General features: G+C 41.2%; 107 protein-coding genes and 1 pseudogene (2 of these 108 running past the window's edge). 60 read left to right on the top strand and 48 right to left on the bottom strand.

Going from position 1 to position 115343, the window contains the following annotated elements:
• Positions 1 to 107, bottom strand: partial view of a MerR family transcriptional regulator gene (locus RH061_RS12420; protein WP_311070557.1) — the beginning only. The gene continues 1198 nt to the left of window position 1, outside the view; only the first 107 of its 1305 coding nucleotides appear in the window; it begins with the start codon at positions 105 to 107; its stop codon lies off the left edge, out of view.
• A 333-nt stretch (positions 108 to 440) separates the two neighbouring features.
• On the opposite strand from RH061_RS12420, the gene aspA reads away from it, so the two are divergent.
• The gene (aspA, locus tag RH061_RS12415) at positions 441 to 1865 is read left to right on the top strand and encodes an aspartate ammonia-lyase (protein ID WP_311070555.1); all 1425 of its coding nucleotides are present in this window, start codon (positions 441 to 443) and stop codon (positions 1863 to 1865) included.
• 109 nt (positions 1866 to 1974) lie between these two features.
• Here aspA and RH061_RS12410 read toward each other — a convergent pair whose 3' ends face one another.
• Together RH061_RS12410 and RH061_RS12405 are read right to left on the bottom strand one after the other, a co-directional pair.
• On the bottom strand, positions 1975 to 3216 hold the full coding sequence (locus RH061_RS12410) for an MFS transporter (RefSeq protein WP_311070554.1): 1242 nt from the start codon (positions 3214 to 3216) through the stop codon (positions 1975 to 1977).
• Between the two features lie 12 nt (positions 3217 to 3228).
• Positions 3229 to 3831, bottom strand: a complete 603-nt coding sequence (locus RH061_RS12405; RefSeq protein WP_311070553.1) for a PadR family transcriptional regulator — start codon at positions 3829 to 3831, stop codon at positions 3229 to 3231.
• 179 nt (positions 3832 to 4010) lie between these two features.
• On the opposite strand from RH061_RS12405, the gene RH061_RS12400 reads away from it, so the two are divergent.
• Positions 4011 to 4850, top strand: coding sequence for a formate/nitrite transporter family protein (locus RH061_RS12400; protein ID WP_311070551.1), 840 nt, complete (start codon positions 4011 to 4013; stop codon positions 4848 to 4850).
• A gap of 50 nt (positions 4851 to 4900) precedes the next feature.
• Here the strand turns inward: RH061_RS12400 and RH061_RS12395 are convergent, their stop codons facing one another.
• Complete coding sequence (locus RH061_RS12395) at positions 4901 to 5686, bottom strand: HAD family hydrolase (RefSeq protein WP_311070549.1); 786 nt, start codon at positions 5684 to 5686, stop codon at positions 4901 to 4903.
• A gap of 151 nt (positions 5687 to 5837) precedes the next feature.
• Here RH061_RS12395 and RH061_RS12390 point away from each other — a divergent pair, with 151 nt between their 5' ends.
• From RH061_RS12390 to RH061_RS12320, 15 genes are all read left to right on the top strand, one after another.
• Complete coding sequence (locus tag RH061_RS12390) at positions 5838 to 5984, top strand: lmo0937 family membrane protein (protein WP_311070548.1); 147 nt, start codon at positions 5838 to 5840, stop codon at positions 5982 to 5984.
• Between the two features lie 437 nt (positions 5985 to 6421).
• Positions 6422 to 7051 carry an NUDIX hydrolase gene (locus tag RH061_RS12385; protein WP_311070545.1) on the top strand — a complete coding sequence of 210 codons (630 nt, stop codon included), beginning with the start codon at positions 6422 to 6424 and terminating at the stop codon, positions 7049 to 7051.
• 287 nt (positions 7052 to 7338) lie between these two features.
• The gene (locus tag RH061_RS12380; RefSeq protein WP_311070544.1) at positions 7339 to 8163 is read left to right on the top strand and encodes a M55 family metallopeptidase; all 825 of its coding nucleotides are present in this window, start codon (positions 7339 to 7341) and stop codon (positions 8161 to 8163) included.
• A gap of 54 nt (positions 8164 to 8217) precedes the next feature.
• A complete protein-coding gene (locus RH061_RS12375; protein WP_311070541.1) occupies positions 8218 to 9150 on the top strand; it encodes an ABC transporter permease in 933 nt (310 codons plus the stop codon).
• Complete coding sequence (locus RH061_RS12370; RefSeq protein ID WP_311076389.1) at positions 9150 to 10103, top strand: ABC transporter permease; 954 nt, start codon at positions 9150 to 9152, stop codon at positions 10101 to 10103. Before RH061_RS12375 ends, RH061_RS12370 begins: the two co-directional genes overlap by 1 nt.
• A 5-nt stretch (positions 10104 to 10108) precedes the next feature.
• On the top strand, positions 10109 to 11104 hold the full coding sequence (locus RH061_RS12365; RefSeq protein WP_311070539.1) for an ABC transporter ATP-binding protein: 996 nt from the start codon (positions 10109 to 10111) through the stop codon (positions 11102 to 11104).
• Between the two features lie 61 nt (positions 11105 to 11165).
• A complete protein-coding gene (locus RH061_RS12360; protein WP_311070538.1) occupies positions 11166 to 12791 on the top strand; it encodes a peptide ABC transporter substrate-binding protein in 1626 nt (541 codons plus the stop codon).
• 236 nt (positions 12792 to 13027) lie between these two features.
• Positions 13028 to 13948 carry a S66 peptidase family protein gene (locus tag RH061_RS12355; protein WP_311070537.1) on the top strand — a complete coding sequence of 307 codons (921 nt, stop codon included), beginning with the start codon at positions 13028 to 13030 and terminating at the stop codon, positions 13946 to 13948.
• Between the two features lie 19 nt (positions 13949 to 13967).
• Positions 13968 to 15074: a dipeptide epimerase gene (locus RH061_RS12350; RefSeq protein WP_311070535.1), complete on the top strand. Its 1107-nt coding sequence runs from the start codon at positions 13968 to 13970 to the stop codon at positions 15072 to 15074.
• Positions 15061 to 15990, top strand: a complete 930-nt coding sequence (locus RH061_RS12345) for a C40 family peptidase (RefSeq protein WP_311070533.1) — start codon at positions 15061 to 15063, stop codon at positions 15988 to 15990. The genes RH061_RS12350 and RH061_RS12345 overlap by 14 nt, the downstream gene beginning before the upstream one ends.
• A gap of 2 nt (positions 15991 to 15992) precedes the next feature.
• A complete protein-coding gene (locus RH061_RS12340; protein WP_311070531.1) occupies positions 15993 to 17003 on the top strand; it encodes an ABC transporter ATP-binding protein in 1011 nt (336 codons plus the stop codon).
• Between the two features lie 12 nt (positions 17004 to 17015).
• Positions 17016 to 17816 (top strand): serine hydrolase, encoded by an 801-nt coding sequence (locus tag RH061_RS12335; protein ID WP_311070529.1) that lies wholly within the window; start codon positions 17016 to 17018, stop codon positions 17814 to 17816.
• Positions 17817 to 18229: 413 nt separating this feature from the next.
• On the top strand, positions 18230 to 19102 hold the full coding sequence (locus tag RH061_RS12330; RefSeq protein ID WP_311070527.1) for a carbon-nitrogen hydrolase family protein: 873 nt from the start codon (positions 18230 to 18232) through the stop codon (positions 19100 to 19102).
• Between the two features lie 20 nt (positions 19103 to 19122).
• On the top strand, positions 19123 to 19794 hold the full coding sequence (locus tag RH061_RS12325; protein ID WP_311070525.1) for a GNAT family N-acetyltransferase: 672 nt from the start codon (positions 19123 to 19125) through the stop codon (positions 19792 to 19794).
• A 151-nt stretch (positions 19795 to 19945) separates the two neighbouring features.
• Entirely contained in the window at positions 19946 to 20662 is a 717-nt protein-coding gene (locus RH061_RS12320; protein ID WP_311070523.1) for a 3-ketoacyl-ACP reductase, read from the top strand.
• Between the two features lie 230 nt (positions 20663 to 20892).
• Here the strand turns inward: RH061_RS12320 and RH061_RS12315 are convergent, their stop codons facing one another.
• Complete coding sequence (locus RH061_RS12315) at positions 20893 to 21252, bottom strand: hypothetical protein (protein ID WP_311070522.1); 360 nt, start codon at positions 21250 to 21252, stop codon at positions 20893 to 20895.
• A gap of 289 nt (positions 21253 to 21541) precedes the next feature.
• On the opposite strand from RH061_RS12315, the gene RH061_RS12310 reads away from it, so the two are divergent.
• Together RH061_RS12310 and RH061_RS12305 are read left to right on the top strand one after the other, a co-directional pair.
• Positions 21542 to 24997: an SCO7613 C-terminal domain-containing membrane protein gene (locus RH061_RS12310; RefSeq protein WP_311070521.1), complete on the top strand. Its 3456-nt coding sequence runs from the start codon at positions 21542 to 21544 to the stop codon at positions 24995 to 24997.
• A 134-nt stretch (positions 24998 to 25131) separates the two neighbouring features.
• Complete coding sequence (locus tag RH061_RS12305; protein ID WP_311070519.1) at positions 25132 to 25680, top strand: HD domain-containing protein; 549 nt, start codon at positions 25132 to 25134, stop codon at positions 25678 to 25680.
• Positions 25681 to 25727: 47 nt separating this feature from the next.
• Here RH061_RS12305 and RH061_RS12300 read toward each other — a convergent pair whose 3' ends face one another.
• Both RH061_RS12300 and RH061_RS12295 read right to left on the bottom strand, forming a co-directional pair.
• Positions 25728 to 26231, bottom strand: a complete 504-nt coding sequence (locus RH061_RS12300; protein ID WP_311070518.1) for a YhcN/YlaJ family sporulation lipoprotein — start codon at positions 26229 to 26231, stop codon at positions 25728 to 25730.
• A gap of 160 nt (positions 26232 to 26391) precedes the next feature.
• Positions 26392 to 27477 carry an AI-2E family transporter gene (locus RH061_RS12295; RefSeq protein ID WP_311070516.1) on the bottom strand — a complete coding sequence of 362 codons (1086 nt, stop codon included), beginning with the start codon at positions 27475 to 27477 and terminating at the stop codon, positions 26392 to 26394.
• 212 nt (positions 27478 to 27689) lie between these two features.
• On the opposite strand from RH061_RS12295, the gene RH061_RS12290 reads away from it, so the two are divergent.
• Positions 27690 to 27836: a hypothetical protein gene (locus RH061_RS12290; RefSeq protein ID WP_311070515.1), complete on the top strand. Its 147-nt coding sequence runs from the start codon at positions 27690 to 27692 to the stop codon at positions 27834 to 27836.
• 181 nt (positions 27837 to 28017) lie between these two features.
• On the top strand, positions 28018 to 28440 hold the full coding sequence (locus tag RH061_RS12285) for a hypothetical protein (protein WP_311070513.1): 423 nt from the start codon (positions 28018 to 28020) through the stop codon (positions 28438 to 28440).
• A gap of 34 nt (positions 28441 to 28474) precedes the next feature.
• Here RH061_RS12285 and RH061_RS12280 read toward each other — a convergent pair whose 3' ends face one another.
• The 5 genes from RH061_RS12280 to RH061_RS12260 form a co-directional block, all read right to left on the bottom strand.
• A complete protein-coding gene (locus RH061_RS12280; RefSeq protein WP_311070511.1) occupies positions 28475 to 29311 on the bottom strand; it encodes a PhnE/PtxC family ABC transporter permease in 837 nt (278 codons plus the stop codon).
• A complete protein-coding gene (locus RH061_RS12275) occupies positions 29308 to 30108 on the bottom strand; it encodes a PhnE/PtxC family ABC transporter permease (protein ID WP_311070509.1) in 801 nt (266 codons plus the stop codon). Before RH061_RS12275 ends, RH061_RS12280 begins: the two co-directional genes overlap by 4 nt.
• A gap of 1 nt (position 30109) precedes the next feature.
• Positions 30110 to 30856: a phosphonate ABC transporter ATP-binding protein gene (locus tag RH061_RS12270; RefSeq protein WP_311070508.1), complete on the bottom strand. Its 747-nt coding sequence runs from the start codon at positions 30854 to 30856 to the stop codon at positions 30110 to 30112.
• Between the two features lie 9 nt (positions 30857 to 30865).
• The gene (locus RH061_RS12265) at positions 30866 to 31738 is read right to left on the bottom strand and encodes a putative selenate ABC transporter substrate-binding protein (protein ID WP_311070507.1); all 873 of its coding nucleotides are present in this window, start codon (positions 31736 to 31738) and stop codon (positions 30866 to 30868) included.
• A gap of 201 nt (positions 31739 to 31939) precedes the next feature.
• Positions 31940 to 33493, bottom strand: coding sequence for an ABC-F family ATP-binding cassette domain-containing protein (locus tag RH061_RS12260; protein ID WP_311070505.1), 1554 nt, complete (start codon positions 33491 to 33493; stop codon positions 31940 to 31942).
• Between the two features lie 301 nt (positions 33494 to 33794).
• Between RH061_RS12260 and RH061_RS12255 the strand changes: the two genes are divergently transcribed.
• From RH061_RS12255 to RH061_RS12245, 3 genes are all read left to right on the top strand, one after another.
• Positions 33795 to 35198: an LVIVD repeat-containing protein gene (locus tag RH061_RS12255; RefSeq protein WP_311070503.1), complete on the top strand. Its 1404-nt coding sequence runs from the start codon at positions 33795 to 33797 to the stop codon at positions 35196 to 35198.
• A 158-nt stretch (positions 35199 to 35356) separates the two neighbouring features.
• Positions 35357 to 36085: a YqcI/YcgG family protein gene (locus RH061_RS12250; RefSeq protein ID WP_311070501.1), complete on the top strand. Its 729-nt coding sequence runs from the start codon at positions 35357 to 35359 to the stop codon at positions 36083 to 36085.
• Positions 36086 to 36264: 179 nt separating this feature from the next.
• Entirely contained in the window at positions 36265 to 36546 is a 282-nt protein-coding gene (locus RH061_RS12245; protein ID WP_311070500.1) for an AbrB/MazE/SpoVT family DNA-binding domain-containing protein, read from the top strand.
• A 156-nt stretch (positions 36547 to 36702) separates the two neighbouring features.
• Here the strand turns inward: RH061_RS12245 and arcA are convergent, their stop codons facing one another.
• Complete coding sequence (arcA, locus tag RH061_RS12240) at positions 36703 to 37935, bottom strand: arginine deiminase (protein WP_311070499.1); 1233 nt, start codon at positions 37933 to 37935, stop codon at positions 36703 to 36705.
• 441 nt (positions 37936 to 38376) lie between these two features.
• Between arcA and RH061_RS12235 the strand changes: the two genes are divergently transcribed.
• Both RH061_RS12235 and RH061_RS12230 read left to right on the top strand, forming a co-directional pair.
• Entirely contained in the window at positions 38377 to 39567 is a 1191-nt protein-coding gene (locus RH061_RS12235) for a glycine C-acetyltransferase (RefSeq protein ID WP_311070497.1), read from the top strand.
• A 67-nt stretch (positions 39568 to 39634) separates the two neighbouring features.
• On the top strand, positions 39635 to 40579 hold the full coding sequence (locus tag RH061_RS12230; RefSeq protein ID WP_311070496.1) for an L-threonine 3-dehydrogenase: 945 nt from the start codon (positions 39635 to 39637) through the stop codon (positions 40577 to 40579).
• Positions 40580 to 40610: 31 nt separating this feature from the next.
• Here RH061_RS12230 and selD read toward each other — a convergent pair whose 3' ends face one another.
• Positions 40611 to 41711, bottom strand: a complete 1101-nt coding sequence (gene selD, locus RH061_RS12225) for a selenide, water dikinase SelD (protein WP_396654808.1) — start codon at positions 41709 to 41711, stop codon at positions 40611 to 40613.
• Positions 41712 to 41852: 141 nt separating this feature from the next.
• On the opposite strand from selD, the pseudogene RH061_RS23095 reads away from it, so the two are divergent.
• Both RH061_RS23095 and selA read left to right on the top strand, forming a co-directional pair.
• Positions 41853 to 42041 (top strand): annotated as a pseudogene (locus tag RH061_RS23095) (Rdx family protein); the annotation flags it as partial.
• 112 nt (positions 42042 to 42153) lie between these two features.
• Positions 42154 to 43560 (top strand): L-seryl-tRNA(Sec) selenium transferase, encoded by a 1407-nt coding sequence (selA, locus tag RH061_RS12220; protein WP_311070495.1) that lies wholly within the window; start codon positions 42154 to 42156, stop codon positions 43558 to 43560.
• Positions 43561 to 43650: 90 nt separating this feature from the next.
• Here the strand turns inward: selA and RH061_RS12215 are convergent, their stop codons facing one another.
• Positions 43651 to 43794 carry a small acid-soluble spore protein P gene (locus RH061_RS12215; RefSeq protein WP_023614207.1) on the bottom strand — a complete coding sequence of 48 codons (144 nt, stop codon included), beginning with the start codon at positions 43792 to 43794 and terminating at the stop codon, positions 43651 to 43653.
• Positions 43795 to 43907: 113 nt separating this feature from the next.
• Here RH061_RS12215 and RH061_RS12210 point away from each other — a divergent pair, with 113 nt between their 5' ends.
• Positions 43908 to 44165 carry a DUF2524 family protein gene (locus tag RH061_RS12210; RefSeq protein ID WP_311070493.1) on the top strand — a complete coding sequence of 86 codons (258 nt, stop codon included), beginning with the start codon at positions 43908 to 43910 and terminating at the stop codon, positions 44163 to 44165.
• A gap of 340 nt (positions 44166 to 44505) precedes the next feature.
• Here RH061_RS12210 and sspO read toward each other — a convergent pair whose 3' ends face one another.
• Complete coding sequence (sspO, locus tag RH061_RS12205) at positions 44506 to 44655, bottom strand: small acid-soluble spore protein SspO (RefSeq protein WP_311070492.1); 150 nt, start codon at positions 44653 to 44655, stop codon at positions 44506 to 44508.
• A gap of 332 nt (positions 44656 to 44987) precedes the next feature.
• Here sspO and acnA point away from each other — a divergent pair, with 332 nt between their 5' ends.
• Together acnA and RH061_RS12195 are read left to right on the top strand one after the other, a co-directional pair.
• On the top strand, positions 44988 to 47696 hold the full coding sequence (gene acnA, locus RH061_RS12200; RefSeq protein ID WP_311070490.1) for an aconitate hydratase AcnA: 2709 nt from the start codon (positions 44988 to 44990) through the stop codon (positions 47694 to 47696).
• A 552-nt stretch (positions 47697 to 48248) separates the two neighbouring features.
• Positions 48249 to 48797 (top strand): hypothetical protein, encoded by a 549-nt coding sequence (locus RH061_RS12195; protein ID WP_311070488.1) that lies wholly within the window; start codon positions 48249 to 48251, stop codon positions 48795 to 48797.
• Positions 48798 to 49104: 307 nt separating this feature from the next.
• On the opposite strand, the gene RH061_RS12190 is transcribed toward RH061_RS12195, so the two are convergent.
• Positions 49105 to 50391: an NCS2 family permease gene (locus tag RH061_RS12190; protein WP_311070486.1), complete on the bottom strand. Its 1287-nt coding sequence runs from the start codon at positions 50389 to 50391 to the stop codon at positions 49105 to 49107.
• 136 nt (positions 50392 to 50527) lie between these two features.
• Here RH061_RS12190 and RH061_RS12185 point away from each other — a divergent pair, with 136 nt between their 5' ends.
• The 11 genes from RH061_RS12185 to ltrA (RH061_RS12135) all read left to right on the top strand — a co-directional run bounded on the left by RH061_RS12185 (position 50528) and on the right by ltrA (RH061_RS12135) (position 60280).
• Entirely contained in the window at positions 50528 to 51418 is an 891-nt protein-coding gene (locus RH061_RS12185) for a LysR family transcriptional regulator (protein ID WP_311070485.1), read from the top strand.
• Between the two features lie 60 nt (positions 51419 to 51478).
• Positions 51479 to 52015, top strand: coding sequence for a DUF3231 family protein (locus RH061_RS12180; protein WP_311070484.1), 537 nt, complete (start codon positions 51479 to 51481; stop codon positions 52013 to 52015).
• Between the two features lie 151 nt (positions 52016 to 52166).
• A complete protein-coding gene (gene mtnA, locus RH061_RS12175; RefSeq protein WP_311070482.1) occupies positions 52167 to 53216 on the top strand; it encodes an S-methyl-5-thioribose-1-phosphate isomerase in 1050 nt (349 codons plus the stop codon).
• A gap of 247 nt (positions 53217 to 53463) precedes the next feature.
• The gene (locus RH061_RS12170) at positions 53464 to 53985 is read left to right on the top strand and encodes a redoxin domain-containing protein (protein ID WP_311070481.1); all 522 of its coding nucleotides are present in this window, start codon (positions 53464 to 53466) and stop codon (positions 53983 to 53985) included.
• A 173-nt stretch (positions 53986 to 54158) separates the two neighbouring features.
• Complete coding sequence (locus RH061_RS12165; RefSeq protein WP_144480839.1) at positions 54159 to 54290, top strand: FbpB family small basic protein; 132 nt, start codon at positions 54159 to 54161, stop codon at positions 54288 to 54290.
• 67 nt (positions 54291 to 54357) lie between these two features.
• Positions 54358 to 54501, top strand: coding sequence for an acid-soluble spore protein N (locus RH061_RS12160; RefSeq protein ID WP_102262870.1), 144 nt, complete (start codon positions 54358 to 54360; stop codon positions 54499 to 54501).
• 132 nt (positions 54502 to 54633) lie between these two features.
• Positions 54634 to 54855, top strand: coding sequence for a small acid-soluble spore protein Tlp (tlp, locus tag RH061_RS12155; protein ID WP_311070477.1), 222 nt, complete (start codon positions 54634 to 54636; stop codon positions 54853 to 54855).
• Positions 54856 to 54983: 128 nt separating this feature from the next.
• A complete protein-coding gene (locus RH061_RS12150) occupies positions 54984 to 57305 on the top strand; it encodes an AAA family ATPase (protein ID WP_311070474.1) in 2322 nt (773 codons plus the stop codon).
• 386 nt (positions 57306 to 57691) lie between these two features.
• The gene (locus RH061_RS12145; RefSeq protein ID WP_311070472.1) at positions 57692 to 58135 is read left to right on the top strand and encodes an acyl-CoA thioesterase; all 444 of its coding nucleotides are present in this window, start codon (positions 57692 to 57694) and stop codon (positions 58133 to 58135) included.
• Complete coding sequence (locus RH061_RS12140; RefSeq protein WP_311070470.1) at positions 58136 to 58438, top strand: hypothetical protein; 303 nt, start codon at positions 58136 to 58138, stop codon at positions 58436 to 58438.
• A gap of 582 nt (positions 58439 to 59020) precedes the next feature.
• On the top strand, positions 59021 to 60280 hold the full coding sequence (gene ltrA, locus RH061_RS12135) for a group II intron reverse transcriptase/maturase (RefSeq protein WP_311070432.1): 1260 nt from the start codon (positions 59021 to 59023) through the stop codon (positions 60278 to 60280).
• Positions 60281 to 60331: 51 nt separating this feature from the next.
• Here ltrA (RH061_RS12135) and RH061_RS12130 read toward each other — a convergent pair whose 3' ends face one another.
• From RH061_RS12130 to RH061_RS12115, 4 genes are all read right to left on the bottom strand, one after another.
• Positions 60332 to 60640: a HesB/YadR/YfhF family protein gene (locus RH061_RS12130; RefSeq protein WP_311070469.1), complete on the bottom strand. Its 309-nt coding sequence runs from the start codon at positions 60638 to 60640 to the stop codon at positions 60332 to 60334.
• Positions 60641 to 60839: 199 nt separating this feature from the next.
• Positions 60840 to 62003, bottom strand: a complete 1164-nt coding sequence (locus RH061_RS12125; RefSeq protein WP_311070468.1) for a CapA family protein — start codon at positions 62001 to 62003, stop codon at positions 60840 to 60842.
• Between the two features lie 528 nt (positions 62004 to 62531).
• Positions 62532 to 62720, bottom strand: a complete 189-nt coding sequence (locus RH061_RS12120; protein WP_311070466.1) for a hypothetical protein — start codon at positions 62718 to 62720, stop codon at positions 62532 to 62534.
• Positions 62721 to 62768: 48 nt separating this feature from the next.
• Positions 62769 to 63629, bottom strand: a complete 861-nt coding sequence (locus RH061_RS12115; protein ID WP_311070465.1) for a two-component system sensor histidine kinase NtrB — start codon at positions 63627 to 63629, stop codon at positions 62769 to 62771.
• 281 nt (positions 63630 to 63910) lie between these two features.
• Between RH061_RS12115 and RH061_RS12110 the strand changes: the two genes are divergently transcribed.
• The gene (locus RH061_RS12110) at positions 63911 to 64693 is read left to right on the top strand and encodes an STAS domain-containing protein (protein ID WP_311070464.1); all 783 of its coding nucleotides are present in this window, start codon (positions 63911 to 63913) and stop codon (positions 64691 to 64693) included.
• A 45-nt stretch (positions 64694 to 64738) separates the two neighbouring features.
• Here the strand turns inward: RH061_RS12110 and plsY are convergent, their stop codons facing one another.
• Positions 64739 to 65326, bottom strand: coding sequence for a glycerol-3-phosphate 1-O-acyltransferase PlsY (plsY, locus tag RH061_RS12105; RefSeq protein ID WP_311070463.1), 588 nt, complete (start codon positions 65324 to 65326; stop codon positions 64739 to 64741).
• A 172-nt stretch (positions 65327 to 65498) separates the two neighbouring features.
• On the opposite strand from plsY, the gene RH061_RS12100 reads away from it, so the two are divergent.
• The 7 genes from RH061_RS12100 to helD all read left to right on the top strand — a co-directional run bounded on the left by RH061_RS12100 (position 65499) and on the right by helD (position 75471).
• Positions 65499 to 66935, top strand: a complete 1437-nt coding sequence (locus RH061_RS12100; protein ID WP_311070461.1) for a phospholipase D family protein — start codon at positions 65499 to 65501, stop codon at positions 66933 to 66935.
• A 166-nt stretch (positions 66936 to 67101) separates the two neighbouring features.
• On the top strand, positions 67102 to 68406 hold the full coding sequence (locus RH061_RS12095; RefSeq protein WP_311070459.1) for a purine/pyrimidine permease: 1305 nt from the start codon (positions 67102 to 67104) through the stop codon (positions 68404 to 68406).
• A gap of 103 nt (positions 68407 to 68509) precedes the next feature.
• Positions 68510 to 68923, top strand: a complete 414-nt coding sequence (locus RH061_RS12090; protein WP_311070458.1) for a CoA-binding protein — start codon at positions 68510 to 68512, stop codon at positions 68921 to 68923.
• A 98-nt stretch (positions 68924 to 69021) separates the two neighbouring features.
• The gene (locus RH061_RS12085; RefSeq protein WP_311070456.1) at positions 69022 to 70134 is read left to right on the top strand and encodes a sugar diacid recognition domain-containing protein; all 1113 of its coding nucleotides are present in this window, start codon (positions 69022 to 69024) and stop codon (positions 70132 to 70134) included.
• A gap of 122 nt (positions 70135 to 70256) precedes the next feature.
• Positions 70257 to 71525, top strand: a complete 1269-nt coding sequence (locus tag RH061_RS12080; protein WP_311070455.1) for a GntP family permease — start codon at positions 70257 to 70259, stop codon at positions 71523 to 71525.
• 132 nt (positions 71526 to 71657) lie between these two features.
• On the top strand, positions 71658 to 72791 hold the full coding sequence (locus RH061_RS12075) for a glycerate kinase (RefSeq protein WP_311070454.1): 1134 nt from the start codon (positions 71658 to 71660) through the stop codon (positions 72789 to 72791).
• 352 nt (positions 72792 to 73143) lie between these two features.
• Positions 73144 to 75471, top strand: a complete 2328-nt coding sequence (gene helD / locus RH061_RS12070) for an RNA polymerase recycling motor HelD (protein ID WP_311070452.1) — start codon at positions 73144 to 73146, stop codon at positions 75469 to 75471.
• 48 nt (positions 75472 to 75519) lie between these two features.
• On the opposite strand, the gene RH061_RS12065 is transcribed toward helD, so the two are convergent.
• Positions 75520 to 76914, bottom strand: a complete 1395-nt coding sequence (locus RH061_RS12065; RefSeq protein ID WP_311070450.1) for a S8 family peptidase — start codon at positions 76912 to 76914, stop codon at positions 75520 to 75522.
• Positions 76915 to 77375: 461 nt separating this feature from the next.
• Here RH061_RS12065 and parE point away from each other — a divergent pair, with 461 nt between their 5' ends.
• The 5 genes from parE (at position 77376) to RH061_RS12040 (ending at position 84837) form a co-directional block, all read left to right on the top strand.
• Positions 77376 to 79355: a DNA topoisomerase IV subunit B gene (gene parE / locus RH061_RS12060; RefSeq protein ID WP_311070448.1), complete on the top strand. Its 1980-nt coding sequence runs from the start codon at positions 77376 to 77378 to the stop codon at positions 79353 to 79355.
• Entirely contained in the window at positions 79352 to 81793 is a 2442-nt protein-coding gene (gene parC / locus RH061_RS12055) for a DNA topoisomerase IV subunit A (protein ID WP_311070446.1), read from the top strand. The genes parE and parC overlap by 4 nt, the downstream gene beginning before the upstream one ends.
• Positions 81794 to 81981: 188 nt before the next feature.
• A complete protein-coding gene (locus RH061_RS12050) occupies positions 81982 to 83415 on the top strand; it encodes an alanine/glycine:cation symporter family protein (protein ID WP_311070445.1) in 1434 nt (477 codons plus the stop codon).
• A gap of 91 nt (positions 83416 to 83506) precedes the next feature.
• The gene (locus RH061_RS12045) at positions 83507 to 84265 is read left to right on the top strand and encodes a hypothetical protein (RefSeq protein ID WP_311070443.1); all 759 of its coding nucleotides are present in this window, start codon (positions 83507 to 83509) and stop codon (positions 84263 to 84265) included.
• Between the two features lie 80 nt (positions 84266 to 84345).
• Positions 84346 to 84837, top strand: coding sequence for a staygreen family protein (locus tag RH061_RS12040; protein WP_311070442.1), 492 nt, complete (start codon positions 84346 to 84348; stop codon positions 84835 to 84837).
• A gap of 668 nt (positions 84838 to 85505) precedes the next feature.
• On the opposite strand, the gene xerS is transcribed toward RH061_RS12040, so the two are convergent.
• The 7 genes from xerS to RH061_RS12005 form a co-directional block, all read right to left on the bottom strand.
• On the bottom strand, positions 85506 to 86588 hold the full coding sequence (gene xerS / locus RH061_RS12035; RefSeq protein WP_192472328.1) for a tyrosine recombinase XerS: 1083 nt from the start codon (positions 86586 to 86588) through the stop codon (positions 85506 to 85508).
• A 510-nt stretch (positions 86589 to 87098) separates the two neighbouring features.
• The gene (locus RH061_RS12030) at positions 87099 to 88127 is read right to left on the bottom strand and encodes a hypothetical protein (protein ID WP_311070441.1); all 1029 of its coding nucleotides are present in this window, start codon (positions 88125 to 88127) and stop codon (positions 87099 to 87101) included.
• Positions 88114 to 88374, bottom strand: a complete 261-nt coding sequence (locus tag RH061_RS12025; protein WP_311070440.1) for an AlbA family DNA-binding domain-containing protein — start codon at positions 88372 to 88374, stop codon at positions 88114 to 88116. The genes RH061_RS12030 and RH061_RS12025 overlap by 14 nt, the downstream gene beginning before the upstream one ends.
• A gap of 205 nt (positions 88375 to 88579) precedes the next feature.
• Positions 88580 to 89203 carry a YdhK family protein gene (locus RH061_RS12020; protein ID WP_396654894.1) on the bottom strand — a complete coding sequence of 208 codons (624 nt, stop codon included), beginning with the start codon at positions 89201 to 89203 and terminating at the stop codon, positions 88580 to 88582.
• Positions 89204 to 89793: 590 nt separating this feature from the next.
• Positions 89794 to 91200 (bottom strand): MATE family efflux transporter, encoded by a 1407-nt coding sequence (locus RH061_RS12015; protein ID WP_396654893.1) that lies wholly within the window; start codon positions 91198 to 91200, stop codon positions 89794 to 89796.
• Between the two features lie 100 nt (positions 91201 to 91300).
• Positions 91301 to 92158 (bottom strand): DUF8832 domain-containing protein, encoded by an 858-nt coding sequence (locus RH061_RS12010; protein WP_311070438.1) that lies wholly within the window; start codon positions 92156 to 92158, stop codon positions 91301 to 91303.
• Between the two features lie 21 nt (positions 92159 to 92179).
• A complete protein-coding gene (locus tag RH061_RS12005) occupies positions 92180 to 92698 on the bottom strand; it encodes a hypothetical protein (RefSeq protein ID WP_214708366.1) in 519 nt (172 codons plus the stop codon).
• 203 nt (positions 92699 to 92901) lie between these two features.
• Between RH061_RS12005 and RH061_RS12000 the strand changes: the two genes are divergently transcribed.
• Complete coding sequence (locus RH061_RS12000; RefSeq protein ID WP_214708363.1) at positions 92902 to 94413, top strand: multicopper oxidase family protein; 1512 nt, start codon at positions 92902 to 92904, stop codon at positions 94411 to 94413.
• A 393-nt stretch (positions 94414 to 94806) separates the two neighbouring features.
• Here RH061_RS12000 and RH061_RS11995 read toward each other — a convergent pair whose 3' ends face one another.
• Both RH061_RS11995 and lgt read right to left on the bottom strand, forming a co-directional pair.
• Positions 94807 to 95712, bottom strand: a complete 906-nt coding sequence (locus RH061_RS11995) for a C39 family peptidase (protein WP_311070437.1) — start codon at positions 95710 to 95712, stop codon at positions 94807 to 94809.
• Between the two features lie 75 nt (positions 95713 to 95787).
• Entirely contained in the window at positions 95788 to 96609 is an 822-nt protein-coding gene (gene lgt, locus RH061_RS11990; RefSeq protein WP_311070436.1) for a prolipoprotein diacylglyceryl transferase, read from the bottom strand.
• A gap of 396 nt (positions 96610 to 97005) precedes the next feature.
• On the opposite strand from lgt, the gene RH061_RS11985 reads away from it, so the two are divergent.
• A complete protein-coding gene (locus RH061_RS11985; protein WP_214904612.1) occupies positions 97006 to 97287 on the top strand; it encodes an AbrB/MazE/SpoVT family DNA-binding domain-containing protein in 282 nt (93 codons plus the stop codon).
• Positions 97288 to 97526: 239 nt separating this feature from the next.
• Here the strand turns inward: RH061_RS11985 and RH061_RS11980 are convergent, their stop codons facing one another.
• Positions 97527 to 98147: a class I SAM-dependent methyltransferase gene (locus RH061_RS11980; protein WP_286182737.1), complete on the bottom strand. Its 621-nt coding sequence runs from the start codon at positions 98145 to 98147 to the stop codon at positions 97527 to 97529.
• A gap of 126 nt (positions 98148 to 98273) precedes the next feature.
• On the opposite strand from RH061_RS11980, the gene RH061_RS11975 reads away from it, so the two are divergent.
• Positions 98274 to 98639 (top strand): hypothetical protein, encoded by a 366-nt coding sequence (locus RH061_RS11975; RefSeq protein WP_311070435.1) that lies wholly within the window; start codon positions 98274 to 98276, stop codon positions 98637 to 98639.
• 301 nt (positions 98640 to 98940) lie between these two features.
• Here RH061_RS11975 and RH061_RS11970 read toward each other — a convergent pair whose 3' ends face one another.
• The 5 genes from RH061_RS11970 to RH061_RS11950 form a co-directional block, all read right to left on the bottom strand.
• Positions 98941 to 99225, bottom strand: a complete 285-nt coding sequence (locus tag RH061_RS11970) for an SHOCT domain-containing protein (RefSeq protein ID WP_214904604.1) — start codon at positions 99223 to 99225, stop codon at positions 98941 to 98943.
• Positions 99226 to 99244: 19 nt separating this feature from the next.
• On the bottom strand, positions 99245 to 99430 hold the full coding sequence (locus RH061_RS11965; protein ID WP_214904601.1) for an SHOCT domain-containing protein: 186 nt from the start codon (positions 99428 to 99430) through the stop codon (positions 99245 to 99247).
• A 59-nt stretch (positions 99431 to 99489) separates the two neighbouring features.
• Positions 99490 to 99924, bottom strand: a complete 435-nt coding sequence (locus tag RH061_RS11960; RefSeq protein ID WP_286182736.1) for a hypothetical protein — start codon at positions 99922 to 99924, stop codon at positions 99490 to 99492.
• A 47-nt stretch (positions 99925 to 99971) separates the two neighbouring features.
• On the bottom strand, positions 99972 to 100220 hold the full coding sequence (locus tag RH061_RS11955; RefSeq protein ID WP_286182735.1) for an SHOCT domain-containing protein: 249 nt from the start codon (positions 100218 to 100220) through the stop codon (positions 99972 to 99974).
• A 75-nt stretch (positions 100221 to 100295) separates the two neighbouring features.
• Positions 100296 to 100520 (bottom strand): SHOCT domain-containing protein, encoded by a 225-nt coding sequence (locus RH061_RS11950; RefSeq protein WP_311070434.1) that lies wholly within the window; start codon positions 100518 to 100520, stop codon positions 100296 to 100298.
• A gap of 1307 nt (positions 100521 to 101827) precedes the next feature.
• Between RH061_RS11950 and RH061_RS11945 the strand changes: the two genes are divergently transcribed.
• Together RH061_RS11945 and ltrA (RH061_RS11940) are read left to right on the top strand one after the other, a co-directional pair.
• Positions 101828 to 102307 (top strand): toll/interleukin-1 receptor domain-containing protein, encoded by a 480-nt coding sequence (locus RH061_RS11945; RefSeq protein WP_286182734.1) that lies wholly within the window; start codon positions 101828 to 101830, stop codon positions 102305 to 102307.
• A 664-nt stretch (positions 102308 to 102971) separates the two neighbouring features.
• Positions 102972 to 104231, top strand: a complete 1260-nt coding sequence (gene ltrA, locus RH061_RS11940) for a group II intron reverse transcriptase/maturase (protein ID WP_311070432.1) — start codon at positions 102972 to 102974, stop codon at positions 104229 to 104231.
• A gap of 272 nt (positions 104232 to 104503) precedes the next feature.
• Here ltrA (RH061_RS11940) and RH061_RS11935 read toward each other — a convergent pair whose 3' ends face one another.
• From RH061_RS11935 to RH061_RS11890, 10 genes are all read right to left on the bottom strand, one after another.
• Complete coding sequence (locus RH061_RS11935) at positions 104504 to 106450, bottom strand: ATP-dependent nuclease (RefSeq protein WP_311070431.1); 1947 nt, start codon at positions 106448 to 106450, stop codon at positions 104504 to 104506.
• Positions 106451 to 106849: 399 nt separating this feature from the next.
• On the bottom strand, positions 106850 to 107068 hold the full coding sequence (locus tag RH061_RS11930; RefSeq protein WP_311070430.1) for a hypothetical protein: 219 nt from the start codon (positions 107066 to 107068) through the stop codon (positions 106850 to 106852).
• A gap of 466 nt (positions 107069 to 107534) precedes the next feature.
• A complete protein-coding gene (locus tag RH061_RS11925) occupies positions 107535 to 108551 on the bottom strand; it encodes an ABC transporter ATP-binding protein (protein WP_311070429.1) in 1017 nt (338 codons plus the stop codon).
• A gap of 29 nt (positions 108552 to 108580) precedes the next feature.
• Positions 108581 to 109498, bottom strand: a complete 918-nt coding sequence (locus tag RH061_RS11920) for an ABC transporter permease (RefSeq protein ID WP_311076385.1) — start codon at positions 109496 to 109498, stop codon at positions 108581 to 108583.
• 3 nt (positions 109499 to 109501) lie between these two features.
• Entirely contained in the window at positions 109502 to 110431 is a 930-nt protein-coding gene (locus RH061_RS11915) for an ABC transporter permease (RefSeq protein ID WP_214705850.1), read from the bottom strand.
• 99 nt (positions 110432 to 110530) lie between these two features.
• The gene (locus RH061_RS11910; protein WP_311070428.1) at positions 110531 to 112186 is read right to left on the bottom strand and encodes a peptide ABC transporter substrate-binding protein; all 1656 of its coding nucleotides are present in this window, start codon (positions 112184 to 112186) and stop codon (positions 110531 to 110533) included.
• A gap of 243 nt (positions 112187 to 112429) precedes the next feature.
• Positions 112430 to 113794 (bottom strand): MATE family efflux transporter, encoded by a 1365-nt coding sequence (locus tag RH061_RS11905; RefSeq protein WP_396654807.1) that lies wholly within the window; start codon positions 113792 to 113794, stop codon positions 112430 to 112432.
• Between the two features lie 29 nt (positions 113795 to 113823).
• Positions 113824 to 114162: a metal-sensitive transcriptional regulator gene (locus tag RH061_RS11900; RefSeq protein WP_192472109.1), complete on the bottom strand. Its 339-nt coding sequence runs from the start codon at positions 114160 to 114162 to the stop codon at positions 113824 to 113826.
• Between the two features lie 12 nt (positions 114163 to 114174).
• Entirely contained in the window at positions 114175 to 114807 is a 633-nt protein-coding gene (locus RH061_RS11895; protein ID WP_225650193.1) for an NAD(P)/FAD-dependent oxidoreductase, read from the bottom strand.
• A gap of 16 nt (positions 114808 to 114823) precedes the next feature.
• A protein-coding gene (locus RH061_RS11890; RefSeq protein ID WP_311070427.1) for an ABC transporter ATP-binding protein crosses the window boundary here: on the bottom strand, positions 114824 to 115343 show its 3' portion. It continues 485 nt past the right edge of the window; the window shows 520 of its 1005 coding nt (coding positions 486-1005); its start codon lies beyond the right edge, outside the window; it ends in the stop codon at positions 114824 to 114826.

The following is a 115343-nucleotide window of genomic DNA, read 5'->3' as shown; positions in this document are numbered from 1 at the left end:
CCGGCAAGATCCTTTTCCCATTGTCTAATGGTGCCAGATGGAACATTTATTTTTTTGGACACCTCTTTGATGGTGTATGCCTTCATGAATTGAGTGTCAGTCATCATGCACATTCCTTTCTGTTTTGGTTTATGAAATTTCGATGTCCTATTACAATTCAGCAAGAACATTCCTGTTTTCCTGCATGGTGACAAAACCTCTTAAAAGTAGTGTTGTTTCATCATAACAACCTGAAATCATACAGTGTTCGCAAACATTCGTGCCGAAAATTATCATTTGTCGTGATGATTTTTCCATTTTGATTTACAATAGTCATGTAGGCCGATGTCACGGCCAAGGGGGATTTTAAGAGTCACAAAAAGTTTGTCGGAAAATGAATGCCCTTAATACATAATCTAAAATAACAGCGAATATTTTATGCTTTCTGGAGGGGTAGAGAAATGTCAGAGGTAAAAGTCCGGATTGAAAAGGATTTTCTGGGAACGAAAGAAGTATTAGCAGATGCTTATTATGGAATTCAAACCTTAAGGGCGGTTGAAAACTTCCCAATTACTGGATATAGAATCCATAGCGAGCTTATCAAGGCAATGGCCATGGTAAAAAAAGCGGCAGCACTTGCCAATATGGAAACAGGGAGGCTATTCGGAGGCCTGGGGGAGGTAATCGTAAAAGCAGCAGATGAGATTATCCAGGGACAATGGCATGATCAATTCATCGTGGATCCTATCCAGGGTGGAGCAGGGACATCCATCAATATGAATACAAATGAAGTTATTGCTAACCGTGCGCTCGAATTGCTAGGTGAGAAAAAAGGGGATTATTTCACATTAAGCCCGAATTCCCATGTGAACATGGCGCAATCTACAAATGATGCATTTCCAACAGCGATGCATCTATCCGTTCTAGCGCTTCTAGACAAGCTCCTGGATACCATGGAAATCATGCGCGATGTCTTTTCCCAGAAGGCAAGGGAATTCGATGCTGTCATCAAAATGGGCAGGACCCACTTGCAGGACGCTGTTCCAATCCGTCTTGGCCAGGAATTCGAAGCATATACTCGGGTGATCGAAAGGGATATTGAAAGGATCAAGCATACTCGCGGCCACCTATTTGAAGTGAATATGGGGGCCACTGCCGTTGGGACCGGGCTAAATGCCAATCCAAAATACATCAAAAATGTAGTCCGGCACCTTTCTGAAATCAGTGGTTATCCATTAAAGAATGCCGAACATTTAGTTGATGCAACTCAAAATACAGATGCATATACGACAGTTTCAGCTGCTTTGAAGGTTTGTATGATGAATATGTCAAAAATAGCTAATGATTTACGCTTGATGGCTTCCGGGCCTCGGGTAGGCTTTAACGAGATTTTTCTGCCATCAAGACAACCGGGTTCTTCCATAATGCCGGGCAAGGTGAATCCGGTCATGCCTGAAGTCATTAACCAGGTCGCTTTCCAAGTAATTGGAAACGATCATACGATTTGCCTTGCTTCCGAAGCAGGTCAGCTGGAGCTGAATGTTATGGAACCAGTGCTTATTTTCAACCTAATCCAATCGATCAGCATCATGAACAATGGTTTTAAGGTCTTCACAGATCATTGTCTAGTCGGAATTGAAGCAAATAAAGAAAAGACCGAAAAGGATGTCGAGCGGAGCGTAGGCATCATTACGGCTGTCAATCCGCACTTAGGGTATGAAGCAGTGTCAAGAATTGCGAGAGAAGCGATTCTGACAGGAAAGTCAGTAAGGGAATTATGTCTCGCGTATGATGTCCTGACAGAAGAAGAGCTCGACTTGATCCTGAATCCATACGAAATGACAAACCCAGGAATAGCTGGGGAAGAATTGCTGAATAAAGACTGATTGTGAGAAGGGCAGCCCAAATGATAAAAGTTTGGGCACCCTTTTTTGATTTTTAGAACTGCCGTTAGAATTTGCCGTAGATCTCTCTAATGAGTAATAAACTGTCCTTCTATGCTTCAAGGCTCTTTACTTTTTCTCTTTTTCTTGAATGGAAGGCTAAAGCAATTGTCCCGAGAAAAAAGGTGGCAATGCCTGCACCTATCAGCACGCCTGAAACACCGATTGATTTTGCCAGGAGTGCACCCGCTGCGGGGGCGACCAGCATGGACAATGTCTGCAAGGAGGCAGCTGCTGACGATACTCTGCCCATTATGTTCTTGGGAGTTTCGGATTGCAGGACATAACCGTATGGAACACCTTCTGCAGAAGCTAGTAGTCCAAGAAGGAAAGCGCCAGCCATCCACAATATCTTCGGGAGTTCGAATATCCCCAGCACGCCGATTCCAATAATAAGAATCATGGTACCACTCATTACAGAAGCTGAAGCCATCAGCTGGATCGGCTTATCCTTCCAGGCAGTAAATCGGCCGAGAAAAAGCGCGCCAATGACGCTGCCAAATCCAACAGAACTGACAAGCAAGCCGAATTCTTCGCCGCTAAATCCCAGATTCTGCGCAACAAAGATAAATAAACCGTCATATAAAAAGATGATGAAAAAGGCAATGGAGGAGAGGATGATTGCAGCTTTAAGAATCCTGGCAGAGAAAATATGCCGGATTCCTTCTTTAAGATCCTCAATATAAGAGTTTTTATTGTCCATCTGCATAGGTGCTTCTGTTTCTATTTTTGGCAGCGTGAACAATATCGCAATCGCGATCAAAAAACCTGCTGCCTCAAAAATAAATGGGCTCTTTACACCGTAAAGGGCGATGATGCCTCCACCTAAGGCGGGACCTATGATTTTCATCGTATTGACTGATAATTGACTCAAAGTTACAGCCTCAGGAAGTTCTTCATCGGCAACTGTATGCCTGATCGCGCTCTGTCTTGCGGGGTCATACAATGCGGCTACTGTCGCCTTAAGGAAAACAAAAAGCAGCATAACATAAAGGTTTGGCGCGAAAAACAAACCAGCAACAAACAGGATTCTTAACCAAAGGCATGATATCATCAACATCTTTTGCGGAAGTCTGTCAACATACACACTGGCAAGCGGACCTATGATCACCCAGGGTATTCCCATGACGATTATGACAGAAGCAATCGCCCCTTCGCCAAGGCCCCAATGATAGGCAACTATGACCTGTATGGCAATAAAGTCAAGCCAGTTTCCCAGATCGGAAAATACCTGTGCGCCAAAAAGAGAACGATAAGCTTTGTTTTTCAAAGGTTTAAAGATTCCATTATTCATACAGTGCCCCTCCTATTGGTCTGCTTTAAGTGCTGCCTTTCTTCGTTCCATTTGTTTCTCTCCAAGTTTCTTCGGATCCTGACCCTCAGGAAGTCCATCATTCTCCAGGGAGTCAAGCGATTCTTTTATCCATTGAAGCTCAGCTTCGAGTTTTAATTCCGCATATCTCATTGCCAGCATTCCTACACCGTTAATATAAGATGTATTATTCTGCTTCCATTCCTTGATGAAGCTTAATATTTCCTCTGACTCCAGAGCTCTAGTCTTTAAATGGCCCGCAAGAAGCCTTAAATCCATCTCATTATGCCAGGCAGCCATTTTGATGAATAACTCATCCTTAATGTTAGGAGATTCAGGTTTTCTGGCAAGCCAGCTTTCCAATTCTGTCCAGCCTTTGCCGGTCAGCTCATAAAGTTTTTTCTTTCGGCCTTCTGCTTCTGATTCAATGGTGATGATATATCCTTGTTCTTCAAGCTTCTTAAGTTTTGGATAGAGACTGCCGTAACTCATACCCCAAAATAGGCCTGCTGCTTTATGCTCGAATTCAGCTTTAATGTCATAGCCAGTGCTTGGGCGGAAACTAATAACTGCTAGGATTGAATGTTCAATTGACATGTTCATTTCTCCTTTTGGTATATATATCGGTTTGATATATCAATATGATATGTTATTAATAAAAAAATGTCAAAAAAATTAAAACACTGTTTTTTTGTTGGACAAAGGGGAATTAAGCATTTAAAGAATGTTCAACAAGCAAATGAAATAATGCATCTAAAGAACGGGAGGAATTTGAATTGGCATTTCGTAAACCCCAGGAAATTGCTCAAGTGACAATTGATTCTGGCACATACAAGGCTGCTATGCCCGTAAAGAACATGCTGGCACTGGGTTTCCTGGGCGGAGCATTTATTGCTATAGGGTATCTTTTGGACATCAGGGTAATCGCGAACCTGCCACACGAGTGGGGAACTTTTGGAACATTCCTTGGTGCATCGGTATTTCCGCTTGGCTTAATTTTGATCCTTCTTGCCGGAGGAGAACTGTTGACAGGGAATATGACTGCCATTTCGATGGCCAGCCTTGCTAAAAAAGTGACAGTAAAGATGCTGTTGAAAAACTGGTTCTGGATCACGATAAGCAATTTTATAGGAGCTCTTTTTGTAGCCTATTTTTTTGGCCATATTGTCGGCTTGACTGAAACGGGTCCTTATCTCGAAAAAACAGTTGCAGTTGCAGGCGCAAAGCTGGATGCTGGTTTCTGGGCTGCTTTTTTCTCAGGGATAGGTTGTAACTGGCTTGTTGGTTTAGCGGTGTGGCTCTCATATGGGGCATCCGACATGACGGGGAAGGTTTTGGCTATCTGGTTCCCGATCATGGGTTTTGTGGCAATTGGATTCCAGCACGTGGTCGCAAACATGTTCGTCATCCCCGCAGCAATTTTTGCTGGCCATTATAGCTGGGGGGAGTACTTCACTAATTTTGTCCCCGTTTACTTAGGCAATGCAGTTGGCGGTGGAGTCTTCGTAGCTTTGATATATTGGATGAGCTATAAAGACAGCATTAAAAAGTCTGTTGCACAGCCTGAGGATCAATTTTCAAAGGCAAGTGCAAAAAAACGGGCAGCAAGCAAATGAAAAATGGAACCTCTCGGGCAGAGGTTCCATTTTAATGTCACAGTTTTATTTCATAATAATCCAAGAGATTTTAAACCATTGTAAATCCCCGAATCTGTAACAGCAGTTGTCTTATGTTTTGCATATTGGAACAGGTCAGGATGCGCATTGCCCATCGCGAATCCTTCACCTGCACTTACAAGCATTTCCCGGTCATTCATTCCGTCACCAAAGGCAATCGACTCTTCGCGTCTAATCCCCAGCTTCTTTAGAAGAAATTCTACGCCAATCCCTTTATTTACTTGGTCACGAATAACATCGAAGCAATGCTGCATACCCCCGACGTTCACCTGAGACAAATGGATACCATTCTTGAATCTGTATAGCGACTCACCATTTTTTCCAGTAGTGATGATTGTCATGCCAAGAATTTTTCCGATCACATTCTCAGTAAAAACTGCGTTCTGGCGTAAATGAAATTGTTTGAGAAAGGCCAGTACCGATTCGGATTCCAGATTGGTCAAGTAATTTTTTTCATGTGTATAACAAACAACTTCATGGTCATTTGCGGCTGCAATATCCAAAATGTATTTTACATCATCAGGGTGCATTGGTTGTGCAAAAATCGTTTCGCCTTCATAAATCCCCAGTGCGCCGTTATATCCGATAAATGAAGTGATTTGAAGTTCCTCTGCAAGCTCCGATATCTCATGGAGCGGACGTCCTGTAGCCAAAACGACCTCAATATTTTGCCTCTTTATTTTATTGATAGCTGTCTTCGTAGAGTCTTCAATCGTATCATCAGGCTTTAAAATCGTTCCGTCTATATCCAAAAATAATATCTTATAGTGTCCCATGGCAATTACTCCTGACTTAAAAGGATAGTTTAAGTGTTACACAATGGCCCTGAAGTTATCAAATATTTGAGGTATGGCGCATCTTGTTTAATAGAATTTACAAAAGGGTAAACTTTAACCAAGACAACAATAAGGAAAGGAGATGAGGCTAATGTTATGGACTATAGCAGGAATATTGCTGGTACTCTGGCTTCTAGGGATGATTTTCGAAATCGCCGGCGGAATCATTCATATCCTCCTGGTCATCGGAATTATTTTGATTGCATATAAGGCGATCAAAGGACGCGCTTCTGGTTGATCCGAGATTTAAGGACAGCGACATTTCGTCGCTGTCCTTTTACTTTTGGAGGCATAAGGCCAAGCGGTCTATTTTATTTGCATCGGCTTAGTTAATGCCCTGTTTAGCTAAGGCTACTAATGCCAGAAGAACAACAGCGAGGTCTTTGGTTCCCTGTTTTAGAGAAATGTGGGATATTAGGTCACCAATGTGGCGTATTTGTATCCTGTCTTAGAAAACTTAGGGACTTTAGGTAACCAACCGGTTGTATTGACGCCCTGTCATTTAAATTTACACAAATTAAAACTTTGATGAGTGCCAATTCAAGGCTTTGTGAAACTCCGGCATCCAGTTTTTTATCACGATTAATTATGAAAAAGCCATTTTCTTTATTTTCTGGTGATCTTCATAATAGAATATAATACATAAACTAGAACAGGGAGAGTGGATGTCCAATAATGAATATAAATCAGATCACAAGAACTTTATTGGGGCGTACACCTTCAATTATGGGCCATGAACAATTCATCAAGTTCGCAGTATTGCTCCCATTAGTGGAAGTCAATAACGAAGTCCATATTTTATTTGAGGTGCGATCTCTAACAATGAGAAGGCAGCCTGGAGAGGTATGCTTTCCAGGCGGCAGGATAGAAAAGGGAGAAGATCCTCAAAAAGCAGCAGTCAGGGAAACCTCTGAGGAGCTTGGGATCCAGGAAAGTGAAATTATCGATGTGTTTCCTCTTGATTACATGGTATCGGCATTTGGTACGATCATTTATCCTTTTGCCGGGAGAATCAGTGATCGAAGTAAAATCATTCCGAATGAAGCAGAAGTGGGTGAGGTATTCACAGTACCTTTGTCATTTTTTAAAAAGAACCAGCCTGACAGTTATAAAATCAATTTCCAGGTAGAGCCAGAAGATGGCTTTCCTTTTGATTTGATCATCGGCGGCGAGAATTACAATTGGCAAACAAGGAAAATGGATGAATATTTCTATCGGGCTAATGGCAAGGTGATATGGGGTCTTACAGCCAAAGTGTTGACCCATTTTATTGAACTGATGGAGAACCAGAGTTCTAAAGAGTAGGAGCGTGTGCTGCGCTCTTTTTTTGTGTGAAAACCATTATCTTGATAAAACTGTTTCGAACACTCCAGGAGGTATTTAAAGAGGGATTTGGAAATTCATTTCCTTCACCCTGTTCCAATCGATAGATTAAAAATATTATTCAAGTAATAACTTTTTTGACGCATTCAAAAAAGTGACAAATCTCCTATTTCCTTGTAATAACAGAATTTTATAGGAAAAAAGGTTGCGATTGGTAGATTTATTATTTATAATTTTAAGATAATTATTCATAGAAAGTTGGGCAAACAATGAAACTATACATATCTGTGGACATGGAAGGAATCACTGGTCTGGTCGACCATACCCATGTTGATTCTTCAAAGCACAATTACGAACGTGGAAGAAAAATCATGACACAGGAAGCAAACCATGTAATTGCAAAAGCATTTGAAACTGGCTGCCGGGAAGTCATCGTCAATGACAGCCACTCCAAGATGAATAATCTTTTAATAGAAGATCTTCATCCAGAAACACAATTGATAACTGGGGATGTTAAGCCATATTCAATGGTCCAGGGATTGGATGATAGCTTTAGCGGAGCGGTTTTTGTCGGCTATCATGCAAGAGCATCGATGAAGGGCGTAATGTCGCATTCGATGATCTTCGGTGTCCGCCATATGTGGATCAATGATGTTCAAATAGGAGAGCTTGGATTCAACGCTTATGTAGCGGGTCATTATGGTGTACCTGTCATCATGGTTGCAGGGGATGATGGTGCTGCCCGTGAAGCTGAGGAATTGATCCCTAACATCACAACAGCCGTAGTCAAACAGTCCATTTCGAGATCTGCCGCAAAATCTATGACTCCTGTGAAAGCTGGTGAACTTCTGGCTGAAAAGACAGAGGAGGCTATCAAAAGTCTCGAAAAAGTGAAACCGCTTACTCCTCCCGAGAACCCTGTGTTAAGAATCGAATTTGCGAACTATGGGCAAGCAGAGTGGGCGAACTTGATGCCGGGCACGGAAATAGAAGAAGGAACCACAATCGTACGGTACCAGGCTAAGGACATTCTTGAAGCCTATCAAGCTATGCTTGTAATGACAGAACTCGCAATGAGGACGACATTTTCATAGAAGGCACTACACACCTCAAGAACTGACATAAAGACATGATAAGGATGTGAGTCAATGCTCCAATATTTACTCAAACGACTCGGTTCGATGGCGATCACGCTGCTGGTCATCATCACCCTGACCTTCTTCTTGATGCATTCCATACCTGGTTCTCCTTTTAATGAGGAGCGGGCAACAAGCGAAGCGGTCCAAAAGAACCTTGAAAGTTTCTATCATTTGGATGAGCCTTTATTCGTCCAATATTTTATATACTTAAAGTCGGTCGCGACATTCGATTTCGGACCTTCTATCAAAAAGTCCTCACAGACAGTAAATGAAATGCTTGGAAGAGGGTTCCCTGTCTCATTCGAACTGGGGATGATCACTCTGATTGTGGCTATATTTTCAGGCATTCTCCTGGGAATCATTGCGGCACTCCGCCATAATGGTTTGATCGACTATCTTGCGATGACGTTAGCGGTAGTCGGCATTTCGGTGCCAAACTTTGTAATGGCGACATTATTGATCCAGCAGCTGGCTGTAACATGGGAGATCCTTCCGGTTGCCACGTGGACAAGTCCGAAACATATGATCCTGCCGACCCTGGCACTCGCTACGGGACCTATGGCCATCATCGCCCGCTTGACGAGATCAAGCATGCTTGAGGTCTTGACGCAAGACTACATACGGACAGCAAAAGCAAAAGGGCTGTCACCAGTTAAAATTGTCTTCAAACATGCATTGAAGAATGCATTACTGCCGGTTGTCACTATTCTTGGCTCATTGGCAGCCAGTATACTTACAGGGACTTTTGTCATCGAAAAGATTTTTGCGATTCCGGGCATGGGCAAGTACTTTGTCGAGAGCATTAACCAACGTGATTATCCAGTCATAATGGGAACAACGATTTTTTACAGTACAGTATTGATCGTCATGCTCTTCCTTGTAGACCTCGCCTACGGAATACTCGACCCTAGGATCAAACTTCATAAAAAGGAGGGGAAATGATGGCTCTGCGCAAACATCAGGAACCACCAGCAGCCTCGTCCGTTCCAGACGACTGGTTTGTTCCAATCGAAAAAAATGACTCAGAAGCAGAAGCTGTTGTCAGGCCAAGTCTATCGTACTGGCAGGATGCCTGGAGACGCCTCCTTAAGAATAAGCTGGCAATGCTCGGATTGTTTTTCTTATCTGTTTTGACCTTCATGGCGATTTTCGGGCCGATCATCTCGCCTCACACAGTGGACCATCAGGATTTGGTCAACCAGAATCTGCCGCCATCCAGTGAACATTGGTTTGGTACGGATGAACTCGGTCGCGATGTATTCACCCGTACATGGTATGGTGCACGTATCTCATTATTCGTCGGTATTGCGGCAGCATTGATCGACTTTCTTATCGGGGTCATCTATGGCGGGATAGCCGGCTATAAAGGCGGAAGAACAGATCATTTCATGATGAGAATCATCGAAGTTCTTTACGGACTTCCTTACTTGCTTGTTGTAATTTTAATCAGTGTAGTGATGGGGCCTAGCCTTGCAACGATCATATTCGCATTGACCATTACTGGATGGATTGGGATGGCGCGGATTGTGCGCGGCCAGGTCCTCCAGATCAAAAACTACGAATACGTTTTAGCATCGAAGACTTTTGGAACGAAAACGGCACGGATTATCCGTAAAAATCTGCTTCCAAATACGATGGGACCAATCATTGTCCAGATCACCCTATCCGTTCCGTCGGCCATTTTTGCAGAAGCATTCCTTAGCTTCCTGGGTTTGGGCATCCAGGCACCGCTTGCGAGCTGGGGATCGATGGCTAGTGATGCTTTGCCGGTTATCCTTTCCGGTGACTGGTGGAGGCTGTTTTTTCCGGCATTCTTCATTTCATTGACGATGTTCTCGTTTAACGTTTTAGGTGATGGGCTTCAGGACGCACTTGACCCGAAGCTAAGGAGGTAAGCAACATGGAAAAAGTACTGGAAGTAAAAGACCTTCATGTTTCATTCAAGACATACGGAGGAGAGGTAAAAGCTGTCCGCGGAGTCACTTTTGATCTACATAAAGGAGAAACTTTAGCGATAGTCGGTGAGTCTGGGTGCGGGAAAAGCGTAACTTCCCAAAGTATCATGAGATTGATTCCGGAACCGCCCGGCAAGTTTGACGGCGGATCCATCCTTTTCAAAGGAAAGGATTTGACGAAACTAAAAGATCCAGAAATGCGTAAAATTCGCGGATCAGATATTTCAATGATCTTTCAGGATCCAATGACTGCATTGAATCCTACTTTGACAATCGGTGATCAGCTGACAGAAGGAATCCTTCAGCACATGAAGCTATCTAAGGAACAGGCAAAGAAGGTAGCGGTACAGATGCTCGATTTGGTTGGGATTCCTAGCCCCCAGGCTCGACTGAAACAATACCCTCATCAATTCAGCGGCGGGATGAGACAAAGAATCGTCATCGCCATGGCGCTTGTCTGCCAGCCGGAGGTGCTGATTGCAGATGAGCCAACAACAGCACTGGATGTGACAATTCAGGCTCAGATTTTAGAGTTGTTCCGTGATATTCAGAAAAAAACAGGTGTCTCAATAATCCTGATCACCCATGACTTAGGTGTTGTGGCACAAGTCGCAGATCGAATTGCGGTCATGTATGCTGGAAAAATTGTTGAAACAGGAACAAGGAGAGAGATTTTTTATAATCCTCAGCATCCATATACGAAGGGGTTATTGAACTCTGTACCGCGTCTTGATGTAGACGGGGCGGAGTTGATCCCGATTGGTGGTACACCGCCTGATTTATTCTCCCCGCCAGTCGGCTGTCCGTTCACTGCCCGCTGTCCATTTGCAATGCAGGTATGTGACAAAGTCTATCCTGCAGAAACCAAGCTATCCACCAGCCACGGGGTAGACTGCTGGCTTCAGGATGAACGGGCGAAGAAATTAGTCGCAAACAGATAGGGTTCAATCAGGCTTTTGCCTTTTTGATATAAATTTTAGACCAACATAAGGGGGAAACAGAGTGAAGAAGTTTTTAACCATGCTTATGGCAGCACTGCTTGTGTTCACGATGGCTGCATGTACCGCGAACGATAATGCAGGTAAAGAAACAGAAGGTAAAGGCAATGGGGAAGCAGGAGAGGAAAAAGTCCTTTACTTGAACAACGGACAGGAACCAACATCCTTTGACCCGCCAATCGGCTTTGACTCTGCATCCTGGAACGCTTTGAACAATCTGATGGAAGGTCTTACACGACTAGGTAAAGACCATCAGCCAGAAGCGGCTACTGCAGAAAAATGGGATGTATCAGAAGATGGAAAGACATACACATTCCACATTCGTGAAGATGCAAAATGGTCCAATGGTGACGCTGTAACAGCTAATGATTTTGAATTCGCCTGGAAACGTCTATTGGATCCAGCAACAGGTTCTGCTGCGGCATTCCTTGGCTATTTCATTGAAGGCGGAGAGGAATTCAACAGCGGAAAAGGATCTGCTGACAATGTAAAAGTAAAAGCAGTTGACGACAAGACGTTTGAAGTTACTTTAACTAGCCCACAGGCATATTTCTTAAGTGTCATTGCCAATCCGGCATTCTTCCCAATCAATGAAAAGGTTGCGAAGGAAAACCCAGAATGGTTTTCTGAAGCTGACTCATTCGTAGGCAATGGACCATTTAACCTTGCCAGCTGGGAGCATGACACGAAATTCGTCATGAAAAAGAATGACCAGTACTGGGATGCTAAAAATGTAAAACTTGATCGCGTTGAATGGGCGATCGTAGATGACACAAATACTGAATACCAAATGTATCAGGCTGGGGATCTGGATGTTTCCGATGTACCTGCTGAATTAAGTGATAAGCTGTTCAAAGAAGGCAAGGTAAAGGTTGATGACCAGGCAGGAGATTACTTCTACCGCTTCAACGTAACGAAAGAACCATTCCAGAACGTTAATATCCGAAAAGCCTTCGCTCTAGCTGTTGACCAGCAGAAGATCGTTGACTTTGTCACGAAGAACAAAGAAGAAGCTGCTTACGGCTTTGTTTCTCCTGGATTCCAGGATCCATCAGGCAAGGATTTCCGTGAAGTGAATGGAGATTTCAATAAAACTGATGTAGAAGAAGCAAAAGCATTGTTAGAAAAGGGAATGGAAGAAGAAGGGTATACTGAACTTCCTGAAGTGACTCTGACATACAGCACAAGCGATGTACACAAAAAGATCGCAGAAGCTTTACAGCAAATGTTCAAAGAAAACTTAGGTGTTGAAGTCAAGCTTGCGAACATGGAATGGAACGTATTCGCGGAAGAACAGAAAGCACTCAAGCACCAGCTTTCCCGCAGCTCATTCCTTGCAGACTATGCTGATCCAATCAACTTCCTGGAAAACTTCCAGACTGGGCACTCCATGAACCGTACTGGCTGGGGCAATCCGAAGTATGATGAACTGATTCAACAAGCAAAAAGTGAATCTGACGAAGCAAAACGCTTTGACTTGATGTATGAAGCTGAGAAGATTTTGTTTGAAGAAGCACCATTCTTCACTGTTCACTTCTACAACCAAGTTTATCTTCAAAATGAAGCTGTAACTGATGTTGTCCGCCATCCAGTAGGATACCTTGAATTAAAGTGGGCAGATAAGAAGTAATTTTTCTAAGAAAGAGGTGTTCATCTTGGAACACCTCTTTTTTACTAGTACATACTCTTCAATAATATCTTATAACATATGAAATTTTACTTTGCCCCTAAGCAGATTTAGTGCATTTACCGAAAAGGACCAGAGAACAGAATTTGGGTAAAAGCAGGGTAATTTTCATCCTGATAATCAAAGTTTATAATTCGATTTTATGAAAAAATTAAAATTTACTAAGGGAGTTGATTGACATGTCAATTAAGCCCACACGCTTGAATAAAGGTGATACGGTGGCTGTCATAGCGCCAGCGAGTCCGCCTAATAAAGAAAACCTGAAGCGCGGCTTAAAATTCGTCGAGGATTTAGGGCTCAATTATAAATTAGGGAAATCTTTGTATTCAGAATATGGCTATCTTGCCGGGGATGATGAAGCAAGATTGTCCGACTTAAATGAAATGTTCCTTGATGATGAAATCAAGGCGATCATCTGTGCTGGGGGAGGATATGGTACAGCTCGTATTGCTTCAGCATTAGACTATAATGCTATTAAAAATAACCCGAAAATTTTCTGGGGATACAGCGATATTACATTCTTGCATACTGCGATAAGGCAGCAGACAGGGCTGATCACTTTCCACGGTCCAATGCTTGCTTCAGATATCGGAAAAGAAGGGGCAAATCAAGTTTCAAAGGATACATTCCAGCAATTGTTTGTACCAGTTGAGCTGAATTATGATTCTTCTATTTCGCAAATTGAAGAACTGGTTCCCGGTTCAGCCGAGGGTCCATTGGTTGGAGGAAATCTCTCGCTTCTTTCAAGCTCGATGGGCACTCCTTTTGAAATTGATACAAAAGGAAAGATCCTGCTTATTGAAGACATAAATGAAGAACCAAGGGCAGTTGACCGTATGTTGAACCAGCTTTATATGGCTGGTAAACTGCAGCAATCAGCCGGGATCATTATCGGTGACTTTAATAACTGTGTACCAGAAAGAGAGCTTTCTTTATCTCTTGAAGAAGTTATTGATCATTACATTCAACTTGCGGGCAGGCCGGCATTAAAAGGCTTCAACATGGGGCATTGTTCACCGCATATTGGTGTGCCGCTCGGCGCGACTGCCTCTATGGATACGAAAGAAAAAACGCTTTATGTAGAGAGCGGGATCAACTAGAACCAAAGGAGATAATGTTATGATTATTGAAAAAGTCGAGACATTCCGCATTGCTGTTCCTTTGAAAAAGCCATTTAAAACTGCACTCCGCACTGTGACTGTAGCTGAAGCAATTTTTGTGAAAATCTCCTGTGATAACGGGGTGACAGGCTGGGGAGAAGCACCACCTACACTGGTCATTACTGGTGACAGTCTCGCAAGTATCGAGGCTTCAATCAATGAAGTGATTAAGCCATCTTTATTAAATAAGAATCTTGTAAACTACGAAGCTATTTTCCAGGCATTGAAAACAATCCTTGTTAACAATTCAAGTGCAAAAGCTGCTGTTGATATGGCTCTTTACGATTGTATCTCACAAAACTGCAGGCTTCCGCTCTATCAATTCCTTGGCGGATACAGAAACGAGATAGAAACTGATTTTACCGTCAGCGTCAACAGCCCTGATGAAATGGGTGAAGACGCCGTTCAGTATGTTAATAATGGATTCAATGTTTTAAAGGTTAAGGTAGGAATTGGTGAAATCGCGACAGACATTGCCAGGATCCAGGAAATCCGAAAAAGGATAGGCAATGACATCAAGATTCGGCTTGATGCGAACCAGGGATGGAAACCGAAGGATGCAGTAAGGGCGATTCGAAAAATGGAGGATCTTGGCCTCGATATCGAGCTTGTTGAACAGCCAGTTAAAGCAGATGACCTGGATGGTTTAAAGCAGGTTACTGATTCTGTTGAAACTTTAATAATGGCGGACGAAAGCGTTTTTTCACCTAAACAGGCTTTTGAAGTGATCAAGCGAAGAAGCGCAGACTTAATTAACATCAAATTAATGAAGTCAGGCGGAATTTATCAGGCTCAAATGATTAACCAAATGGCTGAAACAGCTGGGATAGAATGCATGGTTGGCAGTATGATCGAAACCAGGCTGGGAATTACTGCAGCTGCCCACTTCGCGGCAAGCAAGAAAAACATTACCCGTTTTGATTTTGATGCACCATTAATGCTGGCAAATGACGTAATATCAGGCGGAATAATGTATAATGGCAGAAATATCACCCTTCCGGATCAACCAGGTCTCGGTATAGAAGAAATCCTTTCAGAAGGAGGAATTTCAAATGGAAAGCAATAATATTTGGCTCGTCAATGTCCCTGTTGCTACTTTGTGGACTTCCCATGATTCAGCTAGAGAGATCGACATGGATGTAGTTTCCGGTCCCTTAAATATAGAAAAATGGCTTGAAAAGCTTACTTACGAGCCACGATTGCAATTATGCGATGATAATCTGGTTCAATCACAGGTTTTATTTGGCCAGGAAGTCTTGATCATCGGTGAAATGGATGAGTGGGCAAATGTTGTTGTCCCAGACCAGCCGTCAGGAAAAGACGGTCGCGGTTATCCGGGGTGGATAGCGAAAAATCAGCTCATCCAGCAATCAGACTGGTATATCAAGAAAGGTTCAGTAGCTGTCATTACCGCTAAGAAAACCTTGCTATATTCCGAAAAGAACGAAAAGTTGATGGAATTGAGCTATCAGACCAGATTACCTGTAGTGGAGGATATTGTTGATCGAATTCGCGTTAAGACTCCAACTGGTATCGGCGTTTTGAGAGCTGAGGATGTTGCTGTTTTCCCATCAGAGGAGAAAATTCCTAAGGGGAATGGCGCTGCAATCGTAGGTGCCGGCGAGCAGTTCCTCGGCCTGCCATATCTTTGGGGAGGAATGAGCTGCTATGGCTATGACTGCTCTGGATTCAGTTACAATATGTGCCTGGCGAACGGTTATACCATTCCGAGGGATGCCCATGAACAGGCGGCTGCGGGTGTACAAGTTCCGCTGTCAGACATCATGCCAGGCGACTTACTTTTCTTTGCCTATGAAGAAGGGAAAGGAAGCATCCATCATGTCGGGATCTATTATGGAGATGGCAAGCTTCTTCATTCACCGAATACAGGTAAAAATATTGAAATCATTTCTTTAGAAGGAACGATTTACGAAAAAGAACTCTGTGCAGCAAGACGCTACTGGATTGATACGGAGGAATAATCATGGAAAATGAAGTTTTATTAAGTGTAAGAGATTTAAAGAAGCATTTCACTATGGGTAAAAATGAAATCCTCAAAGCAGTGGATGGCATTTCGTTTGATATATATAAAGGAGAGACTTTTGGCCTTGTTGGTGAATCTGGCTGCGGCAAGTCCACTGCCGGAAGAACAATGATCGGACTTTATGACCGTACAGATGGAGAAGTTGTTTTCAACGGCAAAGACGTGCATTCACTTACAGAGAAAGAGAGATTTCACTTCCATAAGCAGATGCAGATGATCTTCCAGGATCCGTATGCATCGTTAAACCCGCGTTCTACTGTAAAAGAGATTATATCAGAACCGATGGAAGTCCATGGGTTGTTCCCTAACAAAAAAGAACGTCTGGAACGTATTTATCAGCTCCTTGAAGATGTTGGATTGAATCGTGACCATGCAAACCGTTTCCCCCATGAATTCAGCGGCGGGCAGCGGCAAAGGATTGGAATTGCCAGGGCACTTGCACTGGATCCTGATTTTATCATAGCGGATGAACCAATCTCAGCCCTTGATGTATCCGTTCAGGCCCAGGTGGTAAACCTGCTGAAGCGTCTTCAAAAAGAGAAGGGATTGACGTATCTATTCATTGCTCACGACCTTTCTATGGTAAAGCAAATCAGCAACCGGATTGGAGTTATGTACCTCGGACATATCGTCGAGCTTACAGCTAGTAACCAGTTATACAATAAACCGCTTCATCCGTACACTCAAGCATTACTGTCAGCCATACCGATACCAGATCCTGATGTGGAGGATCAGAGGGAAAGGATCATCTTGCAAGGAGAACTCCCAAGCCCGATGGATCCGCCTAGCGGCTGCGTTTTCAGGACGAGATGCCAGCATGCAATGGATATCTGTGCCCAAAAGAAACCTGTGTGGCAGGAAATTGACAAAGATCATTATGTGGCCTGCCATCTGTATGATGAACATTCAGAGGGAAAAGATAAAAATGAGATGCTTGTTAATATTAGATAAGGAATAAAATCTATGACATTAGAAGAATTAAGAATAATACTGTTGGAAGAACTCGCTGGGTGCAAAGGCCGGGCGAGTTTGTTTTTGGAGATTGAAGGAGAAATTATCGAATTTAACAGTAATGAAGTTTACCAGTCTGCAAGTCTGATTAAACTGCCGATCCTCTTCGAAGCTTTGAGGCAAATGGAGGCAGGCCAGCTGCAAAAAGAAAGTCAATTGGCAATTGAAGAAGGTGACAAAGTTGGTGACACCGGTGTTCTTCAGGCCATGAGGATCAAGCAACTGCCTGTCATGGATTTATTGGCCCTTATGATCATCGTGTCAGATAACTCGGCTACTAACCTATTGATAGATTTGCTTGGCAAAGAGTCCATTAACGCGACTATATCCAGGATAGGAATGAGCAATTCTATATTGCAGCGCAAAATGCTGGATTTCTCAGCCATTCAATCCGGTTTCGATAATTATACATCTGCTGCCGATATCGGACTATGCCTGAAAGAGGCAGTTAATGGGGATCACCTAAATCAAGTGTCAAGGTCCATCTTCCATTCTTTTTTGCTGCAACAGCAATTCAAGGAAAAGCTGCCATATTACATGGAAGATAATTTTCTGAAAATCGGAAATAAGACCGGAGAACTTCCCGGAGTCGAACATGATTGCGGCATCATTACCTATGGCAAGAAGGAAGCAATCATTGTTGTTCTGATTGATGAACTTTCAGACCAGCAATCTGGAAAATCGACAATCCAAAAGATCGGGAAGCATATAAACAGCTTTATAACTGGTTTTTCGACTCCACTCGACCTATAGTGCTAGTTATCGATAACGTTTTGATATCATCTGCTAGCAATTTAATATCTATGATTTTATTGGTTTTCACCCGCATTGGCGGACCGTGCGCTATACAAAGCCAAGCAACACGGTCGTAATCGCATAGAGGTATATGAAAGTAAAGAGGATGAAAAGTAAAAGTTAATCAACTGGCTCCATCGTCATGTAAACGATGGAGCTTTGTTTTTTTTAAAAAGTCCATTATCTGCAAATCAAGCTTTTTCCAGCTATTTCGAATTGGATTAATCTGCTTCCAATTCACCTTAAGAAATTTCATGCCTAATTTAAATAAAAAGTGTATTCATAAAAAGTAAAATGCTTTATAATGATTTTCGTATTTCTGATAATTTGAATTCAAAATGTAATTTTTATAGATACAGGGGGAATGATGGATGAAAATGAGAGTTTCGGCAGTCCAGTACCATCTTCACACGATCAGGTCGTTCGAAGAGTTTGCTCTGCAATGTGAGCATTATGTTAAAACAGCACAGGAGTATGGTTCAGAATTTGTTTTGTTTCCTGAGTTCTTTACTACTCAATTGTTATCAATCGGCAGTGAACAGGGTACGAGGCTGACCATCAATGAACTCCCTGGTTTTACTGAACAATATTTAAACCTTTTCCAGAATTTCGCACTGGAAACAGGCATGCATATCATTGGGGGAACTCATGTCATCGCTCGTGAAGGAAAGCTCTATAATGTGGCGCATATGTTTTACCCGGATGGCAGAATCGTTGAGCAGGCGAAGCTTCATATCACACCAACCGAGGTGAATGAATGGAATATGAGTGCGGGTGAGGATTTCAGGGTATTTGATACAGACAAGGGTCGCATTGCGCTGCTAACTTGCTATGATATTGAGTTTCCTGAAATCGTAAGAATGGCAAAAGCTAAAGGTGCAGATGTCATTTTTGTTCCATCTTGTACAGATGATCGCCATGGTTTCCACCGTGTCCGCTATACCAGCCATGCACGAGCAATCGAAAACCAAGTCTATGTCGTTTTGACTGGAACAGTAGGCTCATTGCCAACAGTAGACTTTATGCGTGCCAACTTTGGCCAGGCGGCAGTGATCACGCCTAATGATATTCCGTTCCCTCCTCGAGGCCTCCAGGTCGAAGGAGAACTAAATGATGACATGATTGTTACTGCTGACCTCGATTTGGAGCTATTATACGAAGTGCGTGAGCGAGGTTCGGTCACTACATGGCGTGACCGCCGCACTGACCTTTATCCGGACTGGGAGCAGACAGAAAAAATCTAAAACGATAAGGAGCATGGTTCATGGAATATATTCGCGTTAATAGTATTGAAGATCCGCTTTTTACAAAGCTCCATAATTTAATGAAAGAAGTCTTTCCACCTGAAGAGGTACTTGAGTTCGATTTATGGAAAGAACCTCTTGAGGATCCGGGCATAAGAGTCTTTGTTGCAGTCCATGAAGATGAAGTCGTTGGTGTAACAGAATATCGATACTATCCAGACTGGAATATTGCAATGACGGATTTCACTATTGTTGGGAAACCAGGACTCAGTCTAGGGAGATTCCTGGCAAATAAAAGGATGGAAGACCTGCAAAACCTCGCTGGTGAAAAAGGCGTAGAGTTGTTTGGAATGTTTGCGGAGATCTATGATCCATACAGAAAGACTGACCATGATTTTGGCGGCGTAAAAACGATGGATCCTTTTGTGAGACGCGAAGTCTTATCTCATCTAGGGTATAAGCGACTTGATTTAGAATACGTCCACCCATCCTGGGAGAATGACGGAGAAGCTGTAGAAGGACTGGATTTATGCTTCATGCCAACAGATGAAAATACTCTTGAACTGCCTGCAGCGTTAATCTCAGATTTTCTCACCACTTATTATTCCGTTCTCGCTAAGAAACCGGAGAAGTGGAACAAAATGATCGAACAGCTAAAAAATAGAGAAACCGTGGCATTGTTGCCTTTATAATCAGGGAAGCAGCAGTAAACTCACTGCTGCTTTTTTGTTTAAGTCTTCATACTCCAGCTGAAATAGGGGTTAAAAGAGTCACATAATTTGTTTTCGGTCTTAAGATTTTCTATAATTAACCCTTGACTACATAATTGAAAGGGGTCATCAAATGGAATCTTTAAAAGGGAAAACAGCATTAATCACGGGTGCAGGACGAGGAATTGGCCGTGCTGCTGCTATTGCACTTGCAAAAGAAGGCGTTAATATTGGCATGATCGGGCTTACGCTTTCTAATCTGGAGAAGGTTACAGCTGAAATAGAGGAATATGGGGTGAATGTGTCAGGAGCTGTGGCAAATGTAGCTGATATGGAATCTGTTCAGCATGCTGTACAGCATGTTACAGAGGAGTTAGGCCCTATAGACATTCTGATTAACAATGCTGGAATCGCAAAATTCGGCGGTTTTCTTGATCTTGAGCCACAGGAATGGGAGAAAATCATCCAAGTCAACTTGATGGGAACCTATTATGTGACCCGGGCTGTATTGCCAGGGATGATGGAACGGAAAACAGGTGACATAATAAATGTTGCGTCAACTGCAGGACAAAAAGGAGCGCCAGTAACAAGTGCGTACAGCGCTTCGAAGTTTGGAGTCCTTGGATTGACTGAATCACTAATGCTTGAAGTACGAAAGCATAATATCCGTGTCAGCGCCCTGACTCCAAGCACTGTAGCTACTGACCTGGCTATTGAGACCAACTTAACAGACGGCAATCCTGAAAAAGTCATGCAGCCGGAAGATTTGGCCGAATTAATGGTAGCGCAGTTAAAATTGAACCGCCGCGTTTTTGTAAAAACAGCTGGAATGTGGTCGACAAATCCATAAACGTTATGAGGATAGAACCAATAAAGGTTTTATCCTTTTTTTGTACAGAAAATAGGAGGGATATGACTGTCTTTCTGGTGAAGACAGTCCTGTTTGGTAATAGCACCAGGTACTAATTTTACCGAAAGATAACAGGAAATACCCATTTTCAGCTCGATATTATATTGAAAACCAGCTTTGTTATTTCGGTATAATTAATTATTGTTAACAAAAAAACGGCTTAAAGCCGTTTAAAATGCATACTGAAATATTCCATAATAAAGGGGCATCACAAAGATCAAACCACTTAGTCTAGCAGCAAGGGGCATCGGTTCTTCGTCTTCTTCAAGTCCAAAATCTCCTGCAAACCGCTCCGCAAAGAATATAGTGAAAATGACATCCCATAGAAGACCAAATACAAAAACGATTTTCCATACCAGCGGGACCAGGATTGGTGTTTCCGTTACATAACCAAATAATCCAAACCAGGTAATGATTGAAATGATGAAATCCGTCCTGGTGATATTGTTTTTATATTTTCCTTTCAATAAAAACCAAATTGCCGTCGTGCCCAAAAACCCCAAATATATGATCCATAAAAAATCAGTCATCTTATTTACCTCTTAATCTTTTAAATAGTTGTTTACTTCAAAGTTAAACTTGCTCATTTCTGAAACTGAAAAGGTGATACGGAGATTGGATAGTTTTTGCATAGTAGTCCGTGAAAGACAGTTTATGAGCGCACTTATCCATTATAAAGGTGTATAGGCAATGTTGGTATAGAATATTGTCGAAAAATCACTTTTGTTTTTTTACTAATATTTGTTGAATTTTTCAATAAAAGGTGTAAAATTACACTAAATGATTCAATTTGGATTAAAGAGGAATTGGGGGATTAAAATGGAACATACTCCTAAAGAAGAAAGACGCCGGATTTTTAGAAATGAGCTCTATAATTTAAAAGAATTAGGTTATGTTTCAGCAGAGGAATATAAAAATGTTGCGGAAGCACATAATGAATACTTCCTGGATTTGCTTGCAGAGGAACGACAGGAGAAAGAGTTGGCAGCCAGAAATAAGAAGAATGACTCTGTTGACTTTGAAGTCCAGCCTGCAGGAAATATTCCAATGAAGGAGAAGCGGAAACCGCAGCCTATAGTCAGGTCAAAGAAATCAGCAGAAGAGATCCGAGAACGAAACATATCCTGGTCGTTGAACCTTGGTGTCATCATGCTTTTGATTGGTGGTTTGTTTGTTGCGACTAGCAACTGGGAAACGATGACTCCTTTTATGAAAGCAGGGTCCATCGCGCTTGTTTCGGGTTTATTTTACGGGATTGCCTATATAAGCTACAAGGTGCTAAAAATTGATAAAACAGCCTTTGCGTTTGTGATCCTTGGCAGCCTATTCTTGCCGATTTTCACCTTATCACTAGGCTGGTTTGAATTGCTAGGGTCTTACTTATCGTTTTATGGCGAAGGCCGCTTCATCTTAGGGGCAATAAGCAGTTCAGTTTTGATCCCTATATATGGCTATCTCGCCAATAGGTTGTCTTCAAGGTTGTTTGTGTGGTTTACGTTCATTACTGTATCGATAACAGCAGCCTATCTGTTGAAAGCGATTGGCTTGCAAACAGATGGTTTCTACCTTGGTTTGGTTGTATTTAATACTCTTCTGCTTGCAGCGTACCATCAGCTGAAAAAGAAGGATGTTTTGTCGCTCTTCACGAAAGAACTGGCTCTTTACTGTCAGGCTAATCTGGTCTTGTCTACCTTATTGATGCTTTTCTTTTATGAGAGTAATGTATTCAACGGTTTCAACTTGATTTTGACTGCAATTCTCTATCTATCGATGATCTTCGTTAATGGCCATAAAGAGTATCATTTTGTTTTCAGTGCGATGTTTGTCTATGGTGCATTTCAGATTCTTGAAAATTGGCAATTTGCAGAGGGAAGCATAATCGGTTACGCACTTCTTGGAGTTGTTTTCCTTTACGTTCCCAGGCTCATAGATGATAAATATGCTTTAAAGAAAGCGTTCCAGATCACTAGTGCAGTCGTATCGGGTCTTTCGTTTCTATTCATCACAGCGGAAGCAATGATGATTCATACAGAAAACACATCCTATATTCTGGTGGCTGCTTACCTGATTATTTCGGCTAATTTCATTTATCTTGCCAATAACAATGGAAATATGATCTTCAAATATTTAAGTCCTATATTTCTTGCAGCAGCCATGTTTGAAGCGGTTTTGCAGACGGGAAAATGGATTAGCATCGAAAATCTTTCCTTGCCAATTTATTTGATTGGTTTTGTCTTATTCATGCTTTTAGGCTGGCTGCTTAATCTGAGATATCTTAAGACTATTAAAACTAGCTCGCGTGATGTCGGGATCGTGATCATGCTTTCAATGATTCTTATTACGTTTTTCCAGTCGCTTTGGTGGGAACTGGGGCTGATGTATTTCCTGATCAGCTATGCTTTTTATGTAATGTTGAACATTGAAACCCGGACGATTTTGCCACTGTTGTCTCAATGGGCAGCGCCAATCTCACTCGGCTTATCTATAGCTGCATTCGGTGAAGAAATTAGGTTGAATTCCAGCTTTTATCATGATGCCATAGGAATGCCGGGGAATTTTGCAATCGCGGGTGCCCTTTTATTAACGATCAGTTTCGGCCTTGGCAAAATCAAGGAAAACAAGTTGTCGAAAAACGCTTTTTTCTGTGCAAATGGATTTTATGCAGCAAGCTTGTTTTACACATTCCCGTTTCCAATTTCGAATATATACGGGGAATCCGCTATTTGGTTTGGCGGAATCATGATGTCCCTTTTGCTTTATAAAGTAACTAACGAACGAATCGCTGCATTTATTTCAGCTATAATCAGCCTTGTCTGGTACTTGATCACTTTAAATTCAATAGATGATAAGTTGTATGATTTCAACACATTGTCGGAGGTGCTGATTATCCCAGGAGGCGGATGGTTATTGTTAGGGATTGCCGCTTTGATTTTTCAAAGGCGAAAAGAGCTTGCGGTTGCGTATTCATGGATTGCGCATGTCTATCTCGCTCCTATATTGGCAATTGCATTCATCATCTATGGGGAAGAAGCAATCATGAGTTATCTGATTGCAGCAGGAGTTTACGCAAGTAGTATTCCTTTTGTAAAAAAGGAATGGAAAGTGAAATCCTTCTTGTACGCAGCGTTCACTTCATTATTTTTAGCAATTCACAAAGCTGTCGATTATTTTACAGAAACTGATTCAGGACACTATGGATTCTTGCTTACAAGCATTTTGCTGGCTGCATTTTGGAAACTGTCATCTCCTGAATACAAACACAGAACATTGTATTATCTTTTGCCGATTTCGCTGTTAGGTGCAGCAAGCTTCCTGGCGGCCTATCCATACAGTTGGCTGCTGTTTGGAATAACGATTGGCTACGCATCGGCAATATTGGTACTGCTTCATAAAGTGAATTGGGAATTAGCTGCGATCGCCCCTTTGATGTTGATTTTTTACGGTACAATCCAAATCATCTTTCAGGCCCGTCTTGAGGTAAATTGGGATATAGCGATACTTGCAGGATTCGGTATTTTGCTTATTTTTTCCGGATCAAGAATCTTTCAAAACCTTTGGGAAAAAGGCGGCGCAATTGGACTGAAAAGCCTGGATGCTTATTCATTAGTGGGTTTCCTGTTTGTTGTTTCTGTCGCTTTTTTGTATGGCGAAACCTTCTGGGCTCTCATTATCCATGGCGTCCTTTTATCTGCAGGGTTATGGCTGCAGAGGAACAGGATCCATGGAAAAGGAGTCAATGCAATTAAACTTATCGCGGGGGCATATCTATTGGTTCCGTATTACACAGCCATAGATCAGCTGGAATTGCCAGCCTTGCTGGAACGGGAAATCTATGTCCTTCCGTTTGTTGCTTTAAGCATCTTTGCACGCTTTATTCTTAAAGGAAAGAATAAACAGATCACTAGCTATATCCAGTGGGCAGTTCTGATTATCGTCTCTCTTTTGCTGATTCAGGATGGCCTTGATAGCAATACAGTTTATGATGCCTTGATTCTTGGGACGCTGTCGCTTATTTCAATGCTGGCCGGGATGTGGCTAAGGGTAAAAGCGTATTTCTTTGTAGGAGCGGGAGTTTTGCTTCTGAATGTTATCCTGCAAACGAGACCGTTCTGGGGGAATTTACCTTGGTGGGGCTACCTGTTGATTGCTGGTTCAATATTGATCACTGTTGCCAGCTTCAACGAATGGAATAAACAAAAAGCAGCCAAGGGAGAGAAAACCATTCTAGTAAGATTAAAAGAACGTCTGCTCATGAAATTAAAAAATTGGAACTAATAGATGCTGGCAAAGGGATAGTTAAGGTTCCTTTGCCAGCTTTATGTTTATTGATATAAAAATGTGCAATTTTTAATTATTTCTGTTAACATTCTTAAAAATAAGGGTATCTCAACAGCTAAGGAGGTTGTGAAATGAGGGATGTAACTCTATTGGACATTTTCGAACACCATATTGCCCAGAAATATTTGAAGCGATCCGGTATGGCGCATGCTATTGCTGTCGCTTATCACGCCTTCCACCTTGCCAGAGAGCATAATGTAGACGTTGATATTGCAGCGAAAGCCGGTTTCCTGCATGATATCGGCCATTTTACATGGTACAGGAATGGAAAATGGGACTACGAGCTATATCGAAAAAATGATATCCACCCAATCAAGGGAGCAGAAAGGGCGCATAAACTCCTGATCCGCTTGGGTGAAAACCCCGTACAGGCGAAAGCCACTTCACTTGCTATCCTTTTCCATACAGATTCCTTTTTGCCTACTAATGACATTGTCCGTACCCCCCTTCAGCAGGTAGTGAAATGGGCAGATGAAAAAGATGAAGAAGAGGGCGGTAACCATCATTACAGGAAAATAGAGCATGAGCGGGCAAAGCAAAGCCTAATCAGGCTCGACCAAATGATTGATGAAGTCCTAATGAACGGTGAGGGCGGGGGAGATACGCAATTACCCTCGTAAATAAGCAATAAAGGGCATCGTTTTTTCGATGCCCTTTGCTGGTTATTTTAGCGTTCTTTCGGGAAGACCCTTTTGATCGTAGTATTAAATTCTTCAGTAAGCCCCATGATTGGTCTTCTGGTCAGAAGCTGTTCTCTATAATCAGTCATGCTGACAACAAAGTCGGCATTTGCGGAGACATACACATCTGCAATTGCCTCATCGTTCATTTTGATCTGTCGGGTAATTTTGTTCCGCAATTCACCTGGAACTCCTTCTGTGTTGCCATTTTCAAGAACTACAGCGACATACGCTTTTCGCTGGACCGTAATGATCGTCGCGCTTTGTACTTCATTCAGCATTTCCACTTGTTCCTCTGCATTTTCATCTACACGCATCCTGTATGTTTGGTTATATGAAGTGGAGTTGTACTCCTGATTGATATTCTGGATTTGTGCCCCATCATTGTTTATCTGGTAAGTTTCTGCTCCTTCATCCGTATAAGTGTTACACCCAGCTAATAATAGGATAGTCATAATAGGAATAAGCAGTTGTACGCTAATTCGTTTCATTGGCAGTTCCTCCTATTTCTTAATCTGGAATATAATGTCCAATTTAACGAACTTCTATTCAATATTTTCCAGTAACAACAAAGACCAGCTGTGAAAGCTGGTCTTTGTTAACGCCTTTTTCGTAAACTTGGTTCCTATCTGTACAGTCTTGGTTGTAGACTTATGATTCCTGACTGATCGGGTTTCTTTTTTCTCTAAGTTTATAGAATTTCCATACATCCTTGATGATTATTTTTACGACAGAGTAAAGCGGGATGGCAATCAGTATACCTATAAATCCATATAAAGAGCCTGCCGCGATTAACAGAAGGATGACCGTAATCGGATGGATGCTGAGCTTTTTCCCCATTACCTGGGGTGTAACGAGATTCCCTTCAAGCTGCTGTACAATTACCAGGACAAGAAGTACCTTCAGCATCATTATTGGACTGATGGCGAGAGCGACGAATAACGCGGGAAGTACACCTAAAATTGGACCCAAAAAAGGAACAACAGTTAAGAACATCGTGAAGATTGCAAGGATAAGAGCATAATCCAGGCCGATGATTTTATATCCAATATACATGAGGGTCCCGTCAACAAGTGCAATGATGAATTGACCGGTGACATATGTGAATAGTGTCTTATCAATATCTTTTAAAATTTTGTTGCCTTCCTGAGCATGCTCCGCGGGTATAAGTTTTATTATATATGGCCTTAATTTATCATCATCCTTTAAAAAGAAGAACACGAGAAAAGGGACTACGACAAGTACTGTTGCGATACTTGTAATCACTGAAAATACCGTCATGATATTCTCTCCCAGATTCTGAGTAACTTTGCTCAAGTAGTTTAGCGCCTTTTGTTTGATTTCATCAGGATTAACAATTCCAATCTTGTTATCATTGATAACTTTTTTTGACTCTTCGGTTATTTCATCTGCTTTCTGTGGAAGGTTTTCTGCAATGTCACTGATTTGTTCACCTAAAAGTGATCCTGCAAAGTAAGCAAATCCAGAGAATAAACCTGACACCAGAACGAAAACAATCAGGATGCTCGCCAGTTTGGGCATGAATCGCTCCAGCCATTGAACCGGCTTACGCAAAATATAGTAAATAAGGCCTGAGATGAGTACTGGAAAGAAAATAGCGATAATAAAGTTCTGCAGTGGCCAAACGAAGTAGTCTATTTTACCAAAGAGAAAAATGATAAGAAGCAGAAGAATGGTTCCTGTTGCATATTTAAAAAAAGGTCGTTGAATCCACATGTCTTTACCCCCCTGAAAAATTATGTCTCTTCCTGATTATTTACCTTAAAGGGTAGGTCACTAAACAAATGGTTGTCATATAGCGGAATGTAAACTCATAAGATGTAGAAATTGATAGTTTCATTTATTTTCTAACGGGTAAATATTCTGGTCAACGGAAATAGATTCGCAGCATAAGCCACTGGTCATCTTCTGTGTAAAGGGGTCTCTGTATGGTCGCAGTCGAGGAACATCTATTATTTATTAAAGAACTTGGCCGTTTATTCAATGAGTACGCACAATGCGAGGATAAGGAATTGAAAAATGAGATTTATAAAGATATACAGCTTATAGGTGAAGCGATCAATATCAGCAATTAGGTTAAAATAGATTCCGGCAAGCCCATCTTCGGCGGCTTGCCGTTTTTATTTTTATTGGCAGAATTTTAGTTAATATCAAACCAGTGCAGAAAACAAAAGGCAGTAAAATCAGTGATTTAGGAAAGACAGGCATCTTTCTATCATATACATGAAACAAGTATATGAAAGAGGAGGGTTATAAATGAGAATTGACCTTTCAAGAGAACAATATTTGACACTTGTGAAATTATTGCAGCTTGGAAATTGGCCGCTTGGATTGACTGAAGCAAATCAGGAGCTGGTGAGTAAGGCGGAGGATCTTGAACAATATATTTTTTCGCTCGCGAGGGATTTTGAAGCGGATGACGGGATTTACTACGACAACGAAGAAGAGTATTATTATCTCTCCGAGGATCTTAAAGACACGGTTGAAGCAATTATCGACGAATACGAGGAAGATGTCTTTTGGGATCAGCTGACCCATAAGCTCGCCACCATCGATTTGAAGCGCGAGATCAACATCGATGCTTCGATAGAGCAGAAAATCAATCGCCTTTTCCAGCTGAAAGCACGCTACGAAAAGTACTTCCTGGAAAACGGATTGGACAAAATCGATATATTGTAAAAGGAAAATCCGGCTGCTGTACGCTGCGCCGGATTTATTTTATGAACCATCTTGCTTTTTCTGAAATGAAGTCAGCTGCAAATACCAGGAGCAAATAGAATAATAGCAAGAGGGTTATATCAGTGTAATGAAAGAAGCTCATGCTTAACTTGAATTGCTGTCCCAATCCGCCTGCGCCAACAAATCCCACAACGATCGTCGTCCGCATGATAACCTCCCAGCGGTAGAGTATATATGTCAAAAAACGTGGCAAAGCAGCTGGCAGTACACCATACAATAATAGCTGCAGACGGCCAGCGCCGCTTGAAGAAAGATTTCGTACCGGTCTGGAGTCTAAATCTTCAATGACCTCTGCAAAAAGCTTGCCAAGAATGCCGAAATTATGAAGAGCAAGTGCGATTGCTCCGGGCAACAGTCCAGGTTTGAAGATAAAGATAATGATCATTGCCCAAACAAGCTCAGGGACCGCACGAGAAAATATATAGCCTCCGCGAACAGCGCCGAAAGAGAGCCATCCATGCCATTTCTTCACCAGCGTCAGGGATCCGTCGGCAATATTCCGGGCTGCCGGGACAACAGTCAGAAGTGCGGCGATGGTCGAGAAGCCAGTCGCCATAACACTCATGAACAATGTTTCAAGTGTAAGATCCAAAGCATTTTTCCAGCTTTCAACATTCAAGAAGGCAGGGCTTTCTTCTCCTATTCCAAAAAGCCCTTTAAAGAACTTGCCTGCATAATAAAGATTCTGCTCTGAAAAAAGTAAAGATAAGCTTGCCTTTTCAATCATGAATATAGAAATCCAGGATGCAGTACCCAGTAACAGCAGAGCATAAACAGAGACAGTTATAAAGCTTATTCTCCGTTTTTTCATTGGACCAGCCTCTTTCTTAATTGATTGCTCCACAGATCGATCATGATGACAAGGATGATCAAGAAAAACACAAAAGTCCAGACTTCATCATAATGAAGGTCATCTAGACTCAGCTGAATTTGATACCCCAGGCCGCCGATCCCGACAAAACTCATAATCGCAGATGAACGAACAGCACATTCAAATCGATACATCGCATAACTTGTAATATTAGCCCTGACCATTGGCAAATAACCATACCATAAAGTTTGCAGTTTTGTTGCGCCTGCAGCTTCCAAACCTTTGATCGGTTCCTTGGAGACATCTTCAAGCATGTCTGCAAAAATCCTTCCGAGGATACCGCCATAGGGGATAGCCAATGCGAAAATCGCCGCAAAAGGGGAGAGACCAATCGAAGCGACGAATAACCACGCCCATACAAGTTCATGAATCGCTCTCATGAATCCAAGCTGCCCTCTAAAAAAACTCCGGATATAACGTTTGCCTTTCCCATCCGCCACTATTATCCCCGAGGCGGGAACACCGTAGAAAAAGGCAATGACAATTGCCAGACTCATACCAGCAGCAGCGTAGGAAAGAGTGGTCCAGCTTGACTCCATGGCCAGAAGCAAGATGTCACCGGACAAATCAGGCGTGAAGAATGCTGTCGCAATTTGCTTTGCGGTATCTAACCCTTTGCTATGGATCAAGTCTTTATTCCATTCGATAGAAAATAGGCTTATTATAAATGCCAGCAAAAGGATCAGTGAAAGAATTTTTCGTTTATGCAGCTCAAAGCTCAACCATTTTTTATCCATATCAGGAAGTCTCCTTTAGTCTGTAAAGGCTCTTGATATGTTCATCAGTCACGGAGGAAGCGGGGAGATCAAAGAAGAGTTCACCATCTTTAAGGGCTATCAATCTATCGAAGTATTTCCTTGCATATTCGACCGAATGAAGGCTTGCAATCACTGTTTGGTTCTCTTCCAAAGCGATTTTAACCAATAATTCAAGCACATCTTCCGCACGGGCAGGATCCAGAGATGCGACTGGCTCATCAGCTAAAATGATTTCAGGGCTTTGGACAAGCAGCCTGGCAAGTGCAACCCGTTGTTGTTCTCCGCCTGAGAGGGAAGAGGTTTTTTCATATAATTTTTCTGGCAATCCAACACGATTCAGTGCCTGAATGGCATATTCCTTATCCTGAGGGATCAGCATGGAAAGGAGGGATTTAAAGATGCCCCATTCAGACAGCCGCCCGACAAGAACATTATGGATGACCGGAAGCTCACCAACGAGGTCAAACTGTTGACGAATGATGCCGATTTTTTTGGCTCTCTTTTTCTGGTCCCTAAACTCGGATAAAGGGCGGCCGTCTATCAGGATTTGACCTTGATCCGGTGATAGAATGCCTGCCAGCATGTTCAGTAAAGTTGTTTTACCAGCCCCGCTTGGGCCAATAAGCCCTATCAATTCTCCTTTATTTACAGTTAAAGAGAGGGAAGATAAGGCTATCTTCCGCTCATAGACTTTTGATATTTGATGAAGACCTATTATTTCTTGCATGTATTCCACCTACTTGATGATCTTGAGTTGCTTTGCAACCTTTTCTATGGCTTCGTAATTTTCATTCTTTGTCTCTATGAATTTATCAGTCTGCAATAATTCCATGATTTCATTATCCTCTGAAGTCATGGAGAGAATGGCTTCTTTTAATTTTGCTTTAGTTTCATCATCCATTTTGTTTAATGTCCAGTTGTAATCATAGTATTCAGGTGTTGTATAAATAACTTTAACCTTTGATTCATCTACTTTGCCCTCTTTGACAGCTGCTTCCCACACAGAGATATTCAATGCACCCGTCTGGTACGCCCCTGATTCCACAAGCTTATAGGTCTTATCATGAGAACCGGAGTAATTAGGCTTTCCATCAAGGTCCTGATCAGGGTCTATGCCAGCTTCCATCATGAAATATCGGGGCATTAGGTGACCGGATGTAGAACTTTCACTGCCAAAAGTAAATGACTTTCCTTTGATACCTTCAAGACCCTCAACTTCAACATCAGTGTGGGCAATAAATACAGATTTGAACTTTTCATCAATTGGTCTCTGTGCAAATGCCTCTGCTTCAGGAACTAGGTTTCTTGCCTGTACACCAGTAAGGCCGCCAAACCAGGCAAGCTGGATTTCACCGCGTTCAAATGCAGTGACAAGCGCTGAATAATCAACAGAAGGGACATACTCTACATTCAATCCGGTCCGCTTTTCCAAGTCCTTCGCAAAGTCCTCCATGCTCCTGTTCAAGTCGGCAGCATTCTGGTCAGGAATCGCACCGATTTTAATTGTTTCTGTTTTTTTGTTTTTTTGTCCTTTATCTGATCCACTGTCAGAACAAGCCGCAAGGGTAAGAATTATCAATAAGCTTATGAATGTAATCATTTTTTTCATTTTTATCACCTTTATAAATAAATTTTATGTATCTTATAAAATTTATCAATAACAAGCGGATAACTCAATAGATTTCTCTATATTTTATTAAGAATATAATGGCAGAAAAGGTTACTAATCTTAAATTCGTGCAATAACCGTGTTTCCCATTTGGAACAAAGCAAAACCTGACGGGGAAATCCCATCAGGTTTTCTAAGTTTCTATTTTGAGTTTTCTGCCCATTCTTCTACATTCCAGACTTTTGTTACCCAATCTTCGTAGAAATCAGGTTCGTGGCTTACAAGGACAATCGTCCCTTTATAGGCTTTTAAAGCTCGCTTTAATTCAGCCTTGGCTGTAATGTCAAGATGGTTGGTCGGTTCATCGAAGAGAAGCCAGTTGCTCTCATGCATAAGCAATTTTGTCAGGCGGACCTTTGCCTGCTCACCACCGCTGAGCTGATTCAACGGTCGAGATATATGTTCATTCTTCAGACCGCCACGGGCCAAAGCGGCACGGACTTGATGTTGATCCATTCCTGGGAATTCGCTCCATACATCTTCGATTGGAGTGATGCTTCCTGCTTTAACCTCCTGCTCAAAGTAGGAAGGGAAGAGGAAGTCTCCACGCTCGATTTTGCCGCTCAATGGAGGGATCTTTCCGAGCATGGTCTTCAATAAGGTCGATTTACCAACACCGTTCATTCCGACAATCGCAATCTTTTCGCCGCGCTCGATCGTAACGGACAATTTCGGAAGAAGAGGATGAGTATAACCGATTTCAAAGTCAGTTCCTTCAAAAACATAGCGGCTGCTTGCTCGTGATTCCTTGAATTCAAAGGTAGGTTTGACAGCTGTTTCAGGTCTGTCGATCCTCTCCATACGATCAAGCTGCTTTTGGCGGCTCTTTGCACGGCCTGTTGTCGAATAGCGTGCTTTATTTTTTGCTATGAAATCTTCTTGTTTCTTGATGAATTCCTGCTGTTTTTCATATGCGTTAATATGCTGATTTTTATTGATCTCAGCTAATTCCAGGAATTTTTCATAGGTAGCAGTATAGCGGGTAAGCTTTGAAAATTCCAGCTGGAAAATGACATTCGAAACCTGGTTCATGAATTCAGTGTCGTGAGAAATCAGGATAAAAGCATATGGGTATTCCTTCAGGTATCGGGACAGCCACTGGATATGCTCGACATCAAGGTAGTTTGTAGGCTCATCCAGAAGAAGCACTTTTGGTTTCTCCAACAATAACTTAGCAAGCAAGACCTTCGTTCGCTGCCCGCCGCTCAAGGCTGAAACATCACGGTCGATCCCAATCGCATCAAGTCCAAGCCCGCGTGCCGCTTCTTCTACTTCGATATCAAGGGAATAGAATCCGCCTGCATCAAGGGCATCCTGTATCTCCGCCATTTGTTCAAGAAGCTTTTCCAGCTCTTCTGGTGTTGCATCCGCCATTTTTGCTGTTACTTCATTCAGCTCTTCTTCTTTTTTGAACAGCGGAAGGAAGGCATCGCGCAAAGCATCGCGAATTGTTTTTCCTGGTGTCAGCACGGTATGCTGATCTAAATATCCGTATTCAACGCCAGGAGTCCATTCAACCTTACCGGAATCGTGGATCAACTGTCCGGTAATGATATTCATCAATGTCGACTTTCCGACACCGTTCGCGCCAACAAGACCTACGTGGTCTTCAGCCAGCAAACGAAAGGAAACATCCTTAAAAAGGATGCGGTCCCCAAACGTGTGGCTTAAATTTTCTACATTCAATAGACTCATGATAGAAATCCTCGCTTTAATCTATTTTAAGGTTATTATTTAACAATCACATTTCTTAATCATACTAAAAACTATGGTTTTCCACCAGAGTTTTCTAGGCTGGAAGTTATGGAAACTGATTTTAAGAACATTGTGGTAAATTACCTACTTCGGGTTACTAAGCAATTACAATAGACTTAGTAGTAATTTACAGGATTAGTATAAATTAACTGAAATTACAAAATATACAGTATATTATTTGAAGCTGCGTTTTCTCCTCTGCTATATTGTTATTCAATACATAGAAGGAGGTTATAAGATTATGAAAAAACGAATGTTATCTAGTCTGATTCTAGCAGGTGCTTTGACGGTCTCTTCAGTTCCATTCAATGTTCTTGCCCATGACGAGCTTGGGGATGTCAATATTGAAAAAGGAGAGAGGGCTGGTTATAGCAACGTTTCTGTCCCTGTAATGGAGGGCAGTAAAAACCTCCAATTCCTACATGAAGCAGCCGCTCCGGAAATGAAAACTGTAAGGGAAGATGGGAAGCAGAATAGCTTTGCAGATGTCTATTCGCACAAAGGTTATGCCTATCTTGGAACGCACACAAGAAATGGCGGCAATGGCGGGGTAAGAGTATTTGATATGAAGGATCCTTCCAATCCTAAAGAGGTAGCTGTCTTCGCTAATAATGACATCCCTGGAACCTGGCAGGAAAAGGTGATTGTAAAAAGCGTCAACACTCCTACGTTTAAAGGGGATCTTGCAGTGGTGAGCGTCCAGCAGCTCAACCGTAATAACCCTGACTCAAAAGGCGGATTCTTGCTTTACGACGTTACCAATCCGTCAGAACCAAAGAAGCTAGGATTCTATGAAGTTACGAAAAAGACCAATGGTACACATGAATTATACTTAACCATGCAAGGAAACCGGGCAATTGTACTTGCTGCTAATCCTTATGCGGATTATTACAGCCAAGGAGCAGAGAAAGACTTTCAGGTGGTGGATGTCAGCGATCCTGCGAACCCTCAAAAGCTATGGGAGTTCGATCCAAGAACACTCGACGAGATACCGGATGATTTTAACGGATACCACTGGAGTTCTCCGGACGGGAAAGTACGGCCAGTCTTTAATCATAGTACAATGATAGATGAAACTGGTAAGTATGCCTATGTCTCCATGTGGGATTTAGGAACAGTCATTTTTGACATCAGCAATCCCGAGAGCCCTAAATACCTGGGACGCACAGATTTCGGTTCCGACCAGCAGGGATCGGCACACTCGGCAACCCTTGCAAAAGGAGGAAATGTACTGATCGAGACAAGGGAAGTCTATAACCCAACGAAAGAAGGTTATGAACAATCCTATGGGTACACAAGGATCTTTGATATAAAGGATAAAACCAACCCTAAGTTGCTAAGTGAATTCAAGACGGATTTAGTTGATAACGTTGAGGATGGTACTACATTCGCAAACACAGTCCACGACCCTAAAGTGCATGGAAATACATTGTACTTGTCACACTATGCCGGAGGAGTATATGCGGTGGATATCACTGATCCTGCAAATCCTGTTCAAGTTGGACAGTATGCTCCTGAAAAAAGCGATGTATGGGGAGTATTCGTTGATAAAAACTACATTCTCGCATCTGATATTGGATCAGGATTAAAGGTATTAATAAAGAATAATAGTTCCGCCCAAACACAAAAACAGGGAATTGAGTAAAAAAAGGTGAAAGCATGCGTCCTGCATGCTTTCATCTTTTTTAGGAGCGGAACAACCTTCTTAAAGAATGTAACGAATTTCGGCATAACATGATGCTATTGTTTAATCACAGATTGCGAGGGTAAATGGTAACTGACTAACTAAATGAGGTGTTATACATGACAGTTACCAATAGCTATTTATTTACAAATGCAGATATGGTCAATCCTGACCTTGTACCTGAATGGGTTATAGAAGAATATAAAAATTTCCGTGATGTAGTCACTCATCGAGAGTTTCCATGTTATTTTGGAATGTCTGCGGAGAAAAAAGGGGAGCTCCGCTACTCATATATCACCCGGGACAATTGGGAACAGTTGCCGGGGGCCATAGAAGAGTTCATTGGTTTATTTGACGAATCAAAACCTCTTATCAGGCATGGTTTGTTTGTATTTGTAGAGCCTGAAATGGAAGAGGAGACAATTCAGTATTACCGTGAATACTTCTGGAATGTTCTTCAATTTTTACATGAGAAAGACACAAAGCCGTGGCCAGCCGATTATCCTACAGATCCTGACCATCACTTATGGGCATTTTCATTTGCAGGGGAACCATTCTTTGCTTTTGGTAATGCTCCGGCCTATAAGCAGAGGAAAACGAGGGACCTCGGGAATAGTCTTGTCATCGGTTTCCAGCCGCGACGAATTTTCGATGGTCTTGAAGGAACTTCGAAGGGCGGGATCATGTCCCGTGAAAAGGTAAGAGAGCGCGTTGAAAAGTGGGACAACCTGCCGAAGCATCCAAATGTGAGTCATTATGGCGACCCTGATCACAGGGAATGGAAAATGTATTTTATTGGGGATGACAGCAAGCCAATAGAAGGGAAATGCCCTTTTCATCATAAATAAGACATGAGGCTAAATCTGATATAGAGGATTTAGCCTTTTTTGGTACATCTTTAGAGCTATTTCAGACACATTTTGAATGTAAAATAATCCCTCGTTTTGCTATAATTGTATTGGGCTAGAATTTATTCAAAGAACAGACATCCACATCCCATACTTTTTACAGAAGGGGAGGATGCTAGATGAAAGCTACTGGAATCGTGAGGAAAACGGATCAGCTGGGTAGAGTGGTCATTCCGATGGAGCTAAGGAAAAAGCTGAGTATCGGTGAGAGCGATCCGCTCGAAATATTCGTTGATGAGGATATGATTATCCTGAAGAAATACCAGCCAGATCTGACTTGTCTCATAACCGGTACAATCAGCAGTGATAACATGTCACTGGCCAATGGAAGAATCATCTTAAGCAAAGAAGGAGCCGAGCAATTGATAAAAGAGCTCCAAAGCTACCTGGCGACCAACTAGAATAAACGTTAAGGCAGTCCTCAGATGAAGAGGACTGCCTTAATTTCTATATAGGAAATTAGAAAAGTATTTTTGTGTATATAACTCCATATGGGTATCTTAATCCAGCTCCAGCGCCTAGCCCCTCGAGGCGCTGGAGCTTTTTGTTTCTTCCTATTAAAGATCCTTACGATAAATCGGCATGCTCATGCAGCGAGGGCCGCCTCTTCCTCTTGATAGCTCCGAACTTGGAATCTCGATGACTTCCACACCATTTTTGCGCAACAAGTCATTTGAAACATAGTTACGGTCATAAGTGACGACCACACCTGGAGCAATCGCAAGTGTATTGGAGCCGTCGTTCCATTGTTCGCGGGCCGCTGCGATTTCATGTCCGCCTCCACAAGGAATCAATACGAGCTCTTGCAGGCCGAGGACTTCTTTCAGTGTTTTCGTCAGATTGGAACGTTCTGATATTTTGAGGTTGTCAAGTTCCTGTCCTTTTTCTAAAATATAGATTTTCATATGGCCATTCGGTCCTTCGATTCCGTGATGAATCGTGAACTTCTCATGGTCCACCATGGTAAAGACAGTGTCCAAATGCATATATGCTCTTAATTTAGGGATTTCAACAGCCACCACTTTTTTAATCGTGCTATTTCTTGAAAATATCCGTTTCGCCAATTTTTCAATTGCCTGGGCAGATGTTCTTGCACTAACCCCAATCGCAATTACTTCAGGACTGAGGACCAACTCGTCTCCGCCTTCTAATGGATAATATTCATCCCGATCGTACCAATGGGGGATATCATGAGTCGAGAATCGGGGATGGTGTTTCATGATGAAGTCCATAAATAAAGATTCTCTTTTTCTTGCCCCTTCACACATCTTGTTAAGAGAGACACCATTCCCAATCACTGCTGCTGGGTCTCTTGTAAAATAAAGGTTTGGCATCGGATCCAGGAAGAAGGGGTAGTAATCATCAAGCAGCTCATGTAAATGAATTTTTTTCTCTTGCTCGATTTCTGACTTTAGTACTCCGGACATGACTTTTCGAATCATTTCATCAGTTGAAAAAGAATGAAGATACTCCTCAACTGTTTTTCTCGAGCCATTCAGGTTGCTCTTGCTTTCATTCAATACTTGATCTATGAACTGTTGTTGCAGCTCTTCTGAGTGTAATGATTCTTCCATTAACTTTTCCAGATAAAGTACCTCTACGCCACGGTTTCTTAATACATCCGCGAAATAGTCATGTTCTTTCTGCACTGCCGGTAAATAGGGGATATCATCAAAAAGAAGCCGTTCCAGGTATTTAGGAGTCAGGTTTTCAACTTCCTTTCCTGGCCGGTGAAGTACTACGGATTTTAACTCACCAATTTCAGATGTTACATTCAAAGGGTATTTCATATAAGCAGCCTCCATATTCAGTATCTATTTATATATGAAATAAGGAGGGAGTGATCATTATGTATAACTCAAAATTTCACTGCCCCCGCCATTCTGCTTGCCTGCAGACTGGCTCCCTTTTCTATACCCTATTAAAAACTTTCAAACCTATTTTTACAGACCTCCTCTAGACTTTTTGCATGGTGATAGGAAATCTACGTGTTCTATGACGCTTTTTATAAAATATCATGCATTGTGCCGGAAAATAGGGGAAAATAAACAGATAAAAAAGAAAGCGTTTTCTGTCCTTCATATATGTACAAATCAAATAATTATGATAAAGTATATTTTGTGAACACACACTAAACATGGAAAAAGGGACGAATTCATTGTCCTCTCCAAAAAGACAGATGTATCCATTATAATGACATGCCAAATTTGACGGCAGAAAGGGGATTTACGATGTCTAGTAAAACATTAGATCAATTTTTAAATGAGAACCTTGAGGATTTAAAAGGGAAGGGTCTATATAATGTGATCGATCCATTAGAAAGCCCTAATGGTCCAATCATAACAATCAATGGGAAAGACATGGTCAACCTTTCCTCTAATAACTATCTTGGACTTGCTACTGATGAGAGATTGAAAAAGGCTGCAGATGAAGCTATTGAAAAATATGGCGTTGGTGCCGGAGCAGTACGTACAATTAACGGTACACTCAAACTGCACCTTGAGCTAGAGGAAATACTGGCGAAATTCAAAAAGACTGAAGCCGCGATTGCCTACCAGTCAGGATTCATGTGCAATATGGCGGCGATTTCAGCTGTTATGGATAAAAATGATGCCATCCTGTCTGATGAACTGAACCATGCATCCATAATCGATGGATGCCGTTTATCCAGAGCGAAGATCATCCGCTTCAACCACTCTGATATGGAAGATCTTCGGGCAAAAGCGAAAGAAGCTAAGGAGTCAGGCCAGTACAATAAAATCATGGTCATCACCGACGGCGTGTTCTCGATGGATGGAGACATTGCAAAACTTCCGGAAATTGTCGAAATCGCAGAAGAATTCGACCTCATTACATACGTCGATGATGCACACGGTTCAGGAGTACTGGGTGAAGGTGCTGGAACTGTTAAGCATTTTGGCCTTTCAGACAAGGTCGATTTCCAAATTGGAACTCTCTCAAAAGCTATTGGTGTAGTAGGAGGATATGTTGCAGGGAAACAGAACCTGATTGATTGGCTGAAGGTAAGAAGCCGTCCGTTCCTATTCTCGACATCATTGACACCAGCAGACGTTGCTGCCAGCATAAAAGCGATTGAAATCCTGATGGATAGCACAGAATTGAATGAAAGGTTATGGGATAACGCGAACTACCTGAAGGATGGTCTGCAAAAGCTTGGTTTTGATATTGGCCATTCTGAGACGCCGATCACTCCATGTATCATTGGTGATGAAGTCAAGACACAGCAGTTCAGCAAGAGACTGTACGAAGAGAGAGTATATGCAAAATCCATCGTATTTCCTACCGTACCTCGTGGAACTGGCCGTGTAAGGAATATGCCTTCAGCGGCACACACTAAGGAAATGCTGGATGAGGCACTGGCTATTTATGAAAAAGTAGGCAAGGAATTAGAGATTATTTAATTGGATATGCCGGTTTGAGTGACAAGCCGGCTTCTTTTTTCAGAGTAACCGGGAGGAATACATAAAAATGAAGAAAATCTTGATAACTGGCGCGCTTGGCCAGATTGGATCTGAATTAACAGTTAAACTACGTGATATTTATGGGCAGGATAATGTCATTGCGACAGACATCAGGAAAACTGATTCAGAAGCAGCTGTCAACGGTCCTTTTGAAATCCTTGATGTCATGGATGCAAACAAAATGGTCGAGCTCGCCAAAAAATATGAAGTCGATACGATCATGCATATGGCAGCATTATTATCTGCCACGGCTGAAACGAAACCGGTATTTGCATGGAACTTGAATATGGGAGGCTTGATGAATGCTCTTGAAACTGCAAGAGAGCTTAATTTGCAGTTTTTCACGCCAAGTTCCATCGGGGCATTCGGGCCGAATACGCCAAAAGACAATACGCCTCAGGACACGATCCAGCGTCCGACCACCATGTATGGCGTCAACAAGGTTGCCGGTGAACTTCTAGCAGATTATTATTTCCACCGTTTTGGCGTTGACACAAGGGGAGTAAGATTCCCTGGGTTGATTTCATATGTTACCCCTCCAGGAGGCGGTACAACGGATTATGCAGTTGAAATCTACTATGAAGCCATCAAAAATGGAAAATACAGTTCATATATTGATAAAGGTACTTATATGGACATGATGTATATGCCAGATGCGCTCGCAGCAATTATCGATCTGATGGAAGCCGATTCGTCGAAGCTAATTCACAGAAATGCTTTCAATGTAACGGCGATGAGCTTTGATCCTGAGGAGCTGACTGCTGAAATCAAGAAGCATATTCCTGGTTTTGAGATTTCATACAATGTGGATCCTGTACGTCAGGCAATCGCTGATAGCTGGCCTAACTCCATAGATGCTTCTGCAGCGGCTGAAGAGTGGGGATTCAAGGCGAAATATGATCTCTCCAGCATGACTGCTGACATGCTGGAAAAGTTGAAAACAAAGCTATAGAACGAAGGAAAAAGGTGAAATCTCAATGATTTCACCTTTTTACATAAATCAGTTTATCTTTCTTTTCTGTGACTTTCCCAACTATTGCCGCATGGTCAAGCCCTTTGTTTTTCAATGCTTCCACGTATCTTTCAGCTTCGCTTTCAGGAAGGGAAACAAGAAGGCCGCCAGAAGTGATCGCATCACACAGCACTAATTGCTCTTCTGTTGAGAGGTCTTCATAAGCCACATCACCTTCCAGCCATTTATGGTTGGATTTTGATCCTCCAGGAACGACTCCTTTTGCAGCCAAATCATATGTCCCATCTAATACAGGTACTTTAGATAGTGAGATTTCAAAACTTACATTGCTTCCTCGCGCAATTTCACTTCCATGGCCTAGCAACCCGAATCCAGTGACATCCGTAACAGCATGCGGTGTAAATTCCTTGAGCGCATCTGCCGCAGATTTATTCAGTAATGCCATTGTTTCGGTTACCGCCTGCTCTTGTTCCACAGTGACTGCACTGCGCTTGATTCCTGTAGTCATGATGCCAACACCAATTGGTTTTGAAAGCACAAGCAAATCGCCCGGTTCTGCACCGACATTTTTCCAGATGGATCCAGGATGGGCCAAACCTGTTACGGATAAACCGAATTTTGGTTCCTGATCATCGATGGAATGGCCTCCAATCGTTACTGCACCTGCTTCTTTTACCTTGTCGCCGGCACCTCTTAATATCTCAGCAAGCATATCCGGGCCAAGCTTTTTGACAGGATATCCTACTATATTAAGAACTGTTTTAGGTTCACCGCCCATTGCATAGACGTCACTCAATGCATTTGCTGCCGCAATTTGCCCAAACATATACGGGTCATCCACAATCGGGGTGAAATAATCTATCGTTTGGATCAGGGCGATATCATCAGTCAGTTTATATACACCTGCATCATCGGATGTTTCATGTCCAACTAGCAATTCAGGAACAGGTTCCTGCTCTGGCAATAGACGCAAAACTTGCGTCAAGTCCTCAGGACTGATTTTGCATCCTCAGCCAGCCTTAGTTGATAAAGAAGTCAAACGGATTTTTTCATGTTCACTCAACCTGATCACCTCCACAAAAAGTATACTCTTTCTTTTTCTTAAAATCATCCTTAAGATACTATTATTTGCACTAGCAAGGGCTTTACACTAAAATGACAGTAAATATATATAGAAAGATGAGCAAGGGGGATTACAATGGAAAAATATCAAGTATCTGTTCAATTCTGCATGCAGTGAAACTATGCACCAAAAGCCGCGAGTTTCGCGGAAGAACTTTTCACGCATTTCCGCAGCCAAATAGAAAAGATGGAGCTGATTCCGGCTTCAAAAGGAGCTTTCGAAGTCACTATAAATGGAAAGACAATATATTCGAAACTGGATACAGGAGTTTTTCCTGATACAGACGAAATAATTAAACAAATGGAAGCAATGAATTAATGCCTGGCAATTTGCCGGGCTTTTTTCATATCGTTCACCGTTTTGAAAAATCTTTTAATTGGGCAATAATGATATAATTATGAATGGACTTCAGTTTTGGGGGAGATAGACTTTGAAACAATTTTTAAGACAGCTTCCCGCTGTTCACGAATTACAAAAAGATGGAAGGTTTCTTGAGTTAACCAAGAATCATGATACAGACACAGAACATTTCACACTCATCATAAAAGAAGTGTTAAACGATATAAGGAAAAGTATTGTTAACGGAAAATGGAATGGACCAGAACCAGGTACCTCATCGTTTATAGAAAAGTTATTCGAATTGCTTGATGCAGCAGCAGCAGAGCGATTCGACTTTACTTTGAAAAGGGTCATCAACGCAACGGGCACCATTTTACACACGAATCTCGGCAGGGCACGGTTGAGCGAGAACGCAGTGAAACATGTAGTAGAAACGGCAAAGAATTATTCGAATCTTGAGTACAAGCTTCAGGAAGGGGAGCGCGGTTCGCGGCACAGCCATGTGGAAACACTTATTAAGGAAGTCACTGGTGCTGAAGCAGCGATGGTTGTCAATAATAATGCAGCTGCTGTTTATTTAATCATGAACGCACTCGCAAAAAACAAGGAGGTCATTGTTTCACGCGGCCAGCTCGTTGAGATCGGAGGCTCATTCCGGATATCTTCCATTATGGAGGAGAGCGGCGCTCATTTGGTGGAAGTAGGGACAACGAATAAAACGCATTTATATGATTATGAAAATGCGATTAACGACAATACTGGAATGATCATGAAGGTCCATACGAGCAACTTCAAAATATATGGATTTTCGAAAACTGTCGAGAGTGAGGAACTAGCCCAACTTTCAAGCAAGCATGACCAGGTTGTTTTTTACGAAGACCTCGGAAGCGGTGTCCTATACGATTTCTCCCGCCATGGAATCGGAGAAGAACCAGTTGTCGGTGAAGTTCTGAAGATGGGGGCAGATATCGTTTCATTCAGCGGAGACAAGCTGCTCGGGGGACCACAGGCTGGTATCATCGCTGGCAGGAAATCACTCATTGACCAACTGAAAAAGCACCAGCTGGCCAGGGTGGTTCGAGTTGATAAAATGACACTTGCCGCTTTAGAGGGTACCTTAATGGATTATCTTAAGGGAGAACAAGGATTATCCAATATTCCAACATTAAGGGACTTGCTTGTTCCTCTGGAGGAACTGAAAGACAGGAGTGACCATTTTGTCCGTGAAATCAATTCGTTTGATAATGGCATATTAGCGGTTGTGTCTGAAGGAACAAGTCAGGTGGGCGGCGGGACAATGCCTGATGTCCAGCTTCCTACATATTTAGTCACCATCAGACATCGTGACGTCAGTGCTGAACATATTGCCAGAAAGCTCCGCACTGAACATTCCCCGGCAATCGTCGTCCGCATTCAAAAGGAAGAGGTCCATATCGATCTTCGGACGGTCACAGGAGAAGAAGAAAGTATACTTCTAAATGCAATCAAAACCATCTAAAAAGCAAGGGCTGCCTTCTCAGGTGCAGCCCTTACTTTTTTTAGAATGGGAGTAATTCTTTCCTGGCTATAGATGTTCTATTGAGCTTTTTTACATATCGTGGTGCGAATTATGTTTCTGGCGAGTGTGATTGCGATTCTTCACTTTCTTCGAACCGCTTAATGGAGCAGGCTGGCTGTCTTGGTCGCCCTTAGGAGCATTTTTGCGCATATCCTTGGAATCGTTTTTGTTCATTGCTCATCCCTCCTGATTTTAGGATTGGATTTTTCCCCGAATTTATACTGAATAAATTACATATAACTGAGCAATTTAACGGTAAAGATTTATCACACCAGGAGGAATCACACATGCCTTATCATAAAGATAAACAGCAAGCCTTTCAGGCAGCACAGCAAGGATTCGAAGACGCGCAAGGACTATACTCGGAAATTGTCCGGGACTCAGCAAGCTATGGACATCAACTTAAGCATCTTAAAAATGAAGTGAATGAAGCATTCCAGCAAATTGAAAATGCACTCGAAAATGCATCGGAACACCAACGATCACAGCTAGAACGGTTCCAGCAAGACTTGCGGAGCATTGTAAATGAAGTGAACATGGAATAGCAGAAAAAAGCGGAAGGGTGGCCTTCCGCTTTTTTGGTTGTATAGGAAATTATAGAAGTATTATTGTGTGGATAACTCCATATGGGTATCTTAATCCAGCTCCAGCGCCTAGCCCCTCGAGACGCTTGTCTAGCTGCGGCTCCTAACTCCTCCAGACGTTTCGGTCCTGCCAATGAAGTCAAAGACCGACTTCACAGTCAGGCCCTCCAACGCTTGTCGGAGTTGGCAGTCGCCTCCGCTTTTCGATTTCGGTCCGCCCAATGAAGTCAAAGAACGACTTCACCGGTCGGCTCTCCAGCGCTTGTCGGGGCTGACCAAGGCGCTTGCGCTTTTTGTTCTGTTACTGATTCTTTTTTCGTTTCTTATTATTTTGTTTTTCGACTTCAGTCATAGGTTCGTTTGCCATTTCTTCGTTATAACCTGCGCCATTGCCCTGAGCTTTTGCAGCATTCGCTCCAGGAATGACATGATTTGCTTTTCTTTTTACCACAGAATTCACCTCCATCTGCCATATTTTTTCCCATAACCCACTGTGCAATCCAGCTTTTTCATTTTTGTGGAATAGTTTTTGCCCGGAGAGGCTTTAAATTGAATCGGATTTTCCCATTGGTAAAATCCCATTATGATTGTTATCATCATGTTTATGATTTTTATAATAAGAAAAACTTATCAACCACAATAACTTTCTTGTTATTTACTTATACACAAGGTTATATTAATATGAAATTGTGAGAAAAGTTAGGATGGAATACAAGATTCAAACTTTTCGACAATTACTTTTATTTAGTTTATGATGTTTACGTAGAAGAAGGGGGTAAACATATGTCAAACCAAGATATTTTTAACGCCCGCAGTTCATTTGAAGTTGACGGGAAACGCTATCATTACTATAGCCTGGCAGCATTGGAAAAGGCTGGAATCGGCAATGTATCAAAACTGCCTTACTCAGTTAAGGTATTGCTTGAGTCCGTGCTTCGCCAGCATGATGGCTTTGTGATCACTAAAGAGCATGTTGAAAATCTAGCAAAATGGGGAACTAGCGAAGTGAAAGAAGTGGATGTGCCTTTCAAGCCTTCACGTGTCATTCTTCAAGACTTCACTGGTGTACCTGCAGTCGTTGACCTTGCTTCACTAAGAAAAGCAATGGCTGACATGGGTGGGGACCCGCAAAAAATCAATCCTGAAAAGCCGGTTGATCTAGTAATCGACCACTCTGTACAGGTTGATAAATATGGAACTCCAGACGCACTTAACGTGAACATGGAACTTGAATTCGAACGTAACGCAGAACGTTACCAGTTCTTGAGCTGGGCACAGAAAGCTTTCGATAACTACCGTGCTGTTCCGCCGGCAACAGGCATCGTTCACCAGGTTAACCTTGAATACCTTGCAAACGTTGTTCACGCTGTTGAAAATGCAGATGGTGATTTCGAAACTTTCCCTGATTCTTTGGTAGGTACTGACTCTCATACGACAATGATCAACGGTATCGGCGTTCTTGGATGGGGCGTAGGCGGTATTGAAGCAGAAGCTGGTATGCTTGGCCAGCCTTCATACTTCCCAGTGCCGGAAGTAGTCGGTGTTAAATTGGTTGGAGATATGCCAAACGGCGCGACTGCAACTGACCTTGCACTTAAAGTGACTCAGGTTCTTCGCAGCAAAGGCGTTGTTGGCAAATTCGTCGAGTTCTTCGGACCTGGCGTTGTTACACTTCCACTTGCTGACCGTGCTACTGTTGCCAACATGGCACCAGAATACGGCGCTACTTGCGGATTCTTCCCAGTAGACGGAGAAGCTTTGGATTACATGCGTTTAACTGGACGCTCAGAAGACCACATTAAAGTGGTTGAGGCATACTGCAAGGAGAACGGTTTATTCTTCGATCCTGCATTAGAGCCAGTTTATACTGATGTTGTTGAAATCAACCTTTCAGAAATCGAGCCTAACCTTTCTGGTCCAAAGCGTCCACAGGATTTGATTCCACTTTCTGCTATGCAGAAATCCTTCAAGGAAGCATTGACTGCTCCTGCAGGAAACCAGGGATTCGGCCTCGATAAGAAAGAGATCGAAAAAGAAGCAGTTGTTGAGTTCGCTAATGGCGATAAAACAACAATGAAGACTGGTGCAATTGCCATTGCGGCGATCACTAGCTGTACAAATACATCTAACCCATACGTACTTGTAGGTGCAGGTCTGGTTGCTAAAAAAGCTGTTGAACTTGGCATGGAAGTTCCTAAGTTCGTTAAGACTTCATTGGCACCAGGTTCAAAGGTTGTTACTGGATACCTTCGTGATTCAGAATTGCTTCCTTACCTTGAAACTCTTGGTTTCAACCTTGTTGGTTATGGATGTACGACATGTATCGGTAACTCCGGTCCATTAAAGCCTGAAATCGAAAAGTCTGTAGCTGAAAGCGACCTTCTAGTTACTTCAGTCCTTTCCGGTAACCGTAACTTCGAAGGACGAATCCATCCACTTGTTAAAGCAAACTACCTGGCTTCACCGCCGTTGGTTGTTGCTTATGCACTTGCTGGTACTGTGGACATCGATCTTCAGAATGACCCAATCGGAAAAGACAAAGATGGCAACGATGTATTCTTCAAGGATATCTGGCCATCAACTGCAGAAGTGAACGAAGTTGTTCACCGCGTAGTAACTCCAGAGCTATTCCGCAGAGAATATGAAACTGTATTCACTGACAATGAGAAGTGGAACGAGATCCAGACAAACAGCGATCCTCTTTACACTTTCGATGAGGATTCAACATATATTGCAAACCCTCCGTTCTTTGAAGGCTTGACTCCAGAGGCTGGGGAAGTTGCTCCATTGAACAACTTGCGCATTGTCGGCAAGTTCGGTGACTCTGTAACAACAGACCATATTTCTCCTGCAGGTGCGATCGGAAAAGATACGCCAGCTGGAAAATACCTGCGTGAAAAGGGTGTAGAGCCACGCGACTTCAACTCTTACGGTTCACGCCGTGGTAACCACGAGGTCATGATGCGCGGAACATTCGCAAACATCCGTATCCGCAACCAAATCGCTCCTGGCACAGAAGGCGGCTTCACAACTTACTGGCCAACGAACGAAGTCATGTCCATCTTTGATGCTTGCATGAAGTACAAAGAGCAGGGCACTGGCCTAATGGTTATCGCAGGAAAAGATTACGGTATGGGATCATCCCGTGACTGGGCTGCGAAGGGTACTAACCTACTAGGAATCAAGACTGTTATCGCTGAAAGCTTCGAGCGTATCCACCGTTCAAACCTTGTATTGATGGGCGTTCTGCCTCTTCAATTCAAAGCTGGCGAAAACGCTGAAACTCTTGGACTGACAGGTAGAGAATCATTCGACGTCCAGATCGATGAAAAGGTTCGCCCACGCGACATCATCACTGTGACAGCTACTGACGAAGACGGCAACAAGAAAACTTTCGAAGCTCTTGTACGTTTCGATTCAGAAGTAGAAATCGATTACTACCGTCACGGCGGAATCCTGCAAATGGTCCTTCGTGATAAGTTAAAAGCATAATATAGTACACAGAACCCCCAGGTCATTATGTTGACCTGGGGTTTTTGTTTTTAAGGGAAATAGCTTTGAGTTATCTTTCTGATTAAACGGTACCCTTATGAGGGAGGAATGGCTTACATAAGGGTATCTATCTGCGAGAACGGTACCCTTATGAGGGAGGAGTAGCTTACATAAGGGTATCTATCTAGGAGAACGGGACCCTTATGAGGGAGGAGTAGCTTGCATAAGGGTATCTATCTGCGAGAACGGTACCTTTATGAGAGAGGAAGTGCTTGCATAAGGGTATCTATCTGCGAGAACGGTACCCTTATGAGGGAGACGTGCTTTGAATAAGGGTATCTATCTGCGAGAACGGTACCCTAATGAGGGAGAATGTGCTTGTATAAGGGAACCTTTCAGCTTAAATGGTTATGTATCCTAACTTGTATCCTCTCTTAATACTCGTTTTTTACAAAATACGCGAAAACTTCTAATGAATCGACAACTTCTCCTATTGATATTTGTTGCCAAAGAGGTATGTTTAAGGTAGATGGAACATAAGGAGTGAATTCTATGGGCCTTGTATCAATAGTAGCAAGAGAAAATTTTATTTCATTGGTTACTGATTTGGGAATTCATCAGATGATCGATGGTATGAGGTTTAAAGAGTTAATACCGGATACCGCCATCATTGCTTTTTCTGGTGATGATGAATATACCTTGATGGCCGCCAGTGCTGCTGAAACTCTTATTAAACAAGGTTTAAGTCTTAAAGAGCTGGCAGAGTCAATCCAAACCTCAATCAATAATCCCATGATATTAAGGGATGGACAGTCCTTTGAGGCTGTTGTGGCAGGGTACTCTCAAAATGGCGAGGCACAGTATCATATCATTTCTAATACTAAGCCTCTTGAATCCTATTATCCGCGTGCTGGTGAGAGTCTCTACTATGTAAATGGGCATGAACCGATGCTCGTGCTTGAGAGGTCACTGAAGATGTATGGAATGGGTACGGTTGACCAGGCACAGGCTGCGCAATTCCATCTACTCCATGAGGCTGCTAAGTTCATTCCCAATGTAAATACTCATGCTGAGTCCTATATCCTTAAAAAAGCAAATTAAAACAGCCTTGGTGTCCAAGGCTGTTTATCTGTATGATTGACTTTAGAATTTACAATGATAAAAAATAAGCGGAAAAATTCCGCTAAAATTGAAAAAGGCTCCTTATTTTCTTAAAATAAGGGGCCTTTTTCCGTCTATTTAATCTAAATCGTTGGATTTTGTCTTTTTTATAGCAGTTAACCGGAATATCTCCACTTATTTCTGCTTAAAAAGCGTCCTCTATATACAATAGGCGGAACTTCTCCGCCTATGAATTCTCATAGCTGCACGAAAATCAACAATGAAGATTATAGTGATCCTTTCATCTCTATAGGGCATACTGCAAAACGAAATTTCCCAGGAACAACAATGCGATCATATAAAGCGCAGGCTGGATTTCCCGTCCTTTACCCATTAGAAGTTTCAGGAGTGGATAAAGAATGAATCCAATCGCCATGCCATCGGCAATGCTGTAGGTTAATGGAATCAATACAATAATCAAAAGTGCAGGGAAGCTTTCCAGAAGATCATCAAGCTTGATGTTCGTGATATTCTGGAGCATCAATATTCCTATTAAAATCAAGACCGGTGAAACCGCACTTTCTGGAACTATTTTTATGACAGGAATCAATACGATGGATGCAAGGAACAGGACACCTGTAGTAACACTCGTTAATCCTGTTCGGCCGCCAGCCGCAATTCCGGCAGCACTCTCTACAGATGATACTGTTGGACTAGTGCCGAATATCCCTGCAGTTGCAACAGAAATCGAATTAGCCTGAAGAGATTTCTTGAATTTTTGAGGCTGTTTCAGCATTTTTGTATGGCCATGGATCAGGCCGATGTTCTCAAAAATGACGACCATGGCAAGCGAAAAGGCTGTCAGCCAGAATACGAAATTACCTGCCTGGGCAAATGACATTTGACCGAAAACAGAAGTGTATTCACCAAATGAAGGCATGCTCCACGAAACTCCGCCACTTTGGAAATCACCGAAGACTAAGGAAAGTACAGACGTGAAAACGATGCTCAACAACAGGTTGCCTGGAACATTTTTAATGAACAAGATCACTGTGACAATTAAACCTACCAAGGTGATCAATGCCGTAGAGCTGCTTAAGTCGCCAATTTCCAGTAAGGTGTGCTCTGAACTTGAAATAATTCCGCTATTATCAAAACCAATCAATATCAAGAGTATTCCTATACCGACTGTAATAGCTTCCTTCAAAGAGTCGGGGATGGATGCGACAATGGTCTTAGCCAGCGGAGTGAAGGCTAAAAGCATGAAAAGGATACCCGAAACGAAAACCATCGCGAGGGCCTCTTGCCATGTGAAACCGCCGGATTGCACGATTGTATATGTAAACATCGCATTTAATCCCATGCCCGGTATCACTAGAATTGGAGTATTGCTCCAGAATCCCATTAGCAAACAGCCTGCGAATACGGTAAGGATCGTAGCGATGATCCCGGCTTCTAGTGGTATTCCCGCTGCTGCTAATATTGTTGCGTTGACAATGATAATGTATACAACTGTTATATAGGAGATTAGACCTGCAGATATCTCTCTTCCGAATGTTGTACCATGTCCTTTTAAATCAAATAATTTATCCATTTTTTCTCCTCTCTCTTTTATAGATAAATTTTTCCGTTTTGAAACGAATGAAAATATCGTAACATAGAATTTACCTATATATAAAATATATAATTTGTATAAAAACCATATCTTTTTTAAATAGAAGGAGATTCTGATGGATATTAGACAAATGAAGTATTTCATCGCAATAGCAGAGGAAAGGAATATAACAGCTGCAGCCCACAGACTGCATATGTCACAACCTCCTTTAAGCCTTCAATTGAAACAAATGGAGGAGGAATTAGGAGTAATGCTTGTTGAGCGTCATGGGAAAAAACTTGAATTGACTGATAAGGGTGAACTGTTATACAGACATGCACTGAATATTGTGCATGCATTTGAGGAAGTGAAAAATGAACTTCAAGAGACTGATGAAGGGAGGAAGGGGAATTTATCGGTTGGGATCAATACACTTTCTGTACCGGAATTTCCTGAATGGCTCGAATCATTCCATGCATCCTATCCGCTTGTTTATTTGCGAATCGTACAAAATGATTCAGCGTACCTTGCTGAACTCGTGAAAAATCGGACAATTGAACTCGGTCTAGTCAGGTTGCCTCTGGCCAATCAGGATTTGAATTACCTCCATTTATATAATGAATCCTTCATTTTTGTTTGCAGGCAAAATGGCAATGAAAAGATTTCAATGGAAGAAATCAGTCATTATCCATTAATTCTTCCTTCGACGGAAGGGCTTGGAAGCTACAGTATCATACACGCCGCTTTTACTAAGGCTCAGCTTCCTCTTCAAGTCATTAGCGAATGCTCGGATATGAATGTATTGATGCAATTGGTCTCCTCGGGGATTGGTTCGACTATAATACCTGAATCAGTTTTTCAATCATATGGACACTCAAACCTGTTCGCGCGGGAAATTACTGATGCCGGTTTGAGATCTTCCGTGGGGTTAATCTGGTTAAAACAACATCACCTCTCCAGACCTGCAAGAAATTTTATTGATTTGTTAAAAATGAGGCTCGGGATCAATGAAGCTGGTCATGAATAGAAAGGTCATATTCTTCCAATAATAACAGCAAATTCTATAAAGAAAGGAAGGTGTCCTGCTTTGAATATCTTTGAAGTAATGAAGGATGCTTTCAGCCCTTTTATGGACGGCGATAAAAAGCCCTTGCACGTTGGAGAAGTAATGAATCTATGGTTTTACCTCCATGGAACGGAACAAACGCTTAGATACGACCAGCACGCATATAATTTAGCCCAGGATCCAGAATTAAAAGAAAAAATAGTAGATATCATCGAAAATGTACACAGGCCTATGATTGATGAATTGACAAAGTTTTTCAAGGATGAAGGTATTCCTCTCCCTGATGTTGGAGCAGAAAAAATTGTTGGTGAATACCAGGCACTTCCTGAAGGGGCAAGAATGAATGATGAGGAAATTGCCAATTTAATTGCATACAATCTTGTGGTAGGAATCACTTCTGCTACAAGAGGAATTACCGAATCCGTCAGATCGGATGTTGGCTATTTATTTGCAAAGTACCATATGAAGAAAGTCACCTTTTCTTTAACGCTCAAAACACTTATGCAGGAAAAGGGTTGGCTAAGAGTGCCGCCATATTATGTTACCGGTAAGCAGTAAAAGCAGCGAATTGCCGCTGCTTTTTTATGTGTCCTTTTTCACGAGGAGAGAGAAATTTCAAAATGAACATTTTTCTCTTGCTCTGGGGCTTATTATTGATAAAATGATACTTAGTTTCAGAATTGTCTTAAAAGCCAGAAGGAGGATCACCATGGAAGGAACCTTTTTACAGTCTGTTAAATATGACGGTGAAAAACTATATATTTTGGATCAAACAAAACTGCCCGAGGTTACTGAGTTCCTGGAAATCAACAAAATTGAGGATGTTTGGGATGCGATTAAACAGCTCAAAGTCAGGGGTGCACCAGCCATTGGAATTGCCGCTGCTTACGGGTTGGTTCTTGGAATCAAGGATGCTCCTGAGAATAACTTTGAAATTTTTTATGAGTATTTTAAAAAGCAAGCCGATTATCTAGCCACATCTCGTCCCACTGCTGTCAATTTATTCTGGGCATTGAATAGAATGGACTCTTGTGCAAAAAAATCAAACGGTGTACCTGTAGCTGAGATCAAGAGAGTATTGGAGCAAGAAGCCCATGAAATTCGGAGGGAAGATGAGAATGTCTGCAGTTCCATTGGCGAAAATGCTTTGACTTTATTTGAAGATGGGATGACCGTATTGACGCATTGCAACGCCGGAGGCATTGCCACAGCAAGGTATGGTACAGCACTCGCTCCAATTTATTTGGCCAAGGAACGAGGAATGGATATAAAGGTATTTGCTGATGAAACCCGTCCGCTGCTGCAGGGTGCGCGACTGACAGCCTGGGAATTGATGCAGGCTGGAATCGATGTTACCCTTATCACTGATAGCATGGCGGCCATGGTCATGCAACAGGGAAAGGTACAAGCAGTCATCGTAGGTTGTGATCGAGTGGCAGCCAACGGCGATGTAGCTAATAAAATTGGTACATATGGTGTTGCTTTACTTGCCAAAGCGCATAATATTCCATTTTATGTGGCTGCCCCACTCTCGACAATTGATCTGGAAACCAAAACAGGTGAAGAAATACCGATTGAGGAACGTGCTGCAGAAGAAATCACTGCAGGCTTTGGAAAATCAACAGCCCCTGAAGGCGTTAAGGTTTTTAACCCAGCATTTGATGTGACACCCTATCATTTAATCACAGCGATCATAACAGAAAAAGGAATCATGCGTGGAAACTATAGCGAAGAACTGCCGCGCTTATTTGATAAATAGGAAGCAGTGTGCCAGGGGGGATGCAATCCCTGGCATTTTTTTATGATGGTTTTTAGAATGTGTGCATAAGAACGGAATTTGGTGGAACTTGGATTGAAAATGAACAAAGTTTAGGAAAAACCGGTTGTGTCAGGATAACTCCTCTAATAAAATTCACATAATCCTCAAATATTCTCACATTTCCACTTTCATTATCTTTGTATACTTGGTATATCCTACATGTAAACAAACCAAAGGGGGTTTTCCAATGGTCAAAAAAGCGATTGGAGCAGGTATACTGGCTGGATTAGTTTTGTTTGCGATTTTCCAGCAGTTCTATTCCGCCGATGAACCACTGGCAATAGAAGCAACCAATGCAACGACTGGAATCAATGCGGGGATGGTGGCCCCAAACTTCACATTGAAAAACCTAGCTGGTGAAGAGATCAACCTGAAGGATTACAGAGGTAAAAAGGTGATGCTGAACTTCTGGGCCACGTGGTGTCCGCCCTGTAAAGAAGAAATGCCGGCGATGGAGAAGTTTTATAAGGAGAATTCAAAGGAAGTTGAGATTCTGGCTGTCAATCTGGATCCTCAAAACAATGTAAAAGGTTTTGTTGAGGAGAATGAATTAACCTTCCCAATCCTACTTGATGAAGAAGGATCTACACAGCAAACCTATTCAGTCATTTCCATTCCGACCACATTGATCATTGATGAACAGGGTTTAATTTTAAAGAAGCATATTGGTTCAATGACAATCGAGAAAATGGAGGAACTTATGAAGTGACTTTCACACCAGTACAAGCTACTGGTGTGTTTTATTTGGAAAAAATTGCTTGGAGGATACAAGAGTTTATCGGGTAGTAGTAAAATACGATTAAATTTTCAAAAAGTTGTAATAATTGCAACCGATTCCGGACATAATAACTGTTACAATGATGACAAAGGATGGTGAACACGATGAGAAAACCAAGAAAGCGTTCTTTTCAAGAACTTGTAATGGAAAACAAACGCCAACTTCTGAATGACCGTGATGCACTCGAGAAAATAGAGGCAAAGTTAGAACAAAAACACTTAGGGAAAGCTGAGTAAATATCATACATTACCATTTATGAATACCTCTTCTTTAGGAGAAACTTATTTTAGAGGAGGGATATACATGAGCAATCCTAAAAGGGACAGTAAGCATCATGTTCCAAGCCACCTTGGAACCCAGCCGCGTGGATTCAGCGGCAATAAAGGCAAGAAAATGAACGACAAGTCGGGTGAACATGCCCAGGTAATGCAAACTAAAGGTGAATAGATGAATGAATATGCCCGCCATTAAATGGCGGGCCTTAATTTTTCATTGAATAGATATCCACTGTTTTCCGCTAATAATCGAAAAGAGTAGTTGCATACTATTGATGTACTTTTTAAAAGGAGGTACATGACAATGGCAAACAATACACCAAAGCCAGATGATCGAAGCGATAATGTGGAAAAGCTGCAATCCATGATCCATCATACGATTGAGAACATGGAAGATGCTGAAGCTGCAATGGTGAATTCCAGTCCTGAAGACCAGGAAAGAATCAAGGCGAAAAATGAACGCCGCCGCGAGAGCATTGATGCCTTTCGGGAAGAGATCAAGGATGAAGCGCATAACCAACAGTAAAGCGGAGAAGACTCGTCGTCAGGCGGGTCTTTTTCCGTTTGGCTAAAATTATGGTAATATACGGATTGTGAACAAAGTAAAAATAATGTCTAACCGGCATGAAACTTTAAGATAAAGAAGTGATTAGGATGAATCAGCAAAAAAAACAAATTCCTATGGATGAACAAATCAAGCTGTGGGAAGAAGAGATACATACAAAAGGCTATATTCAAGATGAAGCAAGTTTAATCACGGCGATCAGGAGCCTGACTAAAAGCGAGGACAAAGTAAAGTTGTCGCAAACCTTGACTCTGGCTGCACAATCTCGTGCAAAACGGAACGGGTTTGATTCACTCGTGCTTGAGTGGTTAAAGACTGCGATAGAAAGTGACTCTGCAAACAAGAAAGCAAAATCCCTGCTCGCCAGGAATCAATGGAAAAACAAAGGGAATCTATTTGACCAGCTCGTTTATCCGCGAATCAGGGAAACGGATAACCGCGCCTTAAAAAAGAAAACAGCAGAGCAGTATATCGATATTTCGCAGCAGTTCCTGTCTCATGCCGAAGAAGAGCTTGATGACCTGAAAGGACAGCATTTTGACAAAGACACAGAAAGTGAGTCGAAGTTCAACAGGCTGACCGGTTTATTGGAAAAAGCTATCGAAGAAACGGCAGCCCTCTTGAAAGCAACAGAGCTATATGAAGAGTCAGTCACCGGTGTTTTTCATACAGCCATCCATTATGAAGAAATGCAGAAAAGGTTGCATTCCCTTGAAGAAATCAGGCTGCTTTGGGAACAAGAGTTTCAGGAGGATAGTGAGATTGAAAAACAGGCTGAAAGCGATCCTCTGGCTGAGTTGAATAAAATGGTAGGCCTCGAGTCGGTAAAAGACAGAGTGAATGATTTTTACCGCTTCCTGAAGTATCAGCAAAAACGGAAAGAGCTTGGTCTGCAAACAAAAGATGATCAGAGCTTGAATATGGTTTTGACCGGGAATCCTGGGACAGGGAAAACTTCGTTAGCACGGTTGCTTGCAAAAATTTATCATCAGCTAGGAGTACTTCCCCGGGAAGAAATAATCGAGGCAGACCGCTCCCAGCTTGTCGGAGCTTATGTCGGCCAAACAGAAGAAAATGTCAGGAAGGTTGTCGAGCAAGCCCTTGGCGGGGTGTTATTCATTGATGAGGCATACAGCCTTAAACGTGAAGGCCAGACTGGAAATGACTATGGCCAAACTGCGATCGATACCCTGGTATCCTTAATGACCGGGAAAGAATATGGTGGGAAATTCGCTGTGATCCTCGCTGGTTACCCTGAGGAAATGCGCCAATTTCTAGATGCCAATCCAGGTTTAAGATCACGTTTTCCTCAATCGAATTTATTCCACCTCCCGGATTACTCAAATGATGAGCTGTTGCGAATTGCTGAGCAGGCGGCACAGGATAATGATTATGCAATGACAGAAGGAGCAAAGCTGGAGCTCAGAGATCGCATTGAAAACGAAAGAGTAGATGATACTTTCGGAAATGCAAGGACGGTTCGGAATCTCGTGTTGGAGGCCATTTTCAAAAAGGGATCCAGACAGACAGAACTAGATGATTTTTCCACATATACTTTGTTGGAAAAAGAAGATTTTGAATCTCCATCGAATCAATCAGCGGAAAGGCCACTAGACCGGCTTAACGCACTAGTTGGACTGGACACTGTAAAATCAGAGGTCACATCTTTGATTTCATTTGTCAGGATGCAGCAGTTGAGGAAGGATAAAGGACTGCCGGCTGTGCCGATACAGCTTCACTCTGTTTTCACCGGTAATCCGGGGACAGGAAAAACCACGGTAGCAAAAATTTACGCAGAACTGCTGAAAGAATGTGGAATGCTTAAAAGGGGCCATCTAATTGTCAGCAGCAGGGCAGATTTTGTCGCTGGTTATGTTGGTCAGACAGCCATCAAGACAAAGAAAAAAATCCGTGAAGCCCTCGGAGGCGTGTTATTCATCGATGAAGCCTATTCATTGCTAGGTCAAAGCTCTGGCGATTTTGGCAAGGAAGTTATTGATACGATTGTTGATGAAATGACACGGCATAACGAAAATCTAGTCGTGATCTTAGCTGGCTATCCTGCGGAGATGGATTTGCTGCTTGAAAGCAATCCTGGCCTCAGATCAAGGTTCAAGAAGTTTTTCCACTTTCCGGACTATAGTGTGAGTGATTTGCTGCTGATCATCAAGAACTATGCTGGCAAATATCAATATAGGATCAGTGCAGATGTGGAATCGTTTCTGTCGGATAAACTTTCAGAAGCCGATATTAAAGGGAACGGCCGATTTGCAACTAACTTAGTAGATGAAGCAGTTCAATCCCAGGCATACCGTTTGATTGACCGCGAGACTTTTGAGGATTTGGATGAAGATGTTTTATACTTGGACAAGCAGGACTTTGAAGCAGCTCTAAAAAAGATTATCGGATAAGGTTCTTTTTGTAAGATTGCAAAAGGCTCTGTTAATGTCAAATGTAGTTTTAAACCCTGTTGATTGTAGTGGAAGGCGCGTAGACTCCTCCGAAAATGCTAACGCATTTTCATCGTGCGTGGGCAGGTTCAAGGAAGCCCAATCAATGTCCTGCGGGCTTAGCTGGTCAGATGAGACCCCGCAGGAACAAAGCGACGAGGAGGCTCAGCGCCAGCCCCGCGGAAAGCGAGGCGCCTGGAACGAAAATCAACAGCCTAGTTTAACAGCCAAACAAATAGAAAATTTCTTCAATTTCATTTTAGAGAGTCCTATATCATTGATAAAACTTGTGACTTAAAAGCAAAGGAAAATTAGCCTAATAATAAGAAGTATAAAGGGGAATACAAATGATCATTTCTACAAGGGAGATTGAAGTACGCTATGCGGAGACAGACCAGATGGGTGTTGTCTATCACGCAAATTATCTAGTGTGGATGGAGCTGGGCAGGACACAATTAATCAAAGATCTCGGATTTAATTATGCAGAGATGGAGAAGGACGGAATCATCTCGCCTGTACTCGATATTCAAGCATCTTATAAAAAACCACTGAGATATGGAGATACAGCCACGATCAAAACCTGGGTTGAGGAATATGATGGCATTCGCTCTGTCTATAAATATGAGATCTTCAATGGTAATGGTGAGCTTGCTCTTACTGGGAGTTCAAAACATGTCTGTGTGAAGAAGGATAGCTTCCGGCCGATTTCTTTAAAAAGGAGTTTTCCGGACTGGCACGAAGCATATTTACAGGCCGTGAAAAAGCCTGAAGATGAAAAGGAGCAGGTCTGATTGGCTTTCGGGATCAAACGCCATGAGCTTGATGAATGGAAAGCTAAAATTGAAAAAGGAGAGCTGGCCTTCCTGACCCATTATTGGATTGATGACCGCTTCCCAGACTGCTCAACGGTGACGAAGGTAGGATGCAGGGACCTGGAAAAACTAGCCCAGTGGGGACGGAAGTATGGTTTGCGGCCGGAGTGGATAGACAAAAGGAAAATCGATTATCCTCATTTCGATCTTTTAGGAACGAAGCAGGCTGAAATTTTGAAACAGGAGGGTATCGAGAACCCTCTTATTGAAGGTGAAAAATAGGGCAGGCGCTTTTCGCGTCTGCCTTATTTCTGTGCGCCCGGCATGGGTGCAGTCTATAGGGTGTAAGTCCCGAGCCATGAAGGCAGTAGTAGTGGTTAGCTTAACGCAAGGGTGTCCGCGGTGACGCGGAATCTGAAGGAAGCGAGCGGCAAACCTCCGGTCTGAGGAACACGAACTTCATATAAGGCTAGGTACCATTGGATGAGTTTGCAGAACAAAACAAAGTCCTTACTGCCGAAGGTGGTACAGAGTAAATGAAGCAGATAGATGGAGGGAAAGACTGTACTCTTACCCGGGGAGGTCTGATTGGAAAGCCAAGTACACTTGGTAACCTATCTAGCAATAGATAGCTGAACAATCAGAAGTCAGCAGAGGTCATAGTACTTTACCGGCTCGAGACGGTAAGGGAAGGACTGAACAATTAGGAAGAACGAGAACTAGGCATACAATTCCTGTGTAGAAGCAGACAATCCGAAAGGACTTACTTGAAGGAGGAAGTGGTGAATCCACAGGGGACTTCATGAGGGTGGAGCAGGAATAACATAATTAGATTTCTACGTTCACGTCGAAAGGAAATATCACATGTTAATGAATCTGATTCTATCACGGGAAAACTTAATAGAAGCACTTAAACGTGTGGAGAAGAACAAAGGGAGTCACGGCATAGATGGAATGTCCGTAAAATCCCTACGAAGACATCTCTATGAGAACTGGGACACCCTTTGTGATTCTTTAAGGAAAGGTACCTATCAACCTAACCCAGTACGTCGAGTCGAAATCCCGAAACCGAACGGTGGAGTAAGGTTACTTGGAATACCTACCGTGATAGATCGTTTCATCCAACAGGCAATCGCCCAAGTTTTAACTCCGCTTTTTGACCCAACCTTCTCGGAACATAGTTATGGGTTTAGGCCAAGCCGAAGAGGCCATGACGCTGTACGTAAAGCAAGGGGATATATAAGTGAAGGTTACAGATGGGTGATTGACATGGACTTGGAGAAGTTCTTTGACAAAGTGAATCATGACAAGCTGATGGGGATATTGGCAAGCAGAATCCAAGACCGATTGGTCTTGAAGCTAATTCGAAAATATCTCCAAGCAGGAATCATGATAAATGGTGTAGTCTACGATGCAGAAGAAGGAACACCACAAGGAGGTCCCCTGAGCCCTCTTCTTTCGAATATACTTTTGGATAAGCTTGATAAAGAACTAGAAAGGAGAGGTCACAAGTTTGTCCGATACGCCGATGATTGTAATATTTACATGAAATCGAAGAAAGCTGGAGAACGAGTAATGAACTCCATTACATGCTTCATTGAGCAGAAATTAAAGCTCAAAGTAAACAGAGGGAAATCAGCGGTTGACCGCCCGTGGAAACGAAAATTCCTTGGCTTTAGCTTTACGGTTAATAAGAAACCGAAGGTTCGAATAGCCAACGAAAGTGTTAAAAGGCTAAAAGCTAAAATACGAAAGTTAACATCCCGTTCTAAACCAATCCCCATGGAAGTTAGAATTGAGAAATTGAATCAATTTCTAACGGGATGGTGTGGATATTTTGCATTAGCTGATACACCAAGTAAATTCAAAGAATTTGATGAGTGGATTAGAAGAAGACTCCGTATGATTGAATGGAAACAATGGAAGAACCCGAAGACAAGAGTAAGAAAACTCAAAAGTCTTGGCGTTCCAGACCAAAAGGCATACGAATGGGGAAATTCCAGAAAGAAATTTTGGAGAATTGCCTCAAGTCCAATCTTACACAAAACCCTCGATAACTCTTATTGGAGTCATCGAGGGCTCAAAAGTCTATATCAAAGATATGAATTTCTACGTCACACTTAATTGAACCGCCGTATACCGAACGGTACGTACGGTGGTGTGAGAGGTCGGGGGTTAGTCACCCCCTCCTACTCGATTCTCGAATTTAAAATCGGGTTCCTGCCCAACTGGGTGAAGTTCAACGTACATATCATGGCCATCGAAATACCAAATATCTTTTTCTTCGATATAGTAGGTGACACCATTCTTTTCTGTTTTTACACCGATATGATCAGGCTCCTCTTTCGATACACCTAATGAAAAACCCTTCTGGATGGAGCTGAAACCGCCGTACCGGACAAAGAATCTTAAATAGCTTCCGGATGAAAGGTCCATTTCATTTTCATACCATGCTGCAGCATCATCATTAATTGTGATTATCATATTGTTCTCCTTTCAAACCAGGTAGACCGATTATAACATAAGCAATGCCTGGTCTTCATGGACCAGGCACTCACATTTCATTATTGGCTGTTTTTACATTGCTTATTCGTGAAGGTCAATGCACCATTCCTGCATGCTTAAGTTATAGAAGCGAGTTTTCGAGCTGGTAATGCTATCAAACCAATATTCGCAAGAAAAACTATTTAATGAACTGAGTCATATGCTCCATGATCTCGTTATATTTACTTTCTGCTCCAGCGAGGCCAAATTGGCCGGCTTCTTGCAAAGGAACAACACGATAATTGCTTTGTCTGCTGCTTGAGACAAATGTAGGTAAGAATTCAGGGTTTTGCAGGACAATTTTATCCCCATCCGGTGTGATGGTTTTAGTTATTTCAATCGTGGCAAGGCCGCCGATATCCTTATAGTCCCACATTTGGCCAGACAGGAAATTACCAAGGGAATAGACGACAAATGCCTGTCTTCCGTCCGCTGCAGTCAGCCATTCCATAGGCTGCAGGACATGCGGATGATGGCCAAAGATGATATCCACACCTTCATTGACGAGAAATTGGGCAAGTTCCTTCTGATCGACGGTAGGGAAGCGCTGATATTCATTTCCCCAGTGGATACTCATGACTACAATATCTGATTCAGTTCGGGCGCGGTGAATCTCAGCTTTCATTGCTTCCCGGTCAATCAGGTTCACGAGATGATCCTTGCCGATTGGAACTGGAATCCCGTTTGTTCCATAGGTGTAGGATAAATAGGAAACCTTAATCCCGTTGTTGTTCAAAATTCGTAAGTCTTGCTTGTCTGCTTCATCCTTGAACGAACCAACATAAGGGAGACCGGCCGCTTCCATATTTTTTATAGATGCTAGTACCCCTTTTTCTGATCGGTCAAGAGAATGATTATTTGCATTTGATACAATATCCACTCCGGTATCAATCAATGCCTCTCCAACTTCCACAGGACTATTGAACATTGGGTAGCTTGATAACCCAATTTCCTCACCGCCAAGTAGCGTTTCCTGGTTCGCCAGTAAAAGATCAGGCTGCAATAAGTACTCTCTGACATGACTGAGCATTGGTTTAAAATCATAGCCAGGATTCATAAATGCATCTTCATAAACTGTATCGTGGATCAGGATATCACCAATCGCTCCGATTTTCACTGTTTCTACAAAACTCTTCCCGGTGACATCATAGCTTCTCTCGAGATGTGGCTTTTGAGATTTCAATATTATGCTTGGTTCTTTGGCTTGTGCTTCATTGTACATCTGCAAAGTTAATACGGATGCTAAAATGCCTAAGCCTGCAAACAAGGCAAGACCAAAAGGTTTTTTCTTCTTTTTTCTCATGTTAATCTCCCTAGATTAGAATGAGGCATTTTTATTTTTTAGCCTCTAAGGATAATATATTATAAGAATGGTGTTAAATGTATAAATTTCAGTATGACTTTCATTATTTTGTCATAATTCGATAATTTCCTTATCATATGTTGATTAAAGGAAGAAACTTTGAAAGGGTGAGAGGTATTGTTCAAGATAACGGAGAGCGCTTATAAGATTTTGCATCAGGCAATCAAAAATGAATGCAAGGAAGGGGAAAACCTATATGTCAGGCTGACAATGGGGATCGGCTGAGGCGGGCCGCAGCTTCGAGTTGCTCTGGAGGAGCAGCCATTAAAGAATGATCAGATTCATACATTCGAGGAAGTCCCTATCTTGATTCATGAAGGTGATTCGGTTTATTTCAATGATACGAAACTGGATTATATAAAAGATGTTTTTGGGAGGGGGCAGTTCAAACTGCTAAAGGTGTAATACGAAAAATGCGGTCCATTGAGGAACCGCATTTTTTTACAGTATAGCTTAGCTCTTATACTACTACCTTTCTATGTTTTGCAGGAAATCCAATAATTCATCCATATTCTTTATTTTGATTGCAGCAGGATCGTTTATTCCATTTTCGGGTAGATCAGTTAGAAACTCGACAATAAAATCATCTGGCGACGTTACATCAGCGGTTGTGGTTGTAAAAACATAATTTACAGCCTGCTTGATAACTTCTTCCATTACAATCCGCCTTCTTTCCTTTGTTCTTACCTACATTTTACCAGTCAATCAATGGGTGTTATTGCTTTCAATATGACAATTTTTCGACGAAAAGAATGATTCCGATTCAATAGCAGGCAGTGCGAATTTAAAGGTTGTTTTATTGGGTTCAGTGGCAACACTCATTTTGCCGCCGTGATTTTCGATTATTTCCTTGCTGATCGCCAATCCTATCCCGGTGCCGGCGGTTTTGGTAGTGTAAAATGGCGTGAAGATCTTCTCTAGGGTGAATTCATCAATTCCACTGCCGTTATCTATTACACTCACTGTAACGAAACCCTTACGTTTGATTACAGTCATTGTGATCTCAGCTTTTGCGGCATGATTCCCTTCAACAGCCTCCATTGCATTTTTCAACAAATTGACCAGTACCTGCTTAATTCCATTTTCATCTGCAAATACATATACCTCTTCCTTTGGAAGGGTACTTATGATTTCAATATCCTTTAGAATTGACTCACTAGAAAAAAGCTTGACAATACTTTCAGTTAACTTGTTCATGGATATCTTCTTTTTCTTAGAGTTGTTGCCAGGTTTCAAAACAGAAAGAAACTCAGTAAGCAAGCTGTTCGCCCGATTAATTTCATCTAAAGCGACATCAGCGAAATCCTTCTTGCCAACAGCGAGAATTTCCGGTTGGAGCAACTGGATAAAACCTTTGATGGTCGTCAGCGGATTCCTTATTTCATGAGCTAATCCGGCTGCCAACTGGCTTGCAGAAGCTGCTTGAACCTCACTTCTGGCGGTTTGGATGGCTTGTTGAAGAATCATTAAAGTTTGCTGTTTTTCAAGAATTTCCTTCTCGAGTTTCAGGCTTTCACTTTCAAGATCTGCTTTTTTTCGCTGCTTATAGTTTTTTACTTCTTTCATATATATCCCTTCTTTTAACGAGATTGTTTGGGCTTTGTTAGTTTGAAGTAATATAGTAGCGGGTAATTTCATCAAGAATTCACATACTTTAAAATAGACTTCCTAAATTCGATTTCTTTCGAATGTATATGACATTTTTAATTAAAATATACCAGCATGAGCTGCGTTTATTATAAAGAACAAATTTTTTCTATACGGAACTACAAGACAAAAGGAGCTATAAGATGGTTAATGCTATTCATTTTTTTAGAGATTTTATAATTGACAGGGAAGACAAAATTTTGACCAATATATTGGATGCAATAGATGAAAACCAGCCGGAAGCCTTCATCAAATTTACCCACCATACGGAACTCGATTTTTATAAAGAGCAGTTAATGGATTTGATCCATTTGCTAGAAGGTTACTTGATTGGGGAGTCAGCCGAAGAAGAAATCAGGGACTGGGGCAAAAGAGCGAGTGAAGATAAAGTGCGTTTGGGGCTTTCACTTAGTCAATCCATTGAGCATTTTAATAGTATCCGCGGTGTCTTATGGGAAGAGGTATCGTTGCTGGCGGAAAGAATGGAACATCTTACTGCTGGAGGATGTATAAAATTAGGGAATCTTATTAATGAGTTCGTTGACGGCCTGATTCTCATATTCACGAATTCCTATACTGGACAGGCCAATAAGCGGCTGCGGGCGCAGCAGGAGGTTATAGATGAACTAAGCACACCTGTCATCTCAATTGTTGACGGGGTGGCCGTCCTGCCGATTGTAGGTGATATAGATACACATCGGGCAAGGATCCTTTTGGAACACACCCTCCGTGAAACGACGAATAAGGAAGTGGATTGCCTGATCATGGACCTTTCAGGCGTATTCATTGTTGATACAATGGTTGCCCAGGAACTTTTTAAAATCATAGACAGTCTAAAACTGACAGGAGTCGATGTGAACTTGACAGGGATGAGACCAGAACTTGCTCATTCAGTTGTCACTCTTGGCATCAATTTTGATAATGTGAAACTGTATAACAATCTCGGACAGGCATTAAAGGCCTTTGGGATTGTACGGAAATAAAAAAGCCGGCAAACCTGAAGTGTTTGCCGGCTTAAGTTCGATTGTTTAAAGCCACTTGATTTTTGGCTCAGTTTTTTTGCGGATTCTCTCAATATTAGCTCGGTGCCTATAGATGACGAAGCTGGCCAGGACAGCTACAACTATGATTAAAGGAAGGTCCTGGGTAAAGAGAGAGTAGATGAACGCGGCAATGCCGGTTAGGATGGATGATAGGGAAACATACTTTGTTATGTACAAGCTGATGAAAAAGACTATGAGCATGAATAAGAATAATACCGGAATGTATGCCAGTAAAACACCACCAGAAGTGGCTACCGCTTTTCCGCCGCGGAATCCTGCAAAGATAGGGTACATATGTCCAATCACCGCAAAGACCCCTACTAAAAGCATATGGAGATCATCCGCATTTAGCAGCAAAGGCAGACTAGCAGCAAGTGTTCCTTTCAAAACGTCAGCAATACTTACTACTAAACCAGCTTTTACTCCTAGTGTCCGGAATGTATTTGTACCGCCTAAGTTCCCGCTCCCATGTTCACGGATGTCTTTACCGTAGAATAATTTCCCGATAATGAGGCCTGAAGGAATTGATCCCAGCAAATATGCCAGAATGATGACTATTGCGTTTAATGCCATGAAATATTCTCCTTTTAAGATTATAAGGTTCTTTTATTTTACCATGTTCTCTTAAAAACTCCATGCAAATCTTGAACAAAACTGTTTTCGTATGGATTGTCTTGCTTGCTAAGTTTATAACTTGCTGAATAAGTGAATAAGTAAATATATCAAATTAAGGAGCCCTTCTAAAATGAGGAATGGGAATAATGTATTTAAGAGAAAACCTTTATTGTTATTTATGATCCTTGCAATAATACTTGTCTCCACGGCTGTCTACCAAACCAAAAAGGACCTTCCCGAAGGATTATCATATGAAGGGGAAGTCCATAGGGTCAAGGATGTCCGCTTTTTATATGATTTAACCTATAAAGGATTAGACGGGAAGCAAAAGTATGAGCATGAAATATTCGATACGATTATAAAGAGGATTGGGGAAGCGGAAGATTTTATTGTCCTGGATATGTTTTTATTCAATGGCTATTACAAGGAGGACATGGGCTATCCAGAAATAAGCGAATCTATCAGTGAAAAACTGATCGCCCAGAAGAAAAAGCATAAGGACCTTAAGGTAGTATTCATAACTGATGAGATAAATTTGACATATGGTGCCCATGAATCAGGTGTTTTGAAGGAACTGCGGGATCATGATATTGAAGTTATTTTCACCAACCTGGATCCATTAAGGGACTCTAACCCCTTATACACTGCCTTTTGGCGGGTATTTCTTCAGTGGTTTGGCCAATCAGGCGAAGGCTGGATTCCGAATCCAATGGCAAAAAATGCGCCTGATGTGACGCTTCGCTCCTATTTTGAACTGCTGAACCTGAAAGCTAATCACAGGAAAGTGTTCGCCACTGAGAAGACAGCGATCGTGGCATCAGCAAATCCGCATGATGCCAGTGGATTCCACTCAAATATAGCCTTTGAAACAAGTGGTAATATAATTGGAGATATCTTGGAATCAGAACAGGCAGTTGTCAATTTCTCAGGAGGCGGCAATCTTCCTGAATACACTCCTAAAAAAAGCGAAGGGGATATTGAGGTCCAGATTTTGACTGAGGGAAAAATCCTCAAGCATCTCCAGAACGAGCTGGAAAATACGGGGAAAGGGGATCAAATTTGGATAGGGATGTTCTACCTTGCAGAAAGGAAAGTCATCGACGAAATTGACAAGGCTGCTGATCGGGGAGCGAAAATCAATATTATACTTGATCCCAATACCAATGCATTTGGCAACCAGAAGTCGGGTCTGCCCAATATCCCTGTTTCAGAAGAAATCATGAAACTTGGTAGTGAGAACATTAATATTAAATGGTACAACGCTGGCCAGGAGCAATACCATACAAAAATGATTTATTTTGACAGAGGTAAAAACAGTGTGATACTCGGAGGCTCAGCTAATTTTACCAGACGGAACCTCGATGATTTAAACCTTGAAACCAATATGAAAATAAAAGCAGACTCTGATCGTCAGGTCATTAAAGATGTTGACCAGTATTTCAGCCGGATCTGGAATAATGACGGAGCTGAGTACACATTGAATTATGAAGATAATAAGGACAAGATGACGCCGTTTAAATATATAATCTATTGGATTCAAAGAATTTTATGGTTTACAAGCTATTAACCTAAAGGGCATCCAGACGGATGTCCTTTTTTCAATTGTTATAATTTTTATACATAATTTCTTTCATTTACAATATCCTTAAGTGCGATATTATTAAAGGCGAAATTCTTTTTTCTCTTATGCACTGCTGCTTTTATCTATTACGTTAAGAAGATGGAGATTTTACATGAAGACATTATTATCAGCCATACAGTGGATGGCATTCATCATTGCTGGTTCCATTGTGGCACCAATTGCAATCGCCGATCTATTCCAATTGAATGATTTGCAGACAACAGGACTTGTTCAAAGAACGATGTTTGTCCTTGGCATTTCGAGTCTGCTGCAGGCACTGATTGGGCATCGTATGCCAATTAACGAGGGTCCGGCCGGGCTCTGGTGGGGTGTCTTTACGATTTACGCAGGATTGAGTACGACATTGTTTTCATCGAGCATTGAAACCCTGCAGGCATTAGAAGGAGCCATGATCATCAGTGGTATTGTATTTTTCCTTTTAAGCTTATTCAAACTTATCGATAGACTGGCAGCATTATTCACACCTGTAGTCAGTGGAATTTACCTGCTTTTGCTTGTGATTCAGCTAAGCGGCTCATTCTTGAATGGAATGGCTGGACTTGGCGGAGGCCGGAGCGAAGTGAGTCTTCCGATTGCTATTTTCAGCATTTTTTTGGTCGCCTTCACTTTTTACCTGACGAGGCATCGCATTAAGTGGGTGAGCCAGTATGCTATCTTAATCAGCCTGGCCGCTGGCTGGGTGCTATTTAAGATTTTCAACCTGGGAAAAGCATATGAAGTATACACAGGGCCAGCAATCGCCATACCGGAAATTTTCGCATTCGGGATGCCTATTTTTGATTCCGGCTTGATTGTAACTTCTATTTTCATAACATTCCTGTTAATCACCAATATGTTGGCCAGCATAAGGGTTACTGGACAGGTTTTGAAAAATATGGGGTCTGATCGCACTGAATTCCGCTACCGGGCCAGCGGTTTCACAGCCGGAATTAACCAGCTGCTTGGAGGGTTTTTCTCAGCCATTGGGTCTGTCCCAATTTCTGGCGCCGCAGGTTTTATCTCAACTACTGGTATCACAAGAATTCTTCCTTTTATCATTAGTTCATTGCTGATCGTCCTTGCAAGTATGCTGCCGCATGTGATGTCTTTGTTCGCAGCACTTCCTGCACCCGTAGGCTACTCTGTTACTTTTGTTATATTCGTGAATATGACAGGAATCGCTTTTTCGGAATTTGATCGTGAAAACGATAAAAGCAGGATTCGAGTGGTGATTGGAACCGCCCTGCTGGCAGGGGTAGGCGCAATGTTCATTCCGGGCGAGGCATTTCGAAATATTCCGCCTGTCCTGGTCTCGATCCTTAATAATGGGTTAATCCTTGGCACCTTGCTAGCTGTAGCCGTTGATCGATTCACACTTTACCAGAAAAATAGAAAGGAGAAATTTAAAGCTTTATAATTGTTTAATCCAGAATATATCTGCAGGCAAGTTGGTTTAAGTCTGAAATAATGTGCGTTAAAATAATCATTAAGGTCAAATTATTCCATAGGAGTGATATAAATTGGCAATCAACAATCCAGGACGAGAAGAAATCGGCAAAATCCTAAAAAATTCAAAAAGGATTGCAGTTGTCGGATTGAGCGACAACCCTGAACGGACATCCTATATGGTTTCAAAGGCAATGCAGGCAGCTGGCTACGACATTATCCCGGTGAATCCGACTGTAGATGAGGTTCTTGGAGTGAAAGCAGTTAAAACTCTCAAAGAAATTGACGGACACGTAGACATTGTCAATGTTTTCCGCCGGTCAGAGTATTTGATGGAGGTTGCAAAAGAGTTTGCCGAAATCGATGCGGATGTTTACTGGGCTCAGCTCGGTCTTGAAGACGAGGAGGCCTACAACTACCTGAAAGAAAAAGGATATACCGTGATCATGGATAGATGCATCAAGGTGGAACATGCTTTAACAAGGTAAACAGCGCGTGAGGACAGATGTTCTCACGCTTTACTTTTGTTATATCAAATATTCAGCCATAATAATAGATAGTATAGTTTTTCAAGGCAGGGGTTTATATGGAGTTTTTAAACAAACAGTTAGCTCAGGAAATTGTAGACAGGACGATGGGGATCATCGGAAAGAATATCAATATAATGGATAACCGTGGCGTGATCATTGGATCAGGCGACGAAAAACGCATAGATGACATCCATGAAGGTGCAGTCATCGTAATCGAACAAGGGACGGGTTTTGAAATAACCGATGAGGAAGCTAAGAGGCTTCATGGTGTAAGGCCAGGAATCAATCTGCCGATTTCTTTTGAGGGCAAAATTCTGGGAGTTATCGGCATAACTGGTTCTCCGGGTGAAATTAGAAGCTATGGGGAACTCGTACGCATGGCGGCTGAACTTAGTCTCCAGCAAGCTGTTTTGATGAATGAAGTTCAATGGGATGAAAGGCTAAAGGAGGAGCTTGTCAGCCAAATTATCCATAATGAAGGCAAACATGACCCGCTTTTTCTTGAGAGAGCTATGCGCCTGGGAATCGATCTTCAATTGGAGCGGGTTGCGATTGTCATCATGACTCCTGACAGTAAGAAAACTTACGCCTATTTAAAAAGTAGACTGAAAAAAGATGACCTATTATTGATGCAGAATGACAGGATCGTGGTTTTAAAAGTCGTGCCGCGAGATGACATCGATCATTTCCTTAGAAAAACAACTGAAACATGGCTTAATGGTTTAAGAGTGAATGAGCAAATACAGGTAAAAATTGGGGTTGGTCAATTCCATGAAGGATTGCCTGGGTTCACAAAGTCCTACAGGCAGGCAGTCCTGACATTGAATTCTGGCCTGAAGTTATCCCCACAAAACGATGTTTACATGTATGAGGAATATTATCTGCCGGTATTTCTGTTAAGTGCTTCTGACAAAGGGCTGACGGGGAATTTGCAGCCATTTTATAAGACTCTGATGGAGAAGGATGTCAAGGGCGAACTGACAGAGTCCCTAAGGGCTCTTATCGATACGAACGGCGACATGAATAAGGCTGCACAGAGGCTATTTGTACATAGGAATACGCTGCGATATAGATTCGATAAAATCACAGAAATAACAGGCAAGGATCCACGCAAAACGACGGATCTTCTTCACCTGTATCTCTCATTTCTTAATCATGAGCTTGAATGATATTGTGCAAATGCACAAAAGATCTGTTCTAATACAGGTCTTTTTTTGATGGTTTGACTAATGTATTACAAATAGATAGCGCTTACAATTGGGTTATCAAAAAGTTTTGAGGAGGAAGCATCTTGGATATTCAAGTAAGCGCTTTCGGCGCCATAGTAGCACTAGTAGTGGCTATTTTCCTTATTTTAAAGAAAGTTTCACCAGCGTATGGAATGATCGCAGGAGCACTGATTGGAGGACTTGTAGGCGGTGTAGATGTCACGAATACAGTTACTTTAATGATGGAGGGTGCAAAAGGAATCATCCCTGCAGTCTTGAGAATCCTTGCTGCCGGTGTTCTTGCAGGAGTCCTGATTGAATCGGGTGCTGCTGCTGTAATCGCTGAAACAATCGTCAAAAAGGCCGGAGAGACGCGAGCCTTGCTGGCTCTGGCAATCGCGACGATGATTCTTACGACTGTTGGGGTATTTATCGATGTTGCTGTTATCACTGTGGCGCCTATTGCATTAGCCATCGCCAATCGGGCAGGCATTTCCAAGACAGCTATCCTGCTTGCAATGATTGGTGGCGGCAAGGCTGGCAATATCATGTCGCCGAATCCAAATGCAATAGCTGCGGCGGATGCCTTCCAAATTCCATTGACTTCTGTAATGGCTGCCGGGATCATACCAGCTATTTTCGGATTGACAGTTACTTATATTTTAGCAAAGAAGCTAGTGAATAAAGGGTCCATGGTTACAGCTCAAGAAAGTGAAACAAACATTCAAGGAAAACTTCCATTAATCGTCCCGGCGATCGTCGCTCCATTGGTGACAATCATCTTGCTGTCCCTTAGACCATTATTTGATATTAACATCGACCCAATGATCGCCCTGCCAGCTGGAGGAATCGCCGGAGCGCTTGCTATGGGCAGGATCAGGCAAATCAATGATTATGCAATCGCAGGATTAAATAAAATGTCCGGAGTAGCAATCATGCTCCTCGGTACAGGAACACTCGCGGGAATCATCGCTAATTCAGGGCTGAAGGACGTCTTAATTAACAGCCTGGATGCGCTCGGTCTTCCAGCATTCGTCCTTGCCCCCGTATCTGGTATTTTCATGTCAGCTGCTACTGCTTCTACAACAGCAGGAACCGCAGTTGCTTCACAGGTATTCGGTTCAACCATATTGGAAATGGGGATCACCGCTTTAGCTGGTGCAGCAATGGTACACGCAGGTGCTACTGTCCTTGACCATCTTCCACACGGAAGCTTCTTCCACGCAACTGGAGGAAGTGTCAACATGGAGATTAAGGAGCGTTTAAAATTGATTCCTTATGAAACAGCGATTGGCTTGACTCTCGCAATCGTATCGACATTAATCTTTGGGATCTTCAAATTCTTCGGATAAATAATAGCACTGCTTATAAGCCGGCTGGGTTTACAAAAGTAGGAAATCAAATTCGGTCTGGATTTCTATATAGTCCGGACCTTTCATTTCAGCATATGGATACTGTGGTATTCAATGAGAGGAGAAACGAGCATGAAAATTGTAATTGCACCTGATTCTTTTAAAGAGAGCCTTACAGCCCTCGAGGCTGCTATAGCGATCGAGAGTGGCATGAAAAAGATCCTCCCTGGGGCAAGTTTCATAAAGGTGCCGATGGCAGACGGAGGGGAAGGAACGGTTCAATCCCTCGTTGATGCCACAGACGGACGACTGATCACCAAAACAGTAACAGGACCACTCGGCACTCCGGTTGAAGCATTTTTCGGAATTTCAGGTGATGAAAAGACAGCCGTCATAGAGATGGCTGCAGCCTCGGGACTACATCTTGTACCTGCCGGTGAAAGAAACCCGCTGGTGACTACTACTCGGGGAACGGGTGAATTGATTGGAGCCGCTCTTGACCTTGGTGTCGAACATATCATTATTGGGATAGGCGGAAGTGCCACTAATGATGGAGGAGCAGGCATGGCCAGGGCCCTTGGTATCTTGCTGCTCGATTCTGATGGAAAAGAAATCGGCGAGGGCGGAGGAGCCATAGGTTCCCTTGCTGCAGTGAACATGGATGGATTGGACAAACGGCTTGAATCAGTAAAAATTGAAGTTGCCTGCGATGTGGATAACCCCTTAACAGGCAAAAGAGGTGCGTCACATATTTTTGGACCTCAAAAGGGTGCAACGCAAGACATGGTTGAAATATTGGATAACAATCTTCACCATTTTGCGCGTATCATTATGAAAGACATTGGCAAGGACATTGAGCAAGTTCCAGGTGCCGGAGCAGCAGGTGGACTCGGTGGGGGACTGATGGCATTCCTTTCGGCTGAGTTAAAAAGAGGCGTAGACATCGTACTGGAGGCGACACATCTAGAAAGCCAAATTCTAGATGCCGACTTTGTTATAACCGGAGAAGGCAAGATCGATGGTCAGACTATTTTTGGCAAAACCCCTATAGGAGTTGCCAAGACCGCTAAACGACATAATGTCCCGGTCATTGCGATTGCGGGGAATGTAGCTAGAGACAGTGAGGTTGTCCACGAGCATGGAATCGATGCCGTGTTCAGCATAGTTCCAGGTGTGGTTTCCCTGGAAGACGCCTTTAAAAACGCTCACACATATGTCGAAAAAATTGCAGCGAATATCGCAACCATCATCAAACTTAGCAGATGACGAAAACACTGAATGCTGATGTTTTAAATCGGCGGTATCAGTAATCCCGGAAAAAACATCTGATCCAATCCAATTCATGAAAAAACCGCAAGCTGAATTTCAGCATCGCGGTTTTTTATGTTTAAAAAGGTTAGACATCGAATAAATATAATTAAAGCACTATGTAAAAAATAAAAAAGCACCATAAAGGTGACTTCAGAAAAAAAGAGATTTGTCATAAAAATATGTCCATAGTAAAATGAAAGTTGGCACTTATTTAACTGAGCATTGAATACACAATGATTCTAATATAACAATACCATAAACCAAAGTGGCAGTCAAGTTTTAGAGCATTGAGTCTGGAGTGATTTAAATGGAAGAAAAGCAACTACAAGACTTGGAAATGGAACAGGAACGTGTTGAATCCATCATAAAGGAAATTGATAAAAAAGCAGAAAAGTGGAATGAGAGTTCAAGTGATGTAGGCTCTGATGCTCTTGAAATCCGCAAAACCTTTTGGGAGGACGTTACGGTCAACTTTGATGAAGCTGATGATGTAGCGGAAACCTTCACGAGTATCAAGCAGCAGGCTGCTCTTTTATCAGAGCGTGAACGGACTCAATCTCAAATGATCAAGCAACTGCAGACTTTGTCTCGCCTTAGGTTTTCTCCCTATTTTGGCAGAGTCGATTTTAAAGATGACGTTGAAGACACAGCGGAGCAAATATACTTAGGCATCGCCACTCTAATGGATGAGCAGGAAGAAAACTTCTTGATCTATGACTGGAGAGCACCGATTTCCGGTCTTTATTATGATTACTCCCCCGGTCCTGCGAATTATAAAACCGAAACGGATACAATTGAAGGAATAATGGAACTAAAGAGACAGTTTGTCATCAAAGGCGGAAAGATTACAGCAATGTTTGAAACCGGGGTTACCATTGGTGACGAAATGCTTCAGGAAGTCCTCGGCAATAATGCCGATACCCAGATGAAAACGATAGTGGCTACGATCCAGAAGGAACAGAACCAGATCATTCGAAATGACTCAAGCAGTCTTATTGTTGTACAGGGCGTGGCTGGAAGCGGCAAAACTTCTGCTGCCATGCAGCGAGTTGCTTACCTGCTTTACAAGTACAGGAATATCATCACATCAGAAAATATCATGCTATTCTCACCGAATCCGCTTTTCAATAGCTATGTTGCGACGGTATTACCGGAGCTTGGTGAAGAAAATATGCAGCAGGCCACTTTCCAGGAGTATCTTTCAACGCGTTTCGGCAATGAATATGATCTGGAAGATCCTTTTGAACAAATGGAGTTCTTGCTTGAAGCAGATAAAAACGAGAATTATTTTGAACGGATAGAAAGCATCCGCTTTAAAGCAAGTTTGGCCTTTAAAGACTTACTGGATCAATACGCAGAGAAATTAGCCGGCGAGACGCTGGTTTTTAAGAGTTTAGGCATTAATAAACGAGCCATCATCTCAAAGAAAGAGATCGCTGCATACTATGCTTCACTTGATCAGAGTATTTCAATCCCCAATAGAGTTCAGCTTGTAAAGGAATGGCTACTAAAAGAGCTTAAGAGAAAAGCAAAAGCGGAATTGTCCCAGGAATGGGTGGAGAAAGAGATCCAGTTTCTTGAAAAGGAAGATTATCTAGAGGCATTCAAAACCAGCCAGCAAAAACAAGGAGAAGCAGATGATACCTACCATGATTTTGACCGGGAGCAGAAATGGCTATCTGAAATGGTAGTCAAAAGACGCTTCAAACCATTATTCAATGCGGTGAAAAAATTAAAATTCATTAATATAAGAGCCGTTTTCATGGATTTCTTTAAGGAAAGCCAGATCATGTCTGAATCCTTACCGAAAAATTGGGGGACCACCTGTGAACAGTCCATAAGCAATCTGGAAAATAGATTTATTGTCTATGAAGATGCAACTCCTTTTCTTTATCTTCAGGATTTGATTGAAGGCAGGAAATCGAACACATCGATTCGTCATGTTTTCGTAGATGAAGCACAGGACTATACTCCATTCCAGTTTGCGTATATAAAAAGGCTGTTCCCGTATAGTAAGATGACACTGCTCGGAGATATAAACCAGGCAATTTATTCAGGACCTACCGGGGCCCAGACGATTCTGGCGGATTCAGCACTTGATTCTGGAGAAATGGAACTTTACAGGCTTACAAAGACTTACAGGTCAACAAAGCAAATTGTAGAATTTACCCGCCAGCTGATTCAAGGCGGAGAAATGATTGAACCTTTTAATCGAACGGGACCAAAGCCGGTTATCGTCCAGACCTGTGAAAGCAGAGACCATATTCCTAAGGTTAATGATTTGATTTCCGAGCTTCAAAGGTCAGGCCATAAAAACATCGCGGTTATTTGTAAAACAGCCAAGGAGAGTAAGGCTGCTTTCGAGGGAGTCAAAAAAGTACATGACACGAGGCTGATCGAAAAAGGCACCATGACGTTTGAAAATGGCGTTAATGTGGTGCCGACATACCTGGCAAAAGGGATCGAGTTTGACGCGGTGATCATTTATGATTCATCTGTCTATACAAGGACTGAGGAAAGGAAATTGTTATATACTGCATGTACAAGGGCAATGCATGAATTGTATATCCTGTCAGCAGGGGAACTTAGTCCGCTTATTAAAGAAGTTGATCCACACCTATATAGTCTGATATAAAAAGCAACAAGCCGTCCATTTTAGGGCGGCTTGTTTCATGCTGATGGCTTACCTTAACCATTCAAATAAAGAATTTTCATTTTTGTTGATGCCTGGCACCTCTTTACTTGCTTCCTGCAATGCTGAATTCACATCAATCAAGCCATTGCCAAAATTTATATCTTTTCCTTGCTCTCCAAGGTCAATCGCGGAATTTTTGATGATCCTTATGACTTGAGAGCTTTTTAAACCAGGGTTGGCAGATTTAATAAGCGCGGCTAGGCCGGCGACATGCGGAGCGGCCATTGATGTGCCTGAAAGTGCGGCATACTGTTCATTAAAGTAGGTGCTGGGGATATAGACTCCTGGTGCGGCTATATCAATATAATCCCCATAGTTAGAAAAGCTTGCCCGGTTTCCATTATAATCTACTGCAGCAACACTTAAGACTTCCGGATAGGCAGAAGGGTAGGTAGGCTGATTTGAAGCGTCATTGCCGGCTGCAGAAACCATGACCACATTATTCTCATAAGCATAGCGGACAGCTTCTTCAAGAACCTTTGAAGGCTGATAATTGCCAAGACTTAGGTTAATTACATCGGCACCCTGGTCAACGGCCCAGACGATTCCTTTTGCAATATCAAAAGTCGTACCATAACCTTTAGCTCCCATCGCTTTGACCGGCATGATTTTGCTGAACCAGGTCATTCCGGCAACACCCTGGTTATTATTCGTTTCCGAAGCAATAATTCCGGCTACATGGGTTCCATGTCCATTATCATCATCCGGCTCTGATTTCTCATCAATCACATTGTAGCCCTTGACAAGTCGGTTTCTTAAATCTGGATGATCCAAATCCACTCCTGTATCCACAATCGCAATTTGAACTTCTTCATTGCCACGGGTCACATTCCATCCTTGTTCCGTACCGATTACCGGTAAGTTCCACTGATAGTTTTCCTGGTAAAGCAGGTCATTAGGTCCATTCACTTCATTTTGCATCAAGATGAAATTTGGTTCAGCATATTCGATATTCTGTCTTTGTTTAAAATACTGTATCATTTCAGGTGTTTCCATTACAGTTGATCTGAAAATATAGATGGAATTCAGATGCTTGATGACCCAGCCTTTGATATCCCGGGTTATTTCGTCTATTTCCTCCGAGCTTGGTTCATTAACAAAGTCTACTGCGGCTTCATGGTCATAATAATGACTTGTATTCTTTTTATTATGAAAGATTAACGTGATTTCATCTTGGGTATCAAGTTGAGTCTTGATTTTCTCCCCCATCTTAACATTGTTTACCTTTGCCATGGACCGTTCCAGCATGATTGGTTGTTCCGCAGACTGAATTTTTTGCCCCCGTTCTCCTCCATCAGTGTCACTTCTGAATACACCGCCGGCAGTGACAGCAAGAAGAAGGAGCAGTGCCGACCCAAGAAAGAACACCTTCGTGCTTCTCATATTGAATGTCCTCCATAAAATGAATTTGTTCTTATGTTGCAGTACATCTTGGAAAAATAACGGCGGAAATCACTGGGAGTTTGGTTCACGAGCGGGTATTGCAAGCCTGTCTGCGGAGAAACATAATTTAAAACACCGCCGAGGACGACATAAAACCTTCACATAAGTATCCAAAAAACCGATTTTTTATGACAAAATTCCAATTAATTCTTGAAATCCGTTTGCCAAATTCCAATTAATCGCTACAATTAAGCATAGACGCCATACTTATGGTAAAATAAATAAGAGAACAATTGTTCTGATATAGGCGAAAGGCAGCTTTTTATGTAAAATGGCTCAATGAATTGAACACCAACTTAATTTGAAAAGCCTTTATCAAAAAAATGAATACTTAACGAATTCATTGACACTATACATAAAAACCGTCAATGTTGTTTGCAAGAAATGAAAGGGGTATGTTCGTGGCAAGAAATCAGCAAGCTTTTGATTATAATGATGATGCCATACAGGTACTGGAAGGCCTTGAAGCGGTACGCAAAAGGCCGGGTATGTATATCGGCAGCACAGATACAAGAGGACTACATCACCTCGTTTATGAAATCGTTGATAACTCAGTAGACGAAGCACTCGGCGGCTACGGCAATCAGATCATCGTCAAAATCCATAAAGATAATTCAGTCAGTGTCCAGGATAAAGGCCGTGGGATGCCTACTGGTATGCACAAGCTCGGCAAACCGACTCCCGAGGTAATCCTTACCGTCCTGCACGCAGGGGGCAAATTTGGACAGGGCGGATATAAAACGAGCGGTGGATTACATGGTGTGGGTGCTTCCGTTGTTAACGCATTATCAGAATGGCTGGTTGTAACCATAAAACGTGATGGGTTTGTCTATGAACAGCGTTTTGAGAATGGCGGCAAGCCAGTGACTACACTCGAAAAGATCGGTAAGACGAACCAAACGGGAACAATCATCCACTTTAAACCAGACCCTGAAATATTTTCTACATTAACTTATAACTATGATACCCTTTCGGAACGCCTTAGAGAGTCTGCCTTTTTGTTAAAAGGGTTAAAAATAGAGTTGATCGATGAACGCAATGATGTGAAAGATGTCTTCCATTTCGAAACTGGTATTCAGGCATTCGTTGAATACTTGAACGAAGAAAAAGATGTGCTTCATCCAGTTGTCAGTTTCGAAGGGGACAATAGCCAGATAGAAGTTGAGTTTGCCTTTCAATTTAATGATGGTTACTCAGAGAATGTGCTCTCATTCGTAAACAATGTCCGTACGAAAGATGGCGGAACGCATGAAGCGGGTGCCAAAACAGCAATGACCAGGGTGTTCAATGAATATGCCCGCAAGGTTGGATTGCTTAAGGAAAAAGACAAAAACCTCGAAGGAGCAGACATCCGGGAAGGATTAGCAGGAATTGTCTCTGTGCGTATTCCAGAGGAGCTGCTGCAATTTGAAGGCCAGACAAAGGGAAAACTAGGGACTAGTGAAGCTAGATCTGCCGTCGACTCAGTCGTTTCAGAGCATCTTTCCTATTTCCTTGAAGAAAATCCTGATATTAGTACATTGCTAATTAAGAAGTCCATCAAGGCGTACCAGGCTCGTGAAGCTGCCCGTAAAGCACGCGAGGATGCAAGGAGCGGCAAAAAGAGAAAGAGATCAGACGCAATGTTATCCGGCAAGCTGACTCCAGCTCAATCCAAGAATCCTGCAAAAAATGAACTATATCTTGTTGAGGGTGATTCTGCAGGCGGTTCTGCCAAGCAGGGCCGTGATAGAAAGTTCCAGGCTGTGCTCCCACTGCGCGGTAAAGTTATCAATACAGAAAAAGCAAAGCTTCAGGACATCTTCAAGAACGAAGAAATCAACACGATCATTCATGCAATTGGTGCAGGTGTGGGGTCTGACTTCAATGTACAAGACATCAACTATGACAAAATTGTCATCATGACGGATGCTGATACTGACGGGGCCCATATACAGGTGCTGTTATTGACATTCTTTTACAGATATATGAAGCCGCTGATTGAAGCCGGAAAGGTATTCATTGCACTGCCGCCTTTATATAAGGTCAGCAAGGGTACAGGCAAGAAAGAAATCATCGAATATGCCTGGAGCGACGAAGAGCTGAAGGATGCGATGAAGAAGGTCGGCAAAGGCTATATCATCCAGCGTTATAAAGGTCTTGGAGAAATGAACGCAGACCAGCTATGGGAAACGACAATGGATCCGGAGACCAGGACATTGATCCGCGTACGAATTGACGATGCAGCAAGAGCGGAACGAAGAGTGACGACCCTTATGGGTGATAAGGTGGAACCACGCAGGAAGTGGATCGAATCCAATGTGGCTTTTGGTCTTGAAGAAGATGGAAACATCCTTGAAAATGAAAATATTTCAGTTGCAGAGGAGGTTACTGAAGAATGAGTTCTATTGAAAAATTTCGTGACCTCCCTTTAGAAGACGTATTAGGGGACCGTTTTGGCCGATATAGTAAATATATTATCCAGGAACGTGCGCTTCCTGATGCCAGGGACGGACTTAAACCTGTTCAACGCAGGATTTTGTACGCTATGCACGTAGAAGGCAATACAAGTGAAAAAGGCTTCCGTAAATCTGCCAAGACGGTCGGTAACGTTATTGGTAACTACCACCCGCATGGTGATTCCTCTGTTTATGAAGCAATGGTGCGGATGAGCCAGGATTGGAAAGTACGTAACTATCTTGTCGAAATGCACGGAAATAATGGGAGCATCGACGGTGACCCGCCAGCCGCGATGCGTTATACCGAAGCAAGATTATCGGCCATTGCCGGTGAGCTCCTAAGGGATATCGAAAAAAGAACGGTTGAATTTATTCCGAACTTCGATGATACCTCCAGCGAGCCTACCGTGCTTCCAGCGATGTTCCCTAACTTGCTGGTCAATGGTTCAACAGGTATATCAGCGGGTTATGCTACGGATATCCCGCCCCATAATTTAGCGGAAGTGATTGATGGGGTTATCATGAGGATGGACAACCCTGCATGCACGATTGAAGATTTGATGAAAGTCATAAAGGGCCCTGATTTTCCAACTGGGGGAATCATCCAGGGCATCGAGGGCATAGCAAAAGCGTATAAAACCGGCAAAGGAAAGATCATCGTTCGCGGCAAAGCTGAGATTGAAGATATCCGTGGCGGCAAGCAGCAGATTGTCATTACAGAAATCCCATACGAAATCAACAAAGCCAATCTTGTTAAACGTATTGATGAATTCCGACTAGACCGAAAAGTGGAAGGCATTGCAGAAGTACGTGATGAGACTGACCGCACCGGCCTCCGTGTAGTGATTGAACTGAAAAAAGACGCTGACTCAAATGGTGTATTGCACTATCTTTATAAAAATAGCGATTTACAGATTACTTATAACTTCAATATGGTGGCAATCAACAAAAAAAGGCCAGTATTGATGGGACTTGCCGAGCTGATTGATGCGTATATTGACCATCAGAAGGATGTTGTGACTAAACGTTCCCAATATGACCTTCAAAAGGCCCGTGACCGACAGCATATTGTTGAAGGGCTCATAAAAGCTTTATCGATCCTGGATCAGGTAATCGCTACGATTCGTGCATCCAAGGATAAACGTGATGCCAAAGATAATTTGATTAAAAAATTCGAATTCACTGAGGTCCAGGCAGAAGCAATCGTTTCCTTGCAATTATATCGCCTGACTAACACTGATATCACTGCGCTTCAAGCCGAGGCAGAGGAGCTTGCCAAAAAGGTAGAAGAGCTTACCGCAATTCTTGGCAGTGAGAAAAAGCTTTTATCCGTTATCAAGAAAGAACTGAAGGATGTCAAAAAGCGCTTCTCAGATGACCGCAGAACGAAAATCCAGGATGAGATTGAGGAAATCAAGATCAACCTTGAAGTCCTCATCGCAAGTGAGGATGTCATCGTCACTGTGACGAGAGACGGTTACGTTAAACGAACCAGCCAAAGATCATATGCTGCGTCCAATGGGCAGGATTTTGCCATGAAGGATACCGACAGGCTGTTGTCACAGTTGAATATGAATACAAAAGATGTCTTGCTGTTGTTCACGAATAAAGGCAGCTATCTATACTTGCCTGTCCACGAACTGCCTGACATCCGTTGGAAAGATCTTGGCCAGCATGTAGCCAACCTCGTGCCGCTGGATCGTGATGAAGAAATCATAAAAGCCGTTCCTGTCACGGATTTCGAACAGAACGCATTCTTTGTATTTGTGACCAAGAATGGCATGGTGAAAAAATCAGAATTAAGCCTTTATAAAGCCCAACGCTACTCCAAGCCGCTGACTGCTATCAATGTCAAAGGTGACGACAAAGTGGTCGATGTCCATTTAACCAATGGTGAGAATGATCTCTTCCTTGCATCGCATCTAGGCTATGCCCTATGGTTTAGTGAAGAAGAAATCAGTCCGATTGGAATCAGGGCAGCCGGAGTTAAAGGGATGAACCTGAAGGACGGAGATTATGTTGTCGGCGGGAAAATGATTGACACCAATCAAGGCCACTCCATTGTCATCGCTACACAGCGTGGTGCTGTTAAAAAGATGAAGCTGTCAGAATTCGAAAAAACATCACGGGCGAAACGCGGAGTTGTGATGCTTCGGGAGCTGAAAGCCAATCCTCACCGCATTATTGGAGTGGAAGCTGTCCGAGACGAGGATGAAGTATTCTTCCAGACAGAAAAACAGCAAATTGTATCCTTGAAAGCTTCTGAATTAAGATTCAACGATCGTTATTCAAATGGCTCTTTCCTTGTGGATGAAAGTGAAACGGGCAAGTTAACAGGAATTTGGAAAAGCGAAGAAGTGAAAGAAACAGAAAATAAATAAAGATTATAAAAAAACACAGGATCCTTCCTGTGTTTTTTGTTTTTATTACCAAAATCAGGGTAAATAAGTAGATGACTTAGAGGCAAAGCTTGATATGGAAGTTAAGTGCCATTGTGCTGAATTTACATTTTTGGTACATTAAAAACTATATTTATATAGCTTTGCGAGAAAATGAAAAGGAGTTTACTATGGAGATTCTTAACAACATCATATCGGAACTAAACAACTATATGTGGAGCTATATCTTAATAGCTGTACTGGTAGTGCTCGGTACATATTTTACTTTCAGGACCAGGTTTGTCCAGTTTAAATTCTTTCCTGAGATGATAAGGGTACTTAAAGATCCAGCCACCGTTTCATCAGAGGGAAAAAGAGGCAGATCCTCATTTCAGGCATTTACGGTCAGCTTAGCTTCAAGGGTGGGAACAGGAAACCTTGCTGGAGTAGCTACAGCCGTGTCTGCAGGGGGACCGGGAGCGGTATTCTGGATGTGGATCATAGCCCTGGTTGGTGCAGCTTCAAGCTTCATCGAGAGTACCCTTGCTCAAATCTATAAAGTTAAGGATACCGACGAGGCAGAATATCGCGGCGGACCAGCTTATTATATGGAACGCGGCTTAAATAAGCGATGGCTGGGAATTTTATTCGCTATAATCATTGTTTTCACGTTTGGTTTGGTATTTAGTTCAGTTCAATCCAATACGATTTCCCTTGCCTTTGACCAGGCATTTGGTTTCGATCGCTTTTGGATGGGAATCATTTTGGCTGTCATGACTGCCGCAGTCATTTTCGGGGGCATCAAAAGGATAGCTTTTGTTTCACAAATTATCGTGCCAATTATGGCAGTAATCTATTTGATCCTTGCCTTGTTCATTGTGATCATGAACTTCAGTGAAATTCCTGCTATGCTCTCCCTGATTGTCAAGAATGCTTTTGGCTTACAGGAAGTAGTTGGCGGAGGAATGGGAGCAGCGGTCATGATGGGAATTAAAAGAGGCCTATTCTCCAATGAGGCTGGTATGGGCAGTGCACCAAATGCAGCAGCTACTGCTGCAGTCACACATCCAGTAAAGCAAGGCCTAATCCAAACATTAGGCGTATTTACGGATACTATACTGATTTGTACGGCAACAGCATTCATCATCATTATGTCTGGCGAATATACCAACACTGATTTAGATGGAATACAATTGACCCAGGCAGCATTGACGGTGCATGTCGGTTCATGGGCACCAGCATTCGTCGGCGGAGCTATTTTCCTTTTTGCCTTCACCTCAATCATCGGAAATTATTATTATGGTGAAACGAATATTGAATTCATCAAGGAAAGTCCTGCAGCTCTGTTAATTTATCGCCTTGCGGTTATTGCAATGGTTTTATTCGGTTCAATTGCCGAGTTAGCCATAGTATGGAATCTAGCAGATCTTTTCATGGGAATTATGGCATTGATCAATCTTATCGTCATAACGTTATTGGCAAAGATTGCGATGGCAGCATTAAAGGATTACAGGGAACAGCGCAAACAAGGGAAAGATCCAGTATTCTATGCTGACTCAATCGAAGGATTGACTGGAATTGAATCATGGGAATACCGGAAGCCTGCAGAATCCAAGGACAAGTAATGATACTCAACCCTTCTGACACGATCAGAAGGGTTTTTTGTGCATTTTTTTACCATATATGGAGATGTTAACTATAACGGGGTGATGCATAATGAAAAGGGAATTGCTAATTACGTTCAGTGCATTCTTTTTTATGTCGTTAAACGCCTTAACTGGCGTATATGCAGGAGAGTCTAAAGAGAAAACGGTGACGATTTCGGAAGACAAAGTTGATATTACAGGCGACGAGAAAAAGGATTTGGTTTATGTCAAAGGTGTGCCTTTTGAAGAGGGGGCACAGTATCTCAAGCGAATTTACTTGAAAATCAGAGCCTCAGATGGTGAAATATATAAAATTGACCTTGAAGCTGGCTATGACCCTACAACTATTTATAAAGATTTGAATCATGACTCCGTGAAGGACATACTGATCAGTGTTCCTACGGGAGGAAGCGGGGGGCTGTCAAATTTTTATCTATATAGTTTGAAGGATTTCCAGGTTACCGGTCTGACCGTACCAGAGCCTTTGGCAGTCAGCAGCCAATTCGAGGATGGTTATAAGGCTTCCATTTCGATCGAGGAAACAGGCCAATCGTACAGCTTTGATTTAAGCGACAGGAAAGAGGAGTATGAACGGCTTGGTCTTTATCAAGATGGAGAATTGAATGAACCAACGGAACTTATGGTTCTGCCATTCGGCACATTAAAGCCTATAAAGCTCAAGAACGATACTAACGGATTAAAAGGGAGCCAGAGAATAAATGGTGCATATAATGCAGATGGAGTTGCCAATCTCGAATCGACCTGGTTATATAAGAACGGGAAATGGCAGGTAATAAGTGCTGAAGTCAAAGCGCTGGAAGCTCAATGAATAGGCGTCTGTCACGTATTTATGATGTCTGGCATAAGCTATCGGAAAAGGATTCTTTTATTGGGAAGGAGCCTTCTGACGTGAGCAAATTCAAGCCAGAAAAATTGAAAGTTACCTTTATTCCTCCTGCAACTGCTTTTGTACCTATAGATGGCAGGAAGTATACTTTAACCCATTCAGACATCACTGGAGAATTATTTCTCAGCATCGGGAATGTGTATGATTACCAGGCCATAAATTATGAAATGCGAGATGAAGTGTTAGCAGACTGGATCACGATCAATGGAGAATACTTGCTGTATGGAAAAGTGTATATCAGCAACGGAGAATATGATCGGAATATGTCAAGGATCCGTTATATGATATTCAAGAAAGAACTGGATTTAGCATTAACTGCGATGATTTACGGGGATAGGAGCTTCTTCACATATTATCCATGGCTGCTTGATGCCCCGATTTACGTACAATTTTCCTCGGTCTATCCAGAATTTAATCAATTAGCTTACTATGGTACGCCAAGAACATATCTTAATAAAGTGAAAAAAGAAACAATGCCAGAAGCACAGGTGTAAATCTTGTGCTTTGTTTTATTTTTGAAAGAAGAAGAAATAATAATATTATGTAAACTAACTGGCTGGTTATAGGAGAGCAAGTAAAATCTTAGAGTTGGATAAAAGTAGTTAGTTGCAGGATTAAATCAGGAACGGATTAGATTGAATAGTTGATATTGTAAAAAATATAAAAACAAAACAAGGATTTTTAAGATTTAGATTGAATGTATATTAAAAGATTAAGCAAAAACGAACTGATTATGATTCATAGAAATTTAAGTAATGCATTTGAATAAAATGATCCGATAAATACAACTGGTATATAAATAAGCGTAAATAACGAAAATTTTGTTTCTGTCTCACTAATTTAAGTATACTTAGTTAATGAGATGTCATTTCTATTATTTTATCTAACTTCCTAGAATTTATGTTATGTAAACTAGAAAATATGATTTTTCGTAGCGCTATATTCTTTTCTGCCCCCTCTTGTCCGTTGAAGAGAATCTGCCTACATAAATGAAGAGAATGTGCCTACATTCCTTCCATTTCAGTGTTTTAGAACAAAAATCTTAGTTGCTGCCCTAAAATCACTGAAATTTTTTTGAAAAGACCTTGCCTACATTGTTAAAATTTGAAGAGAATCTACCTACATACATAATTTTTGAAGAGAATTTACCTACATTAGTTTTTTATTGTTCTTTAGGCATATTAAGTTTATTGATTGCATTCTTTAAATCCTCATTCTTCAGATGTGTATATATCATTGTAGTTTCAATTGAGGAATGGCCTAACTGTCTTCTTAACTTAGGTACATCATTTATTTCAGAATGGTACCTCGTTGCGAATGAATGTCTTAATTTGTGTACTGATAAGGAAGGTTTCCCGAACGCAATCGCGTATTTTTCAATTAATTTCTCGATAGCTCTTCCTGACAGCCTTCTGGTAGTTCCTTTAGGACCCATAGGAGCTGCAACAAACACAGCTTTATTTTCTCTCGGAATATTGTAATTATTACTCCTAATACTCAGATATGCTTTTAAATCTGTCATTGCTTGCTCACTAAAGTATACGTATTGTTCTTTGTTTCCTTTTCTTATTACTCTCACACAGTTTTTATTAAAATCTATATCCTCTATATTTAACCATACTAATTCAGATAACCTTAAACCTGATCCTAAGAATAATGATACAATTGCTGTATCACGTTCTTTATTCATTTTATAAAATGTAGTAATGCGTTTATTGGATTTATTTATTTCACCGTAATCCTTAGCAACAAATACTCTGAAGTCCTCATATTCATCTCCAATTAAAATTTTTCCTTCCATTCGGTTTGCAATTGTTTCAGGATCCTCGGACACATCATTAAATTCAATTTTCGCCATTACATTGCGGATTAAATATGGTTCTAACTTTTCGGTTTCAGCTATATTTTGCAGATAATTGAAGAGTGATTTTAAAGATGATAACTTTCTATTAATGGTAATTTCTCTGTTGTCTAACTGGAACTTTAAGAAGCTGAGAAAGTCTTCGATTTGTTGAGTAGTCAGCGTCTCAAACAATGACAGCGGAATTTCTTTTATTTCTCCATTATAAAAACCCTCAGACACCAACCAATTAAAAAAGATCTTAAAATCATGACAGTAATTAAGCAAAGTGCCTGGTGAGAGTTTTCTTTTTTTCTTATCAATATATTCTTCTACATACCATGGGAGTTCTTTAAGTATTAAATCAAGTTTTTTGTAATTTTGTGACTGCGAGCTGTTTTTCATCAAATTACTCCTAAGGAAAAAATTAGTCTTCGTTATAATATTACATCAAATTCATATTTTACGTAATAATATTTTTAAATCCTTGGGCTAACTGTGCAAGAAAATGTATCCCCCTATTCTTTGTTATGACTAAACCAGGCAACTATAAATATTTCGTATTTTTTAAATTACTTTGTTCTTAGGAACCTCTCAAAACCTGATATTCTATTTAGCTAAATAACCAACTAATGATCTCCTCCGGTGCATCAATAGACACTTATCATTTATTTCTCTGCTTGGTTCTTAGCTACACAAGTTATATAGGTATATAATATTATTGTTCTATGAATAAATTTATGTAAATTATTGTTTAGTTTAGGAAAAGGGATTCCGACACTTTTTCGCTAATGATTTAAGGACCTCCATCGAAATACTTCCACCCTTATCTTTAACTATTGCCTGAATCTTATTACTTTAAAATAAGCCCTTTTCCTATGAAAAGAGCTATTCTGCTGGCCACCAAATCTGCAATTATAATAATCCTTTTAACAGTTTTTGTTGCTCTTCTATAAATACTCCTTTAATTGCATGAATGTCCCAATTAAACTTTTCAAATAAATTATTTAATACCTCAATTGCGATTGTACTACCATTAGATATTAATTCTTCAACCCCAATGTTTATTTCTAAGTGTGCTTCGTCCTCTATAGTTGAAATATAGTCACGGAAAAGCGGTCTTGTACCTTCATAAAAGAAAAGTTGTCGTCCTTTAATACCATTACACTCAATTCTTATTGTAATTTCATTTCCTACTATTTTCCCTTGTGCTAACCTTGTTGCAAATTCAAATATTTCTGTGAATAAATAGAGCGAACTAATAATCTCTAATCCCTTCCCATTCACTCTTTTTTGATACCTCTCATCCATATACTCTTCGTACATGGAATTAAAATAAATGAATTGACCACTCTTATAAAATCTTAATAGCTCTTTGAATTGACCGAAGTTTTCTTTAGACTGGACATAATTGTTTCCATTCGCAAAACCGTTCAAGTGTGGGAAATCCCACCCTCTCAAACTCAACTTGTTGTCTTGTAATATCTTTCTACAATTTTCCAACGTTTCAATTCTATCTTCCTCATAATAAGTAGGTCTTATTGTAATTTTCCAATAGCCTTTTTTCTTAATCAGTTGGACTATTTCATCATCTTCAATTTCAACTAACTCTTTCGCATAACTCTCTTGGGATGTATCGTCGTCAGCTAGGTGTAATCCAGAATCTTTTACCCTCATATAGAATTGTCTAATTCCCTTGTTTATTGCAAGATCCATTAATTCTCTCATTTCCGATTGAGACCTAATAAGAGCAGATTCGGGTTTATTTTTTGATCTTGAAAATACCGCTCCTTCTTTTAGTCCTTGTTCTCCACTTCTTTTACAAATAATGGGCAATTCATCAAACTCAGGGATCCTCATTAAAATAAAGTACTTATTATCCTTTTTAATTGGATATATATGGAACGATATAGGAGGATCTGCAAATTTATTAACTAACCTCAACTACTACATGATCATAGTTTAATTTTTCGTAATGCTCCTGTTCCATACCCGTTAACTTCTCTAAGCCTTGTTTTTCATCGTCAATGCCAAGGATAAGATTTCCACCATCTTTAGTGTTACTCATAGCTAAAATACATTTAACGATTTTTGCTCTATGTTGTGGATTACCCCAATCGTAAGTTTTCTTAAATTCGATATTCCTCGTTTCTCCCCCAGCCTCTAATGATTCTAATATTTTTTCAAACATTAAATCAGCTCCTGATAAATTTTATTATCACTAGTGATATTTTACTATTTATTGGATAGAAATGACTATGAAATATACCATTTTATAGAATCGGGCGACAAAATTCTAGGTAGTTTCATTAAGTATTTAAAAAAAACAAAGTATACAAGCACATTAGTACTGTATACTTTGTTTTTTCGATGTTATACTTTAATATCTTGTTTTTTTACTCAATGGATTTTAATTCACTTTCAGTGATCCATTTATGATTCTCTACTTTTTCTCCATATGTTGTTGTAAAGTCAAGCATATAGACAGTGGTATCTACAGCTGATTCGATGATAGCCGTAGCACCATTCATGCCTTCCATGTGATCTGCGTTAAGGGTTACTTCTGTACCAGGTTCAAGAGGTTCTTCCCCTGGGTTTTCTAACTCTTCATGAATGACCCATTTATGATCTTTCACAGGCTCTCCGCCAGTTGTAGGGTAATACGTAACAGAGTATGCAGTGGTGTCATATGCTCCTTTGATGGTTGCTAGAGCACCTTTCATGCCTGGCATATGATCTGCTTCAATTATAGCCTGGCTTCCGATTTCATACTTCGGATTCTCTGCTGTTGCAAGTCCTTCAGGAACTTCACCTGAACTGGACATTGTATCAGCCAGTTGAGATTCCATTGTTTCCTTGACCACAGTGATTTTAGAGCGTACCTCGTTTATCCATCCATAAATCTCTTCAGCAATTGGTTCAGGATTGCTTTGATTTTTAACCTTGGCATCTAACTGGTTTTCCGCAGCGTTTAAACGATTAAGTAGGGGATTTATATCCTCTAGGTACTTCTCATACATTTCTACCTCTGCAGCTGTTAGAGGAGCTTCCCCCAGTGAAGTTTCCATATCCTCGATTTTAGTTTCAACAGCAATCACTTTCTTTTCTACAATAGCTAGTTTTTTCTCAACATTCAATTCAACTTCAATCTGATTATTGGGTTGGTATTTAGCTCCGGGATTATGGGCTTCTGCCGATACTCCTGCAGCTGAAAAAACGAGTCCTAAAGCCACTAAGCCTAAGCCTGAATTTCTCAACAGTTTGTTATTGGTCATTAATTTTCCTCCTTAAAATAGATTCTTATGTCCTTTACCTCTTGGACACTTGGTAAAACACCAAAAAACTAATAAGAGTCAATTTCATAATTTTAACAGAACTAGGGAGTTTGATTTGGTAGCCGGAAAGAGGATTACTGCTATGACATCTCTAGTTATACGGTATAATTCTGTTTTTTTTGCTATTTAATGTGTTTGATACAACTTGGTCTAACGACTTATTATTTTTACTAGACACCTTTTTAAGTAGGAATCCCCTTATGATAAGGTTAGATTCACTTTAATAATATTGTTACCTAAAAAAAGCATACAGATTGATAACTGTATGCTCCTTATTAATAGTTATTAGCGCAAGCTGACATGTTTTCTTTGGTTGTTTGCGGATGGCAGTGAGATTCTGGCTCTGGTGCTTTTTCAAGTGCCATCCATTTTCCACGTTTGAATTGGATTACCAATACTATTGCACGAAATGCGATATCGGCTCCGATTGCTATCCATACTCCCGCGAGTCCCCAGCCCAGCTTGATTCCAAGAAGATAGACAAGTACGGTTCGTACCGCCCACATCCCGAATCCGGTCAGGTACATCGGGAATTTCGTGTTATTTGCCCCCTGGAATGCTCCTGTCAGCACCATTAATACAGCGAGGAACGGTTGGAAAATACCCGAAATCTTTAGTGCGGTACCTATATCATCGATAACTTGCTGTTCTTCGGTAAATAAGCTGCCAGCCCAATCACCGAGGAAGAAGAGCAAGGCACCAAGCAGGGTCATCGCTCCTACTGTGAGATAGGTGGATAGTTTGGCATAATGCTTGGCTTCTTCAAGATTGCCCGCACCGATTTGCTGGCCAACCAAAATTGTGGCGGCTGTAGCAAATCCATATCCAATCATATAGGAAAATACTTCGACATTTCCGGCAATCTGATGAGCGGCAAATGCATTGGTACCAAGGGCAACAACGAAACCGAAATAGACGATTTGGCCAGCACGCATGACTAATCTCTCGCCTGCAGCTGGGGCTCCAAGAGTAGTCAGTTCCATAAGATGTGTCCTGTCAATACTCCAGTAATCTCTTCTGAAAGTAAGAGTTTCTGTTTTATTGACATAGTAAAACAGCGCAATGCTTCCAATCAATCTTGAAATTACCGTTGCAATCCCTGCTCCTACGATGCCCATTTCGGGTATGAACAAAAAACCGAAGATAAGGACATAATCCAAAACTGCATTGACAATATTGATGACAATACTCACCTTCATCGGCGATTTTGTATCGCCTGCTCCCCGCAGGATAGCGCTTAACACAAACATGAAGCTCATCACAATCGAAGGGATTCCAACAATCCGGAAATACAGAGCACCGGCCTCGAGGACCTCTGCCTCTATTCCCATTAGTTTCAGCAGCGGTTCAGCGAAAATCCAGGTAATAATCCCTGTTAAGATACCAAATATGGCAGCAAGGACGATTGATTGCTGTGATATATGCCTTGCTTTTTCCGGAAGGTTAGCACCAAGGAAGTTTGCAATCCTTACATTGGCTGCTACCCCAATTGCCATAAATAACGCAAAATATATCGCAATGACTGCATTGGTGACCCCTACCGCCGAAACTTCTGCCAGACCGATTTTTGATACAAAGTATGTATCGACAAAGCCAAGAATCGTCTGGAAAAAGTTTTCGATGACTGCCGGAATAGCCAGTACCGTAATAATTTTCAGTCGTCCTTTGTTCGTTTGCGGCATGTCAATCTTTCCTTCTATCTCCTTCAAGTTTCTACCTCCTTCACTAGAAAATTGAACAATAGCACACAATCCTGTGTGCCATTGCTGATAATGATGCCTATTACTTGACTTCTATAACAAAAGGCACTGTATAAAGTTTTTGTTTGTACTTGAACTGACCCCAGATTTTATACAATCCACTTCGGGGAAAGCTGGTCATATACTCAACATCTGGTCCTTTTGTATTTTCATCTACTGGATGGACATGGAGAAATTCATTCATATCCTCACTGACAATCACTACATGCCCTGCAGAACCAAGATAGGGTTCAAGTTCAGTAATTGGGTTTCCTTCCTTATCATTTAGGGTGAAAATCAAACTTATATGCTCATCCACTTTCGCTTCTGGGAGAATGAGCTCGATTGTCAGGTCGTCCATCTCCTTTTTCAAAAGCTTGTCGGGAACAACCTCTTCCTTGGTTTCTGAGCCCTTTACGACAAGCTCATGAGAAGCAAGCTGCTGATTTGCCCCCTCCGGCAGGAAATCTGCATAAAATTTATATTCCCCTGCCTTTGGGAAGGTTGTCTTCACCTGAAATCTGCCTTTCCCACGATAATGCGGATGAAGATGCTGGAATGCAGATAAATCCTTTTTAATTGCCAGTAGGTGCATTTCTTTTTCATGCACAGCTTGAAAAGTCTCGATAACCTTCCCGGAGAAATCTTTTATGTCAATAAAAATTTCTGTTTCTTGATCCACTTTGACCATATGAGGGTTTGAGGTCCAATCAACCTGTACTTTTGCTATGTTCTCCTTATGGTCGGTGTGTCCCTGATGGGAGTCCATCATGCTATGTTCTTGATGATGTTCATGACTGTCATGTGGTGTTCGACTGGACTGGCTACTATCTTTAGTCATACTGCTGGTCTGACTGTGGTCATGATTGTTTACAGTACTATGTTCATTTTCAGTATTCATCTCTCGACCTCCAATCAAAATCTATTCTTCCATCATATGACTGAAATGATTCATGACTTTCTTTTGTTCATCTGGCGTACCCATAGGCGTTACATCTGCTTCAATCTCCTTCAGGAATTCAGTAACCATATTAAGCAGCTTTACTTGCTGAAGTGCCATTTCAATATGAGTCTGTTTGACCTGCGGGTCCTTCATTTTAAGAGCTGAGACGAAGTTATCCTTCGCCATTGCCTCTGTAGAAGCCTTAATTTCCATTGCGATGTGCTTGTCCATCAGCTGTGACCCTCTAGATGTAGTTTCGAGCTGACCCTCCGGAAGCTCATTGAAATCCGGAAGCTTCTCAAAATCACTACTGTCAGGATCAAGCATATCCATCATGATACGCACATGGCTTCGTAAAATCCCTACCTTAGTATTTAGCAATTCAAGTAATTTTTCCTCTTTTGCTTCTCTTGCCATAAGCTTTACTTTCATGATCATGCCGTCATGGGCAGGTAGGTGAGTTGAAATTAACCCTAAGTCAGATGCAGGTAATAGCATATTTTTATTCCTCCTTAATTTTATTTACTTTATAGTTTCTACCACAGGTTTCTCGAATTAAACTCCATAGAAAATGCATATTTGACTACAGTTAGCATTATTGTTTGCAATTATAAACCGGCGCTTATAAAATACACAGCGAGGTATTGTGTATTCAAAAATAAAGTCATGTAAAAGCTAGATAAGTACTAAAGGAGGTAAAAATGATGAAAAAAATAGTTATGGCCGCACTTATCTTATTGATTCTGCTCATTGTGGGCGGCTGGTTTTTTATGAGAGGTTTTGGCGGCATGAACGGTAACATGCCTGGACAAGGGGGAGGAATGATGGATGGTGGTATGATGGGTAACGATAACGGAGAGGTTGAAGATATGAAGAATGACTCACTCGCTGATGGAGGAACCTCTCTTCCCATTCCCCCCATCCTAAAAGACGAGAATCCTGACCCAGGAAAAGCAGAGTTCACTCTTGTTGCCCAAAAAGGATCCATGGAGTTTATAGAAGGCAAACCAACAGATACGTTTGGATATAATGGCGATTACCTAGGACCCGTGATTCGTGTAAAAACTGGAGATGATGTTTCAATAAAAGTAAAAAATGAGATTGATGAAGCAACCACGGTCCATTGGCATGGACTAGAAGTTGACGGCGACCAGGATGGCGGCCCTCATTCCGGCATCCAGCCTGGAACCACGTGGAATCCGCAATTCAAAATTGAACAAAACGCTGCTACTTTATGGTACCATCCCCATCTACTCCATGAAACTGGCGAACACGTATATAAAGGACTTGCTGGTCTGTTTATAATTGATGATGAAGACAGTGACAACCTGGATCTGCCTAACGAATATGGGGTGAATGATATACCATTAATTGTCCAGGATAAACAGCTCGATGAAAACGGTCAGTTTACCTATGATTTGAGCATGCACGATGTCATGATGGGACTGCAGGGAGATACGATTATGGTGAATGGAGCCATTAATCCTTATGTTGAAGTTCCTAAAGGCAAGGTCCGTTTCCGGCTGCTGAATGGCTCTAATGCACGGATTTATCAATTCCAACTGAGCAACAATCAGAAATTTTACCAGATCGGGACAGATGGTGGACTCCTGGAAAAACCCGTAGAAATGGACAAGCTTATTTTAAGTTCTGCAGAACGTGCTGAGTTGATTGTTGATTTTTCAGAATATGAAGAGGGAGAAACCGTGGAATTGACCGATAAGGGAACTTCATTTATGAAATTCATCGTCACTGGCGAGGAAAAAGGGCCAAATAATGTTCCATCAAAATTGGTTGACATTCCAGATCCAGATGAAACCATGGCTGCACGTACTCGGAAATTCGTCATGTCAGGAATGGGCCGTAATGTCAGCATCAACGGCAAACAGATGGACATGGATCGCATTGACGAGCAGCTTAAGCTTCATGATACCGAGATTTGGGAAATTTCGAATGAAGGAATGGGCATGATGGGTAATAATATGGGCATGGCTCATCCGTTCCACGGCCATGGAACCCAATTCCTGATCCTTGATCGTGATGGGAATCCCCCGCCGCCAAATGAACGCGGATGGAAGGATACTATTTTGGTTGCACCTGGTGAAAAAGTCCGAGCAATTGCCACATTTGATCATAAAGGGTTATTCATGTACCATTGCCATATTCTCGAGCATGAAGACGCAGGGATGATGGGACAATTTAATGTGGAATAGGCTGAAGGCTCCGGTGATTTACCGGAGCCTTTTGGTTGACCACTGTTTTAGGGTTTATGCATCTCAGATTCGCACCTATGCAAATAACGCAACTATAGCAGAAAGGCTGTCGCATTTTAAACGACAGCCTTTCATGCATGGGAAAGATTATATTAAAAAAGGGGGGTCCTAGTAATTAAATAATAACGAATCAACGTGCATTTAGTGTGCAATTAATATTACATATGCATTACATTTCTCTTTATTAAAATTGATGAAAACTTTCTTGTCATAGAAGTTCGCATTTTTACATTTGTTAGAAAGAAAGATTTACATTATCCAAAAATCACAAAATGTGTATGGATGGTTAGCTAGTAGGTATTAATTAAATTCGTGCTAACCTAATTAACACCTTTATTCAGAAATCTGAGAATCAGGTAAAATGATTATGGCTTGCTTGCCCATTTGCTCCCAGGCCTCTTCAAAACTGTTGTATGGTTCTTTCCTGTTTTTTAATCCCGTGATAGGATCGTTAAAGTATATATATTTATCGTCGTAACCAGTAATTAGCACTGAATGTTCTTTGTATGTGATTGATACCGGTCCAGAGGGTGTTATCCATTCCTCAAAAGAAGAGGCCGGCAACTTCTTATAGGTTGTATTTATGATCACCCATATCGGAAGGTCCAAGGATAAATAGGTTTTAATTTCGGAAAAGTCAGCCCCCGTTATATCCTTTACTTTACCAGGTAAGTATTTTTCTGCTAGCTCAGTTATTGGTCTGTGGTAAACACCAAATCCGGGTTTCTTATAGGTATACATATCCCCAATATAGCCATCGTTTGGATGTCCCCAGTAAGTTACACCCTCTCTTTTTTTGAGCAACACTGGATTCTTCTTAATGCCTGAAGCTAATTCCATTTTATCCACATCAATATCATTGTATTGAAGCAACATTGCAAGACTAGTTACTTCACATCCTCGTGGAAGTTCCGGAAATTGTTTTACCACCGGTGCGTCAAGAAGCACTTTATCCTTTATTCTTACAATCACATTTTCCTTTATTGGTCCCTCGTTTTCATCCGGTTCCTTCATTGAAGTTGCTTGATTTACAACATTCCCTCCCATTGCAAATACCTTATCAAGTGATTCACCGTTCCGATAAAGAAAATATGTATATGCGATTTGGTAAGCAATTGTGAGTATTACCATAACGATTGCATGCCTTAAAATACCGTTCTTAATCTTTGTACTCCCCCTGCCTGTAAATTTTTTAACCATGTTATCATTAAATTTAGGAGAATTTATGCAGGGTGTCATTTTCTTATCTTTTTGGTATTCTTCACTTAAAACCCCAGAACTCTGGGGAGTCTGGGGGTATGATATGTGTTTAAGCTACTGAGTAGCAGAACTTTCTTTATAAGACTCCTCTGCCAATCCTTTACGCCTTCGATACAAGGCGATTGAAAGAGAAAGGCCAATCAAAACCAGTGACATGACTTGGGCTATTCTTAATCCATCCGTTACCATAAGACTGTCCGTCCTCAATCCCTCCACAAAAAACCTGCCTACTGAATACCAAATGAGATAAGAAAGGAAAACTTCTCCCCGCTTGACTCCGAACTTTCTGATGGCAAGGAGTACAAAAAAACCTGAAAGATTCCATAAAGATTCATACAAAAAGGTTGGGTGGTAATACGCTCCTTCTATATACATCTGGTTAATAATCCAGTCTGGCAGCATTAAATCTTCAAGAAATGTTCTTGTCACCTCTGTTCCATGCGCTTCCTGGTTCATGAAGTTTCCCCATCGACCAATGGCCTGCCCGAGAATAATGCTAGGAGCAGCTATGTCAGCGAGCTGCCAGAAAGAAATTTCTTTTTTTCGTGCGTACACTATCGAGGTTGCTACCGCACCGATCAATCCTCCATGGATGGCGATGCCGCCTTCCCAGATTGCTAGAATCTGTCCTGGATTATCCAAATAGTAATCTAGTTTGAATAATACGTAATATAACCGAGCACTAAGGAGAGAAATTGGAATCGCCCAAAGAAGTAAATCTGAAAAGACATCGGGGTGCAACCCTCTTCTTTTTGCTTCTTTTGTAGCAAGTAACCATCCTAAGAAAATCCCAAAGCCGATAATTATGCCGTACCAATAAATAGTGATAGGGCCTAATTCCAATGCTATTCGATTAATTGGTTCAAAGTTTCCCATCTATTTCACCTCTTCTATGTCATTCTCTGTCATCATACCTTGTATTTATGGATTTTGTATGGAGGGGAACAAAGAACATTGATTTTCCCTTATTCGGCATTAGCTAGAAAGAAAGAATAGTGACTAGCTGTTTATAAATGAAGAAACGGCTGTATGCGGGCCGTTTCTTCGAGGGAAGTTAAGGAGTAACCACCCTACATGTTAGCGTATATTTGTGCAATAACTATGGATATTCAACCATTCTTCTCAACTTGGGCTGGACTTTTCTTAATACATTTTGGATTTTATATATATTGATTAACCCCTGCATACTTTCTACTCATTTATTCGATACCATAGGTTAATAAAACTTTGTGAAAAGCACAGAGTAGAAATCCTTAATTGGAGTGAGAAGTTATGCTAATCAGGAAACTTTATAATAATGGCCAAATCGTCATACCGAAGAAAGTGACACAAGAACTCGGAATTGAAGATGGTCACGTGCTTTATATTTATAACGAAAAAGATACTATTGTTATTGAGAAAGACCACGAAGATAAATACTTAAATCAGGCAACACTAAATAATGGTAACTTAACGATACCTTGTGAACTACGTAAATTGCTAAATTGGGAAGGGGAAAATTTCCTGGAAATGGAGGTAAGCTCAAACAACAAAATTAACCTTAAGAAAATTTGATTTAAGCTCAATGGTAAAACCCTAATGCATTTTATTAAAAGTAATAATATTTCAGATACAACCTCGACAGACACTGAAATGTCAATTATACCGTCATGTTCTGTACTAGGCTTACCTTATGTATTTATTGGATAATTTTGCTTTAGTAACACAAATAGTTAATCAATGATTAAGTCAAAATAATTAAAAACCCCAAACAAAAAACGGTTCTGTTTTTGAACCGTTTTTGTTACATTGATCTATTTATTTGGAGAAAGCAACAGTCTTCTCATTATTGACCCCATTAGTCTTTCTTCGCCAACAACTGACAATCCTGCTGATTTAATGTTTGCCATTGTCTCCCGGTTTATATTTGCTCCCCACATTCCCACTGTTATTGGATTCAGTATATCCATTACAAGTCCTGCCGCCTGGTTTTCGCTTCTCATATGCTCAAGCATAAGAATCTGTCCGTCCGGTTTGCAAACTCTTCTCAGTTCTTCTAGACCCACAATCGGGTCTGGTACAGAGCAAAACACACAGGTAGATACTACCGTATCGAAGCTATTGTCCGGAAAGGGCAGTTCCTGGATGTCTCCCTCTATTAGTTCCATTTTATAAGACGCATTAAGTTGTGACGCTTTCTGTTTTGCATACTTTAACATATCGCTGCTGAAATCCACTCCAATCAAGGATTGAATATTATTCGGATAAAAAGATAGGTTCGCCCCAGTCCCTACCCCTGCTTCCATGACATCACCATATGCGCCAGCCAGTAGGTCTCTCCTCCAATCTTCTCGAATCATTCTATCCATTCTGTCATAAATTTTTGAAACTCGGTTGTATCTTTTTTTAATTTTCTCATTTAATTCCTGTTTCAATGAAACCATCCTCTCTGATTACGGATTAGTGACCATTATACTGGCAAATTGTGCACAAAGAATGAATAAAGTATTTCTAGTTCCATTTTTGAACCTTTATAATATAATTTTAGTGAGGTGAAAAAAATGTGTGTTTCTCATCATAATATCGACCAGATATCATACCATACCGCCGAACAAATCGTGCAATTCACAGTTTATCGCCCGTTGCATATTGAATTGATCGGGGAAGGCAGCTTTGCCATTGAAGCAGGCAAACCCTTTCCATTTGAGAACCACGGAGTGATTTCAAAAATCGTACTGGCTGATAAGGATGGTAACCTGTACCGAATTGAGCCAGATGAAATCGGACTTCAGTTTGCTCGCGGAGAGATTGATTACAAAGAATATTTAAATCAACAGAAAAAGGGAAACCGGCAACTGATTGGTCTGACACTAGGACTCATCACTCTGTTTGCAACAGCAGGTTGGGGATTTGTTTCGCTTTTCTAAAAATAGTCATGGTAAAACTGATGAAAAGAAAGCTGCCGTTTGGCAGCTTTCTTTTAGAGTAGGTTTTTAGAAATTATTTCATATTCACTCTGAGAAATCTCGCCTTTGACGTAGCGCAGTTTCAGAGCTTCAGAAGGAGAATCCTTTTGTATTGAATCTTGCTTCTGCTTTTTGAAAGAGTACATAAGGTCAACAAACAGCTTCCTTGTCATCTTGATTAGTCTGAACAGATCTCGAGTCCTCAATAAATAATAGAAGACTATGGCTGCTAATATAAGAGTCACCACTTCATTCACCTCGATTACGATTTAATCGATTTTAAAATTTGCTGGAATTCATCTAAGGTGATCTCTCCTCTTGCGTATCTTAACTTTGCCATTTCTTCGGCTTCTATTGATTGGATATTCCCTGAATCCGCCTTGGGTAGAAACTGGTTTTTCATCAGAAAATATACTCCAATTGCAATTAGAACAAGAAAAATTAAAGTAGACGAGTTAAAGTATGGCATCATTCCAAACTGGGTGAAGCCGGATGGACCGCTATATCCATAACCATTTATAAAAGAACCCATGTGACCGTTCATCATTTGTCATTGCTCCTCCATATTAAATGAGATTTTTCAGTTTAACGTATTCTTCCTCAGTAATTTTGCCTGCAGCATACCTCAAATCAATGGTCTGTCTGGCCGAGGTATTATCTGGAACGTGAGTACCCATCTTCCCAAACCATTTTTGTAAATCGCCTGTTTTGTAAAGGTAAAAACCTATTGCCAAGATCAACAGTGTAAACATTGTTTCAATCCTCCTGAATTTTGGTCTTAAGGGCCGGAAGACCGGCCCTCAGTAAGATTTTATAAGCCCATGTTCCCCATACCCTGGAAATTCCGGCTGTCAGATGCGCCACCTGTACCATGCATCCCTTTATACATATCCTCAAGGTCTTTAGTGCTCAAATCAGGATGCATTTGCTGCATATATGGCTTCATTTGCCCAAAGTTGATATTCTGGTCATCCATGAATTTTTGCATATCATCAAAATCTCCTGATTCCATCATTTGATTCATCTCATCGATATTTACACCCTGTTCACCCATGAACTCCTGCATATTTTCAAAGTTGCCCTCACCCATGATGTTAGCCATATTCTTGAAATCAATTCCCTGCTCCTTCATAAGATCAGCAGGATTAACTGCATTTTCCTTCGCGGATGCCATATACAATCCTGTACCTCCTGTTGCGATAAGGGCTGCTGCTAATGCGCCAGTAATAATTGTCTTTTTCATCATAATAAACACTCCTATTTTTTTATTTTTATAAGTTTTTTTAAAACTTTTTATAAAAGGTTTGCTTTCATTTTTTCGAATTCTTCGACAGTGATTTCTCCTCTTGCCAACCTGCCCTTGGCAAGATCAATTGCTTGATTGTTCACTGCCTGGAGTGGAAGCGTTTGTTCACTCCTTCTATTCTGGTTGAAAGCCAGATATAGCAGATAGCCGACTGCCAGGAAAACTATTATCATCATCAAGGATCCACCTCCCATCCCGAAGCCTCCAAAGTAACCATACCCAGGTCCCATCATCATTTCCTTCTCTCCTTTCCATTTCTTTATACTTTCATTCTCTTTTAAAAATTTGTAGAAAGTATGAAGCGAAAACTGTTATTTTGAAACAATGTCTTTCATCTTTTGGTACTCTTCCGGGGTGATGTCCCCTTGTGCCAGCCGCATCTTCAATTGTTCCATTGCTTTACTAGAATCAGGCAGATTCGACCCATCTGATTTCTTCCTGTTCTTCAACATGTAGATCAAAAGACCAACCAACAGTAAACCAATTAGTAAGCCAATCGGTCCGCAGCCAGCTGCTGCAAAACCAGGTCCCATCATGATAGCCCCTCCTTTCTGGTGATGAAGTTTGTTTCTATGCTTTAAATATAAAAGCGAATCATGGAGAAAGTATGTAGAGTGAAAAAATTATAAAGAACATCAAATATAGGAGATAATATCGATTGTACTTATTGTCCTCACTATTCGGGCTGTTCCCGGAATAACTGAATAACTTACTTTTTGTAATAAAAATGTTGGCCGCTACTGGCTGTAATAAACCTTACAGTTAGCCGCCACTCTATCCTTCTATGCACATTTGTATCTATCTATAGATTATTATCAGTATGAGTATTGGGGTGGATAATACTTGCAATTGGATCTAGTAAAATTTATCCTTCTATCTAAATGATTTATTTGAACTTCTTTTCCCCATCACTGGGAGCGTTGAAAGAGAAATCCAATATATAATAGGCTGGACGAGTTATGCCAAATCATATTAATGGTTGGACTACAAGCCAGTTATCACCTTGATCTTACAGATCTACATTAACCACTTTTCCTTCCTGGTACATTGAAATCAAAAAAAAGCGTAACCCGTTAAAAAACTAAAGGGTTCCGTTTTGAGGATGTTTTCTAAAAATACGTGCCGAAATGACAGTTGTATTGCATCGTTATTTATATATAAAAAAGTAAAACTCGCCATTTAATTGGCGAGTTTCTTTATTAGGAATACCAAAGCCTTATTTAACTAAAGCACCCGTTCAGCTTAAGTACAATATTTCACATTCTTTATGACACCTTCAGAAACTTAAACCCTTAAATGTGTTATCCATGCCAAAAGACGCCTTCTTATTCAAGAAAAGCGCCCAATAATGGAATAACAAGATAGTGACTACTACCTTTTGCTCGTTAAACTAATGTTTCCTGTAAGCGTGGTATGGATAAAAATGGAAATTAATGCATATTAGTTCTCTTTGCTAATATCCAATGCCCTGAGTTCAAATTTTACAGGAAAGATTTTCCCCATAGGCTCTCAAAACAACAGTTACTTACTTTCCATGATGAAAGGTAGGGTAGCTTAAATATTCTGTCTTTTATTGGTAAAAAGTGATATAATTTGTCAGAACTATTCAATTAATTAGAGAGGTAGAAACATGGTTAGATGTACAGCTCCAGTAAGGGGACATGGCTCAGCGAGTGCCGCAGCCAACTGTCCAGCATGTAGAGGGCGTTATGGGGGCTACAAGTCGTACTCGTACTCGCCCCCTTCTTACTCCTCGTCCCTGACAAATGGGAGCGTCCGAAGCAGCGGCGGAGTTTCCGTCCGCAGTTCAAAACCCCGCTGGTCAGGATCAGGTTCTGCCATATTGTACACACCTGAAGAAGTTCGGGCACTCACACCAGTCCGCAACAGCGTCGAAAACCTGGCAAATCAGCCTGACCTTCGGGACGTCTTCCTCTGCCATGCGTGGGACGACCGGAAGGGGGCAGCTAAGGAGCTGCACGATCTGCTTGAGTCACACGGTGTCTCCGTCTGGTTTAGCGAGAAAGACGTTGGCCTCGGTGTGCCGTTACTTCGCGCCATCGACAAAGGCTTGGCAAACTCACGAGTTGGGATTGTGCTGGTGACCCCTGCATTGCTACGCCGCCTCCCAACAGAGGGCATCGCCGACAAAGAACTTTCGGCACTCCTCGCGGGTGATCGGCTCGTTCCGATTGTGCACGCTACAACGTATGAAGCTCTTCGCGAAGTCAGTCCCTTACTCGGATCGCGAAGCGGTCTAAACACAGCAGAAGAGCCAATGGCAGAAGTAGCGGCCAAGCTCGCAGAGCTAGTCGCCCTCTAAACTCTGTTGGCCTACCGAAGTTTACTGTTCAGATGGGCTACATGGACTCGGTTACTTGACGAACGCGGTTGTACCTATAGTTAAACCCACTGCAATTGCATTGGGTTTTTTCTGTGCGCCCGGCATGGGTGCAGTCTATAGGGTGTAAGTCCCGAGCCATGAAGGCAGTAGTAGTGGTTAGCTTAACGCAAGGGTGTCCGCGGTGACGCGGAATCTGAAGGAAGCGAGCGGCAAACCTCCGGTCTGAGGAACACGAACTTCATATAAGGCTAGGTACCATTGGATGAGTTTGCAGAACAAAACAAAGTCCTTACTGCCGAAGGTGGTACAGAGTAAATGAAGCAGATAGATGGAGGGAAAGACTGTACTCTTACCCGGGGAGGTCTGATTGGAAAGCCAAGTACACTTGGTAACCTATCTAGCAATAGATAGCTGAACAATCAGAAGTCAGCAGAGGTCATAGTACTTTACCGGCTCGAGACGGTAAGGGAAGGACTGAACAATTAGGAAGAACGAGAACTAGGCATACAATTCCTGTGTAGAAGCAGACAATCCGAAAGGACTTACTTGAAGGAGGAAGTGGTGAATCCACAGGGGACTTCATGAGGGTGGAGCAGGAATAACATAATTAGATTTCTACGTTCACGTCGAAAGGAAATATCACATGTTAATGAATCTGATTCTATCACGGGAAAACTTAATAGAAGCACTTAAACGTGTGGAGAAGAACAAAGGGAGTCACGGCATAGATGGAATGTCCGTAAAATCCCTACGAAGACATCTCTATGAGAACTGGGACACCCTTTGTGATTCTTTAAGGAAAGGTACCTATCAACCTAACCCAGTACGTCGAGTCGAAATCCCGAAACCGAACGGTGGAGTAAGGTTACTTGGAATACCTACCGTGATAGATCGTTTCATCCAACAGGCAATCGCCCAAGTTTTAACTCCGCTTTTTGACCCAACCTTCTCGGAACATAGTTATGGGTTTAGGCCAAGCCGAAGAGGCCATGACGCTGTACGTAAAGCAAGGGGATATATAAGTGAAGGTTACAGATGGGTGATTGACATGGACTTGGAGAAGTTCTTTGACAAAGTGAATCATGACAAGCTGATGGGGATATTGGCAAGCAGAATCCAAGACCGATTGGTCTTGAAGCTAATTCGAAAATATCTCCAAGCAGGAATCATGATAAATGGTGTAGTCTACGATGCAGAAGAAGGAACACCACAAGGAGGTCCCCTGAGCCCTCTTCTTTCGAATATACTTTTGGATAAGCTTGATAAAGAACTAGAAAGGAGAGGTCACAAGTTTGTCCGATACGCCGATGATTGTAATATTTACATGAAATCGAAGAAAGCTGGAGAACGAGTAATGAACTCCATTACATGCTTCATTGAGCAGAAATTAAAGCTCAAAGTAAACAGAGGGAAATCAGCGGTTGACCGCCCGTGGAAACGAAAATTCCTTGGCTTTAGCTTTACGGTTAATAAGAAACCGAAGGTTCGAATAGCCAACGAAAGTGTTAAAAGGCTAAAAGCTAAAATACGAAAGTTAACATCCCGTTCTAAACCAATCCCCATGGAAGTTAGAATTGAGAAATTGAATCAATTTCTAACGGGATGGTGTGGATATTTTGCATTAGCTGATACACCAAGTAAATTCAAAGAATTTGATGAGTGGATTAGAAGAAGACTCCGTATGATTGAATGGAAACAATGGAAGAACCCGAAGACAAGAGTAAGAAAACTCAAAAGTCTTGGCGTTCCAGACCAAAAGGCATACGAATGGGGAAATTCCAGAAAGAAATTTTGGAGAATTGCCTCAAGTCCAATCTTACACAAAACCCTCGATAACTCTTATTGGAGTCATCGAGGGCTCAAAAGTCTATATCAAAGATATGAATTTCTACGTCACACTTAATTGAACCGCCGTATACCGAACGGTACGTACGGTGGTGTGAGAGGTCGGGGGTTAGTCACCCCCTCCTACTCGATTTGTCGGGAAGGAATAAAGTTTTCTGCAACTGACAGCTTCGAACTAAATGCTCCGTTTGCTCAATAAGGAAATTCAAGAAAAGATGTGGCTAATTCTTCTTGGAGCAACCCATCCGTTACATTTAGTACACCCCTCTTCAGCATTTTTAAATGTTTTTAATATAAAAAAGAAGAGTAAAACTACTTTCTTTTTGTCTGTTATTGCACTTGTTTCTGTGGAACTAGCTCTGTAATAATTTCTTCGACCACGTTTATTATATCGCTCATTCTTGTTTCTTTGAGCAGCATAATATCTAAAGTTTCTACTATCTTTATTATAGGGTCCTCCAAAGCTACCCACTCTTGTATCAATTTGTTTCTTGTTGCTTTAACTGATTCGCTGGCACGATAATGTGTATCAAGAATATAATTTATTGCTTGTTGAGGCCTATCTAAATCACTAAACATAATCTTAGGTTTAAAATATGCTTTGAAGTGTTGCTTCTTTCCGAAACTATTTTGCCTTAATAAGGCTAAGGCTGTTTCATAGGCAAGAAAGTAACAATCACATAATTCCTTTAGATTTTCAGATCCCAACTTTGGAAATACTGTTGATAATATGATCGGATCCAAAAAGTAAGATTCAATGGCATATTCCTGGAGAATTTTTATTCGTCTTTCATCAATCGTTACCCCATTATCAGTACCTTTTTTAACTAGTGAAGCTTTTCTAGTTGGTATTTCTTCTCCGTCAGAGTCAGTTATCACCCAATATGGAGTTTTAACTACATCTTTATGTAAAATCTTAGCGTTGGCATAAAAATCCATTTTGTCATAACCATCTGTTTGGATAATATCAATCTCTTTCATTGTTAAATCGCCGTCTAAGCCCATATTTGTTGCTACTTTGTTAATTAATGCACTGAATAAATTGTTATCGTCTTTTCCCTCTACGAACAATACAGCATTTTTATTTAGTATATCTGATACTTGAATACCAAGCTCTTCAATAATGGTGGTTGCTGTAGCATCCATAATACTCGATATTCCACCTACCTTATTTATACAATGAATATTTTGCTGGTCAATCTTGCTAATAATAATTGGTGAGTGGGTAGTTAACAATACTTGATTTTTCTTACTTATTTTTACCAAAGTATTAATCATTTTACGTTGAAGTGAAGGATGCAAGTAAACTTCTGGTTCTTCAATTAGTAAAATCAAATTGCTGTCACTCATCATTTTTATATAAGTTTGTAGGATGGATAAAATCATCATACTTTGAAGTCCAGTTCCACAAGATAATATATCAATTTCCTTATGGGGCATATCCCTATCAATAAGTACTGTCTTGTATTTAAAATCGAATTTAAAACTTTCTTCAATTTTGACTTTAACAGAAAGCGTATCAGTACTGATTGCTTCCTGAAAGTGTGTTGTTAAATCGGTTGATAAATTTCGGCATTGTTCCTCTTCATTAGTTGATATCAGTGCCTTTATTTCTCCATAAGTTAATTTATCTCGTGAATTAGGAAGTTTCACGAAATTTTCTTCTTCCTGTTGCTCTTGTAATAATGAAATTAGTTCTTTCATATTGGATTTAGTTCCAGCAGTAGTTTCTTTATCGGGTGTTCTTATAGCAGATATTACCTTAATGGGGGGAATTAATTTACAAAAATCGTTTTTTACCACGGTGGAGTCATTTGATAATTTGTATAAACTGTTTCCACGCCTGGGCTTAATTAATTTAATTAATATACTGTCATTCTGATCTAAATCGAGACAAAATTTTTCAGTTGTTTCTGCAAACTTTTGTACTCGCTTTTCCTCCAACTTACGCAGTTCCCTTTCTTCTAGGGTCTGGTTACCTACATTCTCCATAATTTTCATCATTGTTTTGTTATACATTGATTTGTAATTAAAAAAACGTTCAATGTCTTCATTAATGATATTAGAGAATAGTATGCTTATTTCTATATTGTCATCTTTTCCCATATGAAAATCGTCATCATTAATTGTTTTGTCTCCATAAAAGCACTGAATTGCATCCAATAGAGCTGATTTACCATAATTGTTTTTTCCAACGATAGCAGTTAGGTCATCAATATTTGCAATGATGTGGCTAATTGACTTGTAATTCTTGACCTCTACTCTACTTACTTTCATTTCCATTCCTCCCCACTTTTCTACAAGATCTTCCATCTTTAATTATAAAGGAAAATTTAGTGAATAAATGGAGATGGTAAAAAATGTTGTTATATATACATAAAAATAAAAATCTCTTTTTGTTGGCCTTTATTTAAGTAAACTGCATCTTTAGTTGAAGAAGAATCAATAAAATTGATACTCAACACAGAACTGAAATTTACAGATGTTTTGACTAACACATATTGTCCATCATAATAATGATGTCAATTTATATGTCAAAGTTAAAGAAATCCCGCGGAAACCTTTATAAATAAAGAAAAAGACGTATGCCATTTCATACGTCAATTTTTGTGTCATTTATTGTAAAAGCACCTGTAAACGGAACCCTTTATTAAAAAACTGTCTCGCATTCATCGCTTACTTTTCTGCCAGGATAATTTCCTTAAAGTCTACTTGTTCTAGTAGGTTATAGCATTTATAGGAACCATTATTCTCAAACACAACAATCGCCGCAAATGGCTCCCATAAAAAGACTCCAGCTCCCTCACCCCAGCTTCTGCATTCACCGTCAAGGAACATATCCCCTGCTAACAGCCCAAAAACCATTTCGCCGCTTTTCTCCAGTTTAATGAACATTTCATCAACCCTCTCATTTTCATTCTACTTTGATATTAATGTTTAATTATGTAGAAAAAATGGAGTGTCTGAGTTTCTGTACCCTCCTTGTGGAGTGTAGGCCAGACTGTTTGTGGAATCTAAGGCGTGAATGTCCTAGAATACTGGTTATATTTATCGTACCTACTTGCAAATTCATAATATGAGAATAGTGCTACACAAAGGCAAATGGCCACTTGAGTGTTTTAAGAAAGACTAATCTTACCTAGTAGATTCCATCTTCTGAGAAAGAATGTATTCCCCACAGCGGATAATGAAATGAGTACTCTTCCTGCCCCTGCAAGAATGGGATACAATAGCACGACTACTATGACAGATATCAACCACGATATTTTAAAATGAGTGGGGAGTCATTGCTTAAAAAAGAAAGGATATCAATCACCTTTGCTTAGATAAGAAAACAGAGAAAAAAACCCTTTAAGTAAACTCACTGATGAAAATCGTTATATTGAATGTCATCTACTTTTGGCGCTCTTTGATCCATCAACCAACAAACAGAATGATGTGTACTTGATAGGATGGTTTTATTAGGTTGATACAAATCACATACCTCCATTGCAAAGGGACATCGCGAAGTAAAAGCGCAACCTTTTGGAGGATCATGCAAGTCTGGTGGAGTCCCTTCAATCACGGTTAATTGTTGGTTTTTTTCTAAATCAAGATGAGGAACTGATTCTAGCAATCCAATCGTATAGGGGTGTTTTGGATTATAAAAAATTTCGTTTTTCGTTCCACTTTCGACTATTTTACCGGCATACATGATATTCACTCTATCTGAAAACCTTGCAACCACACCTAAATCATGCGTAATGAGAATGATCGCCATACCCATTTTCTCCTGCAGGTCTTTTAATAAATCCAAAATCTGTGCTTGGATGGTTACGTCAAGAGCTGTTGTTGGCTCGTCAGCAATTAACAGATCAGGTTCGCAAATCAAAGCCATTGCAATGGCAACTCGCTGCCTCATTCCTCCACTTAGCTGATGAGGATAAGTTGTACAACAATATATAGGATCCGGGATTCCAACTAGACTAATGATTTCAATTGCCTTTTCATGAGCTAACTTTTTACTATAGCCTTTATGAACGATTAGCCCCTCCGCAATTTGGTCACCCACCTTCATTGTCGGGTTTAAGGAAGTCATGGGATCCTGGAATACCATACCGATCTTTGCCCCACGGATTTTGGAAAGCTGTTTTTTCTTCATTGTGATGATTTCATCCCCGTTAAATAAAATGGACCCCTCGGGGATGGAACATGTTTTCTCAGGAAGCAGTTTCATAATACTTTTAGCAGTAACTGATTTCCCAGACCCGGATTCTCCGACAATTGCGAGGACTTCCCCCTTGTTCACATGAAAGGAAACCCCACGAACAGCGTAGATATTCTGTTTTTTTGAATGAAAATGAACCTGCAGGTCATTAACTTCTAGTAATCTTTTCACATTTATCACCCTTTCATTGAGTAAAAGAGTTATTTTCTGAATTTCGGATCCAGCGCATCCCTCAGACCATCACCCAATACATTAAATGAAAACATCGTTAATGAAATAAATAATGCGGGAAAAAATAGCCTCCATATTTCACCTGTTAATAAGGTGACGAGACCTTCTGATGTCATCGTTCCCCAGCTTGCAAGCGGTACAGGAACACCTAGTCCAAGAAAGCTTAAAGTGGCTTCCGCAAAAATTGCACCAGGAACAGATAATGTCATGCTCACTATTATAGGGCCCATAGCATTTGGAATAAGGTGCTTAAACAAGACCCGAAAAAAACTCCCTCCTAATACTTGGGATGCCATTACAAATTCAGATTCTTTCAATCTCAGTATTTCACCGCGAACTAGACGCGCCATTCCAATCCATCCCGTTGCAGCCATTGCAATTATAATAGTGAGTAATCCAGGCTTTAATACGACCATCAATAAAATTGTCACCAGCAAATGAGGCAGTCCATAAAGTATATCTACGATTCTCATCATCACTTCATCAGTTTTTCCGCCTTTATATGCTGCGATTCCTCCCCATATAATTCCGATTATCAAATCCAAAACTACTGCTGTTATACCAATAAAAAGGGAAATTCTTGCTCCTACCCAGGTCCTGGAAAATAAATCTCTACCTAAATCATCCGTTCCAAACCAATAATCAAATGATGGAGGGAGATTGGAATTTAACAGATTTTGATCTGAATACGAATAGGGAACCAGCATTGGACCTATAATTGCCATTACGATCAAACCAATATTAATGGCAAGTCCAGTCATAGCAAGCTTGTTTTGTCTCAGTACGCTTATCGCATCTATCCAAAACGATTCACTAGGTTTACTATCGGCCTTTTCTTCTTTGTTTTTTTTCTTTAGAACAAAAAGATCGTCTGGCACTTGCTGCATCATCTATCCCCTCCTTTTGATAAGTTTTATTCTTGGATCGATCAGAACGTATGCAAGGTCGACTAATATAATAAAGAATATTAATATAGCACTATAAAAAACAGTCGTTCCCAAAATTAATGGATAATCTCTATCAGTGATGCCCTCAACAAAATATTTCCCCAAGCCTGGAATACCGAAGATTTGTTCTATGACAAAGCTTCCAGTCAATACTGTAGCTGTAATGGGACCAAGTATTGTTACAACTGGAATCATTGCATTACGAAGTACATGCTTAAAAATAAATCTGAAACCAGTCACTCCTTTAGCCATGGCAGTTTGAATATAATCCATCGAAAGTACTTCTAAAATACTTGATCTAGTAAGTCGTGCAATATAAGCCATCGGTGTAACAGCAAGAGCAATGCTTGGCAAAACGGAGTGCTTCCATGTACCCCATGTTGCGACAGGGAACCATTGCAGCTTTATAGCAAAAAAATTGATTAATATTGTAGCAAAAATGAAGCTAGGGACGGAAAGGCCAAGTATGGCAATAATCATCGAAAAATAGTCAATTGCACTATTGTGACGAAAAGCTGCGAGAATACCTAAAACGATACCAAAGAATGCAGCTATAAGAATGGCTTGAATACCTATCATGGCCGAAACAGGAAATCCGTTAGCAATTAATTGGTTAACTGTCTGGTTATCCCATTTGATTGAAGGACCAAAGTCCATCAATAATGCTCCCTTTAGATATTTAAAATATTGTATTAACAAGGGATCATTAAGTCCATAATGCTCTTTTAAGTTTTCAACTACCTGCTCTGGAATACGATTTTCACTTGTAAAAGGATCACCGGGTATTGCGTACATCAATAAAAAGGTAAGCGAAATAATGACAAATAAAGTTAAGATAACACTAATAATTCTCCTGGTAATAAATTGCCGCATATTCCCCCTCCTTTATGATTTTAAGCAAAAACAACTGAAAAAGTGTACTCATTGTACACTCTTTCAGCATTCTAGCCGCTTAGCGCGCCACCATTTTTACTACTTAACACTCGCCTCCCGGAAATCAATTGCCTGAATTGTATACTGATAGACTCCTTCGATATAGTCCTTTTGCAAGTAAACTTTTGTACGGTAATAAAGTGGGGAAATTGCCATTTGGTCTATTAGAACCTTTTCAGCTTCGACCAAATACCCCGCTCGCTTCTCCAGGTTCAATTCCGCTTCTGCTTTTTCCATTAATTGATCGTAATCAGGAATAGAAATGTTGCTATAGTTATAGACATCCCCACTCATGAATTGTCCCATTAAATTGCTTGCATCATCATAGTCTGCGCCAGTACTGTACAAAGCTAATTGGTACTCACCGGCTTGAACATTTTGAACAAATACCTTACGTTCCATCGTTTGGAGCTCTGTATCAATTCCTAAGTTTTTCTTCCACATTTCCTGCATTGCTTGAGAAAGTTTATTGTAAGTATCGTCTGTATAAAAAAGCAGATTAATTTTTGGCAATGTAGAAAGTCCCAGTTCTTCGAGTCCTTCTTTCAGAAGTTGTTTTGCTGTGTCTAAATCATTATCCTTAAACAAGGAGTCTCCAGCTAATTCCCTGAATTCTCCTGCACCACTACTCAATCCTAATGGTATTAAACCAAGAGCGGGAACTTCTCCTCCCTGTGTCACTTTTTCGACCAAAAGTTTTCTATCAAGAGCAAGACCTAATGCTTTACGGATTTTTTCATTTTTAAAAATTCGATCCTCATGATTAAATCTTATATAAGCTAAACTTGCGCTTGGCGCTGTTTTTGCTTCACCTGAAGCGATTAATTTACTTCTTATTGAATTTGGGATATTGGCAGAAAAATCGAGCTCGTTCGATTGGTACATAGCATATTCAGTATTTTGTTCATTCACCATTACCCACTTTAACTTTTCAAGCTTAACTACATCATTGCCCCAATAATTTTCATTTGGAACCATAATTAATTCTTGGCCGTGTTTCCAACTCTCAATTTTAAAAGGTCCGTTAGAAACAAAGGTTTCAGCTTCAGAAGCCCACTCTGGATTTGCCTTATCCGTTTTTTCATGGATCGGTAATAATGTAAAGAAAGCAGTTAAACCTAAGAAAAAGGAAGTAGGTTTTTCTAAAGTAACCTCCAGTGTATACTCATCAATAGCCTTAACTCCCAGCTGTGCCTGATCCTTTAATGAACCTTCATTGTATGCTGCTCCATTTTTAATAAAGAACAAGTTACTGCCAAGAGGTGAAGCTACTTCTGGACGTAAAACCTTCTCCCACGAATAGACAAAATCCTTAGCAGTCACAGGGTCACCATTTGACCATTTAGCATTCTTATTAAAATAGAAAGTATAAACAGCTCCATCATCAGAAATGTCCCACTTTTCTGCGACACCAGGAACTATGTTTCCTTCTTTGTCCAATCGGACCAAACCCTCGAATAATTGATTTGAAATATCCCCTGCAGTCTGGTTATCAATCAGTGCTGGTTCAAGACTAGGCGGTTCACTTAACGCATTGACTGTGATAACTTGCTCTTTATTAGAACTGCTTGTTTTTTCTTCATTCTTTTCTTTATTTGCAGGAGTATTAACTTGACTATTATTACAGGCACTAAATACTAATATCAGTACACAAAGTAAGCTGAAAAATGATAAGCGTTTCCCATAATTAAGCATTGTGTTTCCCCCTATTATGTTCTAGACCCGAAACCTCATCAATCCAAGTAAACCTCTTGATATCTATAAGCAAAACCTCCTACTGTTCTCAATATACATTACCCCTCTATAGTATATGTGGGTGCATCATTAAAATAACTTTTAATAACCATTAAAGGATGGTCAAGAAAATATAAATAGAATTTTTAAAATTAGAATTGTAGGTTAATACATACAGCGATAAATAAGCTTATAAAAATTGATTCAGTTAATCCCTAAATTTTTTTCTTCTATTTTTTTAAAGTGTTTTTTAAATTGATAAAACAAAAAAGCTCCCCTTGTATATAAATCAATCGCGATTGAAATCCATATTCCCGCTATCCCCATGCCGAAATGTATTCCAAAAATATAAACTCCGATTATCCTAATCACCCACATGCCAAGTGCGGTGCTGTACATCGGACTTTTTGTGTCGCCGGCCCCCTGAAGTGCACCTGCTAAAACTAAACCCACTGCCAATGCAGGCTGTGCAAAAGCATCAATTTTTAGCGCGGTTACAACCATGCTTCTAGCATGTAGGTCTGTAGTAAACCAGGAAGCAAACCATGGAGATAAAAAGAACAACACCAAGCCAATTAATGACATAAATCCAATTGCTAACCCCGTAGTTAAAAAACCAAATTCATATGCCTCCCTATACTGTTTAGCACCGATCCTTTGGCCAACAAGGGTAGTGGCTGCTATTGCAAGACCGTAACCCGGCATATATGAAAATGTTTCAATATTCCCTGCAATTGTGTGGGCAGCATACGTTTCTGCCCCTATTTTCACGATCAGGCCAAAATAAACCACCTGGCCAAGACGCATAATTAGTCTCTCAATTGCTGCAGGTGCAGATAATGTTAAGATAGCAAATGAATCTCCTTTGGAAGATTCGCCAAAGAAAGAAAAAGAAACCGGAGATTTTTTTATATGATGATACAACGCAGCTGACCCCAAAAGCCTTACAATGACAGTGGCCCACGCGGCTCCAGCTAGACCAAATCCATCCAACTTAAATATGCCAAAAATCAGGACATAATCTAGACCAATATGAATTAAGTTGATCCACCAGCTTACTTTCATAGGTGTTTTAGTATCCCCAGCAGCCCTTAATATGCTACCAAAATTGAACATCAATGAAATAAAGACAGATGGAATTCCAACAATCTGTAAATATATGGACCCATCTCTTAAAACATCTGATTCTGCGCCCATCATTTTAAGCAACGGCTCACTAAAAAAGACGGAAATGATACCGAAGATCATTCCCGCCAAAATAGAAATAAAAGTGGATTGCCTGGCAATCGATTTTGCTTTTTCGATGTCTCCTGATCCGATGCTCCTGGCAATTAGCGAAGAAGTTCCCACCCCTATTGCCATAAAAATAGCAATATAAACGGCTAAAACTGCATTCGCTATCCCAACAGCTGTCACTTCGTTTAAACCAAGTCTGGCAACAAACAGGGTATCCACAAAACCTACCACCATTTGTAAGGTATTCTCAACCATAGCTGGAATAGCTAAAGCTAAGATGGTGCTAACCTTTTGTTTCGTACTTTGTATACCCGCCGTCTCTTGTTGAGCCACCGAAAATCCCTCCCGGTTTTCTTTCTCTCTTACTTTTTCAGCAATCTCTGGAAGGTAACTAGGACCTCATCAATGACTTCAGTATCTCCTTCATTTATCCTTTCTAGGACGCAGCTTTTTAAATGTCCTTCAAGAAGAAGACTTGCAACGCTGTTTAAAGCAGATTGGATGGCGGATAATTGAGTTATCACATCGTCACAGTAGGTATCATTTTCAATTAATCTTTTAACCCCGCGAATTTGTCCTTCAATCCGATTTAGCCTTGAATCAAGGTTCTTTTTTATTTTTTCTGAATGATGGCTCTTTCTATGATTTGTAGAGCAACCAGTGGGTGGCAATACTTGTTCATTAGCCGCCTCTACACCCATGCCCATTCCCCCTTATACCTGACTTATATTTTCAATTAGCTCTTCCTTTCCGAATCTCTTTAAAAATTTATGGAAAGGCTCTCGTTTCTTTCCTTTTTCCCCATATACCCTAATAATTTCTTCGACTGTAGTATAAAGTTCTTCAGGATTTAGATTTTCCTTAAATAAGCTTCCTGCCTCGGCATCCTCTCCTTTTGTTTTCCCGCCAATATAAAGATTATATTGATTCCCATTTATTTTCATAACTCCAATATCATTAACCAAAGGCTCTCCACAGCCAACAGGACAGCCGGTGTATGCTGGTTTTAGGGTAAACGGAACAGGTTTTCCGGCAATTCTCTTATTAAGTTCGATTGCGACAGGCATTCCCTCTTCCTCTGCACCTTTACAAAAGTTGCAGGTTCTAAGGCTCTTTACAAAATTGCCGACTGGGTAGCATTGTAACCCGACCGACTCAAAATCCGTAATAATTTCATCCTTTTTACTGTCAGGAATATCAATATAAAGCTGCTGGAAGGTTGTAAGCTCTAGCTCCTGGCCGTCCTCCATATATTTTGCAAGTATTCGAAGCTGATTAGCAGTCAGTTTGGACCCGAAATCAATGCCACCATTAACAGCGACTTTTATTTTCTTTTCGTTGTTCAATTTAAAACTCCCTTTCCTAAGAAGTTTTTTCAAGTAAATTACTATGGCAGTGACAAGATACTGCATGGCCTGCGCCTAGAGATTCTTGTTTAGGCATTTTACTGTTACAAATATCCTCCTGGTATGGACATCTTTTTACAAATGGGCATCCTGCTGTCTCTTCGGTTGCATCCACTTCACCATCTAGAATTAACTTTTCTCGATTTTGGATAAAGTAATTTAGATCTTTCACTACCGAAACTAGTGCCTTTGTGTAAGGATGTGAAGGCGATTGAATGATTTTCTTGGTGGGCCCGACCTCGATGATTTTACCCTGGTACATGACAGCAATGCGGTCACACATATAACTTGCTGTCGATAGGTCATGTGTAATCAGCATCATGGTCAAGCCCATTTTCTTCTTAAGTTCGAGAAGGAGGTTTAAAATACCTGCTCGGACAGAAACATCAAGCATAGAAGTAGGTTCATCAGCTGAAATAAACAGTGGTTCCAGAATCACAGCTCTTGCTATAGCAATCCTTTGCCTCTGCCCGCCA

It is taken from the genome of Mesobacillus jeotgali (assembly GCF_031759225.1).
GTDB lineage: Bacteria > Bacillota > Bacilli > Bacillales > Cytobacillaceae > Mesobacillus > Mesobacillus jeotgali_B.
Note: the sequence above shows the minus strand (reverse complement) of the source record. Positions and strands in the feature narration are given on the sequence as shown.

Excerpts from the sequence above, each read along its gene's own strand:
- RH061_RS11900 (WP_192472109.1), bottom strand. The coding sequence starts at position 114,162 with ATGGGTGTAGAGGCGGCTAATGAACAAGTATTGCCACCCACTGGTTGC.
- RH061_RS12000 (WP_214708363.1), top strand. The coding sequence starts at position 92,902 with ATGATGAAAAAAATAGTTATGGCCGCACTTATCTTATTGATTCTGCTC.
- RH061_RS12250 (WP_311070501.1), top strand. The coding sequence starts at position 35,357 with ATGACAGTTACCAATAGCTATTTATTTACAAATGCAGATATGGTCAAT.
- RH061_RS12255 (WP_311070503.1), top strand. The coding sequence starts at position 33,795 with ATGAAAAAACGAATGTTATCTAGTCTGATTCTAGCAGGTGCTTTGACG.
- RH061_RS12370 (WP_311076389.1), top strand. The coding sequence starts at position 9,150 with ATGGCTCTGCGCAAACATCAGGAACCACCAGCAGCCTCGTCCGTTCCA.
- RH061_RS12350 (WP_311070535.1), top strand. The coding sequence starts at position 13,968 with ATGATTATTGAAAAAGTCGAGACATTCCGCATTGCTGTTCCTTTGAAA.
- RH061_RS12190 (WP_311070486.1), bottom strand. The coding sequence starts at position 50,391 with ATGGATAAATTATTTGATTTAAAAGGACATGGTACAACATTCGGAAGA.
- RH061_RS12170 (WP_311070481.1), top strand. The coding sequence starts at position 53,464 with ATGGTCAAAAAAGCGATTGGAGCAGGTATACTGGCTGGATTAGTTTTG.
- helD (WP_311070452.1), top strand. The coding sequence starts at position 73,144 with ATGGAAGAAAAGCAACTACAAGACTTGGAAATGGAACAGGAACGTGTT.
- xerS (WP_192472328.1), bottom strand. The coding sequence starts at position 86,588 with ATGAAAAACAGCTCGCAGTCACAAAATTACAAAAAACTTGATTTAATA.
- RH061_RS12065 (WP_311070450.1), bottom strand. The coding sequence starts at position 76,914 with ATGAGAAGCACGAAGGTGTTCTTTCTTGGGTCGGCACTGCTCCTTCTT.
- mtnA (WP_311070482.1), top strand. The coding sequence starts at position 52,167 with ATGGAAGGAACCTTTTTACAGTCTGTTAAATATGACGGTGAAAAACTA.
- RH061_RS12010 (WP_311070438.1), bottom strand. The coding sequence starts at position 92,158 with ATGAATACTGAAAATGAACATAGTACTGTAAACAATCATGACCACAGT.
- RH061_RS12120 (WP_311070466.1), bottom strand. The coding sequence starts at position 62,720 with ATGGAAGAAGTTATCAAGCAGGCTGTAAATTATGTTTTTACAACCACA.
- RH061_RS12085 (WP_311070456.1), top strand. The coding sequence starts at position 69,022 with ATGGAGTTTTTAAACAAACAGTTAGCTCAGGAAATTGTAGACAGGACG.
- RH061_RS11975 (WP_311070435.1), top strand. The coding sequence starts at position 98,274 with ATGTGTGTTTCTCATCATAATATCGACCAGATATCATACCATACCGCC.
- RH061_RS12275 (WP_311070509.1), bottom strand. The coding sequence starts at position 30,108 with ATGGATAAAAAATGGTTGAGCTTTGAGCTGCATAAACGAAAAATTCTT.
- RH061_RS11965 (WP_214904601.1), bottom strand. The coding sequence starts at position 99,430 with ATGTTTACACTGTTGATCTTGGCAATAGGTTTTTACCTTTACAAAACA.
- RH061_RS12270 (WP_311070508.1), bottom strand. The coding sequence starts at position 30,856 with ATGCAAGAAATAATAGGTCTTCATCAAATATCAAAAGTCTATGAGCGG.
- RH061_RS12260 (WP_311070505.1), bottom strand. The coding sequence starts at position 33,493 with ATGAGTCTATTGAATGTAGAAAATTTAAGCCACACGTTTGGGGACCGC.
- RH061_RS11920 (WP_311076385.1), bottom strand. The coding sequence starts at position 109,498 with ATGCAGCAAGTGCCAGACGATCTTTTTGTTCTAAAGAAAAAAAACAAA.
- RH061_RS12005 (WP_214708366.1), bottom strand. The coding sequence starts at position 92,698 with ATGCTATTACCTGCATCTGACTTAGGGTTAATTTCAACTCACCTACCT.
- RH061_RS12355 (WP_311070537.1), top strand. The coding sequence starts at position 13,028 with ATGTCAATTAAGCCCACACGCTTGAATAAAGGTGATACGGTGGCTGTC.
- lgt (WP_311070436.1), bottom strand. The coding sequence starts at position 96,609 with ATGGGAAACTTTGAACCAATTAATCGAATAGCATTGGAATTAGGCCCT.
- RH061_RS12235 (WP_311070497.1), top strand. The coding sequence starts at position 38,377 with ATGTCTAGTAAAACATTAGATCAATTTTTAAATGAGAACCTTGAGGAT.
- RH061_RS12115 (WP_311070465.1), bottom strand. The coding sequence starts at position 63,629 with ATGAAAGAAGTAAAAAACTATAAGCAGCGAAAAAAAGCAGATCTTGAA.
- arcA (WP_311070499.1), bottom strand. The coding sequence starts at position 37,935 with ATGAAATACCCTTTGAATGTAACATCTGAAATTGGTGAGTTAAAATCC.
- RH061_RS11970 (WP_214904604.1), bottom strand. The coding sequence starts at position 99,225 with ATGATGAACGGTCACATGGGTTCTTTTATAAATGGTTATGGATATAGC.
- RH061_RS12305 (WP_311070519.1), top strand. The coding sequence starts at position 25,132 with ATGAGGGATGTAACTCTATTGGACATTTTCGAACACCATATTGCCCAG.
- RH061_RS12100 (WP_311070461.1), top strand. The coding sequence starts at position 65,499 with ATGAGGAATGGGAATAATGTATTTAAGAGAAAACCTTTATTGTTATTT.
- parC (WP_311070446.1), top strand. The coding sequence starts at position 79,352 with ATGAGTTCTATTGAAAAATTTCGTGACCTCCCTTTAGAAGACGTATTA.
- plsY (WP_311070463.1), bottom strand. The coding sequence starts at position 65,326 with ATGGCATTAAACGCAATAGTCATCATTCTGGCATATTTGCTGGGATCA.
- RH061_RS12385 (WP_311070545.1), top strand. The coding sequence starts at position 6,422 with ATGAATATAAATCAGATCACAAGAACTTTATTGGGGCGTACACCTTCA.
- RH061_RS11985 (WP_214904612.1), top strand. The coding sequence starts at position 97,006 with ATGCTAATCAGGAAACTTTATAATAATGGCCAAATCGTCATACCGAAG.
- RH061_RS12095 (WP_311070459.1), top strand. The coding sequence starts at position 67,102 with ATGAAGACATTATTATCAGCCATACAGTGGATGGCATTCATCATTGCT.
- RH061_RS12050 (WP_311070445.1), top strand. The coding sequence starts at position 81,982 with ATGGAGATTCTTAACAACATCATATCGGAACTAAACAACTATATGTGG.
- RH061_RS12125 (WP_311070468.1), bottom strand. The coding sequence starts at position 62,003 with ATGAGAAAAAAGAAGAAAAAACCTTTTGGTCTTGCCTTGTTTGCAGGC.
- RH061_RS12145 (WP_311070472.1), top strand. The coding sequence starts at position 57,692 with ATGATCATTTCTACAAGGGAGATTGAAGTACGCTATGCGGAGACAGAC.
- RH061_RS11910 (WP_311070428.1), bottom strand. The coding sequence starts at position 112,186 with ATGCTTAATTATGGGAAACGCTTATCATTTTTCAGCTTACTTTGTGTA.
- RH061_RS12210 (WP_311070493.1), top strand. The coding sequence starts at position 43,908 with ATGCCTTATCATAAAGATAAACAGCAAGCCTTTCAGGCAGCACAGCAA.
- RH061_RS12130 (WP_311070469.1), bottom strand. The coding sequence starts at position 60,640 with ATGATAATCACAATTAATGATGATGCTGCAGCATGGTATGAAAATGAA.
- aspA (WP_311070555.1), top strand. The coding sequence starts at position 441 with ATGTCAGAGGTAAAAGTCCGGATTGAAAAGGATTTTCTGGGAACGAAA.
- tlp (WP_311070477.1), top strand. The coding sequence starts at position 54,634 with ATGGCAAACAATACACCAAAGCCAGATGATCGAAGCGATAATGTGGAA.
- RH061_RS12300 (WP_311070518.1), bottom strand. The coding sequence starts at position 26,231 with ATGAAACGAATTAGCGTACAACTGCTTATTCCTATTATGACTATCCTA.
- RH061_RS12245 (WP_311070500.1), top strand. The coding sequence starts at position 36,265 with ATGAAAGCTACTGGAATCGTGAGGAAAACGGATCAGCTGGGTAGAGTG.
- RH061_RS12325 (WP_311070525.1), top strand. The coding sequence starts at position 19,123 with ATGGAATATATTCGCGTTAATAGTATTGAAGATCCGCTTTTTACAAAG.
- RH061_RS12025 (WP_311070440.1), bottom strand. The coding sequence starts at position 88,374 with ATGTTTGAAAAAATATTAGAATCATTAGAGGCTGGGGGAGAAACGAGG.
- RH061_RS12185 (WP_311070485.1), top strand. The coding sequence starts at position 50,528 with ATGGATATTAGACAAATGAAGTATTTCATCGCAATAGCAGAGGAAAGG.
- RH061_RS12150 (WP_311070474.1), top strand. The coding sequence starts at position 54,984 with ATGAATCAGCAAAAAAAACAAATTCCTATGGATGAACAAATCAAGCTG.
- RH061_RS12345 (WP_311070533.1), top strand. The coding sequence starts at position 15,061 with ATGGAAAGCAATAATATTTGGCTCGTCAATGTCCCTGTTGCTACTTTG.
- RH061_RS12410 (WP_311070554.1), bottom strand. The coding sequence starts at position 3,216 with ATGAATAATGGAATCTTTAAACCTTTGAAAAACAAAGCTTATCGTTCT.
- RH061_RS12165 (WP_144480839.1), top strand. The coding sequence starts at position 54,159 with ATGAGAAAACCAAGAAAGCGTTCTTTTCAAGAACTTGTAATGGAAAAC.
- RH061_RS12310 (WP_311070521.1), top strand. The coding sequence starts at position 21,542 with ATGGAACATACTCCTAAAGAAGAAAGACGCCGGATTTTTAGAAATGAG.
- RH061_RS12020 (WP_396654894.1), bottom strand. The coding sequence starts at position 89,203 with ATGTATGAGAAGTACCTAGAGGATATAAATCCCCTACTTAATCGTTTA.
- RH061_RS12285 (WP_311070513.1), top strand. The coding sequence starts at position 28,018 with ATGAGAATTGACCTTTCAAGAGAACAATATTTGACACTTGTGAAATTA.
- RH061_RS11915 (WP_214705850.1), bottom strand. The coding sequence starts at position 110,431 with ATGCGGCAATTTATTACCAGGAGAATTATTAGTGTTATCTTAACTTTA.
- RH061_RS12390 (WP_311070548.1), top strand. The coding sequence starts at position 5,838 with ATGTTATGGACTATAGCAGGAATATTGCTGGTACTCTGGCTTCTAGGG.
- RH061_RS11930 (WP_311070430.1), bottom strand. The coding sequence starts at position 107,068 with ATGTTCATTAAACTGGAGAAAAGCGGCGAAATGGTTTTTGGGCTGTTA.
- RH061_RS11960 (WP_286182736.1), bottom strand. The coding sequence starts at position 99,924 with ATGATGAAAAAGACAATTATTACTGGCGCATTAGCAGCAGCCCTTATC.
- RH061_RS12290 (WP_311070515.1), top strand. The coding sequence starts at position 27,690 with ATGGTCGCAGTCGAGGAACATCTATTATTTATTAAAGAACTTGGCCGT.
- RH061_RS12230 (WP_311070496.1), top strand. The coding sequence starts at position 39,635 with ATGAAGAAAATCTTGATAACTGGCGCGCTTGGCCAGATTGGATCTGAA.
- RH061_RS11950 (WP_311070434.1), bottom strand. The coding sequence starts at position 100,520 with ATGATGGGACCTGGTTTTGCAGCAGCTGGCTGCGGACCGATTGGCTTA.
- RH061_RS12160 (WP_102262870.1), top strand. The coding sequence starts at position 54,358 with ATGAGCAATCCTAAAAGGGACAGTAAGCATCATGTTCCAAGCCACCTT.
- RH061_RS12280 (WP_311070511.1), bottom strand. The coding sequence starts at position 29,311 with ATGAAAAAACGGAGAATAAGCTTTATAACTGTCTCTGTTTATGCTCTG.
- RH061_RS12320 (WP_311070523.1), top strand. The coding sequence starts at position 19,946 with ATGGAATCTTTAAAAGGGAAAACAGCATTAATCACGGGTGCAGGACGA.
- RH061_RS12330 (WP_311070527.1), top strand. The coding sequence starts at position 18,230 with ATGAAAATGAGAGTTTCGGCAGTCCAGTACCATCTTCACACGATCAGG.
- RH061_RS12315 (WP_311070522.1), bottom strand. The coding sequence starts at position 21,252 with ATGACTGATTTTTTATGGATCATATATTTGGGGTTTTTGGGCACGACG.
- RH061_RS11995 (WP_311070437.1), bottom strand. The coding sequence starts at position 95,712 with ATGACACCCTGCATAAATTCTCCTAAATTTAATGATAACATGGTTAAA.
- RH061_RS12295 (WP_311070516.1), bottom strand. The coding sequence starts at position 27,477 with ATGTGGATTCAACGACCTTTTTTTAAATATGCAACAGGAACCATTCTT.
- RH061_RS12015 (WP_396654893.1), bottom strand. The coding sequence starts at position 91,200 with ATGCCGCAAACGAACAAAGGACGACTGAAAATTATTACGGTACTGGCT.
- acnA (WP_311070490.1), top strand. The coding sequence starts at position 44,988 with ATGTCAAACCAAGATATTTTTAACGCCCGCAGTTCATTTGAAGTTGAC.
- RH061_RS12045 (WP_311070443.1), top strand. The coding sequence starts at position 83,507 with ATGAAAAGGGAATTGCTAATTACGTTCAGTGCATTCTTTTTTATGTCG.
- RH061_RS12365 (WP_311070539.1), top strand. The coding sequence starts at position 10,109 with ATGGAAAAAGTACTGGAAGTAAAAGACCTTCATGTTTCATTCAAGACA.
- RH061_RS12215 (WP_023614207.1), bottom strand. The coding sequence starts at position 43,794 with ATGAACAAAAACGATTCCAAGGATATGCGCAAAAATGCTCCTAAGGGC.
- RH061_RS11955 (WP_286182735.1), bottom strand. The coding sequence starts at position 100,220 with ATGATGATGGGACCTGGGTATGGTTACTTTGGAGGCTTCGGGATGGGA.
- RH061_RS12405 (WP_311070553.1), bottom strand. The coding sequence starts at position 3,831 with ATGTCAATTGAACATTCAATCCTAGCAGTTATTAGTTTCCGCCCAAGC.
- RH061_RS12380 (WP_311070544.1), top strand. The coding sequence starts at position 7,339 with ATGAAACTATACATATCTGTGGACATGGAAGGAATCACTGGTCTGGTC.
- RH061_RS11935 (WP_311070431.1), bottom strand. The coding sequence starts at position 106,450 with ATGAAAGTAAGTAGAGTAGAGGTCAAGAATTACAAGTCAATTAGCCAC.
- RH061_RS12075 (WP_311070454.1), top strand. The coding sequence starts at position 71,658 with ATGAAAATTGTAATTGCACCTGATTCTTTTAAAGAGAGCCTTACAGCC.
- RH061_RS12340 (WP_311070531.1), top strand. The coding sequence starts at position 15,993 with ATGGAAAATGAAGTTTTATTAAGTGTAAGAGATTTAAAGAAGCATTTC.
- RH061_RS12335 (WP_311070529.1), top strand. The coding sequence starts at position 17,016 with ATGACATTAGAAGAATTAAGAATAATACTGTTGGAAGAACTCGCTGGG.
- RH061_RS12375 (WP_311070541.1), top strand. The coding sequence starts at position 8,218 with ATGCTCCAATATTTACTCAAACGACTCGGTTCGATGGCGATCACGCTG.
- ltrA (WP_311070432.1), top strand. The coding sequence starts at position 59,021 with ATGTTAATGAATCTGATTCTATCACGGGAAAACTTAATAGAAGCACTT.
- RH061_RS12195 (WP_311070488.1), top strand. The coding sequence starts at position 48,249 with ATGGGCCTTGTATCAATAGTAGCAAGAGAAAATTTTATTTCATTGGTT.
- RH061_RS12395 (WP_311070549.1), bottom strand. The coding sequence starts at position 5,686 with ATGGGACACTATAAGATATTATTTTTGGATATAGACGGAACGATTTTA.
- RH061_RS12265 (WP_311070507.1), bottom strand. The coding sequence starts at position 31,738 with ATGAAAAAAATGATTACATTCATAAGCTTATTGATAATTCTTACCCTT.
- ltrA (WP_311070432.1), top strand. The coding sequence starts at position 102,972 with ATGTTAATGAATCTGATTCTATCACGGGAAAACTTAATAGAAGCACTT.